The organism is Methanobrevibacter sp., from assembly GCF_045646205.1.
In the GTDB taxonomy this organism is placed as follows: Archaea; Methanobacteriota; Methanobacteria; order Methanobacteriales; family Methanobacteriaceae; genus Methanocatella.
In genome coordinates this window covers 1-109,554 of sequence record NZ_JAZRKF010000001.1, presented here as the reverse complement: position 1 = coordinate 109,554, position 109,554 = coordinate 1, and the positions used below count along the sequence as shown (strand labels likewise).

At 34.5% G+C, this 109,554-nt stretch carries 117 protein-coding genes and 1 pseudogene; 92 read left to right on the top strand and 26 right to left on the bottom strand.

The window, feature by feature from the left end:
- The 3 genes from ACKI44_RS00590 to ACKI44_RS00580 all read left to right on the top strand — a co-directional run.
- The coding region (locus ACKI44_RS00590; RefSeq protein ID WP_407420777.1) for a DUF11 domain-containing protein at positions 1-4,180 on the top strand (4,180 nt) is incomplete at its 5' end.
- Between the two features lie 241 nt (positions 4,181-4,421).
- Entirely contained in the window at positions 4,422-4,829 is a 408-nt protein-coding gene (locus ACKI44_RS00585; RefSeq protein ID WP_407420776.1) for a hypothetical protein, read from the top strand.
- 309 nt (positions 4,830-5,138) lie between these two features.
- A complete protein-coding gene (locus ACKI44_RS00580; RefSeq protein WP_407420775.1) occupies positions 5,139-5,573 on the top strand; it encodes a hypothetical protein in 435 nt (144 codons plus the stop codon).
- A gap of 22 nt (positions 5,574-5,595) precedes the next feature.
- On the opposite strand, the gene ACKI44_RS00575 is transcribed toward ACKI44_RS00580, so the two are convergent.
- Together ACKI44_RS00575 and ACKI44_RS00570 are read right to left on the bottom strand one after the other, a co-directional pair.
- Positions 5,596-6,186: a ZPR1 zinc finger domain-containing protein gene (locus ACKI44_RS00575; RefSeq protein ID WP_407420774.1), complete on the bottom strand. Its 591-nt coding sequence runs from the start codon at positions 6,184-6,186 to the stop codon at positions 5,596-5,598.
- Positions 6,179-7,123 (bottom strand): 3H domain-containing protein, encoded by a 945-nt coding sequence (locus ACKI44_RS00570; RefSeq protein WP_407420773.1) that lies wholly within the window; start codon positions 7,121-7,123, stop codon positions 6,179-6,181. Before ACKI44_RS00570 ends, ACKI44_RS00575 begins: the two co-directional genes overlap by 8 nt.
- Before the next feature lie 204 nt (positions 7,124-7,327).
- Between ACKI44_RS00570 and ACKI44_RS00565 the strand changes: the two genes are divergently transcribed.
- Together ACKI44_RS00565 and ACKI44_RS00560 are read left to right on the top strand one after the other, a co-directional pair.
- A complete protein-coding gene (locus ACKI44_RS00565; RefSeq protein WP_407420772.1) occupies positions 7,328-8,377 on the top strand; it encodes a DUF1611 domain-containing protein in 1,050 nt (349 codons plus the stop codon).
- 5 nt (positions 8,378-8,382) lie between these two features.
- Positions 8,383-8,841 carry a cell division protein SepF gene (locus tag ACKI44_RS00560; RefSeq protein ID WP_407420771.1) on the top strand — a complete coding sequence of 153 codons (459 nt, stop codon included), beginning with the start codon at positions 8,383-8,385 and terminating at the stop codon, positions 8,839-8,841.
- Between the two features lie 308 nt (positions 8,842-9,149).
- Here ACKI44_RS00560 and ACKI44_RS00555 read toward each other — a convergent pair whose 3' ends face one another.
- Positions 9,150-9,905, bottom strand: a complete 756-nt coding sequence (locus ACKI44_RS00555; RefSeq protein WP_407420770.1) for a TatD family hydrolase — start codon at positions 9,903-9,905, stop codon at positions 9,150-9,152.
- 188 nt (positions 9,906-10,093) lie between these two features.
- Here ACKI44_RS00555 and ACKI44_RS00550 point away from each other — a divergent pair, with 188 nt between their 5' ends.
- Entirely contained in the window at positions 10,094-10,897 is an 804-nt protein-coding gene (locus ACKI44_RS00550) for a helix-turn-helix transcriptional regulator (RefSeq protein WP_407420769.1), read from the top strand.
- Positions 10,898-10,900: 3 nt separating this feature from the next.
- On the opposite strand, the gene glyS is transcribed toward ACKI44_RS00550, so the two are convergent.
- The 5 genes from glyS to tfrB are packed head-to-tail and all read right to left on the bottom strand — an operon-like array spanning position 10,901 to position 16,417.
- Positions 10,901-12,595, bottom strand: coding sequence for a glycine--tRNA ligase (gene glyS / locus ACKI44_RS00545; RefSeq protein ID WP_407420768.1), 1,695 nt, complete (start codon positions 12,593-12,595; stop codon positions 10,901-10,903).
- Between the two features lie 16 nt (positions 12,596-12,611).
- The gene (gene dcd, locus ACKI44_RS00540) at positions 12,612-13,196 is read right to left on the bottom strand and encodes a dCTP deaminase (protein WP_407420767.1); all 585 of its coding nucleotides are present in this window, start codon (positions 13,194-13,196) and stop codon (positions 12,612-12,614) included.
- Positions 13,197-13,214: 18 nt separating this feature from the next.
- Positions 13,215-14,039 carry a 4Fe-4S binding protein gene (locus ACKI44_RS00535; protein WP_407420766.1) on the bottom strand — a complete coding sequence of 275 codons (825 nt, stop codon included), beginning with the start codon at positions 14,037-14,039 and terminating at the stop codon, positions 13,215-13,217.
- Between the two features lie 2 nt (positions 14,040-14,041).
- Positions 14,042-14,938: a TrmJ/YjtD family RNA methyltransferase gene (locus ACKI44_RS00530; RefSeq protein WP_407420778.1), complete on the bottom strand. Its 897-nt coding sequence runs from the start codon at positions 14,936-14,938 to the stop codon at positions 14,042-14,044.
- Between the two features lie 6 nt (positions 14,939-14,944).
- Complete coding sequence (gene tfrB, locus ACKI44_RS00525; protein ID WP_407420765.1) at positions 14,945-16,417, bottom strand: fumarate reductase (CoM/CoB) subunit TfrB; 1,473 nt, start codon at positions 16,415-16,417, stop codon at positions 14,945-14,947.
- Between the two features lie 104 nt (positions 16,418-16,521).
- On the opposite strand from tfrB, the gene iorA reads away from it, so the two are divergent.
- Genes iorA through ACKI44_RS00510 form a run of 3 tightly spaced genes read left to right on the top strand, consistent with a single transcriptional unit; the run spans position 16,522 to position 19,316 of the window.
- On the top strand, positions 16,522-18,414 hold the full coding sequence (gene iorA, locus ACKI44_RS00520) for an indolepyruvate ferredoxin oxidoreductase subunit alpha (RefSeq protein ID WP_407420764.1): 1,893 nt from the start codon (positions 16,522-16,524) through the stop codon (positions 18,412-18,414).
- Positions 18,411-18,989 (top strand): indolepyruvate oxidoreductase subunit beta, encoded by a 579-nt coding sequence (locus tag ACKI44_RS00515; RefSeq protein WP_407420763.1) that lies wholly within the window; start codon positions 18,411-18,413, stop codon positions 18,987-18,989. The genes iorA and ACKI44_RS00515 overlap by 4 nt, the downstream gene beginning before the upstream one ends.
- Before the next feature lie 48 nt (positions 18,990-19,037).
- The gene (locus tag ACKI44_RS00510) at positions 19,038-19,316 is read left to right on the top strand and encodes a hypothetical protein (RefSeq protein WP_407420762.1); all 279 of its coding nucleotides are present in this window, start codon (positions 19,038-19,040) and stop codon (positions 19,314-19,316) included.
- Positions 19,317-19,397: 81 nt separating this feature from the next.
- Here ACKI44_RS00510 and ACKI44_RS00505 read toward each other — a convergent pair whose 3' ends face one another.
- On the bottom strand, positions 19,398-19,826 hold the full coding sequence (locus ACKI44_RS00505; RefSeq protein WP_407420761.1) for an amino acid-binding protein: 429 nt from the start codon (positions 19,824-19,826) through the stop codon (positions 19,398-19,400).
- 12 nt (positions 19,827-19,838) lie between these two features.
- Entirely contained in the window at positions 19,839-21,137 is a 1,299-nt protein-coding gene (locus tag ACKI44_RS00500) for a phenylacetate--CoA ligase family protein (protein ID WP_407420760.1), read from the bottom strand.
- A 261-nt stretch (positions 21,138-21,398) separates the two neighbouring features.
- Between ACKI44_RS00500 and ACKI44_RS00495 the strand changes: the two genes are divergently transcribed.
- The 5 genes from ACKI44_RS00495 to ACKI44_RS00475 all read left to right on the top strand — a co-directional run bounded on the left by ACKI44_RS00495 (position 21,399) and on the right by ACKI44_RS00475 (position 25,620).
- The gene (locus ACKI44_RS00495; RefSeq protein ID WP_407420759.1) at positions 21,399-23,012 is read left to right on the top strand and encodes a sodium:solute symporter; all 1,614 of its coding nucleotides are present in this window, start codon (positions 21,399-21,401) and stop codon (positions 23,010-23,012) included.
- On the top strand, positions 23,009-23,122 hold the full coding sequence (locus ACKI44_RS00490; RefSeq protein WP_407420758.1) for a symporter small accessory protein: 114 nt from the start codon (positions 23,009-23,011) through the stop codon (positions 23,120-23,122). Before ACKI44_RS00495 ends, ACKI44_RS00490 begins: the two co-directional genes overlap by 4 nt.
- 52 nt (positions 23,123-23,174) lie before the next feature.
- On the top strand, positions 23,175-24,344 hold the full coding sequence (locus ACKI44_RS00485) for an MFS transporter (protein WP_407420757.1): 1,170 nt from the start codon (positions 23,175-23,177) through the stop codon (positions 24,342-24,344).
- Positions 24,345-24,478: 134 nt separating this feature from the next.
- On the top strand, positions 24,479-24,676 hold the full coding sequence (locus ACKI44_RS00480; RefSeq protein WP_407420756.1) for a hypothetical protein: 198 nt from the start codon (positions 24,479-24,481) through the stop codon (positions 24,674-24,676).
- A 257-nt stretch (positions 24,677-24,933) separates the two neighbouring features.
- On the top strand, positions 24,934-25,620 hold the full coding sequence (locus tag ACKI44_RS00475) for a carboxymuconolactone decarboxylase family protein (protein WP_407420755.1): 687 nt from the start codon (positions 24,934-24,936) through the stop codon (positions 25,618-25,620).
- Positions 25,621-25,631: 11 nt separating this feature from the next.
- Here the strand turns inward: ACKI44_RS00475 and ACKI44_RS00470 are convergent, their stop codons facing one another.
- The 5 genes from ACKI44_RS00470 to ACKI44_RS00450 all read right to left on the bottom strand — a co-directional run bounded on the left by ACKI44_RS00470 (position 25,632) and on the right by ACKI44_RS00450 (position 30,220).
- Entirely contained in the window at positions 25,632-26,045 is a 414-nt protein-coding gene (locus ACKI44_RS00470; protein ID WP_407420754.1) for a pyridoxamine 5'-phosphate oxidase family protein, read from the bottom strand.
- 572 nt (positions 26,046-26,617) lie between these two features.
- The gene (locus ACKI44_RS00465) at positions 26,618-27,652 is read right to left on the bottom strand and encodes a sulfate/molybdate ABC transporter ATP-binding protein (RefSeq protein WP_407420753.1); all 1,035 of its coding nucleotides are present in this window, start codon (positions 27,650-27,652) and stop codon (positions 26,618-26,620) included.
- Between the two features lie 27 nt (positions 27,653-27,679).
- Positions 27,680-28,354: a molybdate ABC transporter permease subunit gene (gene modB / locus ACKI44_RS00460; protein ID WP_407420752.1), complete on the bottom strand. Its 675-nt coding sequence runs from the start codon at positions 28,352-28,354 to the stop codon at positions 27,680-27,682.
- Between the two features lie 54 nt (positions 28,355-28,408).
- A complete protein-coding gene (modA, locus tag ACKI44_RS00455; RefSeq protein WP_407420751.1) occupies positions 28,409-29,233 on the bottom strand; it encodes a molybdate ABC transporter substrate-binding protein in 825 nt (274 codons plus the stop codon).
- Between the two features lie 447 nt (positions 29,234-29,680).
- Positions 29,681-30,220: a DNA-3-methyladenine glycosylase I gene (locus ACKI44_RS00450; protein ID WP_407420750.1), complete on the bottom strand. Its 540-nt coding sequence runs from the start codon at positions 30,218-30,220 to the stop codon at positions 29,681-29,683.
- Positions 30,221-30,275: 55 nt separating this feature from the next.
- On the opposite strand from ACKI44_RS00450, the gene ACKI44_RS00445 reads away from it, so the two are divergent.
- The 11 genes from ACKI44_RS00445 (at position 30,276) to ACKI44_RS00395 (ending at position 41,468) form a co-directional block, all read left to right on the top strand.
- Positions 30,276-31,418, top strand: a complete 1,143-nt coding sequence (locus ACKI44_RS00445) for an aldo/keto reductase (RefSeq protein WP_407420749.1) — start codon at positions 30,276-30,278, stop codon at positions 31,416-31,418.
- A 16-nt stretch (positions 31,419-31,434) separates the two neighbouring features.
- Positions 31,435-33,210, top strand: a complete 1,776-nt coding sequence (locus ACKI44_RS00440) for a hypothetical protein (RefSeq protein ID WP_407420748.1) — start codon at positions 31,435-31,437, stop codon at positions 33,208-33,210.
- A 549-nt stretch (positions 33,211-33,759) separates the two neighbouring features.
- A complete protein-coding gene (locus tag ACKI44_RS00435; RefSeq protein WP_407420747.1) occupies positions 33,760-34,110 on the top strand; it encodes a nascent polypeptide-associated complex protein in 351 nt (116 codons plus the stop codon).
- A gap of 6 nt (positions 34,111-34,116) precedes the next feature.
- Positions 34,117-34,857 carry a metallophosphoesterase family protein gene (locus ACKI44_RS00430; protein ID WP_407420746.1) on the top strand — a complete coding sequence of 247 codons (741 nt, stop codon included), beginning with the start codon at positions 34,117-34,119 and terminating at the stop codon, positions 34,855-34,857.
- Between the two features lie 53 nt (positions 34,858-34,910).
- Positions 34,911-35,936, top strand: a complete 1,026-nt coding sequence (locus ACKI44_RS00425) for an NYN domain-containing protein (RefSeq protein ID WP_407420745.1) — start codon at positions 34,911-34,913, stop codon at positions 35,934-35,936.
- On the top strand, positions 35,929-37,131 hold the full coding sequence (locus ACKI44_RS00420) for a hypothetical protein (protein WP_407420744.1): 1,203 nt from the start codon (positions 35,929-35,931) through the stop codon (positions 37,129-37,131). The genes ACKI44_RS00425 and ACKI44_RS00420 overlap by 8 nt, the downstream gene beginning before the upstream one ends.
- A gap of 27 nt (positions 37,132-37,158) precedes the next feature.
- Positions 37,159-37,425, top strand: a complete 267-nt coding sequence (locus tag ACKI44_RS00415) for a hypothetical protein (RefSeq protein ID WP_407420743.1) — start codon at positions 37,159-37,161, stop codon at positions 37,423-37,425.
- A gap of 15 nt (positions 37,426-37,440) precedes the next feature.
- A complete protein-coding gene (gene argJ, locus ACKI44_RS00410; RefSeq protein WP_407420742.1) occupies positions 37,441-38,664 on the top strand; it encodes a bifunctional ornithine acetyltransferase/N-acetylglutamate synthase in 1,224 nt (407 codons plus the stop codon).
- Between the two features lie 472 nt (positions 38,665-39,136).
- Positions 39,137-39,739 (top strand): class I SAM-dependent methyltransferase, encoded by a 603-nt coding sequence (locus ACKI44_RS00405; protein ID WP_407420741.1) that lies wholly within the window; start codon positions 39,137-39,139, stop codon positions 39,737-39,739.
- A 6-nt stretch (positions 39,740-39,745) separates the two neighbouring features.
- Entirely contained in the window at positions 39,746-40,459 is a 714-nt protein-coding gene (locus tag ACKI44_RS00400) for a 2-C-methyl-D-erythritol 4-phosphate cytidylyltransferase (RefSeq protein WP_407420740.1), read from the top strand.
- Positions 40,452-41,468, top strand: coding sequence for an alcohol dehydrogenase catalytic domain-containing protein (locus tag ACKI44_RS00395; RefSeq protein ID WP_407420739.1), 1,017 nt, complete (start codon positions 40,452-40,454; stop codon positions 41,466-41,468). Before ACKI44_RS00400 ends, ACKI44_RS00395 begins: the two co-directional genes overlap by 8 nt.
- Before the next feature lies 1 nt (position 41,469).
- On the opposite strand, the gene ACKI44_RS00390 is transcribed toward ACKI44_RS00395, so the two are convergent.
- From ACKI44_RS00390 to ACKI44_RS00380, 3 genes are all read right to left on the bottom strand, one after another.
- Positions 41,470-41,997 carry a hypothetical protein gene (locus tag ACKI44_RS00390; protein WP_407420738.1) on the bottom strand — a complete coding sequence of 176 codons (528 nt, stop codon included), beginning with the start codon at positions 41,995-41,997 and terminating at the stop codon, positions 41,470-41,472.
- A gap of 467 nt (positions 41,998-42,464) precedes the next feature.
- Entirely contained in the window at positions 42,465-42,851 is a 387-nt protein-coding gene (locus ACKI44_RS00385; protein WP_407420737.1) for a hypothetical protein, read from the bottom strand.
- Entirely contained in the window at positions 42,848-43,390 is a 543-nt protein-coding gene (locus ACKI44_RS00380) for a hypothetical protein (RefSeq protein WP_407420736.1), read from the bottom strand. Before ACKI44_RS00380 ends, ACKI44_RS00385 begins: the two co-directional genes overlap by 4 nt.
- A gap of 256 nt (positions 43,391-43,646) precedes the next feature.
- Between ACKI44_RS00380 and ACKI44_RS00375 the strand changes: the two genes are divergently transcribed.
- From ACKI44_RS00375 to argB, 4 genes are all read left to right on the top strand, one after another.
- Positions 43,647-44,522 carry an SAP domain-containing protein gene (locus ACKI44_RS00375; protein ID WP_407420735.1) on the top strand — a complete coding sequence of 292 codons (876 nt, stop codon included), beginning with the start codon at positions 43,647-43,649 and terminating at the stop codon, positions 44,520-44,522.
- A 2-nt stretch (positions 44,523-44,524) separates the two neighbouring features.
- Entirely contained in the window at positions 44,525-45,112 is a 588-nt protein-coding gene (locus ACKI44_RS00370; RefSeq protein ID WP_407420734.1) for a DUF998 domain-containing protein, read from the top strand.
- Between the two features lie 55 nt (positions 45,113-45,167).
- Positions 45,168-45,416 (top strand): hypothetical protein, encoded by a 249-nt coding sequence (locus tag ACKI44_RS00365; RefSeq protein ID WP_303736980.1) that lies wholly within the window; start codon positions 45,168-45,170, stop codon positions 45,414-45,416.
- A gap of 104 nt (positions 45,417-45,520) precedes the next feature.
- Positions 45,521-46,390, top strand: a complete 870-nt coding sequence (gene argB, locus ACKI44_RS00360; RefSeq protein ID WP_407420733.1) for an acetylglutamate kinase — start codon at positions 45,521-45,523, stop codon at positions 46,388-46,390.
- 270 nt (positions 46,391-46,660) lie between these two features.
- Here argB and ACKI44_RS00355 read toward each other — a convergent pair whose 3' ends face one another.
- Positions 46,661-48,133: a class I adenylate-forming enzyme family protein gene (locus ACKI44_RS00355; protein WP_407420732.1), complete on the bottom strand. Its 1,473-nt coding sequence runs from the start codon at positions 48,131-48,133 to the stop codon at positions 46,661-46,663.
- Positions 48,133-49,125 (bottom strand): homoisocitrate dehydrogenase, encoded by a 993-nt coding sequence (aksF, locus tag ACKI44_RS00350; protein WP_407420731.1) that lies wholly within the window; start codon positions 49,123-49,125, stop codon positions 48,133-48,135. Before aksF ends, ACKI44_RS00355 begins: the two co-directional genes overlap by 1 nt.
- A gap of 94 nt (positions 49,126-49,219) precedes the next feature.
- Between aksF and ACKI44_RS00345 the strand changes: the two genes are divergently transcribed.
- Positions 49,220-49,687: a HEAT repeat domain-containing protein gene (locus ACKI44_RS00345; protein WP_407420730.1), complete on the top strand. Its 468-nt coding sequence runs from the start codon at positions 49,220-49,222 to the stop codon at positions 49,685-49,687.
- Between the two features lie 88 nt (positions 49,688-49,775).
- Here ACKI44_RS00345 and mtrA read toward each other — a convergent pair.
- The 4 genes and pseudogenes from mtrA to ACKI44_RS00325 form a co-directional block, all read right to left on the bottom strand.
- Positions 49,776-50,291: pseudogene (mtrA, locus tag ACKI44_RS00340) on the bottom strand (tetrahydromethanopterin S-methyltransferase subunit A); the annotation flags it as partial.
- Positions 50,292-50,325: 34 nt separating this feature from the next.
- Entirely contained in the window at positions 50,326-51,738 is a 1,413-nt protein-coding gene (locus ACKI44_RS00335) for an MATE family efflux transporter (RefSeq protein ID WP_407420729.1), read from the bottom strand.
- Positions 51,739-51,765: 27 nt separating this feature from the next.
- Positions 51,766-52,500 carry a thermonuclease family protein gene (locus ACKI44_RS00330; protein ID WP_407420728.1) on the bottom strand — a complete coding sequence of 245 codons (735 nt, stop codon included), beginning with the start codon at positions 52,498-52,500 and terminating at the stop codon, positions 51,766-51,768.
- A gap of 26 nt (positions 52,501-52,526) precedes the next feature.
- Positions 52,527-53,081, bottom strand: a complete 555-nt coding sequence (locus tag ACKI44_RS00325; RefSeq protein ID WP_407420727.1) for a DUF2115 domain-containing protein — start codon at positions 53,079-53,081, stop codon at positions 52,527-52,529.
- A gap of 65 nt (positions 53,082-53,146) precedes the next feature.
- Here ACKI44_RS00325 and ACKI44_RS00320 point away from each other — a divergent pair, with 65 nt between their 5' ends.
- The 10 genes from ACKI44_RS00320 (at position 53,147) to ACKI44_RS00275 (ending at position 61,429) form a co-directional block, all read left to right on the top strand.
- Positions 53,147-53,623, top strand: coding sequence for a hypothetical protein (locus ACKI44_RS00320; protein ID WP_407420726.1), 477 nt, complete (start codon positions 53,147-53,149; stop codon positions 53,621-53,623).
- Between the two features lie 115 nt (positions 53,624-53,738).
- Positions 53,739-54,185 carry a nickel-responsive transcriptional regulator NikR gene (gene nikR, locus ACKI44_RS00315; RefSeq protein ID WP_407420725.1) on the top strand — a complete coding sequence of 149 codons (447 nt, stop codon included), beginning with the start codon at positions 53,739-53,741 and terminating at the stop codon, positions 54,183-54,185.
- A 17-nt stretch (positions 54,186-54,202) separates the two neighbouring features.
- On the top strand, positions 54,203-54,970 hold the full coding sequence (locus ACKI44_RS00310; protein WP_407420724.1) for a methyltransferase domain-containing protein: 768 nt from the start codon (positions 54,203-54,205) through the stop codon (positions 54,968-54,970).
- Positions 54,971-55,036: 66 nt separating this feature from the next.
- Positions 55,037-55,495, top strand: coding sequence for a hydrogenase 3 maturation endopeptidase HyCI (locus ACKI44_RS00305; protein ID WP_407420723.1), 459 nt, complete (start codon positions 55,037-55,039; stop codon positions 55,493-55,495).
- Positions 55,492-56,589, top strand: a complete 1,098-nt coding sequence (locus tag ACKI44_RS00300) for an acetyl-CoA carboxylase biotin carboxylase subunit family protein (protein WP_407420722.1) — start codon at positions 55,492-55,494, stop codon at positions 56,587-56,589. Before ACKI44_RS00305 ends, ACKI44_RS00300 begins: the two co-directional genes overlap by 4 nt.
- Positions 56,590-56,651: 62 nt before the next feature.
- Positions 56,652-57,722, top strand: a complete 1,071-nt coding sequence (locus ACKI44_RS00295; RefSeq protein WP_407420721.1) for a glycosyltransferase family 4 protein — start codon at positions 56,652-56,654, stop codon at positions 57,720-57,722.
- Positions 57,723-57,746: 24 nt separating this feature from the next.
- Positions 57,747-59,168, top strand: coding sequence for a Mur ligase family protein (locus tag ACKI44_RS00290; RefSeq protein ID WP_407420720.1), 1,422 nt, complete (start codon positions 57,747-57,749; stop codon positions 59,166-59,168).
- Between the two features lie 78 nt (positions 59,169-59,246).
- Positions 59,247-59,687: a hypothetical protein gene (locus tag ACKI44_RS00285; RefSeq protein ID WP_407420719.1), complete on the top strand. Its 441-nt coding sequence runs from the start codon at positions 59,247-59,249 to the stop codon at positions 59,685-59,687.
- Between the two features lie 56 nt (positions 59,688-59,743).
- Positions 59,744-60,958, top strand: a complete 1,215-nt coding sequence (locus tag ACKI44_RS00280) for a hypothetical protein (RefSeq protein WP_407420718.1) — start codon at positions 59,744-59,746, stop codon at positions 60,956-60,958.
- A 39-nt stretch (positions 60,959-60,997) separates the two neighbouring features.
- A complete protein-coding gene (locus ACKI44_RS00275) occupies positions 60,998-61,429 on the top strand; it encodes a DUF356 domain-containing protein (RefSeq protein ID WP_407420717.1) in 432 nt (143 codons plus the stop codon).
- On the opposite strand, the gene ACKI44_RS00270 is transcribed toward ACKI44_RS00275, so the two are convergent.
- Entirely contained in the window at positions 61,430-61,918 is a 489-nt protein-coding gene (locus ACKI44_RS00270) for a multiprotein bridging factor aMBF1 (protein ID WP_407420716.1), read from the bottom strand.
- A gap of 189 nt (positions 61,919-62,107) precedes the next feature.
- Here ACKI44_RS00270 and ACKI44_RS00265 point away from each other — a divergent pair, with 189 nt between their 5' ends.
- From ACKI44_RS00265 to ACKI44_RS00250, 4 genes are all read left to right on the top strand, one after another.
- Complete coding sequence (locus ACKI44_RS00265; RefSeq protein ID WP_407420715.1) at positions 62,108-63,313, top strand: hypothetical protein; 1,206 nt, start codon at positions 62,108-62,110, stop codon at positions 63,311-63,313.
- A 184-nt stretch (positions 63,314-63,497) separates the two neighbouring features.
- Positions 63,498-63,650, top strand: coding sequence for a hypothetical protein (locus ACKI44_RS00260; RefSeq protein ID WP_407420714.1), 153 nt, complete (start codon positions 63,498-63,500; stop codon positions 63,648-63,650).
- Between the two features lie 2 nt (positions 63,651-63,652).
- Positions 63,653-63,928: a hypothetical protein gene (locus ACKI44_RS00255; RefSeq protein WP_407420713.1), complete on the top strand. Its 276-nt coding sequence runs from the start codon at positions 63,653-63,655 to the stop codon at positions 63,926-63,928.
- Between the two features lie 12 nt (positions 63,929-63,940).
- Positions 63,941-64,423, top strand: coding sequence for a hypothetical protein (locus tag ACKI44_RS00250; RefSeq protein ID WP_407420712.1), 483 nt, complete (start codon positions 63,941-63,943; stop codon positions 64,421-64,423).
- A 258-nt stretch (positions 64,424-64,681) separates the two neighbouring features.
- Here ACKI44_RS00250 and ACKI44_RS00245 read toward each other — a convergent pair whose 3' ends face one another.
- Positions 64,682-64,855, bottom strand: coding sequence for an AbrB/MazE/SpoVT family DNA-binding domain-containing protein (locus tag ACKI44_RS00245; protein ID WP_407420711.1), 174 nt, complete (start codon positions 64,853-64,855; stop codon positions 64,682-64,684).
- A gap of 349 nt (positions 64,856-65,204) precedes the next feature.
- Here ACKI44_RS00245 and ACKI44_RS00240 point away from each other — a divergent pair, with 349 nt between their 5' ends.
- From ACKI44_RS00240 to ACKI44_RS00005, 48 genes are all read left to right on the top strand, one after another.
- Entirely contained in the window at positions 65,205-65,597 is a 393-nt protein-coding gene (locus tag ACKI44_RS00240) for a hypothetical protein (protein WP_407420710.1), read from the top strand.
- A complete protein-coding gene (locus ACKI44_RS00235) occupies positions 65,594-65,899 on the top strand; it encodes a hypothetical protein (RefSeq protein ID WP_407420709.1) in 306 nt (101 codons plus the stop codon). The genes ACKI44_RS00240 and ACKI44_RS00235 overlap by 4 nt, the downstream gene beginning before the upstream one ends.
- On the top strand, positions 65,896-66,120 hold the full coding sequence (locus ACKI44_RS00230; protein ID WP_407420708.1) for a hypothetical protein: 225 nt from the start codon (positions 65,896-65,898) through the stop codon (positions 66,118-66,120). Before ACKI44_RS00235 ends, ACKI44_RS00230 begins: the two co-directional genes overlap by 4 nt.
- Positions 66,117-66,797 carry an ERF family protein gene (locus ACKI44_RS00225; protein WP_407420707.1) on the top strand — a complete coding sequence of 227 codons (681 nt, stop codon included), beginning with the start codon at positions 66,117-66,119 and terminating at the stop codon, positions 66,795-66,797. Before ACKI44_RS00230 ends, ACKI44_RS00225 begins: the two co-directional genes overlap by 4 nt.
- Positions 66,794-67,066: a hypothetical protein gene (locus tag ACKI44_RS00220; protein ID WP_407420706.1), complete on the top strand. Its 273-nt coding sequence runs from the start codon at positions 66,794-66,796 to the stop codon at positions 67,064-67,066. The genes ACKI44_RS00225 and ACKI44_RS00220 overlap by 4 nt, the downstream gene beginning before the upstream one ends.
- The gene (locus ACKI44_RS00215) at positions 67,063-67,464 is read left to right on the top strand and encodes a hypothetical protein (RefSeq protein ID WP_407420705.1); all 402 of its coding nucleotides are present in this window, start codon (positions 67,063-67,065) and stop codon (positions 67,462-67,464) included. The genes ACKI44_RS00220 and ACKI44_RS00215 overlap by 4 nt, the downstream gene beginning before the upstream one ends.
- Before the next feature lie 228 nt (positions 67,465-67,692).
- Positions 67,693-67,953 (top strand): hypothetical protein, encoded by a 261-nt coding sequence (locus ACKI44_RS00210; protein WP_407420704.1) that lies wholly within the window; start codon positions 67,693-67,695, stop codon positions 67,951-67,953.
- Between the two features lie 4 nt (positions 67,954-67,957).
- Positions 67,958-68,230 carry a hypothetical protein gene (locus ACKI44_RS00205; RefSeq protein ID WP_407420703.1) on the top strand — a complete coding sequence of 91 codons (273 nt, stop codon included), beginning with the start codon at positions 67,958-67,960 and terminating at the stop codon, positions 68,228-68,230.
- A 3-nt stretch (positions 68,231-68,233) separates the two neighbouring features.
- On the top strand, positions 68,234-68,455 hold the full coding sequence (locus tag ACKI44_RS00200; protein WP_407420702.1) for a hypothetical protein: 222 nt from the start codon (positions 68,234-68,236) through the stop codon (positions 68,453-68,455).
- Between the two features lie 3 nt (positions 68,456-68,458).
- On the top strand, positions 68,459-68,722 hold the full coding sequence (locus tag ACKI44_RS00195; protein ID WP_407420701.1) for a hypothetical protein: 264 nt from the start codon (positions 68,459-68,461) through the stop codon (positions 68,720-68,722).
- 17 nt (positions 68,723-68,739) lie between these two features.
- Entirely contained in the window at positions 68,740-68,934 is a 195-nt protein-coding gene (locus tag ACKI44_RS00190) for a hypothetical protein (RefSeq protein WP_407420700.1), read from the top strand.
- Positions 68,935-69,144: 210 nt separating this feature from the next.
- Positions 69,145-69,315: a hypothetical protein gene (locus tag ACKI44_RS00185; protein ID WP_407420699.1), complete on the top strand. Its 171-nt coding sequence runs from the start codon at positions 69,145-69,147 to the stop codon at positions 69,313-69,315.
- The gene (locus ACKI44_RS00180) at positions 69,312-69,545 is read left to right on the top strand and encodes a hypothetical protein (RefSeq protein WP_407420698.1); all 234 of its coding nucleotides are present in this window, start codon (positions 69,312-69,314) and stop codon (positions 69,543-69,545) included. The genes ACKI44_RS00185 and ACKI44_RS00180 overlap by 4 nt, the downstream gene beginning before the upstream one ends.
- Positions 69,546-69,564: 19 nt before the next feature.
- Positions 69,565-69,774 (top strand): hypothetical protein, encoded by a 210-nt coding sequence (locus ACKI44_RS00175; RefSeq protein WP_407420697.1) that lies wholly within the window; start codon positions 69,565-69,567, stop codon positions 69,772-69,774.
- Complete coding sequence (locus ACKI44_RS00170) at positions 69,761-70,117, top strand: ASCH domain-containing protein (protein WP_407420696.1); 357 nt, start codon at positions 69,761-69,763, stop codon at positions 70,115-70,117. The genes ACKI44_RS00175 and ACKI44_RS00170 overlap by 14 nt, the downstream gene beginning before the upstream one ends.
- On the top strand, positions 70,110-70,283 hold the full coding sequence (locus tag ACKI44_RS00165; protein WP_407420695.1) for a hypothetical protein: 174 nt from the start codon (positions 70,110-70,112) through the stop codon (positions 70,281-70,283). Before ACKI44_RS00170 ends, ACKI44_RS00165 begins: the two co-directional genes overlap by 8 nt.
- Positions 70,280-70,519, top strand: coding sequence for a hypothetical protein (locus ACKI44_RS00160; RefSeq protein ID WP_407420694.1), 240 nt, complete (start codon positions 70,280-70,282; stop codon positions 70,517-70,519). The genes ACKI44_RS00165 and ACKI44_RS00160 overlap by 4 nt, the downstream gene beginning before the upstream one ends.
- Before the next feature lie 3 nt (positions 70,520-70,522).
- Complete coding sequence (locus ACKI44_RS00155; protein WP_407420693.1) at positions 70,523-70,837, top strand: hypothetical protein; 315 nt, start codon at positions 70,523-70,525, stop codon at positions 70,835-70,837.
- An 85-nt stretch (positions 70,838-70,922) separates the two neighbouring features.
- A complete protein-coding gene (locus ACKI44_RS00150) occupies positions 70,923-71,231 on the top strand; it encodes a hypothetical protein (RefSeq protein ID WP_407420692.1) in 309 nt (102 codons plus the stop codon).
- A 330-nt stretch (positions 71,232-71,561) separates the two neighbouring features.
- Positions 71,562-71,720: a hypothetical protein gene (locus tag ACKI44_RS00145; RefSeq protein WP_407420691.1), complete on the top strand. Its 159-nt coding sequence runs from the start codon at positions 71,562-71,564 to the stop codon at positions 71,718-71,720.
- Positions 71,721-72,071: 351 nt separating this feature from the next.
- Positions 72,072-72,407, top strand: coding sequence for a hypothetical protein (locus ACKI44_RS00140; protein ID WP_407420690.1), 336 nt, complete (start codon positions 72,072-72,074; stop codon positions 72,405-72,407).
- Positions 72,394-72,738 (top strand): hypothetical protein, encoded by a 345-nt coding sequence (locus ACKI44_RS00135; RefSeq protein ID WP_407420689.1) that lies wholly within the window; start codon positions 72,394-72,396, stop codon positions 72,736-72,738. The genes ACKI44_RS00140 and ACKI44_RS00135 overlap by 14 nt, the downstream gene beginning before the upstream one ends.
- A 3-nt stretch (positions 72,739-72,741) precedes the next feature.
- Complete coding sequence (locus ACKI44_RS00130) at positions 72,742-73,380, top strand: hypothetical protein (RefSeq protein WP_407420688.1); 639 nt, start codon at positions 72,742-72,744, stop codon at positions 73,378-73,380.
- Positions 73,381-73,384: 4 nt separating this feature from the next.
- The gene (locus ACKI44_RS00125; protein WP_407420687.1) at positions 73,385-74,857 is read left to right on the top strand and encodes a terminase large subunit; all 1,473 of its coding nucleotides are present in this window, start codon (positions 73,385-73,387) and stop codon (positions 74,855-74,857) included.
- Between the two features lie 23 nt (positions 74,858-74,880).
- Positions 74,881-76,467 (top strand): phage portal protein, encoded by a 1,587-nt coding sequence (locus ACKI44_RS00120; protein WP_407420686.1) that lies wholly within the window; start codon positions 74,881-74,883, stop codon positions 76,465-76,467.
- Positions 76,468-76,576: 109 nt separating this feature from the next.
- Entirely contained in the window at positions 76,577-79,621 is a 3,045-nt protein-coding gene (locus tag ACKI44_RS00115; RefSeq protein WP_407420685.1) for a phage minor head protein, read from the top strand.
- A 24-nt stretch (positions 79,622-79,645) separates the two neighbouring features.
- Positions 79,646-79,915, top strand: coding sequence for a hypothetical protein (locus tag ACKI44_RS00110; RefSeq protein ID WP_407420684.1), 270 nt, complete (start codon positions 79,646-79,648; stop codon positions 79,913-79,915).
- A gap of 3 nt (positions 79,916-79,918) precedes the next feature.
- Positions 79,919-80,167 carry a hypothetical protein gene (locus ACKI44_RS00105; RefSeq protein WP_407420683.1) on the top strand — a complete coding sequence of 83 codons (249 nt, stop codon included), beginning with the start codon at positions 79,919-79,921 and terminating at the stop codon, positions 80,165-80,167.
- Between the two features lie 567 nt (positions 80,168-80,734).
- Positions 80,735-81,733, top strand: a complete 999-nt coding sequence (locus ACKI44_RS00100; protein WP_407420682.1) for an XkdF-like putative serine protease domain-containing protein — start codon at positions 80,735-80,737, stop codon at positions 81,731-81,733.
- Positions 81,734-81,775: 42 nt separating this feature from the next.
- On the top strand, positions 81,776-82,846 hold the full coding sequence (locus tag ACKI44_RS00095; RefSeq protein ID WP_407420681.1) for a phage major capsid protein: 1,071 nt from the start codon (positions 81,776-81,778) through the stop codon (positions 82,844-82,846).
- An 18-nt stretch (positions 82,847-82,864) separates the two neighbouring features.
- Positions 82,865-83,515, top strand: a complete 651-nt coding sequence (locus ACKI44_RS00090) for a PEGA domain-containing protein (protein WP_407420680.1) — start codon at positions 82,865-82,867, stop codon at positions 83,513-83,515.
- A gap of 57 nt (positions 83,516-83,572) precedes the next feature.
- The gene (locus ACKI44_RS00085) at positions 83,573-84,004 is read left to right on the top strand and encodes a hypothetical protein (RefSeq protein WP_407420679.1); all 432 of its coding nucleotides are present in this window, start codon (positions 83,573-83,575) and stop codon (positions 84,002-84,004) included.
- Positions 83,976-84,434 (top strand): HK97 gp10 family phage protein, encoded by a 459-nt coding sequence (locus ACKI44_RS00080; protein WP_407420678.1) that lies wholly within the window; start codon positions 83,976-83,978, stop codon positions 84,432-84,434. The genes ACKI44_RS00085 and ACKI44_RS00080 overlap by 29 nt, the downstream gene beginning before the upstream one ends.
- Positions 84,431-84,970 carry a hypothetical protein gene (locus tag ACKI44_RS00075; RefSeq protein WP_407420677.1) on the top strand — a complete coding sequence of 180 codons (540 nt, stop codon included), beginning with the start codon at positions 84,431-84,433 and terminating at the stop codon, positions 84,968-84,970. The genes ACKI44_RS00080 and ACKI44_RS00075 overlap by 4 nt, the downstream gene beginning before the upstream one ends.
- Before the next feature lie 2 nt (positions 84,971-84,972).
- The gene (locus ACKI44_RS00070; protein WP_407420676.1) at positions 84,973-86,004 is read left to right on the top strand and encodes a carboxypeptidase regulatory-like domain-containing protein; all 1,032 of its coding nucleotides are present in this window, start codon (positions 84,973-84,975) and stop codon (positions 86,002-86,004) included.
- Between the two features lies 1 nt (position 86,005).
- Positions 86,006-86,254 (top strand): PEGA domain-containing protein, encoded by a 249-nt coding sequence (locus ACKI44_RS00065; protein WP_407420675.1) that lies wholly within the window; start codon positions 86,006-86,008, stop codon positions 86,252-86,254.
- 77 nt (positions 86,255-86,331) lie between these two features.
- Positions 86,332-86,760, top strand: coding sequence for a hypothetical protein (locus tag ACKI44_RS00060; RefSeq protein WP_407420674.1), 429 nt, complete (start codon positions 86,332-86,334; stop codon positions 86,758-86,760).
- A 158-nt stretch (positions 86,761-86,918) separates the two neighbouring features.
- The gene (locus ACKI44_RS00055; protein WP_407420673.1) at positions 86,919-91,667 is read left to right on the top strand and encodes a hypothetical protein; all 4,749 of its coding nucleotides are present in this window, start codon (positions 86,919-86,921) and stop codon (positions 91,665-91,667) included.
- A 3-nt stretch (positions 91,668-91,670) separates the two neighbouring features.
- Positions 91,671-92,450, top strand: coding sequence for a hypothetical protein (locus ACKI44_RS00050; RefSeq protein ID WP_407420672.1), 780 nt, complete (start codon positions 91,671-91,673; stop codon positions 92,448-92,450).
- A complete protein-coding gene (locus ACKI44_RS00045; protein ID WP_407420671.1) occupies positions 92,443-95,265 on the top strand; it encodes a hypothetical protein in 2,823 nt (940 codons plus the stop codon). The genes ACKI44_RS00050 and ACKI44_RS00045 overlap by 8 nt, the downstream gene beginning before the upstream one ends.
- Positions 95,266-95,270: 5 nt before the next feature.
- Entirely contained in the window at positions 95,271-97,826 is a 2,556-nt protein-coding gene (locus ACKI44_RS00040; RefSeq protein ID WP_407420670.1) for a hypothetical protein, read from the top strand.
- Positions 97,823-102,526: a pyocin knob domain-containing protein gene (locus ACKI44_RS00035; protein ID WP_407420669.1), complete on the top strand. Its 4,704-nt coding sequence runs from the start codon at positions 97,823-97,825 to the stop codon at positions 102,524-102,526. Before ACKI44_RS00040 ends, ACKI44_RS00035 begins: the two co-directional genes overlap by 4 nt.
- A 36-nt stretch (positions 102,527-102,562) precedes the next feature.
- On the top strand, positions 102,563-103,123 hold the full coding sequence (locus ACKI44_RS00030) for a hypothetical protein (protein WP_407420667.1): 561 nt from the start codon (positions 102,563-102,565) through the stop codon (positions 103,121-103,123).
- Between the two features lie 101 nt (positions 103,124-103,224).
- Positions 103,225-104,340 carry a hypothetical protein gene (locus ACKI44_RS00025; protein ID WP_407420665.1) on the top strand — a complete coding sequence of 372 codons (1,116 nt, stop codon included), beginning with the start codon at positions 103,225-103,227 and terminating at the stop codon, positions 104,338-104,340.
- 4 nt (positions 104,341-104,344) lie between these two features.
- Positions 104,345-104,533 (top strand): hypothetical protein, encoded by a 189-nt coding sequence (locus ACKI44_RS00020; protein ID WP_407420663.1) that lies wholly within the window; start codon positions 104,345-104,347, stop codon positions 104,531-104,533.
- A 963-nt stretch (positions 104,534-105,496) separates the two neighbouring features.
- Complete coding sequence (locus tag ACKI44_RS00015; RefSeq protein ID WP_407420661.1) at positions 105,497-106,750, top strand: proteasome-activating nucleotidase; 1,254 nt, start codon at positions 105,497-105,499, stop codon at positions 106,748-106,750.
- A gap of 134 nt (positions 106,751-106,884) precedes the next feature.
- Positions 106,885-107,907: a PH domain-containing protein gene (locus tag ACKI44_RS00010; RefSeq protein ID WP_407420659.1), complete on the top strand. Its 1,023-nt coding sequence runs from the start codon at positions 106,885-106,887 to the stop codon at positions 107,905-107,907.
- A gap of 14 nt (positions 107,908-107,921) precedes the next feature.
- Positions 107,922-108,965: a TIGR01177 family methyltransferase gene (locus ACKI44_RS00005; RefSeq protein WP_407420657.1), complete on the top strand. Its 1,044-nt coding sequence runs from the start codon at positions 107,922-107,924 to the stop codon at positions 108,963-108,965.
- Positions 108,966-109,554: the final 589 nt, after the last annotated feature.

The window sequence follows — 109,554 nt, the reverse complement described above, 5'->3', positions numbered from 1 at the left end:
TTTGGAAATTATTTCAAAAATCGGTAAAACAGGTTCTATTAAAAATATTGCTTCAGTTACTGGTAATGAATATGATGTCGATAAAAGCAATAATCGTGCTGAGGCTTCTGTTAATGTTGCTAGGGCTGCTGATTTGGCTATTGTGAAATCATCTAATGTGTCTAATCCTAACTATGGTGATTTGGTGAAATGGACTTTAGTTGTTAGAAATATTGGTCCGGATGCTGCAACAGGCGTTAATGTTGCTGATGTGTTGCCTTCAGGTCTGATTTATCAGTCTGCTGCTCCAAGTGTTGGATCTTATTCCAATGGTGTTTGGACTATAGGCAATTTGGATAAAGATGCTTCTGCTACAATGGATATTATTTCAAAAATCGGAAAAACTGGTGTTATTAAGAATGTTGCATCAGTTACTGGTAATGAATATGATATCGACAAATCTAATAATCGTGCTGAGGCTTCCATAAATGTTCCAAAATCTGCAGATTTGGTCATTGTGAAATCATCCAATGTGTCTAATCCTAATTATAATGGCTTGGTTAAATGGACTATTACTGTTAGGAATGCTGGTCCTGATGCTGCTACTGGCGTTTATGTCACAGATGTGTTGCCTTCAGGTTTGATTTATCAGTCAGCTACATCAAGTATTGGCAGTTATTCCAATGGTGTTTGGACTATTGGTGATTTGGCTAAAGGTGCTTCTCAAACCTTGGATATTATCTGTAAGGTTGCTAAGACTGGTGCTATTAAAAATATTGCATCAGTTACCGGTAATGAATATGATGTTAATAAAAGCAATAATCGTGCTGAAGTTACCATAAATGTTGCCAAATCTGCTGATTTGGAAGTTGTTAAGGATGTTAATAATACTCGTCCGAATTATGGTGATTTGGTTAAATGGACAGTAACTGTTAGGAATAACGGTCCTGATGCTGCTAATGATGTTGTTTTAACTGATGTTTTACCTTCAGGATTGGTTATAAAAAGTACAACCGGCAATTATGCTAACGGTAAATGGTCTGTCGGATCATTGGCTGTTGGAAGTTCTATTAGCTTTGAAATTGTTACTTTGGTCAATAAAACCGGTTCATTTGTTAACAGGGTTTCTGTTGTTGGAAGAGAATATGATTATAATCCGTCCAATAACAATGCGTCAAAATCAATTTCTGTTCCTAAGGCTGCTGATTTATCAGTAATTAAAACAGTTAATGAAAGCGCTCCTAATTACATGAAATTGGTTAAATGGACAGTAACTGTTACAAATAATGGTCCTGATACTGCAACTGGTGTTAATGTCCGTGATGTGTTGCCTTCCGGTTTAGTCTATCAGTCTGCTACATCAAGTGTTGGCAGTTATTCCAATGGTGTTTGGACTATTGGTGATTTGGCTAAAGGTGCTTCTCAAACCTTGGATATTATCTGTATGGTAAATAAAACTGGTGTTATTGAAAATATGGCATCAGTTAGCGGAAACGAATATGATATTGATAAAATCAATAATAACGCTAAATCTTCCATTAATGTTGCCAAATCTGCTGATTTGGAAGTTGTTAAGGATGTTAATAATACTCGTCCGAATTATGGTGATTTGGTTAAATGGACAGTAACTGTTAGGAATAACGGTCCTGATGCTGCAAATGATGTTGTTTTAACTGACGTATTGCCTTCAGGATTAGTTATTAGAAGTACAACTCCTGGATATTCTAATGGTAAATGGTCTGTCGGATCATTGGGTGTTGGAAAATCTTTAACTTTTGAAATCGTAACTTTGGTCAATAAGACTGGTTCCTTTGTTAACAGGGTTTCTGTTGTTGGAAGAGAATATGATTATAATCCGTCCAATAACAATGCATCAAAATCCATTTCAGTTCCTAAAGCTGCTGATTTATCCATAATCAAAACGGTTAATGAAAGCGCTCCTAATTACTTGAAATTGGTTAAATGGACAGTAACTGTTACAAATAATGGTCCTGATGCTGCAACTGGCGTTAATGTCAGTGATGTGTTGCCTTCAGGTTTAGTCTTCCATTCATATGTTGCCAGTGTAGGCAGTTATTCAAATGGTGTCTGGACTATCGGCAATTTGGCTAAAGGCGCTTCTCAAACCTTGGATATTATCTGTATGGTAAATAAAACTGGTGGTATTGAAAATATTGCATCAGTTGGCGGAAACGAATATGATATTGATAAAAGCAATAATAACGCTAAAGCATCAATAGATGTTCCAAAATCCTGTGATTTAGAAATCATAAAATCCGTCAATAATTCAGCTCCAAACTACCGTGAATATGTTAAATGGACAATTACAGTTAAAAACAATGGTCCGGATAACGCAAGCGGTGTTTTTGTTGAAGACATCATGCCTGACGGCCTTATAATAATGAGTGCAAACGGCAATTATGATGGTAGCAAATGGTCAATCGGCACTTTAAATGCATTTTCATCAAAAACAGTAGAAATTGTAACATTTGTTAATAAAACCGGTTTATTAATTAACAATGCTGATGTTAACGGAAATGAATATGACCATAATAAATCAAACAACCATGATAATTCATCTGTTGACGTTGCAAAGGCAACTGATTTGGAAATTTCAAAAATCGTTGACAATCAAAATCCATTATATAAAAATAATGTAAAATGGATAATTGTTGTTAAAAACAACGGTCCGGATAAGGCAACAGGCGTTAAAGTCAATGAAGTATTGTCCGATGCATTTGAATTGCTTAAATCAACTGCAAGCAAAGGATATTACATTAACGGTATCTGGGATATTGGCAATTTGGATGCTGGAGAAAAAGTTAATTTGGAAATCATTTCTAAAGTTGTAAAAACAGGTAATTTCACAAATGCGGTTAACGTTACCGGAAATGAATACGACTATGTTCCTGAAAACAACAGGGCTAATGAATCAATAGATGTGGCTCCTTCAGCTGATTTGGAAGTAACTAAAAAGGTTAACAACAATTCCCCTAATTACTATGACATTGTCAAATGGACAGTAACCGTTAAGAATAACGGTCCGGATAAAGCAAATTCAATTGAAATTACAGACATTTTACCTAAAGGTCTTGAATTAATCAGCTATAACTCTACAAAAGGTTATTATAATGACGGATTCTGGAAATTCTGCTGTCTTGAAGTAGGCGAATCCCAGAATTTGGAAATTATCACAAGGGTTAAAGCTGTAGGTGTCATTAAAAATATCGTTACGGCAAGTGCTGATGAATATGATTATAATCCTAACAATAATAAGGATGAATCATCAGTTAACGTCGCTCCTTCATGTGACATGCAGGTGACGAAACTCTCAAATCAAAGCACAGTTAACTATAAAGAGCTGGTTAAATGGACTATAATTGTTAAGAATAATGGACCAAGCGATGCAACACGTGTTGTGGTTCTTGACACATTGCCTGAAGGATTAACCTTCATTAGTGCACAGGGTGATGGTACTTACTCAACAACCGGAACATGGTATGTTGGTAATCTTGCATCAGGACATTCTAAAGAATTGACAATTATTTCCAGATGTGATGATGTAGGTGAATTTACTAACATTGCAGTTGTTAAATGCGATCAGCATGATTACGATTCCTCAAACAATAGGGCTCAAAAAACTGTTAGTGTACCTCCTGCAGCCGATTTGGCAATTACAAAAAGTGTTTCAAAAGACCAATTTGAAGTTGGAGACTTGATTACATACAGAATTGAGATTGTCAATAACGGCCCAAGCACTGCAAGAAACATTAATGTCTCTGAATTCATGGATGATTCCCTTGAATTCAAATCCGTATTCACTGAATCCGGATATTATGGCAGTGTTAATCATGTATGGCATTTAAGCTCTTTGGCAAGTGGTGAAAAAGCTTATATACTCGTTAATGCAACCGCAAAAAATGAGGGAATGGCTAACAATAGGGTTTCTGTAGTCAGTGATACTTTCGACTATGATTTGGAAAATAATTACGCTGAATCAATCGTTGAAATTATTAAAAAAATTATAGATCCTGATAATCCATTCAATCCTGGTTTACACTCCAGATTCGATGAAGATTTGGATATGGCTCTAAAAGCTGGTGTATTAATGAAGGAAACCGGAATTCCTGTAGGATTGTTAATAAGTATGGCATTGATTTCACTTGCTTTGTGCGGTTCAAGGATTTCCAAAAAAGATTAATTTAAAGTAGCTTTCATGCTACTTATTTTTTTATTTTTTATAAGCTATTAAAATTATTGATTTGACGATTATTTATTCTACTACTTTTCCTAATTTCTATCATAATTATTGTTCGTTAATGTAATTTAATGGAAAACTATATATATCCGTCATGACATATATTGTATTTGTATGATAATAAGTTGTTAATAAAATATTGCTATTTTCATACGCAATTTTAAAAAATGATTTGGAGGATATTATGGTCGAAAAAGATGCTTCTGTAAATATTGAAAATGAAAAATTGCCTTTCGCTAAAAATGAAGTCTACCGCTTGATGAAAGAGAATCTGGACAGTGACAAACAGATTAGGGAAAGGGTGAAAGTGGAAATGAACAGGTTTCTTGGTGAAGTATTGAAAAATGTATGCAAACAACTTAATGATTATCCATACACCACTATCGAATATGAAATGTTCAGGGAATCAGTATATCCTTACACCAACATTGAAAGAATCAATGAGGAAAAGGAAAGGATTTTAATGCATCTGGATGCCATAAAAGCTGACTGTGATGCTTTGGCAATGGATGTTCAAAAAACGTTAAAATTAAACGATGCTGTCGAAAAAGATTCATTTTCTGATTTTTCACCAAGTTCAGAAGATGAATAATCTTTTTAATTTTCTTTTTTTATATGGGATTTAAGTATAATTTAAAGTTGTTTTTCTATTGTTGCTTTCATTTTTTTTAATCGATTTTTCCAAATTTTTGAAGTATCAAAATTATTGATTTTTCACTAAATTATTTTACTAGTTGACTTCATTTCTATTAAAATTATTATTCGTAAATGTAAAATAATGCATAGATTTATATAAGACTTTGAATAAAAATAATAATTGATATTGGTGTAAAGAAAAGTTTTTTACAAACTTGATAAATTTTGCACAATATTTTTTTTAATAAAAATGAAGTGATTTTTTATGTCAGAAGAAGAAAACTTTGAACAAACCGAAGAATTCATCGATGAAGATGAAGAAAAATTACCTTTCGCTAAAGCTGAAGTTGTCCGTTTAATGAAAGAAAATCTTGATGACGACAAAATGATTAGGGAAAGAGTTAAAGTGGAAATGAACAAGTTCTTAGGTGAAGTATTGAAAAATGTATGTAAACAATTAAACGATTACCCATACACTACTATTGAATACGAAATGCTTAAGGAATCTACTTATCCTTACACTAACATTGAAAGAATCAATCAAGAAAAAGAAAGAATTTTATTACACTTAGAAGCTATTAAAGCTGATTGTAACGCTTTAGCTATGGATGTTCAAAAAACATTAAAATTAAAAGATGTTGTAGAAGAAGATTCATTCGCTAACTTCTCAGCAGATATTGAAGAAGAGGAAGAAGAATAATTCTCTTCTTATTACTTATTTTTTAATTATCCTCGATATGTGAAAAGCCCGTTTTTAAGTTTTTCAATTCATCTTCAGGAATTTCAGATACCACCACATCATCGCTCACGATATTGCTCTGACCGAATGGATCATCTATTATTAACGTTGCAGTGCCGTTACCTTTAATTAACTCCCTGATTTCTGCTAACGTATTTTTGGCGTTTGTTTGTGATGCCTCATCTTCAAAAAGATTCAATGCCTTAATGACTGCCCCTTCAAATCTCGTAAGTATTCCCTCAACATTCGTTACATATCCTTCTGATTTTGGACCAGGTTCTACCTTAACGCCAATTTCAGGTATGCTGACGGTAGCTGACTGTGAACGTACAACCCTGACGGACAATGTTTCTTCAGATATTTTCAATGTGTATTTTGCAGGGTCGTTCTGCTCTAGAGAAATAACGTCGCTGTGTTTAAAACCGCATTTTTTACATTGGATTGTGGTTTCCAGTACTTTTCCGAAATGCGGAATTTCAATTTCTTTCATTATTGATGTTGCAATACCGTCCACGCCGCATGCAGGACATTTGATAACCATTTCATTAATTTCAACTGTTTCTTCTTCACTCATCGTAAACAAATCCTTTATCTGTCAATTCTTTTTTAATTTTTTCAAGCACTTCACTGTTGGCAGCACAGATTAACAGTTCCCTGTATTTTGAAATGTTATATAAATTGGTTAAGTCTTCTCTGACATTTTCATTTTTATCAATATTTTCAATAAAGCGTTTTGCAGAATCGTAATCTGAAACCTTAACGTCCCTTATAAGTGGATCTTTAAATCCTTTCAGGCTGTAAATGATTTTTTCTATGCTTCCGCTGTTCTGGTTTATAATGATGTCAACAACGTCTTTAAGCTCATCAATGCTGTTCGTTAATTTGATATTCATGCAGGACTTATTGATTATTGTTAAAATCTGCTCTATGCTTTTGTCTATGCTTTCCGTTTTGATTATTGAAACGTTATTCTTTTCAGCTTCATGCAATAAATGATTATGGATGATTCTGTTTTCAGTAAAGAAATCAAGCTGTTTTCCTCCTCTGTGGATTTGGATAGCTCTTTTAACGAATCTTTCTTTGTGAGACTCTTCATCTGAACTTAAAACAAAGAAATAAATCTCAGCGTAATCCCTGAACTGTTCAATGTCAATCAGACCAGGAACCAGATGGACTCCTTCAATAATGATGTCGTCATAATCGGTTATTGCCCTTTGGATTATTTTTTCAAGTCCCGGAATCACATAGGAAGCATGTTCGTCAAAACCCGCTGAAACCAGGTCTTCATAACTGCTGTAATTTGCTTTATTTCTTAAATTTTTATAAGCGTCATATGATGAACTGTGCAGTGCCGGAGCATATTCCTTTCCTATAATTCCCCGAACAACCGCTCTTATGAAATCACTTTCAATCAAATGTTTTATATTTAATTCTTTAGCTAATTGGGAAGCAATTGTTGATTTTCCAATCCCTGATGCACTTCCAATTAATATAACATAAGGCTTTCTCATGTTTTGCCACTCCATGTGTCTTTTGTATAATTTATATATATTATGTTAAATAAGATTTTTCAATTTAAAAGATATATTTTAATATAAGAAAATATAATAACTATAATTAATATATAATTTTTTTGAAATAATTTTTTTTTAAAAAAATTTTCAAGATTATTTTTATTATTATGAGATATTATAAGTTATAAGGAGAGATTAGTTTTGTATTCAGTAAATTCAGTTAAGGAAATTCAGGATTTAAACCCCTTCATTGTTGTTGGTTGTGGAGGCGGTGGAGAAAAATTCTCCAATCTTGAAGGCGTTGAAGCAGTTGGATTCATTGATGATGACGAAAGAAAACAAGGCAAACAGTATTGCGGACATATCATTTCAGACAGTTTGGAAAAGTGTCTGATGGATACAGATGCAAAATCCATTGTTATAATGCTGCCGATTGGTGCAGAGGGAACAGCTCTCAAGTATGCTGTTCAGGCTATTGATGCAGGATTAAATGTTGTCACTTCATTCAGGTCATTATCCATAGAAGATAATCCGTCATTGGCTAAGTTCGCTGAATCAAAGAATGTTGTTATTAAAGAAATCAGTCCTAGACTTGATGTAGTTGAGGAATTTGCAGGTATTGCTCCTGAAAAATCCTGTGAAATTTTACCTAAAATATCATATACTCCAAAAGCTCCTGTCGTATTTGTTGGAGGAACTTCTCAGGAATGCGGTAAAAGAACTACTTCTAAAAAATTAGGTATAGCTGCTATGGAACGTGGTATGACTCCTGCAATTATATCTACTGATGAAATGGGACTTGAAGAACCAACTGATTTTAATTTTAGAGCAGGCAGTTTATCTGCAATGGATGTTCCTGCCGCTATTTTATCCGCTATTAAATATGTGGAAAACAAAAAGAATCCGGATATTATTTTTATTGAAGGTCAATCCAGTTTAACCGAAAAAGGAAATCCTCATCCAAGAGGTTTATCTGCAGCTATTTTAATTGGTGCTGCTCCTGATGCGGTCATTGTTGGACACAGACCTAATCATCCATACAGGGAACCTAGAGGAATCGAAGAAGAAATCAAAGCTATTGAATCTCTCGAACCAACCAAGGTCGTTGGTCTGTCCATTAACTTAAAAAATGCGGAATTGGATATGGATGTTGAATTCTTCGAATCCAAGTTTGATTTGCCTGTTGAGGATGTTTACAATAATGGAGCTTCAAAATTATTAGATGCTATTCTTGATTATTTAGAGGAGTAATTTACATGACATTGATGGATACAATTAAAAAAAGTTTAGGTTTTGAAATCGAAGAAGGACCTAGACAACAACCTAGGAATAATGGTCCAGGCATGGGTTCTTCCAGCCCTCGCAGTCCAAGACAAAATCCTAATTTCACAGGTAGTCCACGTCCTAGACCAACTTATGAGGATATAGAACCTATTATTCCTGAACAGCCGTATTATGAAATTGTTTTGATTAGGCCAAGGACTATTGATGATATCAATTATGTTGTAGATCAGGTTCTTGAAGAGAAAAATCCTGTAATTTTGGACTTGTCTTTTCTTGAAAACGAAAGTCCTGCTAACTTTAAACTTGCTGGAGATAAGATTAAACAGATGAGATCTCGTTATGGTGCTCAGGCATTATTGCTTTCCCGTACCAGTGAGAAAAATTTAATTGTTATTTCTCCTAAGAAAGTTAAATTAGTTAAAAAAGCTTAATTTCGATAATGCATTTCTGCATTATTATCTTATTTTTTATAATTTTTAGGCATACCTAAAAAAATAGAAATATTTATATACTACTTCTTACAACATTATTAAATAGTGATGTAAAGTTTAGGTAAACCTAAAAAACACATTGCTTTAAACATTATAGTCATTAATGAAAAACTCCAAAATTAAATTTTGTTTGAATTAGTTTTTCCACAATTTTCTAATTCAAATATAGGAAAATATCTGCCAAATAATTTTCCAAAAAACACTTTGGTGTTTAAATCGGTATTAAACACCAATTATTATCTCTTTTTTTAAAATTTAAAGAATTTTTGAGCATTTTTAAAGGCAATCTTGTCGATTTCTTTTTTCTCATATCCAAGTCTTTTAAGTTCCCTGACTGTTTTAGGAACGGAAAGGGGATCGGATGGCTTGTTGCTCATGTCACTGTTTAGGAGGAATTTGTCAAATCCGTATTCGTCCAAAATGCCTATCGCTTCTTCTTTATCCATTTTCTGCGGCTGAACCGTAAGGCCCAATGTGTAGTCTGTTGAAATTACCTTATCAACTACATTTTGATTGATGTGGTCGATTACGACATATTCCGGTGAAATGTGCTCGGGCAGAATCTCAAGTATCTCGTCGAGCACTTCGGATTTGTTTTTTCTAGGGGTGTGGATGATGACGTTGGTTTTTGTCTCTTCAGCTATATCAAGCTGCCTTTTAAAAATTCTGTATTCGTTTTCTGTCAAATCTTCAAGACCTATTTCACCGATTGCTACAATGTCTTTATTTTCAATCCACTGATAGAGTTCTTCAAAGATTATTTCACCGTCGACTGAAGTGTTCGTCGGATGGATTCCAAGTGCAACCTTAAGTTCGAGTCCGTGTTCATATGCTCTTTTCGTGTCATAGTTCAAGATTCTCATTAAATGATTTAAAAGAACCGTGTCATTATCTATCTTGTATGGATAAAAGGCACAAGTTACTGCAGTGTCTATTCCAGATAAATACATTTCCTTAAAATCTTCACCACTTCTTGCATCAGCATGTATATGTGTGTCTATCATTTTATCACTTTGAATAATTTAACTTCTCATGTTATTGGTATATTGCTTTCAAGTTAAAAAATTATCCTAACCTTACCCATGATTTAAATACTTTTTGCAAGTGCGAAAGTGCGACTAGTCGCACTTCCTTAGAGTTTATATTATGATTATGATAAACACTTCGATAAGTATTACTGGTGGTGATATTTATGAAAAATATTTCAAATACTATAGAGAACTATGAACCCATTTCAAAAGATATAAAATTCCTGCCTAAATCCATGATTAGGTTAGCGATACTTAAGACTTTATACGAATGCCCTATGAACATGAGGGAGGTTAATCATGAAACCAAAATCAATTACAGCGCCATATCAAATAACATGCACATGCTGGAGCTTGGAGGATATATCTATCAGGAAAATGAATGCTATTTTCTATCAAACGCCATGAGGATATACATGGGAAACATGTTAAAGCTGGGTCAGCTAATGTCGCTTCTTGAAAGGATTGCCCCAATTACTCAAAACCACATTGTCCGTTCATTGCCTCTGGATTCAATTTACAACTTCCATCATCTTGATGATGCCAATCTGATTGAAGCGGATGGTCTCAACGTCTATAAAACATATGATCTGATTGAAAAGGCAATAAAAAAATCCGATTGTTTAAATGCAATTCTGCCCTTTTCTTATAACAATTTCAATGAAAGCATTAACAGGATTGCCTCAAAAAATAAGTTAATCCATCTGATTTCACCAGTTGACATCAAGGATTTTCTACTTAAAAACATTAAAGCTTCCAGAAGCAATTTAAGGATTGACTTTCTGGACTTTGATGAGGATGACTATCTGCTTCTGGTGTGCAGCGATAAAAAAATGATGCTCGGCTTTTTTAAAGAGGACGGCATATATGACCAGAATAGATTATTGACGTCAACCAACGATAAATGCATTGAGTGGGCTAATGAGCTGTTCAATAATTTCAAAAAAGAGAATTTAAATGAGTATTAATACTCATTTATAATAATTTTCCAGATAATCTTTAAGTTCTGCGATTGCAATTCTTTCCTGAGCTTCGGTGTCCCTGTCCCTTACGGTAACCATATTATCATCTTTTGACTCGTAATCTACAGTTACTGCAAGCGGGATACCGATTTCATCTGCTCTTGCATATCTTTTACCGATTGTATTTCCTTCATCATATTCAACGGTAAAACCTGCTTCCCTTAATGAATCTTTAATTTCTGTTGCAATTTCCGGAAGTCCGTCTTTTTTAACGAGAGGATATACTCCTACCTGAACAGGCGCTACGGATTTTGCAAATTTGAAATAGTCTTTTTCTTCCGTTTCCTTAAATGAATGAAGTAAAACTGAATAGAGAATACGGTCAATACCGAATGAAGGCTCAATTACGTGAGGAATGATTTTTTCACCGGTAACGTCTTCTTCCACTTCTTCTATGATGAGAAGGTCTTCTGATACCTCGTATGTATCGTCCAATTCTATGACGTATTTGCCTTCACTTTCCAAAGCGGAAATGATTTCTTTTGGATCTGCATCTTCAATGGCCTGTTTCACCTTAGGTGAATCTCCCTTAAAGACAGGTCCGAATTTTGACAGGTTAGGTTTTACAACGGTTTTTTTGACTTTTCTAGGTTCATCATATTCCTTAAAGACATACAATTCATCATTACTGAATTCGGAGTGTGATGATAAGTCATAGTCACCCCTGTCTGCAATTCCGATGATTTCAACCCATCCGTATTTGTCGGTTTTAACTTCAACGTCCCAACAGTCAAGCGCATAATGAGCCATTTCTCCGGCCAAATGCTGACGGAATCTTAAAACCTCTGAAGGAATTCCGATTTCATTTAAAAATTTACGTGCTAAATATAACTGGTAAATCAGCATTTCGTTAGCGACAATGCCTTTATCGAGAGCTTCTTTAGCGGTGATTTTTAAAGGCTCCAAATCATTTTCCTGAACTTCCTGGGAGTTTAAAATCAATATCTCATTTTCAATTTCTGAAAACTTGGGGGTTGTCTTGTCTTCAGGGTCTAAAAAGATTTCAGCTTCAGCCTGGGTAAATTCCCTGAGTCTTATGACACCCTGTCTTGGTGAGATTTCATTTCTGTATGCCTTTCCTAACTGAACAGCACCGAATGGAAGCTTTCCTCTAAAAAATCTTTCAAGACGTTTGAATAATATAAATATTCCCTGTGCGGTTTCAGGTCTCATGTAACCTACTTTATTTCCTTTAGCACCGATCTGGGTTTTAAACATCAGATTGTAATCCCAGATACTGGCCAGGTCTCCGCCACATTCAGGACATTTGATATTGTTTTCCTTTACGATTTCATCCATTTCACTGTTTTCAAGGCTTTCCACGTCACGCCCGATTGCCTCTTCAATGATATGGTCTGCTCTGAAAACTTCTCCGCAGCTTTCACATTTGGTCATAGGGTCTGTGAAATTGTCAACGTGTCCTGATGCTTTAAGGACTTCTTTAGGCATTACGGTCGGACCTTCTATTTCGTAAAATCCTTCACCTGAAACGTACTGCTTTCTCCATTTCTGCATGATATTGTTTTTTAAACTTGCTCCTAAAGGACCATAATCAGTAAACCCGGACACTCCGGAATATATTTCAAATGATGGCCATAAAAATCCTCTTTTCGCACTTATATTAGTCATTTTGTCATGATTCATAAATATTAACTTCCATTTATTTTTTTAATTCGTAATCTTGCTTAACTCTACTGCTTTCAGGACGTACCTGTCCCATATATTTACTGTTCCTCTCAGGATGTCCGTATGGCAATTCTGATGGTGTAGTCATTGTTTCAAAAACAATCTGACATACTCTCTGGCCAGGATATAGCGCAACAGGCATCGCACCGATATTTGAGATTTCAAGGGTGATTTTTCCTTCAAAACCAGGATCAATAAATCCTGCGGTCACATGCATTGTAACACCGAGCCTTCCCATACTGGAACGGCCTTCAACACGGGCCACAAGGTCATCTGGAATTTTAACGTACTCCAATGTTGTAGCCAATGCGAATTCATTCGGATGTATTATGAAGGCTTCTCCTTCCTCAACGGTACTTGATTCCATGTATGATGCCACGTCATCCTCATCCTTCGGATCAATGTATGCCTTTCTAATTACCTTAAATACCTTAAACTCATCTCCCAGTCTCATATCAACGGAAGACGGTTGGATTTGTTTTTCATCTATAATAGGGTCAATAACGATTTTCCCCTCTTCCAAGTATTCTCTTATAGTTTTATCACTTAAAATTGCCATTTTATCACACAATAAATATCATTCATATTCAATGAGGTTTTCCATTCTATTGACTACATTATCAATAGTTTCACTTGTATAATCAATTGTAAGGGCTCCGAATTTGCATGAGTTCACACAAAGACCGCAGCCTTTACAGCTATTAGAATCAATTATTATTTTGCCGTCATGCTCATCAATCGCCTTATACATGCAGATTTCATTTAAACATTTCATGCAGCTTTTACATTTGTTGCAGTCATATTTTACTTTAACTCCTTCCAGTCTTTCCAGTTTGTCGGTGATATCTGGATGTAGGTTAGGATAGACCTTCCATAAACAGCAGCATGGACAGCAGTGACATATTGTAAGAAGACCTTCGTCAGGCCTCACATTCATCCAGACCGTATCGATTTTATTTCTGCCGATAATGTGGCATAATCCTGCCTCGTCAGCTTTGTCAACCTGGGCTAAAGCCTCTTCAACAGTTGCTTTTTTACCTATGGCTTCAGGTATCTTTCTGCTTGTAGGGCCGAGGAAAATACATCCGATATCGTGAGGATAATCCTTGCAGTCACTTGAAGTTCTGCATAAGCATGTGTTCATGATTACTATGTCGTCGCAGCGTTTAATGACGTCTTTAATAACGTCTGTTGGAAGAAATTCTGATTTTTCGGCTTCAATTTTTTTATTAACGTTGATTGTATTTGGAATAACTATGATTTCATCCTTTTCAAATAGCATTTTATTGATTATTTTTTTAGCTATTCTTGATTGTTTTGTTGTCTGGGCAATTCGAAATCTCCAGTTGAAGATTCTGTTAACAACAAATATGCTTATTTCAGCAAAGCTTTTTCTTTTCATGTTTACTCCATTTTATTTTTCAATCTTCTTAAAATGCCCTTGAACGTATGGGCTTCTCTTCCTGTAATAAACGCTCTGTTTATTATATTTTTAAATACTTTTAAGCCATTTCTTTTCTTGTGGTCGGGAATATCAAGGCCGTTTATCATCTCTTCCATATCCTTAATCAGATATTCCTTTTCAAGTGAAGTGCTTTCTTCAAGCCCCTCAACAGGAAATTCGTGCTTATTTTTAAACAGTTCATAAAATATTATTGCTGCAGCGTGTGAAATATTCAATATTGGATATGTGGGGTCTGTTGGAATAGATACGCAAATATCACAGTCTTCTATTTCACTGTTTGAAAGACCGTCCCCCTCTCTTCCGAATAATAATGCTATTTTATTATTAATATTTATGCTTTTTGATAACTGTTCAGGTCTTAAGGGAATTCTTGATAAATTGTAGCTTCCTCCGGCAACACCTGTTGATGCGATTTTAAAGTCAATTCTTTTGGACTGGTAAAACTCATCGAGACTCGGATAAACCAAAGCATTCTCAACAATGTATTTTCCGTGCGTTGCCTGATAATAGGCTTCGGGAGTTAATGCTGGCGGATTTATAAGCACCAGGTTTTTCAGTCCGAAATTCGCCATGGTTCTTGCAAGAAATCCAATATTTCCAGGGGTTTCACATTCAACAAAAACAATATAAATGTTATTTTTAAAGAAATCCAGTTCGTCATCTTCATCCTTTTTATTCTGCTGCAAATCTTTAATGGCCAGTGACTGTCCTCTGGATTTTGCCTTTTTTGTGGAAGTTGACTTTTTTTCAGCCTTTTTTTCTTCTTCAGGTGAAGTGACAGGTGTAGTTTCAACCACTTTCTGTTCACTTACAGCTGCATCTCCTATTTTAATCAACTCCATTTATTCATAAGCTTTTTCCAATAATTCTAAAATGTGCATAACCTTAACGTTTTCTTCATTAATGTCATCCAATCCGTCCTGAAGGTTTCTCTGACAGAAGGGACATATTGTAATTACCGCATCGGCATTAGTGTCTTTAATCATTTCCGCCTTTGCTTTTGAAAGTTCCATTGCAATCTCGGGTCTTCCGGATTTGATTCCTCCTCCGGCACCGCAGCACTGGCAAGGATAAAGCATCTCTTCAAATTCAACTCCTGGAATTTGCTCAATTATTTCTCTAGGCTGGTCCTTAATGCCCTGACCTCTTCCAAGGTGGCATGGGTCATGATAAGTAACTTTCATATTCACTTCTTTCATTTTCTCAGTATCGAGCTTATCGACCAGAAATTCGCTGATGTCCATTACATTGAGCTTTGAACCGAATTGAGGATGATTGTTCTTAAGTGTGGCTCCGCAGCCTGAACATAGGGTGATTACGGTATCATAATCCTTGAAAACTTCTTTATTCTTATCAACAAGGCTTTGTACGAGCTCAGTCTGGCCTGTTCTTAAAAGTGGGGAACCGCAGCAGACCTGTCCTTCAGGAATGTCGATTTTAATGTCATTTGCTTCAAGAACATTAAGTAAGCTGTGGCCTATCTTTTGCAGTTTATTGTCCAGCATGCATCCGGTAAAGAGTGCAACTTTGGAGCCGTTGTAATTGTCAACCTGGCTGATAAAGCTTTCACCGTCACAGCTGACTGACCTTCCCGTATTTTTGATGTTGTCATTGAATGCAACATGCTCAGGCAAAGGCCCAAGGTCTTTACTGCATGCAATTGCCCTCATCTTTTCGATTGCGTCACCGAATGTATTGATGTTTTTCGGACAGACCGCCAGACATTTGCCGCAGCTTGTACAGTTGTAGAGGCCTTCGTCCAAACCTTCTTTCAAACGGTCAAAGTCTTCACGGGGGTCAGAATCAAATTTTGATATGTATCTCATAATGTACGGGCCGCCGAATTCTGCGGTTGCAAAGTTAACGACAGGACAGCTTGATAAGCAGGAATAGCATTCAATACAGCTTCTGACCTTTTTGGTTTCGGCAGTATCATCTTTTGTTATTGATTCATCCAGTTCATCATGATGCTTTGAGTGTAAATTCAATTGAAGGTCTTTCACCTTGTTTTCAATCCCGCTTTTATCAACAATCAGGTCTTTAATGACCGGAAAACGCAAAGGCTCGATTCTCGCATTGTCCTTGATTTCCTTCTGACATGCAAGAGCACCGTTACCGTTAAATAAAATTCCACAGGATCCGCATTGTCCTGCCCTACAGGAACTTCTAAAGCTAATGTCGGCATCATACTTTTCATTTATTGCCTGAAGAGCATCCAAAACTTTCATTTGTGGAGTTTTCTCAATTTCATAACACTCCATGTGGGGTTCGCTGTCAACTTTTTTATCGAACCTTGAGACATAAACTTTAATCATCATTTCTCTCCATATAAAAATTTATATTATATTTTGAACTTATCAATATAATATATTCTATTAATTATTAATATAATTTTAAGATTTTTTTGAGGATAAATATAATGAATTTAAAAGAACTAGTTACTGGAAAATCTGGTGAAAAACAGTTTTTGTTAGGTAATGAAGCTGCAGTAAGAGGCGTAATAGAAGCAGGCATTTCTATTGCAGCAACATATCCAGGAACTCCTTCATCAGAAATTGGAAATATATTGTCAGTGCTTGCAAAAGACGCTAATATTTATTTTGAGTTTTCAACAAATGAAAAGGTCGCAATGGAAGTGGCAGCAACCGCAGCAGCATCCGGACTTCGTTCATTCACCTTCATGAAGCATGTGGGAATGAATGTTGCAAGCGACTCATTCATGACTACCGCATACACTGGCGTTAATGGCGGAATGGTAATTTTAACTGCAGATGATCCTTCACTCTTTTCATCTCAAAATGAACAGGATACCCGTAATTATGCACGTTTGGCAAATGTTCCCGTTTTGGAACCTTCCAACTGTCAGGAAGTTAAAGACATGGTCAAATATGCATTCGATTTATCTGAAGAGTACAAATTGCCTGTAATTGTAAGAACAACAACCCGTGTATCACATATGCGCGGTGTAGTTGAATTCGGTGATGTTAAGGACAATTCATCAAACAATGACAATCACTGGGCCAGAGGTCATTTCGATAAGGACCCTTCAAAATACGTTCCTGTACCAGCATTCGCAGGCAAGATGCATGAAAGGTTATGTGAAAAAATTACTAAAATCAACGATGAAACTAATAAATCAGGATTCAATGATTCCGTTTCATTTTCAGATGATAAAAAATATGGGGTAATCTCTTCCGGAAGCGCATTCAATTATGCGTTTGACGTTATCAAATACAATGATTTGGATATGGACATTTTAAAAATAGGATTTTCCTATCCTTTCCCGGACAAAAAGGTTTTGGAATTCATAAAGGATTTGGATGAGGTCTTTGTCGTTGAAGAGGTTGACCCTATAATGGAAAAAGAGGTTTTAGCCATAATTGGACGTGAAAACTTAGATGTTGTTGTTCACGGTAAACTTGATGGAACCTTACCAGAATGTTATGAATTCAATTCAGATATCGTGGCTGAAGGTTATGATAAAATATTAAACTTCTTGAATAAAGAGGATATTGCATTTTCCGGAAGTTTAAATGAATTAAGCGAAAAAATACCTTCAAGAGCACCGGTATTATGTGCAGGATGTCCTCACAGGTCAATGTATTATGGAATCAATTTAGCTATTGGAGAGCTCGGACTGACTCCTGCAGACGTTATATTCGCATCAGATATAGGATGTTACACATTAGGTATAAATCCACCTTACAATGCAGCTGACTACTTGTTATCCATGGGATCAAGTGTTGGTGACGGCTGCGGATTTTCAGTTTCAACAGACCAGAAAGTGGCAAGTTTTATTGGAGATTCCACATTTTTCCACAGCGGTATTTCTCCACTGATTAATGCCGTTCACAACAAGCACAATTTCGTTTTAACAGTACTTGACAACAGGATTACCGCAATGACGGGCGGCCAGCCTAACCCAGGAATTCCTGTTGACGGAATGGGCGATGAGGCACCGGAGATTTCTATCCGTAAACTTGCTCTTGCATGTGGTGTTGATTTTGTACGTGTAATAAATCCGTTCAATCTGGAACAGGTTGTCAAAACCTACAAGGAAGCCTTTGAAAGAGATGACACAGCAGTAATCATTTCAAAAGCTCCATGTACTTTAATCAAAGGATTGACAAAAAAACCGCCAGTTAATTTCATAGAATCAAACTGTAATAACTGTGATAAATGTGTAAATGAACTTGCATGTCCTGCAATATCAAAACTTGACGGAAAAATAGATATTGACAAGTCAATGTGTGACGGATGCGGAGTTTGTATTCAGGTCTGTAAATATGGTGCATTGGAGGTGGGAAAATGAGCTACAGTATCTATATTTGCGGTGTAGGAGGTCAGGGAATTATTAAAACCTCTGTAATCATCGGTGAAGCTGCAATGAATCAGGGTCTCGACGTTGTAATGAGTGAAATTCATGGAATGTCACAAAGAGGAGGGTCTGTATCAACAGAACTTAAAATAGGTGATTTTAACAGTTCAATTATTCCGGACACAACCGCAGACATGCTGCTTTCCTTTGAACCTATTGAAACCATAAGGGGATTGCACAAGGTCAATAAAGACAGTAAAATCGTTTACAATACTCATCCGATTATTCCGTCCTCAACTAATGAGGCTTATCCGAGCGTTGACAGCATTACAAATTCATTAAAAGAGAATTTTAACCACGTATTGCCTATTGATGCTACCAAATTGGCACTGGAAGCCGGAAACGTATTGTCTTTAAACATGGTGCTTTTAGGTGCAGTGACTGCCGATGATAAGTTTCCGTTATCAAAGGATTCGGTTATTGATGCGATGAAAAATAATCTGCATGAAAGGTTCCATGATTTGAATCTTAAAGCAATCGAAAGCGGATATCAATCCATAAAAGGTTAAATATTATTATGATTAAATCTTTAATTAGATAAAAAAAGTGGGGATATTATGGCTTACCAAATAGATAATGCTATTGTAAAAAAAGATAGAACAGGCAAATTAACATTAATCGACCCTGAAGGTCATTTTCAAGATGAAGATGCTTTCATAGCAATAAAAAGTGATGATTTAATTACAATTCAACTTTTAATTAACAGTATCTTAAACAATGACTTTAAAAGCTGGAGAGAACTTGGTGTGGTTCCGGACTCCGAACCTGTAAAAAGTTTACTCCCACGTTTAGGATACTCCAGGGACGATATTGCTCAGTTATTAAAAGGATTTTAATTCCTTTTTTACTTTTTTTTTAATTATTGTAGTTAATTTTGTGGTTAATTAATATTTCAAAAAATAGTAAAGAAAAGAGTGTTAAATCTTTTCCAATTCTTCGTTTTTAAGTATTTTGGCGTCGCTTTTTTCAAAGGCTTCAACTGCTTTTGCAGTGTCTTCTACTTTTATTGCGACTATTGCTTCACCAGGATTGCTGCTTACAAAGGCATAAATGTATTCCAGATTAATGTTTGCATCATCCAAAATTGCCAATGTTGAATTCAATCCGTTTGGCTTATCCGGAACTGCAATAACAATAACTTCACTTTCCTTTACGATGAATCCGTCTTCTTCAAGTGCGGCTATTGCCTTTTCATTGTCAGATACAATGAGTCTTAAAATACCGTATTTGCTTGTATCGCCGACAGACAATGCACGGATGTTAATGCCTGCATTTGCCAATGTATCAATAGCTTTTTTAATTCTTCCTTCCTTGTTTTCGATAAATACTGAAATTTGAATTGCCATATTACCACCTTTCTATAAGTTCCTTTCATCGATTACACGAACAGCTTTTCCTTCACTTCTTGGGAGTGATTCAGGTTCACATAATGTAACGTCTACTCTTAAACCTGTTTCTGATCTGATTGATGATTGAATCTGTTTTTCCAGTCTTTCCATTTCTCTTATTTCGTCTGAGAACAGTTCTTTTGAAGCTTCTACCTTAACTTCGACCTCATCGAGAATGTCCGGCCTTGTTACATGTATCAGGTAGTTCGGACTTGCCCCTTCAATTCTAAGGAGTGCCTTTTCAATCTGTGATGGGAATACCATTACACCTTTGATTTTAAGCATGTCGTCACTTCTTCCAGTAATTCTTGTCATTCTGACGGTTGTTCTTCCGCATTCACATTTGTCTGCTATTAATGAAGTCAAATCTTTGGTTCTGAATCTTAAAATAGGCATTCCGGTTTTTGTAAGGGATGTCAATACCAGTTCTCCGCTTTCACCGTAATCCAGTGTTTCACCGGTTTCGGGATTGATTATTTCCGGATAAAAGTGATCGTCCTGAATGTGCATACCGTTCTGTTCATCACATTCCTGTGCGACTCCCGGACCCATTACCTCGGTAAGTCCGTAAATGTTGTGGGTTACGATTCCAAGGGAGTCTTCAATTCTTTTTCTCATTTCATTTGTCCACATTTCGGCTCCGTGGATTCCAATTTTCAGGTTGATGTCTTCCAGTGGAATTCCAGCCTTCTGACGTGATTCTCCCAGATACATTGCATATGATGGGGTACATGTTAAAATGTCACTTTGAAAATCCACCATGGTATCCAGCTGTCTTTGGGTGTTTCCAGCAGAAATCGGTATTGTTATTGCACCCATCTTGTTTCCACCGTGGTGAATTCCAAAACCTCCGGTAAACAACCCGTATCCGTATGCGTTCTGGATAATGTAGTCTTTTTCGGCTCCGGCCATTTTCAATCCACGGGCAATGCATTCTCCCCATATTTCCAAATCGTTTTGGGTATATGCGGTCACCGTCGGTTTTCCGGTTGTTCCGGAAGATGCGTGGATTTCTACAATTTCCTCACGCGGAACTGCAAGTAATCCAAGAGGGTAAGCCTCTCTCAAATCATTTTTTGTTGTAAATGGTATCTTTTCAATATCCTCTAAGCTTTTTATGTCTTCCGGTTTTAATCCTATTTCATCAAATCTTTTTTTATAGAACTCAACATTCTCGTATGCAAGTTTCACGGTTTTTTGAAGTCTTTTCAGCTGAACCTTCTGCTTTTCTTCTTTATTCATGCATTCTGCTTTTTCATCCCAAAACATATTTATCCCTATTTTAAAATTATTTTTTTCATACGTTTTAATATTTGGATTTTAATATAATATAAGCTTTTTTTAATAGTACATTTCTGTACTATGTGGTATTGATGTTTTATTTTGGCTTTTTAATATTGATTTTAGCTTTAATTAATATCAATTTATTGTACATAAATGTACATTAATGTATCTTTAATGATAATCTTTAAATAACTGGGGTAATATATAATACCTTTGAATATGATATATATTATAGAGGTTTAAATTATGGACGTAATGATTTTAGCTATTGTTTTTATAATCTATATTTTTGCATTGGTTTTTGTAGGTTATTATGCATACAGAAAAACCAATTCCTCAGAAGATTTTATGATAGCTGGTAAGGATACTCACCCATTCATTATGGCAATGAGTTATGGGGCTACTTTTATCTCGACAGCGGCTATTGTAGGTTTTGGAGGAGTTGCAGGTGAATATGGGATGAGTGTTTTATGGTTGGCTTTCCTGAACATTATTGTTGGAGTTATCATAGCATTTATACTGTTGGGAAAAAGAACCCGTAGAATGGGTCATGCTTTAGGCTCCTTAACGTTTCCGGAGTTTTTAGGAAAGCGTTTCGACTCTAAATTTATTCATTATTTCTCAGGTTTAATAATTTTCTGTGCAATGCCGCTTTATGCAGCTGTAGTTTTAATAGGTGCTGCAAGATTTTTGGAATCTTCACTTTTAATCGATTTCAGTATTGCACTTCTTATTCTATCAATAATTATCACATTCTATGTGCTCTTCGGAGGAATCCGTGGAGTAATGTATACCGATGCATTGCAGGGTTCCATAATGGTTGTTGCAATGATATTCTTGCTTGTATTTATCTACTGGCTGCTCGGCGGAGTTTCAAATGCAAATTCTGCCCTTACCAATATGGTAAATCTCTATCCTGCTGATGCAATAGCGACGGGAGGTACGGGATGGACGAGTTTCCCGACGCTGGGAACGCCGTTCTGGTGGTCACTTGTATCATCCACACTTATCGGAGTAGGTATCGGGGTACTTGCACAGCCTTCACTGATTGTAAGGTTCATGACAGTAAAATCAGATAAGGAACTTAACAGGTCAGTTTTAATCGGAGGTATCTTCATTGCAATCATGCCTACAACCGCTTACATTGCAGGATCTCTTTCCAATGTCTATTTCCATCAGAACTTCGGTAAAATCGCAGTTGATATGGTTGGAGGAAACATTGACAAAATCATACCTACATTCATTACATCAGCATTGCCTGAATGGTTTGTATATATCTTTTTATTGTCCCTGATTGCAGCTGCAATGTCAACAATATCTTCTCAGCTTCACACTCAGGGAACAGCGTTTGGTGTGGATATCTACGGTACAATGAGAAATAAGGCCAAACAGAAACTTGACCAGATTACCATTTCAAGAATCGGTATTTTAATAGCAATCATTTTAGCGTTGATTATGGCATTTTCACTTCCTGGAAGTGTGGTTGCACTCGGAACAAGTCTCTTCTTTGAAATCTGTGCGGCAGCATTCCTGCCTGTATTTTTAGGCGCACTTTACTGGAAGGGAATTACAAGACCTGGTGCCATTGCAGGAATCGTATCCGGAACTTTCATAAGTCTTTTCTGGTTGATTTTTGTATTTGCAAAAACTGCAAAAGGTCTCGGAATATGTATGGCGTTATTCGGTGTTGAAACAATCATTCCTGCTGCGCCATGGCCGTTTATTGACGTAATGTTAATAGCAGTTCCTGTCTCAGCAATATTTACTCTTGTTGTAAGTTTACTTACAAAACCTCCGGCTCAGGAAGTAATTGATGAGGCATTTAAAAATATTGACAATAAAGGAAGTGAGGCACAATGATGCTTTTTGGAATTGAAGACCCATGGATTTGGGGAGTATATGTTGGAATTATACTGTCCACGCTTTTCTGTATTGTTTACGGTATAATAAACTGGAATAAAGGAGACTGATTTCTCCTTTTTTGCTTATTTTTTTATAGTTTGATTTCTAAATATTATCTTGATGAATACTGACAACGAAAAGATTTTTACAAAATCGTTTTTCCTGATTTTTATTGCATTATTGTTTACTGCTCTTGTAATGTATGCGTTAATGTCCACGGTAACTGAACACGCTACGGCAATGGGATCTTCTGCCACAATTGCAGGGCTGGTTTCAGGGATTTACATTTTCGGAGGCCTTTTATCAAGGATTTATTCAGGAAATGCTTTGGGAAAACACAGCTGGAGAAAGATTGCGCTCGTTTTCATGAGCATTCACTTTATCTCATGCTTTTTGTATTTTTTTGTCAGTGATGTTAGTCTTCTCATTATTGTCCGTTTCATTCACGGGATCGGTTTTGGAGCATCTGCCAATGCAATCGTTACAATCGCAAGTGAAATCCTACCTAAAAGCCGTTTCGGCGAAGCATTCGGTTACTTTATGCTTGGAACCACAATTGCCGTCGGGCTTGGCCCATATATCGGAGCATTTCTATATGACAATTTCTCAGCTTCAGGATGCTTTTTATCAGCAATGCTTTTTTCAGCAATTGCATTGGCTGCAATGTCTTTAATTGATATTGATAAGTTTGATACTAAAAAGGCAGATGAAAGTGAAACCTCATACAGCCTATTTGAAAAGGTTTTTGAAATAAAGGCGATTCCTGTTTCTCTATTTACTGCACTCACGGCCTTAGGTTACGTTTCAATACTGTCATTTTACAGGTTATATGCCGCCCAGGTAAATCTGGTGGATGCATTTTCATACTTTTTTATAGTGTATTCAATCTGTCTGGTGGCATCAAGACCTATTGCAGGTAAAATTCAGGACAAATATGGTGACATGATAATCTGTGTTGTCGGAATTCTAGCCCAAAGCATAGGTATCTTTTTAATCGCCTGGGCACCTTCACATATCACTGTATTTATCTGTGCGGTCTGTGTCGCCCTGGGTTTCGGTACACTGAACTCAGCATGCACAACAATCGTAACCAGAAACTCTCCAATTTCCCGCCGTTCATATGCATTATCGACATTTTTCATTTTCTGTGACGCTACAATGGGTTTCGGTCCGGCACTCTTGGGAAGTTTCGTATCTCCCGCAGCAGGATACACAATGATGTATTACGTTGCATCTGCAGTCACATTTCTCGCACTTCCGATAGCAATCCTTTCACTTAGGAAGAATTGAATTTTTAGGTTTGTAAAAACTTTTTTTCAGATATGGCTAAATTTATAGGTTTATTTAATTAAATTAAGTTAATTTTAAATATTATTTAAGATATAATCTATATTCAAGCAATTAATTGATGTGGGGGTAATATAATGGCTAAGAAAAAAGATGTTGATTTTGAAGATACGATTGTCGTTGATGAAAATGAGGAATTAACCAGTAAAAAAGAGGTATGGGAGTTAAATCCTGCTGAATCTCTTGCATATAACTGTATGAAAACCGTTTTTGTCGGCGGATTCATGATCGGGGACTTGCTGGGATGTTCTTCTAAAAAAGATGATGAAAAATAGTATCTTTTAAATTTTAGGTTAAACTAAATTTAACCGCTTTTTTTCTTTTTATTTAGGCAAATCTAAATTTAAAATAGTTAATTTTAAATATGGGATATAATAAATTATCAATTAAGTTATATGGGTGATAAATGAGGTTATATTTTATCATCAAATCGAAAAAGAAAAATTAATTTTTTCTTTTTCACCATTCTCCTTTTTCGTAAAAATTTAACACTTATGTTTTATAAATTTATTATTAATTAGGGGGAATGAATTTGAAATTAAAGAAAAACGATCCTGATTTTTTTGAAATATTTAATCATTTCAATAACAAGGAGATACTGGAATACGTTTCCATATCAAAAAGAACGAGATTCATAATTACATTAGCCACATTAATAACCAATACCTCCAAGGAAAAGTATGCCATTGCCGTTCGTGACGCATTGGAAGTATTGACTCCAGTAGAAATTAAGGAAGTACTGTATCAGTCTGTTGCATATGTCGGGCTTGGAAAGACATTTGAACTTTTTGAAATAACAAATGACGTTTTATCTAAAAACGGTGTTGAGCTTCCTTTAAAAAGCATTTCTACAGTCAATCAAGATAACAGGCATGAAAAAGGATTGGAGATTCAAAATAAGTATTTTGGTGCTGAAAATATTCAGGCAATGATTGACAACACTCCTGAAGGCCAGGAAAGATTCAATGACTTTCTTTCAGGATACTGCTTCGGTGATTTCTACACAAGGGACGCATTAACGGATTCTGACAGGGAACTGATAACATTCTGTGTACTTGCGACTCTTGGAGGTTGTGAAAATCAGTTGAGAGGTCACGTGCAGGGTAATTTTAATGTTGGCAATGATAAAGAGGTTTTAATTGATGCACTCACTATTCTTTTGCCTTATATCGGTTTTCCAAGAACGTTGAATGCATTGGCAATAATTAATGAATATTAATGCATGAAGCATTAATATTTAAATTTTAAGGTTTCTTCAACTGCCATCATGTTTCTGAATTCGGCAGTAGCATCATCAAGATAGAATATTCCCATTTCCCAGTTGTTTGCTTTATAGATTTCGCCGATTTCAGGCATTATCTCATAGGTTTTTTCAACAAGTTCTGGGTTGTCATCTGCTGTTGCAGTTCCGTAATATCTTATGAATTTGTCTTTCGCATCGTTTAGTGCAACGATTTCTATTTTAGGGTTTTCCTGCATTTGTTTCCATACTTCCTTAAAGGTTCCTACACCGAAGTATATTTTGTCGTCGATTAACATGTGAAAACCTAAAGGTCTGCATTTTGCCTGGTCACCGTCTATGCTTGCAAGGAAAAATACTCCCGCATCCGCTAAAAAGTCGTTTACTTTTTTAATATCTGACATTTTTTCACCTATCTTTTTTAATTGGATTTCTATCTATTATTTTATTTAAATATAATTTTTGCTTTGATGAAAATAATTCTCGATATTTTCATACATTCTTTGCATATTGAATAATTGCTTTTGGAGTTAATTAAATTAAAGATAATTTTTTTGTTTAGGTTTTAATGGAGTGTCTTTTGCATTAACTGCAGCGGTGTTAATATGGTATTTGATTAAATCATTGTGGTGTATATCAAATACTTTAATTTTTACATAATCATCCTTAAATGGTTAATAATATTTGTGATAAATTTGATTATATTAAGATATTTTTCAACATGTCCCTTGAAATACAATCTATTTAAAAGTTTGCTGAACTCCTGATGAAAAATTGTTCTGAAAAACTATAATCTGTAAAGTTATTGGAAAATAATTTGTTTTCATAATATTTGGACATCAACTTCATCTAGGTGAAGTACTTTATTTTATTGAAGTTCGGGTTTCAACTTCATCTAGGTGAAGTACTTTACTTGATTGAAGTATTTTCTAATTTCAAATATTGGTTATAAAAAAGTAGTGATGATATAATTGAACTATTCTAATAGTATTATATCTTTAGGATTCACTTTTAGATACTTTGGAATCTCAAATTCATGGTCATAAATCTGCTTTTCGTATTTCCACCATAAACCGTTTGACAAAGTCACTTCCCACTCAAATGGCATTTCCATTTTTGTTGAGTTTGCAGTATCAAAGGCATTAACCTCATCTTTTTCAGCAGCGGAAAAGTCATGTGCTCTTATTCCAATATGAGTAATATTTGGAGTAATCTTTTCGGATACTTCAAATGTCAATCCCCAATCCTGGGATTTGAGATGATAGTCATCTATAATTTCTATTTCGGAAATGTTTTTACATCCGGTAAGTCTTGCAACCTGAACTTTTTTCGGATTCTCAAAGATTTCATATGTATTTCCTTTTGCTATAATCTTTCCTTCGTCCAATATTATAAGTTCATCACAGAACTGGAATGCCTCATCCCTATTATGAGTAACTAAAATAGTAAATCCGTCAAAATCTTTTAGTGAATTAGCCAGTTCAATACGTAACTGCTCCTTTAAGAAAGTATCCATGGCACTGAATGGTTCATCCAGTAATATAACGTCTGGACTGTATGCCATAATACGGGCTAAAGCCACTCTCTGCTGCTGGCCTCCGGACAGTTGTCTCGGATATCTTTTTTCAAGGCCCTCCAAATGAAAACGCTTAATCATTTCAGGCACTATTTTCTCCTGATTATCTTTAGATACTCCTATGCCAATGTTTTCTTCAACGGTCATGTTGGGAAATAGGGCATAGTTTTGAAATAAGTAACCCACATTTCTTTGCTGTGGTTTTAAATTAATTTTTTTATCAGAATCAAAATAAGTGGTTTCTTCATCTATAACTAAGCTAACAACGCCCTCATCGGGATCTTCAATGCCTGCAATGGATTTTAATGTCATACTTTTACCGCAGCCGGAAGGACCGAGAATGCCTAAAATTTTATTTTTCAATTCAAATTCAACATCCAAATCAAATTCCTTAAGTTCCTTATGGATATTCACTTTTAACATTTTATTGCCCATAATATGTCCCTCTCATGTAAAAATAAGTTATTTCCATTGCCTTTCCTTACGTATGGAAAAATAATCCATAATAAAAATAGCTATAAATGATATGATAACAATGACTATTACATAATTAAAAGCATCTCCCATATTACCTGCAGCCACTTCTGAATAAACTGCCATAGGGAGTGTTCTTGTTTGTCCGGCAATATTACCTGCAAGCATGGCTGTAGCACCGAATTCGCCTAAACCACGGGCATAAGCAAGAATTCCACCACTGATAATTCCAGGCAATGCATTTGCAAATAAAATTTTCCAGAAAATTTTCCATTCGGACATACCTAATGTACGTCCGGCATCCAACAGGTTTGAATCGACCTGTTCAAATGCGCCTCTGGCTGATCTGTACATTAAAGGAAAAGACATGACTACCGCAGCAATAACTGTTGCAGGCCATGAAAAAGCTATTTTTACAGCGAAAAAGTATATAAAAAAACTTCCTATAGGTCCTCTAACACCAAAAATGTATAATAGGAAGAACCCCACTACTGTAGGGGGCAGTACAATTGGGAGTGTAAAAATACCGTCCAATACAATTTTTAATGTGTCATTTTTAATCTTTACAAGACCCCATGCAACAATTAAACCTGCAAAAAATGTTATCAGAATTGATAAACTTGCGGTTTTCATTGATATAAAAACGGGGGACCAGTCCATCATGTCTTTATCTCCTTAATATACTATTATTGTTTTTTTAATTAATAGGTATTAAATCTATTTTTTGTCTTCGTGGATGGTAAATCCATATTCAACAAAGATGTCTTTAGCTTCTTTGGTTTGTAAGAAGTCCATAAATGCTTTTGCAGCATCAGGGTGTGTGCTGTTGGTGAGTTGAGCTACAGGGTAGATAACTGGAGTTTTTAAAGCATCATCTGGAGCTTCACAAACAACTTTTACACCATCGTTGGATTTAGCATCAGTTGAGTATACAATACCGCAGTCAGCAGATCCTTGAGCTACTTGGTTTAATACTGCAGTTACATCAGTACCTAAGGATAATTTGGATTCGGTATCGTTCCAAATACCTAAGTTGGTCATTGCTTCTTTAGCGTATTGTCCTGCAGGTACAGATTCTGGGTCACCGATAGCGATAGTTCCGTTAACTTTTTTCAAATCATCAAATGAAGTTATGTTGGCAGTTGAGTCTTTAGGTACAATTAAAACAACTTTGTTTTCTAAGAATTGAACATTGGTCTTATTGTCGACTAACCCTTCATCTGCCAGTTTATTCATCTGTTTATTGGCCGCAGACATGAAGACATCTGCTTGTAAACCGTTTTCAATTTGAGATTGTAAATCCCCACTTGAAGCGTAGGTAGGGGTAACTTTTACACCAGGGTACTTTTCTTTGAACATAGGGATTAACTTTTCGTCATAAACGTTTTTTAAACTAGCTGCTGCAGCTAAGTTAACTTCTTGTCCATCTAAATTAGAGTTAGATCCTAAGAAGTCAAATAATCCAGCACTTACAACAGAAGTTGCACCAATAACTACTACTATGGCTACAATAGCAATAATTAACATATTTTTTGTTTTCATAATTTGTCTCCTTTAATTAGATTATCAAATATTACTATTCAGATATTAAGCAGTAATTAAAGATTTTGAAAAGCTGATACGAATATGTTTTTCATACATATCAAATAATATGGATATTTTTACTCGTATTTACATCTGATGCCGAAACTACAGATAATAAATTTAGAATAATCAAAAATAACATCAATGAACAATTTTCATTTAATTTTATATTGATTTTTCCCTCTTTCGTTTTCTAATCTTAAATTACAATTTAATTATCATGATTAGTAATTATATTTATATCGACAACGACATATAAATCTTTTCTTAACGAATTATTTGGTCCATTCTAAATTATGGTGGATTCTTTTCTATTTTTATCAGTTTCCCGTCTTTTTTTTCAAATCAGTTAATAAAAAATTATTTGAATAGTATACTATTAAACTATATAAAAAATGAGTTTTTTTAATATTTAAAGCATTCTGGAGTGTGATTATCTATAATTCCAATTGATTCAAGGTATGAATATATTATTGTCGGACCCACAAATTTCATGCATTTTTTCTTCAAATCCTTTGAAATCTTTTCGGATAAGTCTGATTTGGTCTTATACTCTGCTTTAATAATCTTGCCATCAGTATAACTCCATATATATGCTGAAAAACTGCCGTATTCATTTTGAATTTCTCTAAATATTCTGGCATTGTTAATTGTTGCATCAATCTTGAGCCTGTTCCGGATTATGCCTTTATTTTCAAGAAGTTCACTAACTTTACATTCATCGTATTCCATAATTTTTTCAATATCAAAATCATCAAAGGCCTTTCTAAAGGCTTCACGTTTTTTTAATATGGTGATCCATGACAAACCTGCCTGAAACATTTCCAAAATAAGCATTTCAAAAAGAATATCATCATCATATTTGGGAACTCCCCATTCCTCGTCATGATATCTAATATATATGTCCTCTTTTCCTTCAACCCATCCGCATCTCTTTTTTGTCATAATAATTAATATTAATAAAATCAATAAATATTATTACTGTTTTTTGAGGGATAAAATGGAATACAGAACTTTAGGAAATACTGGATTGAAAGTAAGTGAAATTGCTTTTGGTGCTGAATGGTATGTTGAAAGGCCATACAGCGACGTTGAGGAGATTGTAAGGCACTGTGAGGAAAACGGCATTAACTTTTTGGATTGCTGGATGAGTGAGCCTACTGTTCGAACAAATCTGGGTAAGGCCATTAAGGATACTCGTGATAAATGGATTATTCAGGGACATATCGGTTCCACCTGGCAGAACAACCAATATGTGAGAACCCGTGAAATGGACAAGGTAAAAGAGGCTTTCGAAGATTTTATGGAAAGATTTCAAATAGAAACATTGGATTTTGGAATGATTCACTACGTTGACACTTTTGAAGACTATGATGAAATAATGTCCGGAGACTTCATTGAATATGTCCGTGAGCTAAAAGATAATGGAACAATAAAACACATCGGTTTAAGTACCCACAATTCAGACATTGCTCTTCTGGCTGCAAAAAATCCTGAAATTGAATTGCTCATGTTCAGTATCAATCCTGCATATGACATGTTTCCGCCGACTGATGATATAGAGTGCTATCGTGACGATACTAACTACGAAGGTCTGGCAGGTTTGGATCCAAGAAGAGCAGAACTTTATCAGCTATGTGAAGAAAACGGCACTCCGATAACCGTCATGAAAGGATATGCAAGCGGAAGACTATTTGATGAAAATGATTCTCCGTTCGGTGTTGCCCTAACTCCGGTTCAGTGCATTCATTATGCTCTAGATCAAAAGGGAGTGGCCAGTATTTTTGTTGGCGTTAACAACACGAAAGAACTTGACGCCGCACTTGAATATGAATCCGCATCCGATGAGGAAAAAGAATATAAGAGTATTTTGGCAAAAGCCCCTAAACATTCATTTGAGGGAAAATGTATGTACTGCGGACACTGCGCCCCATGTACTTCAGGAATAGATGTTGCAGGCCTTATAAAGCTCTATGATCTGGCAGTTATTCATGATGAGGTTCCGCAAAGCGTTCGTGAACATTACAATAATCTGACATATGATGCAACCGAATGCATAGCGTGCGGCGAATGTGAGGACAGATGTCCTTTCAATGTCAGAATAGTTGACATAATGCTTGATGCTCAGGACCTCTTTGACTGATAATCTGGTGAAAAAAATGGATGATTCTTTAAAAGTTAAACTTTTCATTGTTGGACTATTCTTATTCTGTATATTTTTTTACATGGGAGCTTTTGGAGGCAGAAGTATGGTCATTGGAATTTTTATTGCAATGGCCGCACTCATGAATCTGGAAAATGATTTTACAAAAAATCCCAAATCATCCTTTCTTAAAATAATGATGCTGCTTTTGATTTTGGGTATTGTTGCATTTTTAAATACTCCAAAAAGTATTTTTGGATGTATTTTAACATTCATTGTTGTATTCGGAGTAACAATAACTTCCTATCATTTATTTGCAGCCAGCGTTTACCTGCCCTATCTGATGATTTATTTCATGATGATGGACTGTCTTCCGGTTACTTTTGAAGAATTGCCTATGAGACTTTTATCCCTTGCTGTCGGTGCAATTTTCATTGTTGGGATAAACCTCCTTGTTAATCGTAATAAGAAATTTAAATTATCAAAGCAAACTATTGATTCATTAGTTTCGGAATTGAATAATGCCGTTGATTTAAAATTGGACGGAAAAGAGGTTTCAAAAGAAAATTTTAAAACGGCAAATGGTTTTTATTTAAACATGTTTTTTCATTTTGAACATAAATTCTTCCCGTCTCCGGCTCAGGAATCATTTTTAAACATTGTAAAATCATTCCAGAATATAGGAGTTATTGTTGCGGATTATAATCTCTTTCCAAATGAACTGAAAGAAATCAAAAGGATACTGGATAATCTGAAGGATATAAAATCCGTTGATTACTTTGAAAGTATTAATGTTGAAACAAAAGAAATGAATATAGTGCTTTTAAACTTTGAATACATCGTTGATGAATTGGTTAATGTCGATTCAACCAGAGAATTTGTTCTTCCGGACAAAAAATATATCAGATCATTAATTAAACCGGTAATTAAAAAATCTTTGTCACTCAGATCAGTCAAATTCTCCTTTGCGCTTAAAATGGCTATTCTTCTTACATTTTGGGAAGTTCTAACAGTAATGTTCAATCTTCCTTTCACAAAATGGTTATATTTTGCAACCATTCCTCTGATGGTACCGTATATTGATGATATGGCAAATTCCGCAAAGGAACGTATTAAAGGTACGCTTGGGGGAGCGGCAATTTTCATTTTACTTGTTATCATAGCACCATATTTTCCAATTTCTTCAGAGCTCCTGACGTTGCTGGTGGTGATTTCCTGTATGGCTGTAATGATATTTAATTTAAAGAGAAAATTAATTGTTACTGTCGTTTCAACGGTAATGTCTGTCACGGTTGTACTGTCCTATATCGCTCCGGGCATTGCAATAAGCTTAAAAGTGCTCTGGGTTATTGTTGCATCAGTACTTTCAGTAGCATTAAATTATTTCTTCCTGCCTTATTCTGTTGAAAAGGAAAGCGAAAACAATTTAAAAGCCAGATATGAATTGAATGCTGAATCAATAAACCTGCTTAAAGATGCCTGTGGTGAGGGGAATTCTTCTAAGAAAACGTCTTTAATTGTTATGAGTAATATGTGTGGAGAAAACATTGAAATAACTGATGAAAACAAATCATTGTTTGAATTGCAGATAAAAATTACAGACATCTCCAACTTCATATTAAACTATATCTGCAAAAATGATGTGTCTAATGATTTTAAAAAGAATCTTATTGATATAATTGACAATGGTGCTGATGTAGGTGATCATCTGGAAAATAAGGATAAAATAATTCTCTATTCGGCAGGTTACCTTATGGATTTATACAAAGAGGAAAAGACATATTTCAGTTAAGCAAAGGGAATTTCTTGGCAAATACAATTAGGGATTAAAATAAGGCAGTCCAGTATTTAAAATGCAAGAATAATATAACAAAAAAAATGTTTTTTAATCATTGACTTAAAATATAGTTATAAAAAAAATATTTGAAGATTGAAGAACCTCCCCGCCGTATAATGTCGTCGTCTGTGGCGACGAAGCTAAAGGAGGCTAAACCTTTTAAAGGCTTTTACCTTCTGAATCTTTCAGTTAATCTTTATGTACTCCCCACAATTTAAATGTTTTCAAAATTTCTATTTGGGCTTTGTCAATTTGTTAGGAATTTTTTCTATCCCCTCATCTTTTCTTATTAAATTATAACCAATATACATTCAAGATTTTTTTGCAGATTCGTTTTAAATGTTAATCTAATATATTTTTCTAGTTTTTTGTTTGTAGTTTTTAATTTATTTATGAATGCTTTTCAATGGAAATGAGGTAAATTTATTATTTTTCCATCAACAAACTTTAATAGTATTAATAATATATTTATAAATAATTGAATGAATTTTTGAGGAAATTAATATGATACCTGGTATGAACAAAAAGCAAATGAAACAAATGGAAAGACAGATGAAAAAAATGGGTATGAAAATGGAAGACCTGAACGGTGTTACTGAAGTCATTATCCGTTTTGAAGATAAGGAATTAATCATTGACAGTCCAAGCGTAAGTTTAATGAATGTAATGGGTCAGGAAACCTATCAGGTTGAAGGTAAAGCTCGTGAAGTGGAACTTGAATATGAAGTTGAAATTCCTGATGAAGACGTTGAAATGGTAGCTAACCAGGCTAACGTTTCTGAAGATGTTGCAAGACAGGCTTTAGAGGAATGTAAAGGAGATCTTGCTGAAGCTATTATGAAATTGGCTCAATAGATAATTATGACAATCATTGCTCATATTTCAGATTTACATATAAGTGACACGGCTTTTGATGAAGAAATTTTTATGCAGGCCGTAGCTGAAATAAATAATTTAAATCCGGACATGATTATTTTAACCGGTGATTTGACAAATGACGGTTATTACAGGGAATTTCAGCAGGCTGTAAAATATCTGGACATGTTTGAAGCTCCGTTGTTTGCAGTTCCGGGAAACCATGACGCACGTAATTTAGGCCATCAAAGCTTTGAAGAGTTAATCGGTGAAAACAGCTGGAAATTAACCAAGGAAAATGATTTTACAGTAATTGGTCTTGACAGCAGTTCTCCCGATGAGGACCGTGGCCATGTCGGAAAGCCTCAGCGCATGTGGATGGAACATCAGCTGGACCAGTGCGTAATCAATGATCTTTCTTCAATCGTTGCGCTTCACCATCATGTCATTCCAATACCGGATACAGGACGTGAACGCAATATTTTATCAGATGCGGGTGAAATCCTAAAGGTTTTAACAACACATGAAGTTGATTTGATCTTATGCGGACACAAGCATGTTCCTCACGTTTGGAAAATCAATGAAACCGTTGTTGTCAATGCAGGGTCTCTCTCTTCAAATAAGCTGAGAGGCAAAATAGGCAATTCATATAATGTTTATATTATTGATGAGGACACGATTGAGATATTTTTAAATAATGTCGGTGGAGAAAAATTCCTATTTGGCAAATTTCAAAGAAAACATTAAATATATTAGTAAAGTTAATATATAATAAATGATTTAATTAGATTGGTGATATTATGAAAGTCGTTGTAGATGCTTCTAATGTTGCACATCATGTAAAAAATGAAAACTCACAGCCTCAAATGATTAATATTTTAGCTGCTGTTAAGGCATTAGAGGAAAGTGAAGATGAATTCGTTATTATAGCTGATGCATCACTACGTCATGAAATAGATGATAAGGATGCCTTTTTAAAACTGCTGGAAAGCGATAACGTAGAGGAAGTTCCGGCAGGCAATGATGCTGATCATTTTATTTTAGAAATTGCTTACAGTGAAAAAGCAAAAATTTTATCAAATGACAAATTCAGAGATTATGCTGCTGAATTTAAAAACATTAATTCATTCAGGATTCCATTTGTTATAAAAGACAATAGACTGACCTTTGGAAGACCAAAAAAACCAAAACATGATAAGAACATCCTGCAGAAGATTTCCGATGAAATCATTAAACAGCTGAACTTCAAGAAATGGGAAGTATACACAGGCAAGGAAGGATTGGAAATCTCTCCATTAAACATTGCCAAACAGGCAATTATCCGTATAGATGATGAGAACAATATCAATTCCAAAGTTGAAAATATCTTCTCAAAAATACCTATGTTCAACAAGATTGTCGATATGGTTGATGACGTTGAAATAGCAGCTCCATATGTTATTTTCGTACTTGTCCACCCGAAAGACTATAAATTGGCAGTTAAAAATGCAGGTAATATTTCAGTAACTGTGGCAGACAGGTTAGGTCTTGAGAAAAAACCGTTGATTGCTGTGCGTAATGATTTGTTCACTAAACCAGGTACTTTTGAATTGAACATTATGCTTGCAGATGAGGTAACCGAAACCGCACCGTACAACGTGCTTGTTCGTGTAAGCGCTCATGATGAGGTTTTCATCAAGAAAAATTCAAGAAATATTGCCAGTACCATTGCAGGCAGACTTGGATCATGGAAGTTTCCTTTCGTTTCCGTAAAACCGGACATGCTGTTAGAACGTCCTGGTGAATTCGAAATCGAATTAGAGAAAGGAGGAAAATTAGATGGTTAATAGCTTATCCAAGGCTATAATTAAGCTAACCACAGGTCTCACACCTATCAGCGTAGGGACTAAATTTTTCCCCACAGATTCAATGCAGAATGAATATGTGGAACTGTTTAACTATACTCAGACTATTCTGTTTGAACTGCAAAAGGCAGAAATAAGTTCCAACAGTATTGAATCCAATCTTATAAGGGATATCGGCGCTGAAAACATTCCCGGAGAATATAATTTCTATGAAATCAAACCTGCGGAAAATAAAATCGAAGAATATGCTCTTGTAAGTAATATCGTAATGGGTAGTGACCGTTATTTTTACGTTGAACTTCCGAATCCGTCTAATTTAATTAATATATTTGTTAAGATTATTGAAAATGAAAAAGGAGAAATTGTCGAAAAAAGCTCCACTGAACTGGTTGCAAAGATGCTCAGTAAAAACGATGCAATCCGGGTAGCTATTGAACTGATTGGTATCGGTCTTGAAAGAGGCATTGAAGTGATGTCTGCTGTGGGAATGACTGGTGCAGCATCCATTGAAAGATCAATTAACTACAGGCAAAGCCTTGGAAACTTCCCTGGCGTTGCATTTACAAAACTTGGTGGTGAATATGCCATTGTATTTGACGGACCATTCAAACTGGCCCAGTCAAGACCAACTGAGGTTAAGAATTATCTCTTTGTTGACTTGATTGACTCAACCGGATATACCAGCAAGCACGGTAAAAACCAGCTCGTTGATTTGATGACAAATATCAAATACTTCATTGAAACCGAGTGTGGAGGGCAGCTTGAAGGATACCGTGAAGGTGGAGACGATTTCATTGCAAGTTTCCCATCCAAAGACTTGGCTATACGTGCAGGTCTTGATGCGGCATGGTTTGCACTTGACAATGATGCAAAAATCAGAGCAGGTGTTGGAAGAAGCCGAAGGGAAGCCGGTGAGAGAGCTCAGCTTGTGGATAGTATACAATCAACATCTCCGCTGTCATTAGTGGTTTTTGAACTTGCAAACGGTTTATATGCATATAATGTGCCGTCAGAATTTACTAGAACTCTTATTAATTTATTTGAAAATGAAAAGCAAAAACTAATTGGTGTTTTCGCTTTTGTATTTATAATCACATATCTGCTGTGCGTACTTGGTTTGGGAGTATTCAGTTTCATAACAATTATCATTGCAGTAATATATGCTTTCATTGCTTAAACTTAAAAAAATAAAAAGGGAATAACAGTGACACGAAGAAACGAAGGAAAAATAGCTTTAATAATGATACTGGCATTAATTGCATTTGTTGTTGGTTCAGCTATAGGAATTTCAGTTAGCATGAACGAACAGGATAATGCAACTGCCGATAACAATAATACTACTCATGTTGAAAATGTGACTGTTGAGATGACTTCAAATCTTAATAATAAGCAACCTGTGGAATTTGATTATGAAACCGATTATGTTGACTATAATGAAAATTATACAAATCAGCAGACAAATATAGATTAACTTTTTTGTGATAATATGGATTTTATTCGTGAAGTGGATGGGGGATTTTCCATCCTAGATAATGTTAAAGTATCTGGAGCACGTGAAGGAAAATATGGTGTAACTGTAATTTTAGCACCGAACAGCACTGCTTCAGCGGTTTTTACAACAAACAAAGTTGTTGCAGCATCAGTAAAATATACTAAAAACGTTGTTAAGAACGGTATTGTGTCAGCTGTTGTTGTAAACAGTGGTAATGCAAACTGCTTTACCGGCCAGAAAGGAATTGAAGACTGTGAAGAATTGGTTAACCTTGTTTCAAAGGATTTGAAAATACCTGCTTCAGAAATTGCAATCTGTTCAACAGGTGTTATTGGCCGTGAAATGCCTATGGACATTATATCCAAGGTTGCCTACGAATCCATTTCTAAACTCGGGTCTAACGCTGAAAATTCACTGGCCGCTGCAAAGGCAATAATGACAACAGACACTTTCCCTAAAGAGGAAGCTGTTGAAGTCACGTTAACTTCCGGTGAGGTTGTAAAGATTGCAGGAATCACTAAAGGAAGCGGTATGATTGCTCCGAATATGGCTACAATGCTTTCATTTATTGTAACTGATGCGGAAATTTCTCAAAAAGCCATTAAAAAAGCATTGAGAAAAGCCGCTGATTTGAGCTTTAACATGATCGTCGTTGACGGTGATGAAAGTACCAATGACACCTGTCTGATGATGGCAAACGGAGCATCAGGCATCAACGTTGAAAAGGATGGCGAAATAGATTCCAATTTCCAGGAAGGATTAAACCATCTCTGCATTAATCTGGCCAAAAAGATGGCCCGTGATGGTGAAGGAGCATCCAAATTCATAGAGGCCAATGTCTGCGGTGCCGAATCATTTGAAGATGCAAAGCTCGCTGCAAAAGCTATTGTAACATCCCCGTTATTCAAGTCAGCCGTTTTTGGAGGCGATCCTAATTGGGGAAGAATTGTTTCAGCAATCGGTTATTCCGGATGTGAACTTAATCCTGATATCGTTACCATTGCAATAGCTGATGATGATGACGAAGTGGACCTTGTGCGCAAAGGTGAAATTCTTGCTTTTGAAAACACCCCATATCTGGAACGTGCAGAAAAAATAATGCAGTCCAAAAATATTTCCGTTAACATCAACATGTTTTTAGGTGATGGTGAGGCAACTGCATGGGGCTGTGATTTAACTTATGATTATGTAAAAATCAATGCAGAATACACTACATAAGAAAAGATATAAATACTTTAAAAACATATATTTTTATATTAACATAATTCTGATGTTGTTATTAAAAATTTAAAGGAGGGTAAGATATGGCAAAAGTTAAAGGTACTAACAGGAGAACCAGACAAAAAAGAAGTTATACCAAACCTGGTAGTAAAAGAGGAAGAGGAGTTAAACAAACCTGGAAAAAATAAGTCCTCTTAACACTACTTTTTTTTAATTCATTTTAACCATAACCTAACATATTTTTTTATATTGTTTAATTAATTTCTGATGTGATTATTTGCTCTTAACATCAATCAACAGTCATTTTAATTAATTGTCATTTCATTTTTCACAATCACTTTTCATAATTTTTAACTTTTTCATGGCATAATGTAGATGTTCCGGCAATTATTCCCCACTTCATCGAAATGAAAAGTTTTTCACTTAATATTATATACTATTTTCAAAAGAATTAATATTAGGTGATAATATGATGATGCCCGCAAATGGACATAGAGCACATGGATTTTCCAGTGAATTTTTCCTGGATTCAAATGAAATAATAGACGAATTAAACTTAAACGGCTCAGAAATAATTATGGATGCCGGATGTGGTGACGGTCATATCGCCATAAAACTTTTGGATGAGTATATTGATTCCGGAAAAGTTTATGCTGTTGATATCTATGATGCATCAATTGAAGATATGGAAAAATATAAATTAGAAAACAATGTAGATAATTTAATTAATATTGAAGCAGATATTACCCAAGGTATTGATGAAATTGATGACGGGACCCTGGACGTAATTTTGATGGTTAACGTATTCCACGGATTCACTGCTTCAAGAAAAGTTGATGAGGCAATAAGCGAATTTGCCCGTTTAATTAAAGATGATGGCAGAATCGCTATCATGGACTATAAAAAATGGGACGTTCCTAAAGGACCTCCAACACAAGTGAGAAGCTCTCCTGAAGAATTGGAAGAGTTTTTTGCAAAACATGGTCTTAAAAAGACTTACCTGAATGAAGAAATAGGGGAAGATATTCCCGAAGGCAAATCACATTTCTTCATCGTTTTTGAAAAGGAGTAAAATAAAATGATTTTTGCAGCTATATTGGCAGGTGGAATAGGATCAAGAATGGGTGGCACCGACACGCCTAAACAGTTTTTAACCTTAGGCGACAAGCCGGTTATCATCCACACGATTGAAAAGTTTGTTATTAATTCTAAATTTGATAAAATTCTTGTTTTATCACCGCAAAGCTTTGTCAATCACACAAAAAATTTGATAAATGAGTATTTTGGTGAAAACAACAGCATCATTGTTTTAAAAGGCGGCGATACAAGAAACGACACTTTAATAAATTCCATTGAATACATTAAGGAAAATTTTGAAATTGATGATGATTCAGTAATCGTCACACACGATTCCGTACGTCCGTTTGTAACTCATCGCATTATTGAGGACAATATTAATGCTGCAAAAGAATTCGGAGCATGCGATACGGTTGTTCCGGCAACAGACACTATTGTTGAAAGTGTTGATTCAAAAATAATATCCGATATTCCGATAAGGGACAATTTCTATCAGGGTCAGACTCCGCAAAGTTTCAAAATCAATAAGTTATCAGAACTGATAAATAGTTTAAGTGATGAGGAGACTAATATATTAACAGACGCATGTAAAATATTTGTTCTTAAGGGTGAAGATGTGCATCTTGTAAAGGGTGAAATAACAAATATTAAAATTACATATCCTTATGACCTGAAATTAGCTAATACAATTTTAAAGGAAACAAATCATGATTAACATTATTTATAGATTGAAATCTCCGAAATTCTTTGAGGAAGCTATTGAGGAGGTTGAACTGGATGGCGTTATTGTAAGGCCGACCTATTTGTCAATTTGTCAGGCAGACCAGAGGTATTATCAGGGTTCCAGACCTTCAGATATACTGTCGGAAAAATTGCCTATGGCTTTAATTCATGAGGCGGTCGGTGAAGTCGTCTCTGACAATGAAAATGTCTTCGCTCCCGGTGATAATGTTGTAATGATACCTAACACTCCTTTTGGTGATGACGGATACCGTGCCAATTACTCAAAACTGTCCAAATTCAGAGGAAGCGGATTCGACGGTTTTACATGTGATCTGGTCAGTCTGATTCATGACAGGCTGGTCAAACTGCCTGATGATTTTGATTTGGAAGTTTCAGCATTCATAGAATTAATGACTGTTGCCTATCAGGGAATAATGAAGTTCAAAGAGTTCAAAACTCCTTTTTCAGATGTTTTGGGAGTTTGGGGTGACGGAAACCTTGGCTACATTACAGCACTTTTTTTAAAGCAGATGTGTCCCGATTCAAAGTTAATAGTTTTCGGAAAGCATGTTGAAAACCTGAACCTTTTTTCATTTGCCGATGCTATTTATTTAATCCATGACGTTCCAAAGGATTTAAAGATAGACCATGCATTTGAATGCGTCGGTTCTGCTGCTTCACAGTCAGCTATTGAACAGATCATTGATTTGATAAATCCTCAGGGAACAATTAACCTTTTTGGTGTAAGCGAATACCCTATACCTGTCAATACGCGCATGGTTCTTGAAAAGGGATTGACATTGCAGGGAAACAGCCGTTCTGAAAGAGAAGATTTTGAAGGCGTTGTAAGTATCCTTCAAAAAAATCCTCAACTTTTCAGCTATTTGTCTAAACTGATTACAAATGTCTGTGAAATCGAATCAATCGATGATTTGAAGACATCTTTTGATAGGGATTACATTTCAGACTTTGGAAAAACAATTTTAAAATGGGAAATTTAGATTATCTTATTGCTTTATTTAGGAGTTTAAAGCATTCCACTCTAAAAGTTCTTCTTTCTTCTTTTGGAACCCTCAAAGGAATCATTTCAAGATTAAGTATGTCCTCATCATTAAGACGAATATTTTTATCAATCTTTTCTTTTATCTGAAAAAACACTTCGTATACTGGATTTTCGCCCCAGCATGCCAGTTTTATTGTGAATTCGGCTTCTGATTTTATTGTGCATTCAGGAGCGATTACTTTTAGAGTTCTCGGACACAGTACATAAATTGAGATTGACACTTTATTTATTTCATAAAGCTCTTCTGCAAGTTCCACGTATTTTGCAAGCTCTTCTTCATCAAAATCCTGCATCTGATATTCCAAATCAATCAGTTCTCCTTCATCTGTTATAAATATGTCTCCTCCTTGATGACAGTCTTTATTTACTTTTATCTTTTCTTCAGGTGCATAACCTATTATATTTCTTTTTTCATCAAATGCATCTTTAATTATTCGAATTTCGTAGTCAATATTTTCTTTATCCATTTTTATCAAACCTCTTTTTAACTGGATTGTAATATTTATTATTGTATTTAATGACTTATAAATTAGTAAGTTTCTTTTTAGAGCAATTTTAACCACTTATTTGAATATTATGGTCATAATAGAATTTTTTTATCATATGTAAATTTTTTTTGCGCAAAAGGTTTATATACCACTTATACACAATATACTATTACACGATGTGTTTACTGTGTGGTTAAAACACATCTGTGAAAATGGGGGGTGAGGATTGAAAAAGTGAAAAAATCTTTTTGCATTCATATTAACACCTATTACGACAAACACGTAAATTGCTTAACATTCTGTTCACCTATACAAAATGACTCTCTCGAAAAAACACTTAAAATCATGTTGGAAGAAATTTTTCTTGTATTTCTCATTTGTTTCAACTCCTTTGTTCTTGTGGGCAAACACGCACCAATCCAAACCCTTCCCATTTCCGGCATGATTTATTTTTTTAATTTTGATTTAAGTCTCTCTATCTTTGATCCTCTTTTTATCTGAGCCAGTCTTATTTTAAAGTCAGCATCGGAAGGAATTTCATAAAGCTGAATATTTATCTTTACGGACGGGGCACAGTAAACATAAACATTGACGCGTTTTTTGGTTTTTTCATACAAGGCTTCTGCAAACTCGATGTAGTTTACATGGTCTTCGATGTCATAATCTCTTTCCTGTATTTCCAAATCGATTAACTCTCCGTCTTCTGTTGTATAGACAGATCCGCCCTGATAGAACTTTTTGTCCACACTTCTTATTTCATCGGGAGTTCTTTCGATGATTTTACGCTCATCCCTAAATGCTTTTCTAATTAATTTTATTTCCTCTTCATTCATTTTATCAACCCTTTTCTAGTTATTGTTTTCCATAGTTCAAGACATTCAAATCTCAGGTTTCTCTTATCTTCCGGCGGTCCCATTGATGGAATCATTTTCAATGCATGCAAATCATCACCGTCAAGCTTTTGACGGCTTTCGACAAGTCCTCTGATATGTCTTAATGTGTCATATGCACTTGAGTACTCCATTATTGAGATGTTTATCATGATCGGTGCTTCGGATTCAATATCTTTTGTCACTTTAAATTTGGAGTGTGTGGAGCCTAAAACATAAATGCAAATCAGTTTTCCATTCAATTCATATAATTCCTCACCATATTTCTTGTATTTTTCCATTTCACGATTTCCAATGTCTCCTTTGGTTAATATAAATGAAATCAGTTCATCATCCTCGGTCCTGTAGATATCGGCCTGAATATCATGGGCTCTTGCTATATCCTGGACTTCATCCGATGCCTTTCCAACAATTTTTCTATAGTCGCCAAAGATATTTTCTATCAGTGTATGGCTTATTTTTTCGTCATTTTTTTCGTTCATTAAATATCACCTTTTTCTTTTTAATATTTTTGTAATTAGTAATATTGTATTTTAAGGTTTATAAATTAGTATAGTCTAAATCGCTACAATATTCTATCTTTATACAAAAAAACAAGCTCAAAGCAATATTATAATTTGGAGGTAAAATTGTCCTGAGAAAAATTTTCAGGCAATGTCAAAAATAATTTCTAAGTAAAGTATTAAATTAACTAAAAACATATATAGTAATACTACTTAAAAGTAAAAGGGTGTTTAAGTGAGTGAACAAAAATTAGAAGTTTTTAATGTTTTGAATTTTTTAAATAGTGGTTATGAGCTTGATGATATTTTAAAGCAAGGCAATTTTGGAACTTTTCCATCTGCTGAAGACTGTATAAATTATTTGGTTGAAAACGGCTATCTTGCAGGTGAGGGGGGAAGTGTAACTGCAGAAAGCATTTCCAAAAAATATACTGTAGCCCAATTAAAAGAACTGTTAAAGGAAAACGGCTTGAAAGTTTCAGGTAAAAAACAGGAACTTGTTGAAAGATTATTGCCTGTTTTAAGTGAAAACTCAGGAGATTATGAATTAACGGATAAGGCAAAGGAATTCCTTGAAGAAAACTCCTGGATAGACTTATACATGTTTGCACTTGTTGCATTCAGATTTGACGATTATGAAACTTATGTAAAAACATCAGCCGAAGACGATATAAAAACAGCCTTGAATTTCTGTGATGAAATCATTTCAAGGGCATTGATGGCTAACCAATTTCTGGTATTCATTGACGCATTATCCGCAAAGGCACATGTTTATGCCTATGACAGGGATTATGAATCATTCCTTGATTATGACCTTCAAAGATACATTTTAGGTTTAAATCCGATTGTTATGGATTCACAAACCTATGCCACTTATGACATTATCAATGAGGCAAATATCATAAACTTAAGAAATGTCCTGGCTAAATTTGACTTTGGAAGCTTAAAGAAAAGATTTGATAAAATCTGGGCAAAATCCCATGTTACAAACATCACTGTACCTAAAAAGACCTCTTACAAGATTTTGCAAAAGGCAATTTCCGGTGCAGACCTTGATGAGTTAAACTTCGATTTAAAGGAAAAATACTTCAATAAGAAGTTCGGGATTTAATTATGAAAGCTAAAGTTGCCGGAATCGTATTCATAATCGGCAGTCTGTATTATCTGATTGCTGAAGCTATTTCTGCAACTTTTTTCAACGCTTCTTTAGTTAATACCTATCTATTCAATACCATTTCCGCACTGGGAATTCCGAATTCCGATTCACCGTTATTTTGGCTGATGAACTCAGCATTCATTTTAATAGGCCTGACGTTAATGTTCGGCAATTTCTATAAGTTCCGGGATTTCATAGTTAAAAATCGAACTGTTTTTTACATATTTACACTAATAACCTCTTTAGGTGTAATTATTGTCGGATTAATCCATGGGGGAAACCCTTTAACGTCAGGTTATCATACACTAGGGGCTGTAATGGCGATTTTGGGAGGAAATATTCTCATTGTTTTAATTGCCAGATCAATGGATGATTTTGAAACTTATCAAAAAATCACGCTTGCTTTAGGAATCATTGGTCTGGTTGCCTTTTGGATAATGTTTTTTAATGTGGAAAGCATTTACATGCCGATTCTTGAAAGATTATCTGTCTATACGCTGATTTTATGGTCTCTTATCACCGGCGTCTTTTTAGTTAAACTATAATGTTGTATAAAAGCTTAAATACTACATCAGTTAACTAACTATTAAGGTGATTAATATGGCAAACCTTGACAAAGCTATCGAAGAAGAAATTTTAGCAATCGTAGAAAAGTATCAAAAAGAAGGTACAAAACTTTTGAACTACCTCATTACTGATGATGAGATTACTTTTTTCTCTCCAGTTGCTAACGGTAGTCAGATAACGGCTGAAGACTTACAGAAAGTCGCAGACATATTAAAAGGTTCATTTGAAGGAATGGAAATTGTTAACCAAGAGTACAGATTCAAATTCAAATGCGGATTATAGGAGTTAACGCTCCTAACTTATTTTTTTAAAAATTAATTTTAAGTTGATTTTTTTCATCTAAACGCTTATAAATAATTAAATTCAATATTTATAGTAGTGATAAAATGAAAGATATTGATGTTTTGATTGAAGCTTTACCATATATTAAAAAGTTTCATAATGAAAAAATTTTAATTAAGTATGGCGGACATGCTATGATTGATGATGAGGCAATGTCTTCCACAGCTCGTGATACTGTTTTACTCAAATATGTCGGAATGAAACCGATTATTGTTCATGGAGGAGGTCCTGAAATCTCCCGTTCAATGGATAAATTAGGAAAGGAACCTGAATTCATCCAAGGTTTAAGAGTTACTGATGAAGAAACAATGGAAATTATTGAGATGGTTCTTGTAGGTAAAATAAGTACCGAAATAGTTTCTGAATTAATCAAACATGACGGTGACGCAATAAGCTTATCCGGTAAGGATTCCAGTTTAATTTTCGCCCATAAAAAAGGAGCCAGCAAAATTGAAGGTATTGAAGGGGAAGTTGATTTGGGTTTAGTCGGTGAAGTTGACTGCATTAACACTGATTTGCTTGATATGTTTGTTGAAAACGATTATATTCCAGTAATTTCTCCAATCGGTATTGCAGAAGACGGTACCAGTTTGAATCTTAATGCCGATACTGCAGCAGGTGAAGTTGCAAGTGCTGTTGGTGCTGAAAAATTAATTATTTTAACTGATGTTCCTGGTGTCTTAAGAGATCCTAACAATCCTGATTCTTTAATTAAAAAAATTAAAGTTGACGAAGTTCCTAAATTAATAGAAGAGGGTATTCTCACCGGTGGAATGATTCCAAAAATCGAAACCTGCGTTAAAGCCATTGAAAATGGTGTCAAATCATGTCATATTATTGACGGACGTAAAAAACACTCTCTTTTACTTGAAATTTTCACTACCGACGGTATTGGAACAATGATTTATAAGTAAATTTTACACATGTTGGGACAATTTTACCTCCCAATCCTTTTTTTACCCGATTAATTTCTATCTAACTTATATATTATATCATAAAACATTAAATTGAAGGTTTTATTGTTCATTTTAAAACAAATGTTGCATTGTGTTAAAACTCTAAAATCAGTTTTTTGAACAAATTCAGCCTTCAGGTCATGGCTATACGATTTAAACGTTTAAATTTAAATGATATATGCTAAGTACAATGCAATACAATAGTTAAAGTTAGATTAATTTCTAACTTTAATTAATTTTAAACATTTCTCTCAATTCTCTTCTAAGGAGTTTCCAGCCGTTAACTCTTGGAAGCTCGTCCAAATCATAAATTTTTCTTGGAACCTTGTAACGTGATAAGTTTTCACGTGCAAAGCTGATTAAACCGTCATGGTCTGCTTCATCTTTCCAAACGACGGCAGCTACAGGAAGCTCTCCTCGGTGAGGGTCATCAATACTGAAAACAGCTATTTCTTTAAGTTTCGGGTATTTAATCAATACTTCCTCAACTTCAGTCGGATAGATTTTCCATCCGCTCATTACAATCATGTCCTTTTTACGGTCAGTAATGAATAAACGGTTATCCTCATCCAGATATCCGATGTCTCCGGTTAAAAACCATCCGTCATCTAAAAATGTTTCTATGGTTTGTTTTTCTCTTCTCCAGTATCCTTTTGCAATTGCAGGACCTCTTAAAGCAATTTCTCCCTGTTCGTATTTTTCAAGGGTCTTTGTTGAATCAATCTCATCAACGATTTTAACTTCAGAAAAACAGACCGGATGACCGACACTTTCAAATCTGTCCGCTTCACGATAGTCTTCAGGTCTGATTACCGTTCCGGTTCCAATAACGATACTTTCAGAAAGTCCATATGCATTAATGATTGGTATTCCATAGGTTTCGTGGAATTCCTTCCAGATCTTTTTATGGAGAGGTCCTCCGCCGCTGATTATTTCACGAACACTTTCCAGTTCTTCTGTTTTATCCATTGTTGTGAGGGAATGAATAACTGGAGGCATTCCTGTTAAAACGGTGACCTTTTCTTTCCTGCATAATTTCAGGTATTCGTCCAAATCAAACTGTTCAATCATAATATAATATGCGGCAGCTCTCAAGGCAGCTATTGCCCATGAAAGGCCTACATGCGCCATAGGATAAATTCCTAAAAAAATATCGTCCTGCTTTAATGTCAATACGTCACATTCATTGTGAATTGCTGTAAAATAATTACCGTGAGTTAACATTGCACCTTTAGGTTTACCTGTTGTACCTGAGGTGTATTGAAGCTGACATAAATCGTCCCAGTCGGTATTTGCCGCATCAAGGACTTCACAATCCTTATATTCATTCAAATCATGCGGAACATATGTATTAATGTCAATCAAATCCTTTGCTTCATCATCCGTAATCATTAATTTGGCCTGTGAGTCGCTGACAATGTATTCCAGTTCTGAAGCTGTAAATACTCTGTTTGTCGGTATTGCTATTGCTCCGATTCTCCATATTGCAAAAAGTGAAAAGAGGTATTCGCAGGAGTTATTGAGATAAATTATGACTCTGTCTCCATTATCGATACCTGATGATTTCAACTGACGGCCAATTTCAGATACTATTGACAATATTTCTCCTGATGAGTATTTTTCACCGCTTCTGGGATTGTATAATACTTTTTTATCCAGCCTTTTTGAATTTGCATCTAAAAATGTAGTAATATTTAACATTAAATCAACTCTTTGACAATTTCTTCAGTCATTTCCATTGTTTTTGCATTTCCGCCTAAATCCGGAGTTAAAACTTTTCCTCGGCCAACAACGTCTTCAACGGCTTTATTAATTTTTAAGGCAGTTTCCTTTTCGCCGATATAATCAAGCATCATGGCAGTTGACAATATCATGGAACATGGGTTTGCAATGCCTTTTCCTGCAATGTCCGGTGCAGAGCCGTGAACAGGTTCAAACAATCCGTGTTCATCTCCGATATTTCCTGAAGGTGCAAGACCCAATCCTCCCACCAGTCCCGCACTTTCATCGGACAGGATATCTCCAAACAAATTGCTTGAAACAATCACATCAAAGTTTAATGGATTGGTGATAAGATACATTGCCGTTGCATCAACATAAAAGTCTTCCGTTGTGATTTGAGGGTATTTTTCAGCTATTTTATAAAATGACTCCTTAAATACTCCATCAGTCTTTTTTAATACATTGCTTTTGTGAACGCAGGTAACCTTGTTCTGTTTTTCTCTTCTTTTGGCTAGTTTAAAGGCGATTTCAGATATCTTTTCACTGGCTTGTCTTGTAATAACCCTTTCGGCAATTACCTCGTTGTCATCACCATATTCGATCTGGCTGTATAATCCTTCCGTATTTTCACGTACAATTATAAAGTCAATATTGTCTTTAATTGATTTGACGCCTTTATAGGATTTTATCGGTCTTAAATTTGCATATACATCGAGCTCTTTTCTTAGATTAATTATTGGGCTTGGCTGGCCTGGAGTTGAAGTTGATGCGCCGAATAACGTTGCATCGCTGGACTTTGCTGTTTTAACGGTTTCTTCAGGTAATGTCGTTCCGTTTTTATTAAAACATTCAAAACCTGCTTCACCATATTCAAAATTAAAGTTTATGTCCAGTTTGTCCAGTAAAAATTCGGCTGACTCCATTACTTCCTTTCCAATGCCGTCTCCACTTATTATTGCAATATCATACATTGTTTCACTTTTGTTCGCATGTTATCAAAATACTTTTATACATATAAGTATAAAGATATATTTATTTAATAATTGTTATATTTGAGGGATGAAAATGTCTGAAATAGATGAATTAATTGAAAAGTTGAATGACAAAGATGATTTTGTTGTTGAAGATGCAATAGGAGCATTGGAATTAAAAGGTGAAGAGGCTGTTGATCCTTTAATTTCTGCTTTATCAAACAGAAAGAAAAACATTCGTTTACATGCTGCAAATCTTTTGGGAGCTATTGGTGACGAAAAAGCTATCCAACCATTAATCTTAACATTACGTGATAATAATAAGTTAGTCAGAAGGGAAGCTTCTACTTCTTTAAGCCGTATGGGTCCTGCTGCAGTTGATCCTTTAATTGAAGTATTGGATGATCCTGACTGGAGAGTTAGGGGTGCAGCCGCATGGGCTTTAGGTAACTTGAATGACGAAAAAGCTATTCCTGCACTTGAAAAATTGCTTGATGATGAAAGCGGTTATGTAAAATCAGGTGCACAAAGTGCAATAGCTACTATTCAAAGAAAAGCTTAATTCTTTAGTTATAAATTAAAAAAAGGATGGGATTTAATCCCATTTAATTTTCATTTTCTTTTTCTTCTTTTTTATCGACGATTACCAGTTTTTGGTTTTCTTCATCGACTTCCATTACAATTGGTTCTGCTTCATAAGCGCCGCTGTCTTTTTCCACACATTCGTTAATTTTTGCTTGTATTGCGCCGATATCTTCAGTATCGATTAAGTTAACGATTTCCAATTGCTGCTGGAATCTTTCAACACCTTCGAGGGGAACGTTTTCTACAAATGGAATAGCTCCGGTTGCACCGATGATTTTCTTTTTGTCGGGGTCTGCACCGTTTTCGTGTAAAGCCAGGAAACTTTGTCCTGTAATGTGGCCTTGCACTTCAGCACCAGCCAATATTAAAAATCTGATGTTTGGATTTGAAATAATATTAGCGACAACTTTTTCTATTCCTAAATTTTCTGTTTTACATGGGCCTGCAATTGCTGCTCCGGACAATTCTGCTTCAATGTGGGAAGCGAGTGTGGTTACTGCAACAGGGCTTTCTGGGTCGCCCACAATGTAATCCCCACTAATTACTGGCCAGCCATCTGCAGGAGCTTTTTTATCAGCCATTGATTACTCCTCCATATATCTTGATATTTATTAATTATTCTTTTATAAATTTAAATCTTTTGTCACTTTTCTGGGGTAAGTTGTTATTTCCAACTTCTTTTTCAAATTTTCTGTTAAACATTAAAATGAATATGAATCCTATGAGTGAACCGATATTCATTCCGATTATTGCTCCCAGATAAACTCCAAAAACGCCCATATTGAATGTTATTCCAAGTAAATATGCAAAAAACATACTTAATATCAATTCTCTTAAAACTGTCAGTCCCAGTGACTTGAATCCCGAACCGACACCCTGATATGTGTATGCTGCAGTTGCTCCAAATGGAATAAGCATGTTATAAAAAACCAATAGCTGAAGTATCTCGGCAGACCTTGTAACCAATTCCATATTTCCCGCCTGGTAATTAAAGGCTTCACATAGAGGATATGCAAAAATAAAAAAGCTTGCCAAAATCAGTAATGTGATGATCAGGCTTAACATTGTGGAGTATTTGATTGTCGTATCGAAGTTTGCAGCGTTTTTAGCACCGTAGGCTATTCCGGAAACGGTTATTGTAGCTATTCCGATTGCCATGCATGGCAGAAATGCGATTGATATGAATCTCCATGCTATTGTAAATGATGCCACTTCATTAACGCCTGAGGTTGTTATAATCAGGTAGTTTAGAATTATCGCCACCAATGCAAAGATAATCTCCTCAAAGCTTGCCGGAAGTGAAACTACAAGAATTTCCTTATATATTTCAAGTTTTCTTTTGTAGTATTTAACTTTAAATTTGAAATATGTGTCTTTTTTGATGTATATCCAGTAAAGCATCCACAGATATCCTATTAATGATGAGATAACAGTTGCAGTTGCCGCTCCAAAGATTCCTAAATTCAGAATGTATATGAAAATCGGATCAAGTATCATGTTCAGTGCTGCAGTTAACATTAATGGGTGGGTGGCTTTTCCAGCATCGCCTTCCGCTCTAAAGATGCTCGCAGTAACATTGGGGAGCAAAAATACAATATTCAACAGGAATATGATTTGTCCGTAATCAAGGCAATATGTGATAACTTCTCCTGCACCGAACAATATAATCAAATCATCTAAAAAGAAAATCCCTATTATTAAAATGAGTAGTGAAACAATAAACGTTAAGATAATTGTATGGATAACTGCATTATGTGCATCTTCAAATCGTGAGGCTCCGACATATCTGGAAATCAGGGAATTTCCTCCAGCTCCGATACCGCTTCCAATACCAATCACGACCAAATACAGCGGTGTAATAAATCCTAGAGCTGCTAAAGCATCTGCATTAATTCCTGAAACCCAAAAACTGTCGATTAAATTATTTAAAAACATTAAAAGCAGTGAAAAAATAGTTGGTATGGCTAATTTGTTAATTGCTTTTTTAGGATTTCCCGTAATCGATTCTATATTGTCATTTATTTCCATTGTCTAAATATCTAGAAAAAATAATATTTAAGGTTTGCAGTTTTTGCAAGGAGTATAACCCTGATTAATTGCTTCATCTCTTGATGAGAATGTTACCTTATTCTTTTCAGACATTTTACCGACGGATTTGCAGCTAGGAACATGGAACTTGTGGGAATTGGCGTTTCCGATATATGTGCCTGCAGCACCTGATGAAGTGTCTCCTGATGAGCTGTCTGTGCTCGTTGATGAATCTCCCGCTACGTGGGTGTTGTCTCCTGCCCAGTTGTATGGATAAAATTCACTTGGAGGCATATACATGATTTCTGCAAGACCTTCCTTTAAAAGCATTTCATTTAAGTTTTTACCGTCTACAATAACTACTGCAAGGGTTCTTCCGTATTTGTCTGTGTGTTTGGAGTCATCAATGTCAAGACTTACTTCCCTGTTCAGACAGAGTTTTTTAACAAAATATGCTGATGCATCAGCACCTGCAACGCCTTTTTCTGGTGTGTTAACTCCTACCAAACGAACCTTTCCAACTCCTTCTACGGTAATGGTATCTCCGTCGGATACTTTTGAACATAATCCTGTGGCTTCAGCTTTACAGTCAGTATCGCTGTATTTGCTTAAAATATCGTTTAAGGATAATGAACTGTAGTCTGATACGCTTTTGTCGTGTGAAAATCCTGTTCCGGTATATGCTGCAGCTGCGGTCATTACGCCTGCAAGCATCAACAGAACCATTATTATAAATAAAAAGTTTTTATTTATTTTCATCATGGTTAATTGTTAGTATCTTGTTATTATTAAATATTTGGTGTCTGTTCGGCAAGACAGAGGTGGCAAATCGCATTGGGATTGTCCTTTTGATTGTCTTTAACGGGGCAGAAATAAGTTCCTTTTTCTTCCGTTACCTTTAAATTTCCCGGAAATTCACTTCCCACCGGATGAATAGGCTCTTCAAGGATAAATGTGGTATAAAGAGAGGTGATGACATAAATCAGCGGAAACTTGTTCTCCAGATCGCCGTCATTCAGCTTTTCATTTTCAAATGTTTTTTCAAGAAGGTGAAATGAACCGTCTAACTTCTCCAAATCTATTTCCACATCCATTTCATTGTTGTTGTCGAGAACTTCCTTCATTCTCATGATGAAATGTTTTACATAGATTTCCAGGTATTTTTCTCTGTATTGGGGCTGAATATATTCTCCGTCCTTTCTCATCAGGGCCGTAGCCTTCATCAGGTCAAAAGGAGATATTATTCCAGCATACCTTTTTAAAATCACCATCAAATCATTTTTGCTGACTTTATCATTTTGCATGATGTCCTTCAGTTCACCCAATATGTCTTCCGCTTCCATATTCTTAAATATTCACTTCTTTGTTAATAATATTTAAGTAAGATTATATTCAAATATTAAAGTATATGATTACTATTACCCGAAAAGAGGAGGTTGTTTTCAACCAAATCAAAATATTCGATGTCGAATTTGACGGGAATATTCCAATTTCTGCCTTAAAAAAGGAACTTTGTGTTGGAAGTTTCCACGAATATAATTTGGTTCAGGTTTTAAATTCTCTTTCAAATAAAACATTAATAGAATTTGACGGTTCCAAGGTTAAACTCATGGCATCAGATAAGGAAATCAATACCGTCAATTCCAAAAAGGATTTGGAAGAACTGGAATTGAACATGAAAGAAAAGGAATCATTTGAAGTTATAAAAACTTTGGTAAATGACAAGAATCTGGTTTCCAAATATATCCTGGAGGGTAATCTGCTTTATGGTGATTTGAAACTGACTAATTTTAGAATGTATCATATAATTCTTTCTTTGGAAAACAAGGGTCTTTTAAAGCATATTCATAAATCTGACGGTGAATATTATCTCCTTGTTGAATAATATTTTTTACATAAAATTTATTATTCAAGTATTATTAATTTTCTATTTTTTCATAATGTTTATATAATGTTAATGTATAAATATAATATATTGATTAAAAAATAAGGTTATTTTTATGATGAGAATAAGTATGTCATTACCTAAAAAATTACTCTCAGATTTCGATGAGGTACTAAAAGAAAGGGGTTATCAATCTCGTTCAAAGGGTATTCGTGATGCGCTTCAAGATTATATTGTCCGTTATCAGTGGATGAACTCAATGGAAGGGGAAAGAATCGGGATTATAACTATTATCTATGATCATCATTATACTGGAGTAATGGAAAATCTTGCTGAAATTCAACACAGTTTCAGAAATGAAATAAATACCAGCATGCACATACATATGACAGATAAATATTGTATGGAAATTGTTGTAGTGAATGGAGATATTGCAGAAATACGTGATTTGACTGAAAAGATAATGAGACTTAAAGGTGTAGAGCACGTTAAATTGACTAGTACTGCAAACGGAGAAGAATTTAGTGAACCTGAAGGACATTCACATCCTCACACTCACTAAATATTTTTATTTTTTTTATGAAATTTCAAACAACCCATTATCATTTGGACTTATTGAAGGATAATGATAGGGTATCTGCTTTTTTTGAAGCCATCAGCCAGTACGATTCAAAAACCGACCTTGCATATGACCTGGGATGCGGATCAGGTTTATTGTCCTATTTTTTAAATGAAAAGTTCACTGAAATAATAGCTATTGAAATTGACAAAAAAGCATCAATGTGCGCTTCAGAAAATCTAAAAACATTCAATAACATAAGCGTCGTTAATGAGGACGTTTTAAAATATGAATTTTTAAAAAAGACAGATCTGATTGTATGTGAAATGCTTGACACCGCACTGATTGATGAAGAGGAGGTTCAGGTGTTAAATCATGCCCGGAAATTCCTTAAGGAAGATGGCGTTATCATTCCAAATGCCGTCATCAATTTTGCCGAGCTGGTTAACATGGAAAGGCATTACATCCACTGGGATGAGGGAGCCTCTTATGAAATTTTATCCGAAGCGGTAAACTATTCCAAAATAGATTTTAAAAAGAAAATCAATCCTAATTTTGAAGACATTCTTGAATTTGAAGTTAATAGTGATGGCACCGCCAACGGGATTAAGATAACTACCGTCACTATCCTTAATGACAATGTGGTTTGCGGACCAACGCCGATGTTTAATCCACCACTCCTTGTTCCAATAGATGAGACAAATGTAAAATGCAATGATTTAATTAATGTAAAATTAAAATATATTATGGGACAGGGTATTGAAACTGTAAAAACCCAACTGATATAAGGTGATTTTATTTCTTTTAAGGATGATTTAAAGGAATTTTTAAAGGATTGTGAGAAATTAATTATTTTGGGCATTGGAAATGAACTGAAATATGATGATGGTGTAGGACCATTTATAATATCCGAATTAAACAAATTAAATTTAAATGACAATATCTTATTGATTAATGCCCAGACAGTTCCCGAAAATTTTACAGGAAAAATCAGAATGGAAAATCCCACACATGTCATTTTAATCGATGCATGTCTGATGGGTTTAAACCCGGGAGATTACAGAATAGTGGATGAAAACGATTTTGCAAACATTGGAATTTCAACCCATTCAATGTCCCTATCATATTTTGTCAAATTTATAAATCAGGATAATGTATTGTTCATAGGTATAGAGCCTGAACTGATGGAGTTAATAGACCAGGATTCATTAGGCAGTTTGGACGAAAATTTAATGAACTTTCATGGTGAATTAACTGATAATGTTTTAAAAAGTGCAGAGGAAATTATTGAAATATTTGGAGAGTTATTATGAAGATTTTATTTATAGGGTCACGTCTGTATGACGATGTTGACTATTATGTTAAAAAAAGAGGCATAGAAAGCATTTTAACCGAATCGAATGAGGAAGCCATTAACTTGGACTTGCCGGATCAGGTATTTATCGTACCTAGGGGAATGGACGGTCCAAAACAAATTGCAATCACTCAAAATGTCGATGCTGTTGTTCCGTTAATTGGAATTGACCCTCCCTTAATTCAGGTGGCTGAGATGAAGGAAGAGCTTGAAAGGGATTATGACATTCCGGTAATTGCAGCTGACGTTCGTGCCGTTCAATTGACTTCAAATAAAATCAATACAAAAGAATTCTACTCAGAAATTGGTGTGGCTACTCCAGAGTATCAGATTTTGGAAAGTCCTGACGATTTGACCATGGAGTTTCCGGTTGTCCTGAAACAGGGAGAAGGTCAGGGCGGAAAGGATATTAAGGTCGCCCGTAACAAAGATGACGTTAATGAATATTTTGAAGAGTTTTCCCAGGCTTTATGTGAAAAGTTCATTGAAGGCTCTGAAATCTCCATAGAGGTTTTGGCTTTCAGAGGCGAAATTGTAGCACTTTCTCCGATTTATAAAGGTGAAACCACTCTTGAAGGTACTCATCCCTTGAATAAAGTTAAATTGGGACCTTGTATGATTGACGGCTTGGACAATAATCTCATCCAGCAGACTGCATATAAAGTGGCAAGAAACTTAAACTCAGACGGCATATTTGAAATGGATTTCATGTATTCCCACAGCGAAAAGCAGTTATATGCAATTGAGGTTAATACAAGACCTAACGGAACAAGATATCTGACTTCAGCAACATGCTCTGTTAACTCATTATGTGAACTCATCAACATGGCCTGCGGTGATTTCAGCTTAAAAAACGTATTTGATAAACTAGAATATTTCTATTCCACTGAAATCCCAATTGGGAATTATGAAGGCCCTGAAATCAACGAACCGGTAAAATCCTTTGACAATAATAATTTCATCGTCCACGGTCCTGAAGGTTATCAAAGAATCACTATACGTGGAAAATCCAAAAAAGAACTTGAAGAATTAATTAATGTTTTAAATATATGAAAATATTATATACTATTAATTAAAAAAGTAAATATTAGTTTAAAATATATGTAGTGATTGGAATGATTTTAAAGCAAGTAATAGTTCTTTTTTTAATTGCATTTATTGCAACGGTATTCTTCACATGGTATGTTAGAAGAATATTGCTTAAAGCAAGGATTACAGATAATCCTATCGTCAGTGAACACAGACATAAAAGCGGCACGCCAACTATGGGCGGTATTGCATTTTTATTTTCCATTGCTTTGATTATTTCAATCAGTTTTCAGCATGCTCAGATTTCAGTTTTATCATTCATCATCCTTATCGGAGGTATTGTAGGTCTCGTGGATGATTTGATCGGACTGAAAGTTAAAGAGGTTCAAAAAGTGGTTGTCAACGTTTCCGATGAAGTGATAACCCTGGGAAGACTGGACGTCCAGCCTCAGGAAGAGGTAAGGGTAGCTACTCCTAAGGCAAAAGCCGAAATAGATAACCTTCTCGATGAAGGAAAGGTTGAGGTTGTAGGTGAAGTTCCAATCAAAACAGAACCTGAAGAGCTTGAAAAAATTATTTGTCAAATTGTAATCGGTTTATTTTTAGGTTTAACCGGAGTTGTAACATCATTGGGCGGATTCCAATTAGGTATCTTAGCTATTCCTGTTGTCATCATAGGTATTCTAGGTTCCATCAATGCAGTTAATCTTATTGACGGTATGGACGGTCTTGCAGCGGGAATCGTGGGAATCGCTTCCATTGCATGTTGTGTCTATGGTTATCTCTTTGGACAAATGAACGTTCTACCTCCATTTGCAGTTTTAGCAGCGTTATGTTTAGGATTTTTAGTATTCAACAAATATCCTGCTTCAATATTTATGGGAGATACCGGATCATTTGTACTGGGTACAGGTTATGCGGCAGCAGTTTTAATATGTGATATACCATACTTTGGTGTTCTTGCATTGGGCGTACCTATCATATCAGTTATTGTAAGCCTGCTCCACAGGGCACACATCATTAAATTGCCTGTTGAGCCGTTACACCACACTTTAAATCATTATGGCATGTCTGAAGTTAAAATTATATTGACATATTGGGCATGTACCGTATTGTTATGTGTAATCGGTATAGTTGCTAAAATGTATTTCTTTTAATTTTCTTTATTTTTGGTGTGTGAAATGAAAATTGATGAATTGGCTAATTCAATTAATGCAAAAATTGTAGGCAGTGATAATTTTTATTTAAACCAGGATTTCACTGGAAGATTTACCTTATTGAATGATGCGGGAAAAGGAGATATTGTAATAAGGCACTGGATTAACGGCAAGGGTATTGAAATCGCATCTGCTAAAGACATTGCATGTCTGATTACCCAAAACCCTAAGGATGGCGCAGTCGAAAAAGCCGAAGAATTGAATTTTCCATTAATAATTACAGAAAAAATCGAACTGGCCAATGCTTATGCACTGAAATGGACTGTGGACAATTACTCTCCAAATTCCACAAACATCGTCATTACCGGAACAAACGGCAAGTCAACCACTTCCCATTTAATCTATCATATTCTAGGCAGTGCCGGTTATAATGCATTTACAAATACAGACAGTGAATCCGAATTCAATACATTAATCGATCCTATGGTTTCCAAACTTATTTCAGATGAGGTGAATGCCAACGGTGAGCTGGATTATCTTGTAATTGAAGTGTCTGAGGTTCAGGGATGGCTTGGAAACTTGATGAAAAATCATGCTTCATTAATGTCTGAGGCACTTAATCCGAAAGTCGGAGTAATAACAAACATCGCAATGGACCATATCGGCCTTGTCAATTCAATCGATGAGGTTTTCGATGAGATTTCTGCTGTTCCAAAAGCTATCGGCGATGGAATAACTGTCATGAATCATGATGATGAACTGGTCAGAAAACTTGACTCTGAAAACCCGTTCTACTGGTCCATGAAAGATAAATCCTGCGATTTATACTTTGACGACGGAATCTTTTACAATGGCGATTTAATCATTGAAAAAGAGGATTTGCCTTTTACAAGCGGCCACTTTATTCAAAATATTCTCTCGGCTGTGGGGGCCTGCATTAACTTGGGCATTGATTTAAATCAGATAAAAGATGCAGTCAATTCATACCGGGCACTCAACAGACGTTTTGCAAAATTAAATGATAAGCCGTTAATCATCGATGACTTTGCACATAATCCCGATGGAATCAGAAATACCATTAACGAGACAATAAAGCTTTTGGATGATAATCAGAAACTCCATGTTGTGTGCGCCATAAGAGGTTCACGGGGTGTTGAGATTAACCAGCTGAATGTTGAGGCTTTAGTCGACGTTTTAAGGGATGACATCAATCTGTTCCTCTCATCCAGTAATGATGTTGTAAACGATTTGAATTATGTTACTTGCGAAGAAAGGGAAGTATTTTTCAATGTTTTGGATGAAAATAACAGAAATTATACTCATTTTGACAATTTAATTGATTGTTTAACTCATGTCTGTGATTTGGCCGGTGAAAATGATATAATTTTACTCATTGGCGCTCAGGGAATGGACCCTGCCGAATCATTACTAAAAACTATTCTATAAATTTAAATATAATATTAATTAAAAATAATACTGTATAGATTTTTTATTCCTAAGAATAATATCTAAGAGGATAAAAACATGTTTATGAAGATTAGAAGAGACACATTAATAATTTTATTATTAGCGTTTATTTTGATTCTTTGTGGTCGTTTAATTACATATGTCGCATTTGCTTCATCTGATGAGGTCGGTGACGGTGTACCAATCTCTGGAATCATTGTTAAAGGAAATGATATAGTTCCAGTAGATACAATAAGATTAAATGTTATGCAAGCTGGTTTCCGTGACGGTAGTGTAATATATGGCGACATATTGAAAACTTCCAAAAGAGAAGTTTCGCTGAAGGATGCGATACAAACGGCACAAGAATTTGCTAAAGAGTCGACGGTTCCGGGAACGTCAGTTACTCCTATTACTGCAGCTGATGTTCAGGTTGATAAAAATACCGGAATTGTTACTGTAACAGTTATTGAAGACTTTTCGTCTGTTAAAATAGAAGATCAAGATAAAAATACTTAGAGGGATACGATTTGAAGAGATTAAAAATACCAATTATTTTTTTCATTATATTATTAATGACTATGAGTAGTGTGGCAGCTACTTGTAACATTATTGTTATTACTGACCCTACCGGTCAAGATCCTAATGGGGCAGCTGCAGGAAGTATGTCTTTTGCAGAAAACATGTTCCAGTCAACATTTTTAATGTCTAAAGATAATCATTTCGCAGTTCTCTCCGGGGGTACAGGTAGTTCTGATGTTAGGTTAGATTCAATTGTGGATGCAGTTGCCAATTTGGAAAATAATGTATCTGCAGCGTCTGCAGCTTCTATTGCAAGCAGTTATAGTGGGGCTCGTCTGGTAGTTGGAGGTCCGTATATGGGTGCTGCAATCGGTGGTTCATTTGATGCATACGTAATTACAGTAAATGATGGTGACAGTTCAATTACCGTAACTCCATACAGCAGCGGTGTAGCTACTTTGCCTGTAGGTCAGAAAGGAGCTATTATTCACTTGAGAAATACTAATGGAAACCCTATGTACGGTACTGCAGACAGTGTTCGTAAAGAAACTGCAATGAATATTGGTAAAATGATTAGGGACGGATATCCTGCAACCACCATTCTTTCCGAGGCTTTAGGTGAAGTTGCCCGTGATTCCGGTGAGAGATATGGTGGGGGTGGAGTCAACCTTGTTTCTGGAATATCCACTTCAGACATGTTTACTCCTAATGAAATGAATTCCACGGGATTCCCGATGGATGATCCTTATTCCAAGATTTGTGAAGATTGTGGTTGGGGTGTCGGTTATCCTACTGCAGAGAATTATGACAAATGTCCTGTATGTGGGCATGATTTGAAAATCGTTTACGCATATGAGGCTTTAGGTAATACACTTACTGTCGGTGAGAATTCAGTCAGTGTTTCTGTCTACGGTAGTGGTAAACCTGGTATTGCTGCAACTACAAAAGAAATAGTTCAGGCTTCTGTAAACAAATACGGATATGATGCATCAGCTATTGCAGGATCAATTAATAAAGGTATTAACAACGGTCTTTTAATGGGTGTTGATCACATTGAACCTAAAGACATTAATGTAAAACCTGATTCCAAAGCTGTTGGAGTTTATTATACTGCACTTCCGGGAGACAGGTCTGCGCCGGCATGGGATTTACCTGTTGACGGAAATATCCTGAATATTCTGGGCAGTATTCAGACTGCGGTTGGTATTGTATTGATTTTACTTGTCATATTCAGAAGCAGGTTATTGAAATCATTCCAAAATCGGTGAATCTCACCGTTTTTATTTTTTTTTAAATAGGAGATTATTATGGCATTAATTTTAATCAGAGGGGAGAACAAAACAAAGATATTAAGTGCTATTTCAGATATTGAAAGGCACGGAAGTTTGACTTTATCAACAAAACCAAAAGTCATAAGTGCAGAATTTGCCGATTCTTTGGTGGAACAGATTTTAAAATCAAAACTTAAAACCCATTCTAATGTTGCTACTGCATTTTTCGTTGAAGAGGACACTACCTTAAGCATTTTAAAAATTAAACAGATTCATCCTCCGGCACATATTGTTGTTGTCAGTCCGGAATACAGGGGTTATACTGAATTGAAAGAAAAATTAACAATTGCCCATGATATGGATGGTTATAAATCATACAGAGCTTTAAATGCTGGTAAAATTGATTACTCTGTTAAAGGTGAAAAAAGATATATTCAAAATAATAAATTAAATAGCTATTTGGAATAGCTATTTCCTTTTAATTTTCATTATGTTTCCGAGCGTTCTTTCGCCGGATGAACTGTTCATGAACTGATTTAAATCAACATCATTTACATCTTCGAACAGTGTAATGTTCAATGCTTTTTCTAATTTTTTTGTTAACTTGTTGTCAGGAGTCATTTTTCCAGATTCAATCCGGTTAATAACAGAAACTCTTTCATTAATTTTTTTTCCTAAATCTTCTCGAGACCAGTTTTTAGCTTCTCTTGCGTTTCTTACAGCAGTATTGTAATTTTCTATCAATTCTTCTGTAGGTTCATCGTTTCTGTAATTTCTTTTTGGCTGCACGTTTCTTTTTCCTTTTTTCTTTTGTTGCTGGAATTTTGGTTTTGGAGGTGCTTTCTGTATTGTTCCAAGTTTTGCACAATCCTTACATACAACCACAACTGATCCTTCAATTTTTGCTCTTGTAGGATTTGTTTCACTTACGGGTTTACCACAAATTTCGCATTCCATATTAATCAGTTTTTAAATTTAATTATGTAATTTTTTATCTAACTTTAATAATAAATTTTTGTTTCATTAAACTAAAATAAATAACTTTAAATATTTAAAATTACTAAATGTTAGCCCAAAAAATAACCAGTAAATATTACTCTTCAACTGCTCTCTAACACAAAAGCAAAGTATATAAGAGTGATATAAATGAAAAATATGAGACCTACAGACCAAATCCTAAATGAAATATTCAGAGAACGTAACTCCTCAATTAACACACAAAAATCATATGCAAGAAGTGTTAATCAATTCGAGTTATACTTCCAACAACATTTAGGAGAAATATTAATCATTGCAGAAACAGAAGAAGATCAAGGAATACCATGGAGAAAATCCACACTAAGACAATATCTAATAGAATTCAGAAGCTACCTATATGATAAATACAAATCAAAAACAGCTAAACTATACCTTACATTAATAATATCAATATTCAGGCATTTTGAATTCGTAATACCAAAATTACCACGTTTTAGTGAAGACATTGAAGTCATACCCATACTTCCTGAAGACATTCCAGACCGTGACATGCTACAGAAATGTCTTGAAATAGCACCTAAGATTGTTGAAACATTCGCATTATTCACATCAAGTTCAGGAATGAGCAGGCGTGACGCCTTGAACTTAAAAGTAAAAGATTACCTGGAAGCCACCAAAGAATATCATAATAGCAATAATGTCCAGGAAGCTATTAAAGAAATGAATAAATCTAATGTTGATATTGTACCTTGTTTTAGAGATTTAACACGTCAAAAAACGGGTTTGCCATATTATACATTTTGCAGTCCGGAAGCTGCCGAATCCATAAACAATTATCTTTTAAGTAGAAGAGTTTTAATTTATGATGAAACAGGTGAGGTAGTTGGAACCAGAGATGTAAATGTAAATGATGATCTGTTTGATGTATCATACCAATGGATTGGTGATTTGTTTGATGAAATCAATGAAAAACTAGGATTGGGTAAGGCCGGCAGATATAACCGGTTTACTATTCATATGATGCGCAGGTATCATGCTACTCAGTTGCATGCAGCAGGAATGAGTGAAGATAGGATTAATCTTTTGCAGGGTAGAACTCCAAAGAGTGTTATTCATGAGTCATATATTCGTGTAAAAGCAGAAGACTTAAAAGAAGAGTATATTCAATGCTTACCGTATATAGTGGTTACTGAAATTGATAAGGTGCGTACAAAGTTAGATGTTGTTAGTGAAAAGAAAGAAGTGTTGGAAAATGAGAATATTGTTTTGAAAAATGAGTTATCTGATATTAAGTCTAGGCAGGATAATCTTGAGAAATTGATCATGGAAAATATTGGTGAGGACCGTTTGGGTAAACTTAACAAACTACTATAATATTATGTTTTTGTTGAACACTAATTTTCAAAACACATTGTGTTTCATTTTTTAGTGGTGAACAAATAACTATATTTTATTTTATTTTATTAAACAAAGGCTTATTTAATGCTTTATTTTATGAATAGAAATATTTATAAACATTATCAGATAAAATAAATACTATACAAAAAAGGAGTACCATATGACGATTACAGTAAAAGATTTGAAAAAGTTTGATGATAATGTAAATATTTTACTTAGTGGAGGCGAAGTATTTAGTTTAAGAATAGTCTCCACAGATCATTGCACTGTTTTTTTAGAAGCTTATATGGAAGAGTGTAATCTCGGTGATTAAAGATGACTTACAGACATGATAATTGTGTTTTCTTCAATATAATTGATGGAAATACTGCCGAATGTTTAAAACATAAGAAAACATTCCTAAATATAAATGGATTTAAGAAGCATTGTGATGATTTGGTTTTAAATCCATTAGAGTTTATTAGTCATTTATTATACTCTAAAGAAAACGATAAAGGTAATACATCTATTACTTGGAGGGAAACTGATAAAAAAGCTGAAAAGATATTAGAGAAATATTTTTTTGCTGGAATGAAAATTGAAAAAAAATGAAGGTTGAAAAAAATGGATAAAAAAATAATACTACTACTAATTACATTATTAACATGTATATGTGTTATCGCTACAGTAAGTGCTTCAAAAGCTCCTGAAAGGATCTATGTAAATGAAAGTTATAATTTCACATACTATTCATTTGATTCAGCACCAGGGAAAGCAAACTACTTTTCAGGTATAGATGCCTATGATGATGCATTTTACTTCCCTTATGAAGCGGAAAGTAAGATGGCTGAATTTAGTCCAATGTTTAATCAAATGTTTATCTATGGAAATCAGTATGAATCTGGTGATGATGTAGATATAAATAATGTACTTGGACAAAAAATAGGTGGATTGTCTAAAGATAAAGGGACATTTGCTTTTAATATGCCTGTAGATAAAAACTTCAGCTTCACTTGGACTGGAGGCCATCAGGTAGGTTTAAATGATGATGCAAAAGAGATTAATGCAGTATATGATGCAGATGGTAAATTAATTTGGAAAAAATAATGAAATATGGTTTTTATAATAATAAGTGGGGTCGTAGAAGTGGCAGCTTCTCACCCACTAGGTTATAAAAACAAGAAAACCCATGGGGTTACCAATGGTTGAATTCATAACCTATTTTAATATTAGATGTAAAAACTATTTAAAACTAACTATTAGTTATTTAAATAGTCCTCAAGGAGAGGTCGTACCATACCACGCATTAGCGAAGGCTATATTTAAAAATGGTGTTTCTATTTTTAAAAAAATAATAAAAAAGGTTTATTCTAATTTTTTAGCTATTACAGTAATTTTACCATCAGTGACATCAACTTGCCAGTCCATTATGTCTCCAGGTTGTACGTCAAGTACTTTCACAATTTCTTTAGGTAACCCTACTTTTAATGATTTAGTTTGGGGGTTGGCATAATTAATTTTTGATGTATAATTAAACATTATCATAACCTCCATATTTGTTATTCTTTATATTAATATTTATAAAAAGGTATTAATAAAGATATTTATTTAAATAAATACCTAAATAGATACTTTTATATATTAGATAAACTAACATTATAATCAAGGAAGTAAAAATTTGAGTGGCAGCTCAAAAACACTTTCAAAAATCCAATGGTTGAATTAAAATGACAAAGTTTGATGAATATTTAACAAAAATAAAAGTCAACCCCTCAGAGTTGACTCAAGAAGCTGTAGACACGCTCTACCTTGGATACGTCAAACTCCAGGAAATCAATGGAGTTGATCCACAATGAAAGGTAGATACGAACATATAAGACTACCTCAATTGGAACGCATGTACACTGGAGTAACTCATAAAAAAGAAGAACTCCAGAAAAAAATGGCTGCTGACATGGGTAGAATAGGTTATCATGATATTCTACCTCGCAACTTCAGCATTATTCCTGAAATACAAGAATGCAGCTTACATGATTTAACACAATTGGAAGAGCTTGATGAAACTTGTTTTGATATATGTTGGGCTATTGAAAAGAAAAAACATGAACAAAAAGGCACACTCCACGTGTATGAAGCTAGTTTTAAATTTTACAGTTTCAGAGATGTGCTTTCTGATGTTGAAATAGACAGGTTTTTTAAGAAACTTCCTGGTATGAATAGTAATACTATCATTCAGGAGCTTATTAAAAATCCTAGGTTCCTGGAAGAGGTGACGGTATGAGCTGTGTAGAATCACAAGTGCAAGGTTTATTCTATGAAAAAGGAATACTTGTCACATGCACCGACAGGCCATGGTACAATAATCCTTTTGGATCAGACAAAACATTTCATGGAATCGAAGTTCATAAAAAAGATACTGGTTTTGTAGCAGACCAATTATCCCGTTTAGGTGTGGAATATAATGTTCTTGATGGAAGGTACCGTAATACTAAAGGTTGCTGGACTCATAAATCATTTAATTTTATTGAACTCCCTAATCACGTGGAAGCTTACCAGGCTATTGTTGAAGGAGGGATTGTATGAGTATATTCAAAAGGAATAAACATGAACCTGTGCATGATTTACATCCAATAGATGATCCACATAAACATGACAATGAACATTTGGAAGAAATCCTTAAGGGGATTTCTCCAATCCTAGTTATTATAATGGTTTTCATCTTATTAATTTTGCTTAGTATAAGGTTTGGTTTTGCTTTCAGTACTGAAGCAAATGCATGGCAAAGAATGGGGATGATAATATGAGTTCTGATTCAAGAACAATGAATATTCATGAAAAAGTAATGGAAGTAAACATGACTTTATTTGGTATGAATATACCAAAATCTGGTTATAACAAACATAAAGACTTCTACTATCATGAATTAGAGGACATGATTGAACCAGTCAGTCAATTATGTTATAAACAACGTGTGGCACTAGAATTTCCCTACTCTGATGATGTTGGAATTTTGAGACTTGTTGATTTAGATAATCCAAAGGAGTATCTTGTCTATAGAATAACGTTTCCTGAATTGATTGTTGAACAGGGAAATCCGAATAATAAATTGATTCAAACATTAGGTGCTAATGTTACTTATTTGCAAAGGTATCTATTAAAATTAGCATTCCCTGCATTATCTGATAAAGATAGTGTGGATGCTGATGATAATAATGCTAGCTCAGCACGTAAGAAAAACACTAAAAAAGAACCTAAAAAACCAGTTAAAAAAGAAGATACTGAACCAAGAGATTTAAATCTACAGGAACTACTTGACAAGGCATTAACTACACTTCACAAGAAAGGATTATCCAATGAAGAAATAACAGCGTATGCTGTGAAAAAACAAATACAGAAAATCGATAAGTTCAATAAAAAAGAGTTAAATCTCATATACGATTTTGTAAATGAATATTTCAATAAGGAAGGTGCTTCTAAATGAGTTCCTCCAATATTACTATTTTATCAGTAAGTCGTTACAGATTTGGTTTATCTTTCCTGGTGCAAGGTGAAACTGGAAAATATACTGTAGATTGGAATATTTACAAAGGATGGATTTGTGATTGTCCGCATCATCTGTTCAGGCATGCTTATTGCAAGCATATTGCTGCATGTAAAAAGTATGTCATGGAGCATGGTTTGTTATTGCATGATAAGTTATGGTTTGATGATCCAAAAAGTGAAATCATTGTTAATGAGGTGAGTGTATGAGTAATAAGACGAAAGTTACTCTCACTTTGGATACTGATTTAGTCGATTTGGCTAAAATCAGTTATCCTAATTTCAGTGGACGTATGAATGAGTTGTTGAGTATTGATTTGCATGCTGAAACGGAAGAGTCTAAGCTTATGAAGGAGATTGCGAAATTACATGATGAATTGGAGATTAAGGAAGATAAATTATGTGATATTCGTAAGAAACGTTCTGCTTTGGAAGGTGAGGCTTCTAATATTAAAGAGGTTTTATCTTGGGCCAGGAACATTTATGAACGTAAAGGTGTTATTGGTTTGAATATGTTGGAGCGTGAGTGTAAGAAACAGAAGGTTTCTTTTAGTAAGATTAGGGATATTTTGGAGCAGGAGGATGTTGCTTTTGTTAATTTTGCATAATGATACATACAAGTATGTATTGTCTTTAGGGTCTGTTTCAAGTGTATCTTGCGAGGCTCTCGTGAGTAGAGTATGTATTTATCTGTATTATACATACAAATACATACTTGACTTATTATTCGTTTTTTTAGAGAGGAAATTATTATTATTTATTATTTATTTATTATTTCTTTATCAAACAATGATAAAATATAACAATGTTAATATTTCAACAAGAAGGGATTAAAAATGATTTTAACCAAAAAAGAAGAAAAATTAGGCAAATCCGAAGCAGTCTATTATTTACTGTTAAGTGTGGGTGAAAAAGATACCGAATACTTCCTTAATATTTGGGATATGAAAGGTCAAGACGATACTCTAGATTTATCTCTCATGGAAGAGATTTTATTTTTTGAAGATGCAATTGTCATATTCTCTAAAAAAGAGTATGCAATGTTTATCAATTTAAATCATGTTCTGAGTATTGATTTAGTTATAAAGGAGGCTTAAATGTATGTGCACATTAGATGACTTTCAACAAGAGGAAAAAACATTCAAAGACGGTGAATACACAGTCTGGGCAGAAAACATACAACAATTAAAACCAGGAGATGTAATCTTCCTAACAACATCCGAAAAAGAATATGATTGTATGTGTGGCTGTTTCATGAATGATATACCACGCTGCGCAAGGGTAAATGTAGAAATTTTGAATGAAGATCATGCTGGAGATGATATTGTTTATGCTTCAGCTAAGGTCAAGGAAGTAATTGAAGTGGGGTACTAAAATATGATTACTGTTATTAGTCAGTCCACTAGTGAACGTTTGGAGGAAACAAGACAATTATTCCAGCAGATTAAACCATTCCTGGATGAAGGTTTAAGTTTTAATAAAGCATTTCTTAGAGCAGGTTTGTTTTCTTCTAAGTATAAAGATCATATCTCCTGGTGTAATTATGGGTGGAGTCGTGATGTGGTTGAATATGCTAAAAAGCAAGGTTACGGAGTATAAACAATGCCGGTTACTATAGATGAATTATCTGATGAAATAAAATTTTTAGAATCAACTGCACAGCATGTTTTAAAAGATAATTATCCTGATGGATGGTATCTTAATCATTGTGGTTTTGCTGAGTTGGATATTAGTAAAGCAACAGAAGACCAAAAAAAGATACTCTTACGTAGGTTGGGTGGTTATAATCCTGAAGTATTTGGTGATAATTATATGCACAGCAACTGTAGGTTAATGATTGATTTAAATGAAATTTTAGATTTTTAAAAAAGGAGTTAGTCAAAATGGATGAATCTGATAAAAGATTAGAACAAATCACAAAGGGATTTGATGAAATAATAAAGGAAGCTGTTAGGCCGAGATGTCCTTTTTGTGGTGCAAAACTTAGTAACTATTGGTTTTATGAACCGGTTTATTTTAAATGTTTGCAAGAGTTTCAGATTTGTCCGAAATGTAAGAAAAAAGTGGTGAAAAAATGAATGAAAATAATAGTGGAGTTTATATTTTTCCTGATGCTGATGAGTTTTTAAAAGTAATGGAAGCTTTACAGGAAGCATATAATGAAGGTGTTGAAAATGACTGAAAGTGATTTTAATTGGTGTATTCTTGGAGAGGGATATTGTAACGAATGTTTAGAATGTCTTTTACAGAATACTGAAAACAATGAATGTGATCCGGAGGCATGAAAAATGAAGGATAAAACAGATCAATACATTGATGAATTTTTCCAAAAACAAAAGGAAGGCACAGCAACTATTGATGAGATTCCTGTTGTTAGAAAAATGAATAATGGTGAAGAGTTAACTGAAAAAGACTTAAAAGCTTATGCTTTGATGTTAGCAATGGGGATAATAGAATGAATAATAAGGAATTTGACCAGCTTGAAAAAGTATTATCTGATATTTTAACGGAGTTGCAAATCCAAAATAAGTTGAGATCATTACAATTAGTGCAGAAAATAGCTGTGGATAATGGTCCATTACTAACTCTAAGAAAAGATAAGTATGATCTTATTTTAAAAGACCTTGAAAGAACATTAAATGGAAATGGATTAAAAAAAATGAGGGATGAATATGAAGAAAATGATTGAACAATATGTAATTTTAGACATGAAAGGAAACCTAGTTGAAAATATTGAAGATATGGAAACAACTTCATTGAGAGTGTATAATAGAGAAATAAGTGCTACAATTATCAAAATAGACACTGGAAACTCTGATATGAGTTTACATATTGCGCAGGCATGTGTTGCTGCTTGTGATGAGTATGTTCCATTAGAACCAGAAGTACGGGAGGAGATAGATGATGGTAGCGATTAAATTTAAAAAAGAGTTTTATCCACTAATTCGTAGTGGAGTTAAAACTCAAACTTTAAGAACGCCTTCAGGGAGGGTGGATGTAAGTCCAGGTGACTTTGCAGTATGCATATTTCCAGGTATATCTGATAAAATATTTGTCACTATTACTGATGTGGGGTACAAATATTTCAAGGATCTTAACATGGATGATGCTAATCGTGAAGGGTTCACTAATGTAAATGATTTGAAAAAAGCATTACTGGAGATTTATCCTGCTCTGGATAATAGTAGTCGTTTGTATTATTACAGGTTTATTATGGATGGGTTCACGGAATTAGTAACCGGGGATGGTGGAGATGTTTAAAGTTGTGAATGAGTATTATATTCAAAATGAGGAGACTGGAGAGTATTTGGATTTAAATAAGGCATGTGATTTGTTGAATGAGCAACAGATGTCTATTAATAAATTAGAAGAAAATTATAAGGAATTATGGAATGATGTTGTATGGGATGGGGGTTTGAATGAATGACTAAAGAAGAGCGTTATGAGGCACATATTGGTTATAAACATGATTTTGTAAGAGATAATCGTACTGGAGTAGTTCATGATATTTTTTCATGTGAAACACTATTGAATAAGTATGATCAAGAGAATAGGAAATTGAGTCGTGCATTAATGAAATTGTCTGAGAAAAATGTTAAATTGAAAAAAGAATTAGACCATCAAAAGAAATATGTGGAGCATGAAAGTTATGGGGAGTGCTGAAGTATGACTATAATGGAAGAGTTACTTGAACAAAACAGGAATAAAAACCTGGGCAAGGAAGCAGCAGAAAAAGCTTTAAATGAAGCATTCGGTTATACTATTAGCCGAGAACAATTAAACCAATTACAACATTATGCAAATGAATTATTTAATATTGGCACACACTGCCAATGTAAATGGGAAGAGTTCACTAGTTCAGGCACGGCTGAAGACTGTGAAAAAGCTGGAGCATTTGAATTATTAAATAAATTTTATCAAAAGCATTACCATTTAATTAATGAGATTGCTGATGATGTTAAACTGGATGGTGAAGTATGAATTTAATTGAAATTCTTATAGTATGAATAGTAATAATTGTGATAATTTATATCCTTGAATATTTAATGAATATGGAGTTGCCTTAATGTTATTTAACGACTGGAAATCTTATGAGAAGCAAAGTGTATTGAACTCATGGAAAAGTAAAATACTAGCAAAAACATTAAACTTATTGGATGATTCAGGAATAAGTGTACGTGTAACCGTTTTGAAAAGATATATTGAATACTTATTAGAGGATACGCATTATGATCCACATACTAATGTGTTCTATGAACCTATTAGTAGATTTAAATTTAGTGCAGATATTTTTTCTAGTATTGCTTTTGAGTATGTGTGTGAACATTTAGATGAATTTGAAAAGGTAAAGGCAGGAAGGAATGGCGGTGTGTAAAGCTTGTGGGAAAGAGTTTAAGAAAAAAGCTAATAAGCAAGCCTATTGTTCGGAGGAGTGTAAAAATGTTGCACTGAAACAGCAATGGCGTAATGCTTCACATAAGTATTATCATGGACATAAAAAGGAGTGGGGTCATAATAGTGTTCGCAGATATGGATTGGGTACGGGTACGTTAGGGCCTCATGCGGATACTAATTTCAAATCTGAAAAACAGACAGTTGAACGGGAGTTAATACGTTTAAGAATTAAATAATACTATTAAACTCTCTTTTTTTCTTATTTTTAAAAGGTTTTCTATTGTATGAGAGTGTATAATGAAGATGAAAAATGTGTAATCATGATAAATATAAAAATTTTAAATCCATGGAAATTTATTGCAGAGAATGCAAAAAACACGATGCGTTATATGACCATATCCATGATGAAGTCTTCTGCCGTCATTGTGGTAAGGTATTGCGTATGAATTATTTCTGGTTAAATTTTTAAAAGTAAAATTGACATTTTCATAGTCAAATTATGTTGCACATTACAATTACAAGCTTTGTCGATTAGTTTAACTCAAAGTAGTTTTTTTAGACTGCCATAACGTAGGAATCATTAAAATTTACTCCCTTAAATTATTGAATTAAAAAAAATATTAATCATATTGCACATTTTCATCTTTTAAATATAATAAATAGGGGATGTTTAAAAAGAAGACATTTATTTTTTTTTGTAGGTCATTTTCGTTTTTCGTTGCATTTTGATGTGATGTTTATAAGTCTTTCATCATTGGGGGTTTGAATCCTCCCATCTCCAATCCACAAAAAAAGAATATAATGTTTTTAGGTGATAAGAATGAGTGATACAAATTATATTGGAAATGGAAGTTCTATTTTTAAAACAATAGGATTATTGATTGCAGGATACACTACACCATGGTTAATTAAAATGCTATTATTGCATTTTGGTATTGATTTAACCGGTCAAGAAACAGAAATAATGCAAGGCTTAGGATTAATCATAGGAATCGTATTATCATATATAGATATGAAATACACAAACAACTTCTTTAAAAAAAATGAAATCACAATCGAAGACTATATCCAATATGGAGTAAAACACTTCGGCCTACAAAAAGTAACAGCCGAATGCGAATGTGAAACCTGTGGTGATAACGATGACATCACCTAAACTAACAGAAAAAATACCATACCGAAAAACAATATGGATCAAAAACTTCGCAAAAACAGTCACAACAACAACCCTAGTCAGCAGCGGAATAGGCCTAATCATAACAGGACTAAACACCAGAATGACCAACAGAGGATTCAGCGACGTAGAACTACAACTAGGAGTACTAAGCATAATAATAGCAATAATAATCGTAATAATAATAGACAAATGGGCTGAAAAAAAGAAAAAAGAAGAACTAGAAACAATCGATAAAACAATAAACGAAAAAGCCGAAGAAATAGCAGAAGAACTAGTGCTAAAACACTTAAACGAACTAGAAAAGGGATAACCTATGGCAACAATACCTCCTTTGAAAAAAGAAAACCTAACCTACCCCGAATGGGACCAACAAACACCCATTGAAAAAAATAAACACCATTTTATATTCGACTTATTTTGTAGACATGGTGGAACAGTTGCCCATTTTGCAAGGGATATATCTGGGATACATAAGGGAGATGTTTTCCTAGGGGTAACTTTAATCTATGAACCCTATTCTAAAAGGACAATTGTAAGTGTAGCTACAGCACATCTTTGGATTTATCGTAGAGACTTAAAAGAGAAATACATTAAGGATTATCGTATAAAACAGTTGGATGCTATTGATGATGAGGATTTTCTAGAACAATATAAGCAAAAAAAGAGGATTATGCAGAAGATTCGTGATAAACTAGAAGATAAACTTGATGCTGATGAAATTAACGGTACACAAACCAAAGATTATGTTACAGCTCACAATGGTCTGCAAGATTCTCAAGTTAAAGACAAAGGTGATGATGTTAAAAAGAGTAAAGTTGAATTCGAAGGTAAATTGGATGCTGAAGCTGAAGTTAAAACTGATTTTCAAAGAGATATGGATGAATTCCAGGAAAAAATATTATCCGGAAAACTGTCTGAAAGAATAAACAAAAAATTAGGAAAAGAAGACTAGAGCAATGGAACCATTAACTATCGATGAATTCGCACAACTCGTAAGCAGAGGAGCTTGGAAACCATTCATACACTTATTACTAGTGGTTAAGCTATTACATTATGTAATAGAGGGAAGGATATCACGTTTAATGGTGTTCATGCCTCCAAGACACGGTAAATCAGAGTTAATAAGTTACTATTTTTTAACATGGTTCCTAGGGTGTTTTCCCGATAAACAGGTAATACTTACAACTCATAGTGCTAATTTCAGTCGTAAATGGGGTCGTAGAGTACGTAACCTCCTTGAATATATAGGAAAAGATGCATTTGAAGTTCCCATAGTACTGGCTGAAGACAGTAAAGCTGCTCATACATGGAACATTAAGGATCATAAAGGTGGTCTTGTCACAGCAGGTGTAGGTGGATCCATTCTAGGTGAAGGTGCAAACGGTTTCATCATAGACGACCCAACCAAAGGTTTCAAAAAAGCACGCTCAAAAACACACCAAAAAGAACTAAACGATTGGTGGTTTACAGAAGCTAAAACCCGTTTAAATGCAGATATTGAAGGCGGTCAGAAGCCCTGGGTAATAGGCATCTGGCAAAGACTCAACATTGACGACCTAGCAGGCCAAATATTATACAAAAAAGAAGGAGACAAACGTGTACCCAATGAACCCCACATAACCTATCAAGAAGCTATGCGAATAATAGAGGAAGAAAACGATGATGTGCCTTATGGAACATGGGTAATCCTAAACTTACCATCTATTGCAGAAGAAAACGACCCATTAGGAAGAGCTCCTGGAGAACCATTATGGCCAGAACAAAAACCATTAGAAGAACTCCAAGACATCAAAGAAGAAATGGGTAGTTTCAGATTCAACGCAGTATATCAAGGAAACCCACGTGAACCAGAAGGAAATGTATTTTTCAGAAAATGGTTCCGCAACAGTAAAATGTCACCTAAAAAAATGGATAAACTCATTGAAAAATTACCTACACTAAGATACTGGGACCTTGGAGCTTCAGGTGAGGACGGAGACCCTACAGCAGCATTATATACTGCATGGGATGGTGAATACATGTACATGAGAAAACTCTTACACAAAGGATTAACACCATTGCAAGTTGAAAAATACTTCCTAGACACTACATTACGTGATGGTAAAAGTACACGTGTTAAAATAGAGCAAGAACCTGGAGCATCACCTAAAGTTTTAATCAATAACTTATCACGTAGAAAAGAATTCAAAGGTTATAGTATAAGGCCGGATAGAGTAAGGGATTATGGTGATAAATTAACACGTAGTTTTGACCTCCAAGCATTAGCAGAGGCGGATAAAGTACGTATTTCAGAAGATATTTTTGACATGGTGGTTGATGAATTAGTTGAATTCACTGGTGAGGAAGGAGGCCAGGATAATATTACTGATGTAGCAACTGGTTCTGCCCGTCATTGGAAACGTAGAAGAGCTAAAGTACACGCATATTAAAATAAAAAATGGAGATGAATGAGATGGCTAAATCAGAATCATGGATAGTAACAGTAGATGAAACTACTGGTGACGTTAAAGATGTTATAAACGAAATTGAAATGGGTAAATATGCTATAAAAGCAGATGTTGACCCTACTACGGGTAGTAAACAAACACCTAGTGATCACTATGCTCATGGAATAACAGTCATTGACCCGAAATATAATCCTTATAATTTGATTGAATTATTGGATTTGTATAGTTATCATGCTGATTGTGTGGATGCTGTTGCAACAGACGCCAGTGGTGTAGACTACACATTGAAACCTATTGAAGGAAGAGATGAAGTTGAAAGTGAGAAAATAAGATTCACTGAAGTATTAGATAATAGTAAGCCTTCAATTAATATTCACATTCACCGTATGATTTATGACCGTAGAAGCATAGGCTATGGTGCAATGGAAGTAATAAGAGAATCCACTAGTAAATCACCTATAACACGTTTAAAACACATACCATCACACACATTACGCCGCCATACAGACATGAAAAGAGTATTATACACAGATGATACAGGAAAAAAAGTCTGGTATGTGCTATATGGTAAAAATTACGATGATGATGGAAATCCAGTTGATGTTCATATGAAGACAGGTGAATTCCATCCATATAATAGTTTAAGCATGGAAGAAAAAGCTAATGAATTATTATGGACTATGGAGTATGCTCCAGGAACAAATTATTATGGTAGACCACCAATTATAGCTACATTACCATCCATACAATCTGATTTAGCTGCGGTACGTTATAATACTACTTTTTTCCAGAATTATGGTATGCCAGCATTCGCAGTCACAGTAACTGGAGATTTCCAAGATTACGAGGAAGAGAAATATATAAAAGACGATGATGGACGTGAAATTCTCAATCCCGATTATGATGAAAAACAAACTTTAAGATACCAAATATCACAGCAAGTAAAAGAAGTAATACGCAATCCACATTCAGCTATTTGTATTACAGTACCATCTGAAGGAGTAGACGGAGATGTAGAAATTAAAATCACTCAATTAAGTGTTGACGTTAAAGAAGGCTCTTTCAGAATGATGAAAAAAGACATACGTGATGAAGTAATACACGCTCACCAGGTTGACCCTTCACGTTTAGGTATTTTTGACAGTGGCAATTTAAATGGTACTAATTCTGAAGTCACTAAAGCATCCTATAAGTATGGTACTATCGCACCAATCAAAACTGAAGTTGAATCCATGATAAATCAGATAGCTGCTGAATTAGAAGTGACTAGTTGGAAGTTTGTTATTAATGATGTGGATCCAATTGACCATAGTCCACGTAAAGAGTTAGCTGACTTCTTATTTGCACGTGGTGCTATGACTATTATGGATTTGATTAATAATTTTGGTGATGAATTCGGTTTGGCTGTTGATGACCCGGATGATGCTTATTTAAACAGTAGATTCATTAATAATGTCCCGTTGGAGCAGGTTTTCAATCAATCGGAGCAGAATAGTTACTTGGAAGAAAAGTCTATTTTGAAGGCTTTGGATGGTAATCTCTGGCAAGATGATGATTTAGATGATGAGGATATAGACGATGAACCTGAATAAAACAATCACACACATCAATCACAGTCTATTCGCTGCGAAAATGGAGAATATCATACAGTACATGTATGAAGATGAACTACAAAAAGCAGTGGCCGGAATCTTTCATAAAATGCGTACAGAAATACTCAAGAATTTAGAAGAGTATTACGGTGATGTGTTGTTTAATGCACAGTTGGAGTTAATATTAGCACCTATACATGAGTATCACAAACAATACTATGACACCATAATGAAATACAAGCTCAAAGAGCATAGAAAAGGGCGTGTTCAAGGAAAAAGATTAATTACACGTACCAAACAATACGCAAAACAATACAGTAAAGCCTATTATGGTGGTGCTGTTAAAGAAGATACAATTAATGTTCCTATGAGTAGCATTATCAAGAAAGATGAATTATTTGCTACTTCAGATTACAGTGCCGAACACATGCGAGATAAAACATTTGTTGCAAGTGAAAACACCTTAGCACGTGTAGATAAAGATATTAACGGCATAATCACTGATGGCTACCGTGATGGGTGGGGTATCAATGACGTAACCAACAGTATAAACAAACGTTTTGACCAGTTGGAGTCATGGGAAGCCCAACGTATAGCACGAACCGAAATACACGGCTCTCACATGCAAGGAGTCATGAAATCCTATGAAGACATGGGCGTAGAATACACACAATGGGCATCAGCGCATGACAACCGTACACGTGACACACACATAGAAATAGACGGTGAAATCATACCTTTTGGTGGTGTATTTAGTAATGGTTTAAGGTATCCTGGAGACACCAACGGAGCTATTAGTGAATGGATTAATTGCAGATGTGGAAACTTACCATGGTTTTGTCCTCCAGGTTTCATGGTGCCTGTAGGTATGACTAATTTTAGGGAGTCAGATTTAATACCAACTCACGCATTCCAAATCACTGAAGATAGAATTAAACAATATTCACCAGATTCTGTTGATAAAGTGCTCAATCAAATAAATCAGCGTTCCGATAATTGGGATATATATCGTTTAACTCCTGGTGAAAGAAAAGTCTACATGAAATCTAAGAAAAATTATACTATTTTAGATGATGCTATTAGAAATAAAAATTATTCAAGACTAGATGATCTTGAAGATGACCCAATGATGTTCATCAGAGATAAAAAAACATTTATGACAAATACTGATAATCTAACAGATTTTAGTTTAGTTAAAGAAGAAATGGCAGAATACCTTGATGATATACGTGATTATGAAAAAATCATCAAAGACAAGAATATTAAAGTAGATATTAAACCTAAAGGTATCCGATGGAATAATCCTGACCTTAAAGATTATAGGATTTTAAATGAAAATGGAGATTATGTTAATGTTAATAGAGAAGAAAAATTCATTAAGTATTATTTCAAAGAGGAAAATTTATCAATTTTAGAATCTGTTGACATGGATGTTTCTAGAGTCAGGTCTGTTTATCAAAGTTATAAAGAATTACCTTCCTCTATGAAGAAAACTAAAGAAATTGTGTTAAGTAGTCAAAAACCACGTATAGTTAATTTCTGGGGTAGTGACTCTTATGTGGGAGGATATGTGACTTCTACTAAAGGAAGTACAAGAATTGTTCAATTTAAGAAACCTATTAGTAAGTTGAAAGATACATTAGTTCATGAATCTGCACATTTACTTGAAAAAGATTCAGATTGGTTTATTAGTAATAGTAAAGAGTACATTTTAGCATTTAAAAAAGACCAACGCAGATTATTAGCTCAAGGTCATACGTTAGAACAAACATATGTAACTCCTTATTCTTATGATTTTACAGAAGAGTTTGTAGCAAAGAGGAGTTTAGCTGTTTATAAATATGGAGATAGGCAGTTTTCTGAAGACTTTGCAGAATCAGTTAAAATGTATTTAAGGGATAAAGAAGCATTTATTGAAAAATATCCTAATAAAGCTAAAGTAATCGAAAAAGCAATTAAAGGAAAATATACTCCTAAAAATACAACTCCATATAATAGTTGGTTTAAATCAGAACAGAATAGGTTTAAATTAACTGAAAAAGAATGGGAACATGAAAATCTATTAAAATATAAACCTGAGTTATCCTCCTCTGAAATGAGAGAATTGGAATATTTTGATGATAAAAGAAAACTAGATTATTTATATAATAAAAAGATAAATGGTGAAATTTTAGAAGATGCTGAGGAAAAAGCATTTCATGATTTGACTAAAAAATGGGAGAAAAAATTAAGGTTACCTAAAACTTCATTATTAGAAGAGATTCCAGTTAAGAAATCTCAATTAACGAACACTGAAATTAGAAAAGAATTATCAAAAATGTCTATTGATGAAAAACTTGAAAAAATAGACAAAGTTTTATCCGTTTCTGAAAAAGAAAAATATTTGAAATATATTTCTATTAGGGATGAATTAACTGCTAAACTTAAAAAGAATCCTAACCTTAAAGGTGCCATCTCTAACAAAGAAAAAGCGGATAAATTAATATTCCAATATGAAAAGAAGATTTTTAGACATGACACTAATATCCCAGAAATAGATGAAACAAAATTTATTTTAGATAATCAAGAAGTTGGAGGGAGTTACTCAATCGAAGATACTATATTAGAGAAAAAACAAATAAAATATCAAGAGAATACTCTTTGGACAAACCGTGAAAGAGATACTATTGATGCTTATGGTGGTACGACTCATAAACGAATGAATGGTTACATTAGGCAAGATGATTATTGGGAAGAAATTATGTCTGTAATGTCTGAAAAAGAAAGAGAATTTTGTATGGAAAATACAAAGAAATTGAATAAAAATTTAGATTCTGCACTTGAGAAATCTCCTGGTTTGATTCAAGATACTATTTTGTATCGTGCTGATGATTGTTTTGATGTCACATTGGCGGTGGGAGACTATGGTAATTTTAGTGGATTTCCGTCCACTTCTTTTCAAGAAAGAGGTGCTGATCAATTTCTTGATGAAGGAAGGTACAAGGTAAAAATATTAGCTCCTAAAGGTACAAAAGGTATTGCTATGAATGGTAAACACGGTTGGAATGCTAAAACTTCAGAACATGAGTTTTTACTTCAAACTAACCAAAAATATATTGTGTTGGATGTAAATCATGATCCGAAGGTTAGAACAGCAACAGTTTTGTTAATATGATTTATTGTTTAGGAGTGATATAATATGGATGTGAAATATATAGATTTTGAAAAGATCAGATCTAAAAAAATGGAGTTAGAAAAATATCCTGGGTATCTTCCAGGATTAATTGAAACGTGTATTGATAGAAGAGATTGGATGGACTTCTTAGAAAAAGAGGGATTATTAACAAGAGAATTAGAAAATAAAATATTTGATAGGCACATGTCTTTTCAAGAAGAAAAAGAAGAGCTTATCCAATGGTGTGAAGAAAACCCACAATATGCTGATTTTATAATATGGGAGGAGGATTAAAATATGTTAACTATTGTTGGTGATGATGAGCAGGACATTATCGAGTTACCTAATGGAATGACCATCCACATGGAATTTAGCATTGACAAAACTGGACCATGGGGTTGGAGAGGTAGAATTAAAGGAAGATATCGTAGAATACAATTATATGATCAGTCAAATAATTTAATCAGTGAACTTATTGAAGAGAATCCTTTATATCAACCAGATGTTCATGTGAGTATTCCTGAAGGAGATAAAGTTATTTATTAATTATTTTTTGTGGAGGGTGTAGTTTAACGAGTAAAACAACTAAAACGAAAATCCATGGTATATGTAGTTTTAGATAAGTCCTGTCGGTGCAAGTCCGGGTACCTCCCATTTTTTTATTCATTTTTTTTGTAGTCCTATGGTGTAATGGCAATCATGGTGGGTTTTGGTCCCGCTGACTCAGGTTCGACTCCTGATAGGACTATATAACTTTTTTTATACTGTTTAAGATTTATTTTTTTATCCTATTAACTGTTCAACCATAAAAATTAAAACCCCGTATTTTTATTTTTTGTGTTCAACTATTTTTTAAAACATTACAATAATGTTCAAAAAATACCCTTAAAAAAGCAAGTTTCTATTGTATGAGAGTGTATAATGAAGAAAGAATTTTTTTCTTCCATTTTTGAACATATAGGAAAAAAGAGTATTAAACATTTTTTTTCTAACACAGGTATAACAGTTAAATTTTAATGGTATGGTACGACTTCTAATACCCATAAAAAAAATTTAATACTCTAATTTCTTCCTTTATTTAAACTAATTTTAACCCAAATGGGGGCATAACACATGATAAAAGACATGGCTGTGAAAAGTGATGATCAATTCTTATTCACTGCTCCCGTAATGATACCCGACAAACCAGATTGTGATTATGAAAGGGGAGAGGAACCATTCACAGCAGAAGAAATACGATTCTTTAAAGAATCTTTTCAAGATTATCAAATCATTGATAAAAATCATCAAGTATTCAAGGATTTAGGGAGTGCTAAAAGTGTTGGAGACCCTGTAGATAGTTTTCTCTTAAATGAAGAAACTACTTACAGACTCGTAACTGGTGGTACAGAAACCTATCCGGCCGGTACTTGGATGTTAACTTCAAATGTAACAGATCCAACTACACAACAAGAAATTGACGATGGTATATTAACTGGTTATAGTCTATCAGTGCATCGTGAAGATGTTGGACGATTAATCAAGAAATATATGGCTACTAAATCTAGTGGTGGTCAGTTAATTCATGATATACCAAATCCTAATGCAATTACTGTGAGTATTGTTGGTAAACCTTGTCAGAGTGGATCTAAACAGTGTAAATTAAATGGAAGTGATGTTATGAGTGATGACAAAAAGACACTTGATAAAATCAGAGACATTCTCGGTGGAGATAAACCGGAATATGCTACTAAATCTGATTTGGATGCATTAGCTGAACAAATAAAAGAAGAACATGAAGGTGCTATGAAATCTTTATCTGAAGAAATGGCTGTTGCTATGGGCACAGCTATTAAGGAAGCTTTTAGTGAAGTTGGTGCTATCAAATCAAAAGACGATGATGATGACGATGATGCTGGTGCTGAAGGTTCTGGTGATGGTCAAACTGAAGGTTCTGGTGATAATAAACCAAACCCTGAAGACGATGATGAACCTAAGAAAAAACCAAAAAAGAAAGATGGTTCTAAACAAGGAAAAGTCCATAATGGAGCAACAAAATCAGATAATAATGAAGATTTAGACACTTATGCTTTCCTTGGAAGAAATCCTGATGGTACAAGTAAAAATATTTAAATTTTTTTCAAATAAATTCAAAAAGTGAATAGGTGATTAGTAATGGTGAATATGAATAATGTACTCTCACAAGTAGTCGCTGCTGCCGGAAAAGGCAATGGTGCTATGAAAGAAGATGAGACAATGTACGATGCAATGTTCGCAAATGCAGGTATATTGGATAGAAAACAATATAACACTTTCGTTCGTGAAATGCAAATCAACAGTGTAATACTTAACGATGCAGCATTCAAAAGAATGGACAGAGAATCTGAAGTAACTTCAGGTACTAGAATACTTGGAAGAGTAATGCAAGATGGACGTTTAAAAGAAAGCAGAACCACCAAAAAAGACTTAAAAGAAGCTAAAATTGGTTTTGGTCAAGCTGAATTAAACGCTAAAAAATTAAAAGCAAAAACATCCATTCTTGATGATGATCTTGATGACAACATCGAAGGAAAACAATTTGAATCTACTCTCCAATCCATGATGGGTGCAGCAATGGGTGAAGACTTAGCTGCTATCGCTGTATTCGGGGATACTGATTTAGATTACGATGAAGAACCTTTATTCCATACTTTCGATGGATGGGTTAAACAAGCAACCACTACTCTTAAATCTAGTGAATTAGGTTCTACTAATGCAGAAAAAGCATTTAATGTTCATGAAGATACTATTGAAGCTTTATTCGATGCATTAATCGCAGCTGTACCTGCAAGGATAAGACAATCCAATCTCATGAATAACTTTAATATTTACGTTCCTTATGAGGTTGAAGATGCATACAGAAACCTTTTAAAAGCACGTAACACTGCACTTGGGGACAGTATGCAAGTTGGAAATGCTCCACTTAAATACAAAAGGTACAACATCAAATATGCTCCAGAATTAGATGCTGAAGACTGCAAAGCATTAGATAACACCGCAACATGTCTTGGAGGATTCCCTAACTTAATGAGATGGGGTGTTTACAAAGACATTAGCATGGAAATGGAAAGAATTGCTGGTGATGAACAAACTAACTTCTGGTATCGTATGAAAGGGGATGCCGGACTTGAAGTATTCAGCAGCTTAAATGTTGCAAAATTAACCATTGAAGAGTTAGCTGAAATCCAAGATGAAGCCAAAGCATAAACTTGAGGTGATGTTTTTATGGCTTTAGAAGCTTGGAATGATTTAACTCTTGCAGAGAAAAGGAAAATCCGTCGAGGTTTTATACGTAATCCTCATAAAGCTTATGAGAGATTACGTTCTCAAGCTGAAGGTGATACTCCAGAACCTGACACTCCTACTCCTGAACCTGAAGTTGTCTCTGCTGTTGATATAGCAATTTCTGTGACTGATGGAACAGACCCAGTAGGTCAAGTTGAAGTTGCAATAGGAGAAATCACCGGTACAACTGGTAGTGCTGGCGGATGTACTTTAAGTAATGTTCCTGTTGGATCAGCAACTATAACTGCTACTAAAGAAGGTTATGAGAATTACAGTGAAACTATAACTGTTGATGAAACACATACAAGTTTCACAATCAGTTTAGAAGCAGTTACTCCTACACAAACCATTACTATTCAAGTAGAGGATAATGATAGTGCTAGCCTCATAAATGGTGCTAGTGTAACAATTGATGGGGAATATAAAGGTACTACAACCACTGTCAATGGGTATGATGGTTTCTTAAATGTAACTGTACCTATTAAAGACAGTTATGTAGTTAATGTTACCGCTACTGGATATCTTGAGTATAATGAGACAAAACACTATGAGAATGGTAATAATATTGTAGTATATTTATTGTCAACTTAAGTTGGGGTTGATCCTGATTCGGAAGAACAAAGCCAAAGTTAAAGAGATGGTGATAAAATGATGTTTTGTACTGTAGATGAAGTGTTAAATTTTACTGGTTTGAAACCTAAACATTTAAATTTATCAACTGATGATGAAAGCAAATTGGAAGATATTGTCGAGAATTGGATTAAACAATCCACTTCTTTAATTAAAGACTACTGTAATAATGACTTCCAAAAGTATGGTGACAATATACCCGAAGCAGTGCAAAATGTATGCGTCAGATTAACCGGCAATATGGTTGCATTAGCAACGGCTAGAAGGGATACTCCTATAACACAGGTCAATGACTGGCAAGTAAACATTGTAAATATGCGTGTATTCAGCAATGACCTTAAAGACGACCTTGCACCATATGTAATAGACAAATCCCGCAAATCCGATAAAATAGAATTTTTTGCAATAACTGGAGCAGATGATGGTAAAAGTTATCATAGACGTAGATGATTCACAATACCCACGTATTAGTGAGAAACTACCTCAAATCAAAGAAAAAGGATTAAAATTAACAGGTCAAGACATGTTAAGAAACCTGGGTTTGAACAGCCCTGTTGATCATGGATTACTCAGACAATGGTTCTTTGCAAGTACATCTCCTGAGCAGATAGAGATCCGAACTCCTGCAAAATATGCAATTTTCCCTAATGATGGAACGGGAATCTATAACGGTGGAAGTATAATAAAACCCAAAAAGGGTAAAGCATTAGCATTCAAACCAGGCCCGAAATGGAATGGCCCAGTTAATGAAAAGGGATATGCCTTCTTGAAATATAGTAAAGGTCAAAAAGGTCAGCATTTTGTTGAAAAATCTATTAAACAAACTCAAGGGAAAATACAGGACATATTTTTAAAAACAATAAGTGATGTGGTTAAATGAATATACTCACAGGATTAGCAGCAGTTAGTGAAATCATAAAAGAATGCATAACATCAGAAAACACTTCAGAAGGAATGCTAAATGATGTTCAATCTGTAATAACTGTTGCCAATAATGAGGAAGGAATTGATGAACCTGCAATATGGATTCGCCAACATCCAACAATCCCTTACGATAATGCTAAAACAAAATTATCACAGGATATTGATTTAGCTACTACTTTTGAATTTGTATGTATTGAATATGATCCTGACCCTGAAACTGCTGAGTTAAAAGGTCAAAATCTTGCAAGCCGTGCATGTTTAGCAGTTCTGAAAAACCTTCAGCAAATACAAAAAAAGTATGGCCTACGGGTTATTCAAAATATCTATTTTGTAGCTTTTTATCCTGTGGGTGAGGTTAGTATTAAAGGTAAACGTGAGAAAGTACCTGCTACAAGTATTGTTATAACAGTAAAACACAATATTGACTGGTTAAACTGTTGTAGACGAAAAAATAATGAAAATAATAATGATGATAATGATGATGGTGATTAAAAATGAGTTGTAGAGTATTTGGTTTAGAACCAGAAGCCGTCTATGGTGAGGAAGTGGACAAAGAAGATTTTAACTTACTTTTTGACCATGATGTAGACAGTATGGATTTTAAACTTAATGACGAACCAGTAACCAAAAGTTTCGGTTCAAGAATGAATCAGAAAGCAAGAGCTGGAGTAATCAAACCAACAGGTAGTATAGAGACTTCAGCAAACCTCCAAATATTAGGAGCTTACTTTTATGGGTTCTTGGATAATTATAAGTTCACAGCAGGCCAAAATGGTAAAAACACCCATGAGTTCTGGGGTGGTGAATCTAAATTATTAAAAAGTTTCAGAGGAAAAGCAGTTAACGACGATTTAATTTTCTACTTAATGGGTTTAATCGTTGATTCAATGAAACTCGAAGTATCTTCAGAAGACATGACTCTTGGAACTGACTTCATTTATAAAACAGAGTTCTCTGAAATTTTAGCCGGTGAAAACGATTACGAAAGAGCCGAAGAACTAGAAGATGATCTCTTCATAATGTTTTACGATGTCATGTTAAAACTCAATGGTAATGATCCTGCTGGCGTGCAGACAAGTTTTACCTTTGAAGGAAGTAACAATCATGACGTTGACAAAACAATAGGCTTTGGTTACAGACATCCACAGGGACAAGCAAAAGCAGGAAAAAGAGAAAACAGTATCAGCATTGTAACTACACTTACTCAAGAAACTGTAAGGGCAATATTAGATGCAAGATACGGTGATGTAGACCTTCTTGAACCTGCAAAATGTAAAATATTACAGGTTCCATTACAAATTGATGTTGAATTATGTGAATATCCTGGCCTTGGATTAACTATTTTATTCCCTAAATGTACTCTCTTAGCTGAATTCGACAGTAGTGGTATTGATGATGTGGAAGCAACATTAAATATGGCTACATTAGGTTCTGAAGAGGTTACATTAGCCGATGGAACTACTAAGAAAACAGATATGTATGTTAAATTAATCAATAAACAACCTGAGATAACTCCCAGTAACTGAGGTGAATCCTGAAACTATTGATGATTTAGCAATAAGCGTAACAGACGGAACAAACCCAGTAAGTCAAGTTGAAGTTGCAATAGGAGAAATCACCGGTACAACTGGCAGCCAAGGAGGATGCACATTACATAATGTTCCTGTAGGCACGGTTACCGTAACAGCAACAAAAACAGGTTACGTAAATTACAGTCAAGAAGTAACAATTACTTCCAGCACTGAAACCTTAGAAATTATTTTAGAGCCTCAATAATAATTAATATTTCTTTTTCTTAAAAATGGGGCTAATTTTTTATTATATTTTCAAAATTATAAACGGAGGCATTTAAAATGGCAATATTAAAAAAATCACAAATTTTACAAGGTATCAACGATCCAGAAAAAATACACATTGAAGCACTAGATGGTGAACTCTGGTTAAGACCATTATCAAATTCAGAGTTAGATGAAATTGATAAAATCGAAGCTAAAGGAATGGAATCCTACGAAACCAATAGTAAATCCCGTGGTAGAATTCAAGGCGAAACCATAGCAAAAGGAAAAATAAACGTTCATTTAGCAACAGTTAACGGTGCAAAAGCACGTGACCGTAAAATAGAAATGAGTCTTGACAATCCCAAAAATGCTGATGATCCATGGACTGAAGAGGACATTGGAAAATTATCTCGTGCTGCGGTAAATGAAATCGTTGATGCAATTGATAAATTATCTGGCCTTGATGTCACTAAAGGAGATATAGATAAATTTCCTGAAGAGTGATGAAGGAAAAGATATAATCTGGTTAGATTACTGCGGATACCATTTATGTGAGCGTAGCAGTGATTTAACTTACATTCAATCTTATTTTATAAGTAAAGGGCGTGCTGAATTACATAAAAAAATGAATGAAGTAAAAAAATAAAGGGCGGTTTTAATATATGGTTTCTGAAAATATTGTTAAAATTATATTGAAAATGGAAGACCAGGCCACCCAAGTAGCTCAAAAAGCCGAACAGGCTATGAATAAATTAGGTAATACAGCACAACAATCAAATAAAAAAACAGCTTTGGCTGTGGATGATGTTAATAAAAAGTATAATCATAGTGTTACTAACATTAATCGTGTTGCACAAGCCGCTACAAGAGTAGGGGAAAACGGTGCAAAATCTTTCAACAATATGGGTGAATCAACTCAAAGAGCTATTGTAAACTTTAATAGGTTAGATGAATCCTCACAAAGGTTACTTACATATTGGAGTCAATTAGACAGCCAAGGTAAAGCATCTTTTGGTTTTTTAGCGGATGATGTTCAGTTAGCTATTAATAAATTCAATGCTTTACAGAGAGAGACTCAAACATGGGGAAATACTTTCGAGTTTACACGGACTAAAATGTCTCTAATGGGGACTGATGTAGATTCTTTAAAAGGAAAAATACAGGTTGTAGGTTCAACTATTCAAGAATATGTTGGTACCAAATGGGATTTTGTTAAAAATAAAGTAACTGTTTTTGGAGATTACATAAAAACACATTTATCTGGTGCATTACAGACTGTCCGTTCTCATATTGATAATTTAAGTAGTGCTTTTAGTGGTTTGGGTGGTTTTATTGCTTCTGCTATAGGTGGTCTTGGAATGGCCAGCATTACTGATATGACGATTGGTTTGGCAATGGGTCGTGAAAGAATGACTGCATTAATGCAAGCCACAACAGGTAGTAAGCAAGCAACAGATAATCTTATCAAGGGATATGAGAATCTTAATTATACTTTTAAAAATGTTGATGGTACTACTACTCATATGTTTGAGGGTTTGGATGAAATGACTAACAAAAGTTTAGTCAGTCTGGATGATTTGGGTCAAGCAATGTCTAATTTTAAAATGGCTACTGGTGCAACTAATGACCAATTAGCGTATGCAGCACCATTGCTCAATGATATTGGTCAAAGAGCAATACTCATGGGTAAATCTGGTGATGAAGCATTAACTCTCATGCAAGCAGCAGCAACTGGGTTAAATGGTAACTTCATGACTTTAAAATACAACTTTGGAGTTACTAAAGAAAAACTTGAAGAGCTTGGTTGGAAAGGTGCTGCTGACGATATAGAAGGTTATACCGATGCACTTATGAAGTATTTGAACCAGTCAGGTAACATGAATGATATGATGAACACTACAGTGGGCCATATTGAACGTGTGAAAAAAGATTTCCGTATTGCAGGGCGTACTGTAGGTGAAATGTTTACCCCTTATATTGATCAAGCAGCACTTGCTTTACATGGTTTATATGAAAAATGTCCTCAACTTTATCAAGGGTTAATCATGGTTGCAGGGGGTGTGTCTGGTTTTGTCAGTATTGCTCCAATGTTAGCTCCAATGTTAACAGCATTTGATAGTTTATTAGGAAAAGGTAGAGCATTATTAACCTTCTTTGGTTTATTAGAAGCAGAACAAGGTGCTTTAACAGCATCTACTTTAGCAAATACTATTGCTACAAAGGCAAATGAAATTGCACAGGCTGCAAGAGGAGTTGTTGCTTCAGGTTTGGTCACTGAAAACGTTGCCTTGAATGCTAGTTTGGCAGGATTAACTGCTGAAGAAATAGGTGCAGCAGCTGCTCATGCTGTGAATAGTGGTGCTTTAGGTGCTGAAAGTGTTGCTGCAGCAACTGCCGCAGGCACAAATGCGGGATTGGCTTCTAGTATATGGGCAGTTACATCTGCATTATTAGCGAACCCAATTACGTGGATTGTTGTAGCAGTAATTGCTTTAGCAGTTGCTGTTTATGAAGTAGGAAAAGCCTTTGGCTGGTGGAAAGATATTCCAACATTGCTTGCTGCGGTTTGGTCAGGAATACAAAGAATGTGGAATGCATTTATTAACCATCCGGATGTCAAAGCAGTAATCAGTGCGTTAGTTGTCGCATGGAATGCTCTTGTTTCAGCTATTGGATGGGTGATAGCCCAAGTTGAAAATTTCTTCGGTATTCATATTAATGGAGAATTTGATATTGTACGTGCTTTAATTGAAGGTATTGGTATAGCATGGCAAGTTATAACATTCCCTATAAGAACAGCTATTACACTTATTCAAATGGCTATTGGAGTTATTACTGATATTGGTAGTGCTTTAGGAATTACACAACAAGATTTCATGAATTTCTTAGGATTCCTGGCGAGTGCTATAGTATCTCCTGTTCAGGTTATTGTCAGTATTCTTAGAACTATAATCTGTATATTATTAGGTTGTAGTCCAGGTATTGTTCCTGCTTTGCAGAAAACTTGGGAAGTGTTCCAGGAAGTATTCAATGCTATAGCCGGATTTATTGGAGGTATTATTTCACCTATTGTGGAAGCTATCAGACCATTGATTGATATTTTCGTGGAGATTGTTACTTATCTTGTTGAAATGTTCATGCCTGTATGGAATCTACTTTCAAGCATTTTGACTATTATCTGGAATAATGTATCTTTACTTATTAATATTTTCCAACAGTTCCTTTCTGGTCAGATTACATTGCCTCAAATGTTAGGTATGATTTGGACTTTAATTCAGCAAACTTTCATGACTATTCTTACTATGATCATTAACTTTGTGTTTTCTTGGGCAGGTCAAATAATAAGTGCAGCTATTAATGCAGCATCTGGTTTTGTTAATGGAATTATCTCATGGATCAGTAGTTTACCTGGTAGGTTCTGGAGTTATCTTGTTCAGACCACTACGAATATTATTAATGCCGGTGCTCAATGGGTCAGTAATGCTCGACAGAAAGCCGGTGAAATGGTGAATAGTGCAGCAACTACTGTTCAGCAATTGCCAGGTAAAATTTATAATGAATTTATTAAGGTTCCTGACAGGATCCGTGAAGCTATACCTCAGGCTATAGCGGCTGCTCTTAATTTCGGTAAAGAAATTATTAATGGTGTATTAAATGCTATGGGTATCCACAGTCCAGGTACTGTTCAAAACAGTATTACTGATGAATTCAAGAATACTATCCAAAAAATCAAGGATGCTATTAAACCTGCTGGTGAATATGCAAAGCAAGTTGGTGAGGCAATCGTGGATAAATTCGGAACTCCTCAATTAAGCTTAGATACTGAAGATTTAATGCCATACTATGATTTAGATGCCAACCCATTGGAAAACGTGGACGTGGCCAATATTGATTTGGCTGGTATGGCTAGTGGTTTGGATCAATCTACTAGCATGACTGATGAAACTAATACTATGATTGGTGAGTCTTATGCTGCATTGGCTTTAATGATGCAGAATACATTGAATGGTATGGTTTTAAATGACCAATTGGCTTATGGTCAAATACAATCCAATGATTTAGCTACTTTCCAAGCTATTAGTCTAGGTTTGAACATGAATTTGATGTCTATGAGCAATAATCTCCGTACTCAGTTAAATATGATGTTGCTGAATCATAGAACTGCTATGACAAGTGCTACTAATACTACTCGCCAGCAATTGGCTTTAATGCTGAATGAAACAATGAAAGTCACCTCTGAGATGAGGTCTGCATGGGCAGTAATGGCAGACAGTATTATAAGTGCTGCTGCAAGAATTAAAAATGAGGCTACTGCTTACTTTGACCAGTTATCCTCTACTATTGGTAATTTCTACCGTAAATTACAAAATCCTAGCCAATGGGCGGGTGGTGATTCTACTGGATCACCTTCTACAGTAAGACGTGTTGGTCGTGACCCAGCAGTAATGACTAGAATCACAAGAAATGTTGCTAATGGTATAAGACGTGATAATCAATTGCCTTACACTATTACGGCGGTTAAGGCAATGGATAATGGATTGGTTAGTCCAGTAACATTGGAGTACATGAATAAAACTGCATCTGATAATTTAAATCTTATTGATTTGATTCAGCATGGTACCTGTCCTAATTGTTTTGCTGGTGGATGGGATGCTGTTGCAGATCCAAATATTACATATATTAAAAACACTGCACGTGAATGGCAAATGAAAGGGCCTGCTGTACATACTGGTGTTGGTGATATTGACACGGGTTTATCTTTCCGTGTTAAAGACTTTGAAGGTGGTACTCCTCATATTAGTTGGGAATCCTTTGTACGTATTGCTACAGCAATTGCTAGTGCAATACCTTATGAATTTTATTATAATAGTGATGCTCATGGTTCCTGGCAGAATGCTATTGCTGCGGGTTCATGGAACTGTTATGATGGTGCTTCTGCAATGGTTGCGTTAGCTAATACATGTGGTTTTGGTGGTTATGTTGATTGTGGATTGAACTGGGGTAGTTATGGTCATTGTGCTGCAATAATTAATGGTTATACTTTTGATACAACCGCCCTTAAACAACGTGGCGGTTGGACTGCTGGACCATGTAATTATTCACATCCTGCACCATCTGCAGGAGGGCCAATTAACATCCGCATCCCTGGAGGAAGATCTGCTCCACGTACTCACAGTAACCCATTAGAAGGATTATTTGACAATAAAGATTCCAGTAAAAGTAGTGAAGAGGTCAAAGTAACATTAGAACATAATGTGAATGTCAATGTTGATGGAAATACTGAAGGAATTGATACTGATGCATTAATAAAAGAGTTAACTGCATCCGTTACTGATAAAAGTTTAATTGACCGTATTGCTGATGCATTAATTAAACGTGATAAACGCATAGCTCGTATGGGAGGTGCATAAATAATGGAGAAAATAAGTGTTAATCCTGGTAGATGCCGTGTTCATGGTAATATTATAGGTTACAGGTATGGTTATTTGGAAACTGATATTGGTTTTCAAAGCCATAAATGTGAAGTGGCCTTGAATCCAACACAATCAAAAGGATATGAAGATTTTGATGTCTATTCTTTTGCTTTAACAAAGAATCCTAACTTAGTAAATAAGTTCAATGATACTATTGCTTATTGTAGTGAAACAGATATTGATGCTATAGGTGGTTTTCTTTATGTTTGTGAGCATTTTGACAGTACTTTTGATCCGGTAGAGTCTATTGCTACTATTCAAAATTTCACTAATGGTTATAAATTAGTGGTGAAAAATGATTATCTAGTTAATGGAGTGGATAATACCTCTCCATTTTACCTTTTAATCCATCAAAATGGTACTGGTGTTGCTATACCTAATGGTACTTCTAGAATATTGTTCAGTACTACTTATGAAGCCTCACCGCACATCAGCAGCATTAAAGTAGGGTTTGTTTATTTTGATGCTAATCATAACTATATCAGTAGCCAGGAAATAGCAGATATTGCAAACGTTGGAACGGGAAATCGTGGACGTTGTAATGTCCAATCAACAAATATACCATCCAATGCTAAATATGTGAGTGTTGAATTCAGCTTCCCAAACGGTGTGGGCAGATACACTAATACCGCAGGAATATTGAAAAACGATTACTTTAGCATGGAATTAAACTGCTTATTATTTGACCAGACATATGGAGGTTTTGTTAAAAATGGCTAGAGTAACATTATATCCAACATGGGAAAATAATAGTGGAATGCGTAATGTAAATGGTAATACGGGTATTTATCGTGAAATGGAAGATATTCAAGTATTACATGACACTACCTATTTTGCTCATTGGGGTAATGAAAACCCCGGTGCAAACTATATTAATGCAGTGTCATCTGTTAATGGTGGACGGTATAAACCTTCACAGATTGAAGTTTGGAATTTCCATGTACTTGATCATATTCCAGGAAATGCTCGTATAAAAAGCATTTCTGTTGAGTATGCTTATGCGAAATTTGCTTATCCTAATATGGGTCATGGTAGTTTTGGCCAACCAGTGATTAGTATACCTACTTTAGGTTTGTTTGGACCTGGAAATGCTCCACCAAAAGATGTTGTTACTGAGTATAGTTTGAAGTTTGATAATTTAAAATTTACAGCAGAGGATTTGGCGGATGTTAGGGTTAATTTTGATTTGCCTATGAACACGTCAGCGAATCCTGCTTATGTTAAAATGAATTATCTACGTTTGAATATTGAATATATTACTCCTAATTACATTCCTAGTGTTAGTTTTGACATGTATAAGATTCAGTATGGTCAGGAAACTAAAGTTACTGTTGAGATTATTGAATCTAATAATGCTATAAGTAATGCTGTTGTTGATGCAGTTGTTGATGTCACCTCGGGTTTGCGTATTGTACCTGGAAGTATTGAAGGAAACGGAACATATAATACCAGTACTAAGAGATGGGCTGCTCAAACTGTGAATGGTAAAGCTAGATTAACATTTAAGGTTACACCGTCATCTCCAAGTGTTTCTGGAAATGAAAATGTTAATGCATTCACTTATCTTAATGGTGAGTCACAGCATAGTCATTTTGAAACGGTCTATATCGTACATCAGAAAGCTGAATTATTAATGTGTGAAGTTTCTGAAAATGCTATAAAACAGAGTTTAAACAGTAGACATTATACATTATTCACTTTAACAGTGCAGAATAATGCCCGCACACCGTTAGAGGTTCATTTGGATTTTGATAAACTGCAATATGAAGGCACATTAGAAGGATATGATGCCTCGACTAAGACTTTAACAATCACTGAATGGGATGGCAATAATTATTTCGATGTTCAATTAAGGTTGTACAGTACTGTTTTAGAAGATGCTCAAATCATATGTTATTCTAATGCATGGAATGGCGTAACACGGATTAAAGTAAACGTAAATGAAGAGTTTGACTATGAAGAGTATTACACAGAATTAAATGCTCCTTTATTCACTTTAGAAAACATGTATCATACAGACGGTCAGGAATATGTTTTCGGCTGTCTTTGCCGTGTAACAGGAACAAACAACATTATTAAAGGTATGAAAAATGCCCGTGCTTCTGTAGTGAATAATGGTGAGAAATTCACATCCAAAGTAACTCAAATTGGGGACTGGCAGTTATTGGCTGTTAAATTCACTTATGATGAATCCCGGAAGTTGTCTTTCAGGTTTTATGGTAATTATATTGAAGTTGATCAGGGTAAAATTGAGTTTGGTAATCTTTTTGTGATTCATGCTGATTATTATTATGGTTATGAGTATCCTGCTTTGGCTTTTGAGGATTTGAATGCTCTTATTACAAATGATGATTATACGAATCTTTTATTAGAACCTCCGGAAAAGAATCCGTCAAGCAAGCATTATTTTGATTTGATTGATTGGATGGGTTTGGAGGATAATGAGTATTTGATACCTCACGGTTTGGAGATTACTGGTGATATTTCTGCTGAAGAAAATATTGGTCTTACATTAGGTTTTGGCCACAATGGTATAGATGAATTTGACTTTAGTTCTGAAAGTTTAACTATTGATGAAAATACTCAATCATTCAAGTTCGGAGGTAAATTTGAAACGTTAGGTTTACGGTTTACAGACATCGCCAGTCTATTAAAAGACCTAGTGTTCTATCTGCAAGTTGATGATTTATATGATAATCAAACACCATTGAACGTTCAAATGAAAAATATAAGAATACACTTATATTACACGCTGAATAATGACTGTTGGGAATTCTTTGTTGATGGAATTTCTTCAAAGTATTATCAATTAGACCTAATGGCAGATTCCGAAATTCCAAGAGGAGCAAACTATGATATTAACACATTTAAAGTAGATGGTGCTGATGGCGAATATCCAAACAGGATAAACATCAAAGAAAACAAATTAAAACTTAAATTCACCACCTGTGAATGTGCAACTATCGAAGAGCTCAACGATACTTTACAACATATTGTAGAATGGTTATATCCTGAAAGAGACAGTCTCGATAATCCAATATTAAAAACTATCAGCTTCTTTTACGCTCCAGACGTAGGTTATGATTATTATATCGAAGATACAATGGATGCTGAAGCTGTGGACGGTGCTTATGAATGTGAAGTTGAACTGATTGTACCTTCAGGACTGGCTCGCAATCTGCATGAAACAGAAAGTGCTGCAACAGGTCATACAGGCCACATGGGAAAAGTAAAACCTGTAATATTATTCTACATTTTAAGTCATGATAGTGAAATAATGTTAATTGAAAGCAAAACAGGGCAAAAATTAACATTAACAGGTGAATTCATTGATAATTTACCATTAAACACTTTGTTGAAACTTGACTGTGGAAATCGTAAACTTTCCTATGAATCCTTTGGCGAATGGTTTGGTATAGATCCTAATTGTATTACACTAGACAGTGATTTTTTCACATTATCAGGTTATTTTGATTTCACAACTAGTGTCAATTGTAAAATTTCTGAAGTAAAATACTATGAATTAAAAGGGTGATTAGGGTGATTGTAATTTTAGATCATGATGAAAACATCCTGGAATTCATGGATGATGCAGATGCAAGTGTTGAAATCACAGACACTTACGGAGGATACAGGTCTTTAGATTTTGATTGTGAATTAACAGATGTGAAAAAAGACCAATACCTCTTTAAACAAGGAAACAAACTCCTAATAGATAATATATTATTCGTAATTAACACTGAAGTTGAAGTAGGTTTTGTAGATAATCTCATTCATTTAGAAGCTGAAGAGTTAGTTTATGAGATGAATAACTGTGAACCTTTCTATATTAGTGATCCTATTTTCAAACAGTATGTTTCAGGAAAAACAATTAAAATATCTTTCAACATGTTAAACTTACTATTCAAAGGTTTTTACACTGTTGACGCTACAGATTTAACTGAAATAAGCTATGACAAGAAGTATGTTACTGTCCAGGGAACAATTACAAAGTATAATCTTCTTAAAGAGATTGAAAATGCTACAGGATTAATGTTTAAATACCATTATAATTTGGATGGTAATAAAATCATTAAAAAAGTAAGTCTGCTTAAACCTGAAAACTATGGAGTAACACATTCACAGCTCCTGGAAAGGGTTACTGTAGGTGAAAATACTAATAAACTGGAATATAGTAGTGATGAAAGCAAAAACGCATTGGGAATCATGCCGATTATCAAATCAGAAAACAATAGTAATGTAGATTATAACAAGATTTTACAACAATTCTATAATTTGGACATTAACAACGAAAGAATAATGCCTTATTATGTGAATTATAATGTCCTTGAAGAGGATTTCTTAATTGCTGCTAAAAATCTGCATGAAAAGATTACTACTTTTGGCATTATTCCGGATACTATTCCTATGAGTTTCAAGATTAAAGTAAAAAAAGAGGATGAAGAGGATTATGACATAAGAACTGAAGTCATACCTGTCGGAATGAGTCAATTTCTGGATATGGCAACAAAATACCTGATAAATCCTGATGAAAATATTTATTTAATCATTGTTGAACCTCCAAACATCACTACAAGTGACCGTTTAAACTGTGTTTTTGAAGAAACAGAGATTAACAATTTATCATATAGTGTTCAGGATTATATAGCAAAAACAGGCCATATTAACACTACTGTTTCAACAGCTCATGGAAGATTAAGTTTTCAATGGTTAATCTACATATTTGCAGAATATTTAACTACAAAAAAGAAAGTGGTCTGTAGATCTGAAGATTATCCGAAGTTAAACAAACTTCTACCATCTGAAGTACAATATAATGTACGTCGCATTGTAGATAATGATAATTATGAGTATATGCCTTACGTGTACACTCAAAACACCAGTGAGTCAAATAACATTCCCTATCAAACACCAATTAATCCTTTACCTGGGAAAAACATGTATGATTTAAATAATTATATAAGTGAATCATACCCTGTAATGACTCTCACAAAGACGGCGGGTGCAGAAAACATCACTATAACAATATCTAAACAAAATATTAGTCAAAACACACCAGAATCTTTCGTAATAGGATTCCGTGATGTGAATCTAATACAGGATGATACAGATATTACAATCGATTTCAATAAAAAAGAAATCGTTTTCATGAAATTCTTTGAAACAATTGAAGAAAAAGAAGTTGAAGTTACAGAATCTGTTCCTGCCAATGATGTTATAACGGTTAATATGATGCCTTCCTGTGGTTGCTGCGGCTATCCAAAAACACCTTATAAACGTTTCACGAAAACATGGAAAAATTACTGTCCGAACTGTCACAAATCTGGTACATTAACTGATAATCCTAAAGGCGTTTATGAAGGTGAAATAACTTGCAGTATGAAAAAAGGTGGATGTGATGCAGACTACTGTGGATACTGTGGTGGCGACAAATGGGGTGGTGGAAAATGTGCTAGAGTAAAATTAACTCCTGCTGAAGCAACCACCGAAGAAACACGCACCGAAACGATACAGGAAGTACATCAAGAATACAAAGAAGTCACAGCTAATGATGACAATAACGGAGAGGATGAAACTAAAATAAGATTAAACCAAATACTAACTGAAAACTCAAAATTAGACTCATGGCATGGAGATATAAGTATAAAAATCGAAGGAGCAACATTAAAAAGTCTAAAATCAGATTCCGTAAAATTATATGAATTAGCACCATTCCCTTATGTAAAAGAGAAAGGTGACATGTTTATTCATGCTCCTATAACCTCAGCAGATTTCTATTATACTCACATGACAAATGACAATCCCAAATTAGAGCCTTTTGAAACTTCAGAACAATCCATTGAAGAGGTTTTAATTGGTTGCTGGAAAAAATTAAATGGTTCTGGTGATAATACGAATTGGTTAGAAAAATCAGAGGATATTGAAGTAGATTTAACTGAAGAAAACTTGGATTTAGAAGCTGGAGACTTTGTATATATCAAACTACCCGATAGTATGGTGTTCAAGGCACAAATTACAGAGAAGAAGTATAATCCAAAAATCAAATCAGATTCCAAATTAAAAATTGGAAACGTTTCCAGGGAGGCAATTGTATGACTAAATTAACAAACGCTGAAAAAGATAAACTAGATAATACCTGCGGAAACCTAAGAGTAACAAAGTTAGGAACGCATGTAAAATCATTAGAAGACTTTGTGAACGAAGGAGCACTCGCTACAAGAGCAAATGATGTAACTTCTGCAATCAATGAATTATATGGGATGATTGCGAACAATGAATGTGCAGATATTCAAATACCCCCGCCAGGATTTTTCACACTGTTTGGAAATGATGAAGACGGAAAACTCTATGTGTACTACAATGATGAGGAACATCCTCCAATATTCCATCATGTTGAAACACCTGGTGAACTAGAAGGAACATTATATCTTTATATTGCAGATCCAGAAGGTGAAAATCATTTTGAAATGGAAATCGGCCATTATATTGCAGTAAAACATCTGGATAATTATTACACAAAAGCAGAGATTGATGCAGGTTACGCCATAAAAAACCATGCAAGCACAGCTAATACCTATGGTCTTGGTTCAACTTCTAAATATGGGCATGTAAAAACAATAAATGGTTTAACTCAAGCAAGCCATGCAGATGGTCTTGCATTATCAGCATATCAAGGGAAAGTTTTGAAAACTGCTGTTGATGAAAAAGTAGTGACTGTTGAAAAGCAATCTTCAGCTGAACAGGGTTATGCTGCTACATATGTTGTAAAACAGAATGGGTCACAGGTTGGAGTTAAAATTAATATTCCTAAAGACTTTCTTGTGAAATCTACTTCAGTTAAAACGTGTACTACTGCAAATCAACCTGTAAATGGGTATGAAGTGGGTGACATATATATTGATTGGGTTGTTAATTCAAAAGATAATACTGCAACAGATGAACATTTGTATTTACGTGCGAAAGATATTGGATCTTATCCTCCGGATGAAGTTACATTAACAATTGTAAATAATCAATTTAAAATCAAAGATGGGGGTGTTGGATCAACCCAACTTGCTAGTGATAGTGTTTTAACAGCAAAAATTAAAGATGCTAATGTCACTACTGCAAAAATTAAAGATGGAAATGTTACAACAGCAAAAATTAAAGATGGGAATGTAACAACTGCTAAGATTGCTGATTCTAATGTTACTACTGCTAAGATTGCTGATGGTGCAGTTACAAATGATAAAGTAACTTCAATCACTAAAAATAAGATAAGTGATTTTAGTCATGCTCATGGAAACTTACAAAACGACGGTAAAGTAGGAACAACAGATAATGCAAGTAAAAATGTTGTAACTGATGGAAATGGAGAAATTACAACTGAAGCAAAACCAACAGTTCCAACAGCTAACAGTACTGCTTCTAATATTAAGATGGATGGTACTCAAAGTGCAGGTTCATTATCTACTTTTGCGAAAGCCGACCATGTCCACCCAACTGACACTAGTAGAGCATCTACTGATGTTGCTACTCAGTCTGCCAATGGTTTAATGAGTAGTTTAGATAAAACCAAATTAGATGGTATTGCTACAGGTGCTAATAAAACAACTGTGGATTCAAGTTTATCAAGCACTTCTACAAACCCAGTACAAAATAAAGTCATCAAGGCAGAAATAGACACTTTAGCAACAAAAGAAGAAGTGGACGATATTATAGCCGGAGATATTGATTTAACAGGATATGTTAAAGATACAGATTCAAGATTGGCTGATGATAGAATTCCCAAAGTTATTGAAATTGATGGTACAGTAAATGACCCTTATGATTTGGATTTAGTATATGGCACTGGTTTCTACATTGGTAATCGTGGCGGAAACAAAACATCTTTACATACTCCAGATGATACTTATGGTTCAAGATATGTGTTACTTGTGCAGGCATTTGGTTTAAATACATATATTAAACAAGTGTTTACATTTCTTAACAATGGAAAAACTTATACAAGATTCAAAACAACTGGAAACTGGAGTTCATGGACTGAAATAAGTTATAATGGACATACTCATCATGACACAGATATTGATTGGGAAGGTGTCGCATTAGCAAATCAAGTAAGTCCATTAGATATGGCAATGTATGAAGAATTTAGTACGAATCGTTTAGCATATTTAACCGAAGATAATATTATTATAGAATCTTCAACAGATAATGGTAACACATGGACTGAAATAGCTACTGATGCAACAGGTAAAACAAATAAAAAAAAGCTTGTTACAACAAAACTTTATCCTGCTGGCTTCCAAGCAGGTAATGGAGCTACAAAATCAGTAAATAATCAATTAAGAATCACATTAAAAGCTGGTGAACCAAATGTAGCAAGTAAAATTTATTTATATACAAGAAAACTTATGATTTATTTTTCAACAGGTGGATGTAGTGGTTGTAAATGTAAAATAGAAACTTCAACATATGGTACTCCTACAACATGGACAACTGTAGATACTTACAATGTTGGTGGATACTCTGGATGGAATAGTATACCTTTAGCATTAACATTTGGAGGATTTGCAAATCAAACTAATGGTACAAGAATACAAAATATTAGATTAACATTTACTTGTACAACAATCGGCAGTTATAATTTTAATGTACAAAAAATAAGATTATTTGGTGAATCATGTTGGACCGCTCCATCAACATTAGCAGAGACTGGTCATGTATATACATTTGATGAAAATCAAAATGTTACATTCCCTGGCAAAATTATTAAAGATGGTGGAACATCTTCACAATTCCTTAAAGCAGATGGTAGTGTAGATTCAACCACATATGTTAATGGAGCAGGTACAGGATTGACAAAAGATGGAGCAAGTTTAAAACATAGCAATTCTGTTACTGCTGATATAACAGGTAATTTTAAAAAGTTGACATATGATTCTGAAGGACATATAACTGGAACAGTAAATGTACAGGCATCTGATTTGCCAACCCATTCACATGGAGCATCTGATTTGCCGACATCATCCACAGGTGCAAAGGGTATTGTAAAATTAGTGAATGACTTGACTACTGGTGGAACTGACAAAGCATTAACCGCAGAACAAGGAAAAGTATTAAATACTGAATTAACAAATAGATTCAAAACCCGCATTCTTAATGGAACAGAATCTGAACATAATAATTTAAATAAATACATTACTCCTGGATTTTATTATAATAAAGACAATACTGAAACAACATATATTGATAATCTACCGAATAATACGCGGAAAGCATTCACTTTGTTAGTAGAAAATCAGACTAATGGATATGGTGTTAAACAAACATTAACATTCTATAACACTTCTGACCCACAAACTTTTGTTCGTATTGGAGCATATAATGCAACAGAAACAACTGGATGGGGTGCTTGGAAAGAAATCGCTTGGACTTCTGATATTCCAACGATTGCGACTGCAACACCAAAAACAGATAGTATTGTCGGGACTGTTGGAACAAGTGATAAATATGCGAAAGAAGACCATCAACATCCACATTTTGATTTCTTCGTAAAAGGAACTGATAATAGTGCAGGATATATTGGAGTAGCACAAATACAATTTTTTTCCGGATATCAAGATACACCAATTGTTTTTACAATTTATCAAAGGGATAGAACTGAAAAAAGTGTTGTTCAGGTAAAATTCTTAAATGTTGCTACTGCAGACCCTACACTTGCGAGCATTACTCATTCAGGTTATGACTTGCCATGTTATCTTTATAAGGTGAGTGCAGGAACTTGGAATCTTATTATTGGAAAAGGACATGCCAATAAATATGGGGGAGCATATATACAAGTAGACAATTGTCTTACAAATGTTGGAGTTACTAAATTAGACACTCACATTGATACATTGCCTACTGGAACAACAGAAAACCCATTATCACAATCAACATATACAGGATTTAGTTCTACCGAAAAAACAAAATTAGCAGGAATTGCGACTGGAGCAAACAAAGTTACAAAATTATCTGAACTCACAAATGATTTGAGTAAAACTATTGTTAATGGAAACATAGCAGATTCTACTATTGAAAGTAGTAAATTAGCAACTACGGTAACAAAAAAATCCTTTATTGATTCAATAACAATGGGTGCTTCTGCGAATGATTATAATTTAGATAATTTAAATACAGAAGCTGACCAAGGAAAGTATTATTGTCATGGTAATAATATTGGTAATTTGGCAGGTACAAAACCGTGGACAACTTCAAAAGCAATGATATTGCTTGTATATAATAATACTGGAGGTAAAGTTGTTCAGGAGGCTTATCAAGTTGATAAATCATCACCGAAAATATTTTGGAGAACATATAATAATGGTCAAACTGCATGGAGTTCATGGCAAGAAGTAGCAAGTGCTTCTAATATTCCGGCTGTTGAAAATAGTTTATCTTCTAATTCTACAACAAATGCATTATCAGCAGCACAAGGAAAAGTATTAAATACTGCTATATCTAATGCACGAGTGTTTAAAGCATATATTGGGTATAATAACAATACTACTGAAGCACCTTCTGATTTAAGTAATATGTCAATGGTTCATGGTAATAAAATATATTTTGGATGTACTGACCAAAATAACGATTACTTGGAGGGTTATGTTTATGTTGACTTTAATAATGGTGCATCATTTACAAAATATACTTTATCGTACGGTTGGTATGCAATGACAGTAAGTAATGCTGGTATATACAATATTAGAGTATATTTTGCTGATTCAGTTAATAGGATTGTTGCATCTGGAATGTGTCATGTAAATGTTAGTTAAATTGATTTTTTTTAAAAGTTTTAAAGGTGATAAAAAATGCCGTGTGCTATAATAGGAAATATAAAAGGTGTCAAAGGAGACACTGGAGAAAAAGGAGAAAAAGGAGATAAAGGAGACCAAGGCGAGCAAGGAATACAAGGACCAGCAGGCCGAAATGGTATTGACGGTACTACTGATACTCCAAGTCAAGTACTATCGAAGATCAAGAATGTAGATGGATCCGATAGTGGCTTAGATGCAGACTTGTTGGATGGTCATGATTCATCTTATTTTGCAAAAGCAGATGACTTACCTAACTTGATTGCTGTAGAAGAACCATATATGCATAGTCTTTTTAAAATTAGCAAATCAGGTAATATTGTAGTGTTAACTGTGGAACCATGGACTGTTAACAAACTAGATGTGGATAAGTATGTTAGCACAAATTTATCAGTTCCCGCAGGGTGTGCTCCAGCTTTCACTGTTTATATTGGAAATGTTTTACCTAATGATGTTCGTTTGAGGGTGAAAACTGATGGTTCTGTTGAATTTTTTAGAACCAATGGTGCTGGAATGCAATTCTGTGGTTCTGCTTCATGGACGGTTCCCGGGGAGTAAAGAAAAATGAAGAAATCTGATCCGCACAAAGGTTGTTGTTATAGGCGAACTTGTAATAAAGATTTGAAAAAATGTTGTTATTTACATAAGAAGGTGAAAAAATGGAATTTATAGATTGGATAAAGAGCATTTTAGGGAATGATAAAAAGAATGCTAGATTAATCACTAAAGAGTTAGTTAAAACGTATGGTGAAAAAGACCAGTTAGAAGTAGGTTTATATGAAGGAAACACTGCTTTATCTGGTAAAATGGTTACTTTTAATGTTAATGGGGAGGATTATACAAGAAAAACTGATGCTGATGGTATCGCTAGGTTAAATATTAATTTAAATCCTGGAGAATATACTCCTTTAATTACTTTTAGGGATGAGGAGTATAATCTTGCTACTGCATTTACGACTATTATTGTACGCAGTAAAACACGTATGGAAGGCACTGATATTAATATGACTTATCGTGATGGTACAATGTATCAATGTGCTGTGTATGATGATTTTGGGCGTGTGTTAGGGGATGTTGAGTTAACAGTGAATGGTGTTCCTTATCGTAGAACCGCAGATAAGGATGGTTTGTATAAGTTAAATATTAATTTGAATCCTGGAAATTATACTATTACTGCTAAATATCTTGGAGATATGTTTCATTTGCCTTCAGAGATTCGTAATAGTATTACTATTAATGAAGCTCCACAACCAGAGCCTGAGCCTGAGCCTGTGAAGTTATATCCTTATATCACAGTGCAGGGTCCTGGAAAACTAGGTCAAACAAATTCCGTACGATGTGGCCCACATAGTTTAATGCAGTGCATTTACCGCCTGACTGGTATTGAATTATCTGAAGCTACATTGGCTAGTGTTTGTGGTACTACTAGTGGCGGTACAAGTCATCAAGGTTTGGCGACTGGTTTGGCGTGGTTTAATAAGAAATATGGGTACAATTTGAAAATGACTTGGAAGAACAAAAGTGACTTAACATGGGATGAAATACAGCATTATATTGATATTGCTGCATTGTTCTTCCATTTACTCTATAGAAACTCCGACGGCCATTATGAGGTAGCAAAAAACTGTAACAGTACGATGTCTATCTTAAATAGTTTAGGAACTCGTTGCGGTAATGGATATTATGGATATATTGAAAGTAGATCAAGAGCTACTCAACAATCATACATCAATGGTATAAGTCAGAAAAGCGTTTGTATAATTAGTAGAGGGTGATTGAATGGATGATATTGAAAGAACTAAATTAGAAGTGCAGTTACGTAATCAACAAAGAATATTGAATAAGAAGTATGCTGAAGAGGGTTTAACTGATGAAATTCTTGATGAACAGATTAAGTTAAATAAACTTCGACATGAGTATGATATTACGGATGAATCTGAGAAAGTGTATGAAGATTTTGTACAATAAAACTACTTATTCTCCTATGATTACATTTTTTTATTGTGTATGAGGAGAGTTTTTTTTAGTGGAATAAGCGACCATTTTTTTCCTCCTTTATTTTTTGATGGGCCAGGAACATTTTAATGATGTTCCTGGTCTATTTTTTTTAGAAAATTTAATTCATAACATATAAATATTATAAAAATTAGTTTTATTATTATATCATAAAATATGAAAAATGAATGGAAGAATTAGACAGAACTTCAAGAGGTGGGAACTCTTTATAATAACCAAGAACCATTCATCAGGTCAACAATTTTAATTCTTTTTTCAATTTTCATTTGGATGGGATCTTAGTTTATTAAACTAAGCAAATGAAAAAGAAAAATAATACCTTCCAGGAATAAAAATATCCATGAAAGGGAAATCTTGCTCACCTCCATTCCTGCCAAGGGGAATAGAGGTAAAATAAATATTGCTATTTTTTTTACATTAATCACCTTTTTTGCAGTTGTATGAAGTTATTGTTTTCTATTAAAATTAGTTTTTAGTATTCATACTATAATAAATTATGGAATTTAGGCATTACTAATGTTTTGATAAAAAAAGTTTTTTTGTCTAAAAAGGTTGCAGATTAATATAATCCTGCAACCAAACCCACATTTAGACATTTTTTTAACCATACATCTGCTTTGACAAGAATGGTTTCAGTTTCACCAGTACAGTACAGTATGAGAAACAGTAGAATATGAGATACTACGATGAGTGAACATATTCTAGTGTATATTATATTTTCATGTGTTTATAAATTTTATGTTCTTTTTTTGTGAAATTTTAATAAAGTTTATTAAATTGATAATGCTATAATATTTTATATTAGGAATTTCATATTTTTTATATGGAGAGTATAGGAAGTATTGGTTATTTTAGTGTATAACTAAATGTTATTAAAAGTACTTAGTTGTAGAAATTTACATGGAGATGATTCACATGAATGATTTTGATGATTTGGAAAATTCTTCAAAAGAGGAGTTAATTGAAAAAATCGAATCTTTGGAAGATGAAATTGCATCTGTCCGTGAAGAAAAATCCAAAGCTAAAAGTAACTTAATGTGGAAAGTTAGGAAATTAGAAAAAGATAAAGTTCTAATTGAAAATGAAAAAATCAGATTAGAAAGAGAAACTAAATCCCTACGTTCCGAAGTTGAAAGGTTTAGATCTCCCCCTTTAGTTTTAGCTACGATTACTGAAGTTTTAGATGAAAATAGGATGACAGTTAAAAGTAGTACTGGTCCTAGTTTTCTTGTTAATTACTCAAAATTCTTAGATGAAAAATTATTGGTACCGGGTTCCAGAGTTGCTCTAAACCAGCAGACATTCGGTATAGTTGAAGTATTGCCGTCTGAAAAAGATGCAAACGTTTCAGGTATGGAAATCGAAACGAAACCTGATGTTACCTATGAGCAAATAGGTGGTTTGGAAGAGCAAATCATTGAGGTTAAAGAAACTGTTGAGTTGCCGTTAAAAGAACCTGAATTATTTGAAAAAATAGGTATAGATCCTCCTAAGGGAATCTTATTGTACGGTCCTCCGGGAACAGGTAAGACATTGCTTGCAAAAGCTGTAGCTAATGAGACTAATGCTACATTCATTAAAATTGTAGCTTCCGAATTCGTTAAAAAATACATCGGGGAAGGTGCAAGACTCGTACGTGAAGTATTTGAATTGGCTAAAGAAAAAGCTCCGGCTATTATTTTCATTGATGAACTTGATGCTGTTGCAGCTAAAAGGCTTAAAAGTTCAACCAGTGGTGACAGAGAAGTTCAAAGGACTTTAATGCAATTGCTCGCTGAACTGGACGGTTTTGAATCAAGAGGGGACATCGGTATTATCGGTGCAACCAACAGACCTGATATTCTAGACCCTGCTCTTTTAAGACCTGGCCGTTTTGACAGATTCATTGAAGTTCCTCTTCCTAATGAGGAAGGAAGAAAAGAGATTCTTAAAATCCATACTAAAAGAATGGCATTGGATGAAGAGGCAGACATCGATTTACTGTGCGATTTGACTGACGGTTTGTCTGGTGCAGATTTAAAGGCAGTATGTACTGAAGCCGGTATGTTTGCAATCCGTGAAAAACGTGATAAGGTAAGTGTCGCTGACTTTATGGATGCAGTCAATAAGGTTGTTGACTCCGAACATGATGAGGAATTCAGAAAAGAAGCCGGTGTGATGTTTGGATAAATTTCATTTAATAAATAAGCCTATGATGAACCCTATGAGCTCTGATTGGTGATGAATGATGGGCGAGCTGAGGCTTATTTTTTAATACTTTTTTTGTAAAACTTTATTTAAAATTAAAATCTTATAGTATTATTATGTTTGGAAAAAAAGATAATCAATCTAATGAGAGAGTTATTTATGAGGCTAAGCCTAACTTAATCTTCGGCTGTAAGAAAGCTATTTTAGGTGTTGTCTTATTAATTGTTGTTTTATCTCTATCAGGGTTTGTTATTAAATTTATAGGCGAAATGCAGGTCTATTTAATATCCCAAATTCAGTTGCCTTTAACGAGGTATACTGCAATTGCCGTTTTCGTGCTCATGCTGATAATTATTTTATATATCATCTGGCAGATTATCGGATGGTATTCCAAGGAATACATCCTGACAGATTCCAAAATAATTGTCAAATCAGGAGTATTTCTAAACCGTAAGAATTACATGCCCTATGCTACAATTCAGGATATCAATACTTCCCAAAGCATTTTTGCAAGAATGTTCAATGTTGGATCTGTAAGTGTTTTCAGCGCATATGACAATAATCAGATAGCTATTGAAAATATTTCAAATCCCTCTGAAGTTGAAGAGATAATATTTTCAAACATGTCCAGAAACAGAAGTTATCAGGACCCTAGAATGGGATTTTACAGAAACCCTCAGGATGATTATCGAAGACCAAATCCTCAAAATTACTATAATGAATCCAATCAGGAATATTATCCCGAATCCAGACAGGAAATTTATCCGAATGATGATTATGATGACGTTGTTATAACTCCTATCAAACAGGAGGAGCCGTATCAGCGCAGACAGTATGAATATTACCCTGAAGATTTGGAATATAGGGACGTTCAAAGACCTAAATATGAATATGAACCCTATGATGAGAATCTTGAACACAACATTAATCGTGCAATGGCAAATGATTATGAAGACGATTCCCGTTATTATCAAAGAAGCGATGAATATTCCTACAGTGATGACAGTTACTATGAAGATAATCAAAGAGACTATCAATATGATGACTTTGACACTAAAGATTCCAAAGTTGAAACAAATCATGTGGATGAATCAAGTGAAAGTGTTGTAAGAAGACATTTTGATAAATTTAAAAGATAATGTCAGGTGAGCAGATGGAACTTTTATGTATACAATCCCAGGAACATCCTCTATTGCCGCAGGGTGAGCTTAAGGCAGTTATTGAATGTGAAGATATGAAAGCCACACTCAACGTAATAACTGAGGGACTGGTCATATTAAGTGACATATCACAAAAAAACATCGATGAATATTATCAGATACTCACAAGACGTCTCGGCTATACCCATGAGGTTCACCAGATTATAAAAACCTCTGATGTAGACGATTTTGAAGAGGATATGCTGGCAATTGACTGGCAGGATTATATTGATGAGACTTTTGCCGTAAGGGTTAAAAGATTCAGTTCAGATATTGATACCGTAGCCTTTGAAAGAAGAGCAGGGTCACTGATTTTGGAAAAATGTGAAAACATAAAGGTTAACTTAAAAGAACCTGAATCACTTGTTAGATTAGTTGCATTTGAAGATACTATTTATATTGCAATAGAAAAATATCATCTCAACAAAAAACATTTCGAAGATATAAAACCTCACAAAAGACCATTTTTCTATCCTGGATCAATGAGTCCGAAACTGGCAAGATGCATGGTAAATCTCTCCCGTGTTAAAGCAGGCCAGCTGGTGCTTGATCCGTTTTGCGGAACCGGTGGAATTTTAATAGAGGCGGGACTCATCGGATGTAAGGTTGTAGGTTCAGATGTCAACTGGAAAATGAAAAACGGAACAGCCATCAATTTGGATTACTGTGGCATAAAGGATTACAGGACATTTCACTTGGATGTCCGTGAACTTAAAATGTATGAAAAGGTAGCAGGTGTAGTTACAGATCCCCCTTATGGGATATCCACTTCAACAGGAGACATCGATGGAGACGATATTTTCAAGGAATTTTTCCATGCAATCTATGATAATATGGCTGAAGATGCATATCTGTGTATGGCAAGTCCCCATTATGTTGATTTAAATCCTATGATTGATGAGGTGGGCTTTGAACTTGTTGAACAGTATGCTATTAAAATGCATAGAAGTTTAACCAGAATCATATCAGTCATTAAAAAATCACAAAAAAATAGTTAAGTTTATATACTAGTTATTTTTAGACGATTATTTTTTTATATACTCTTTTTATAATATTGCATTTTAAGAATTAACTATTTTTTTTATTTATTTTTTTCATGAAAGGAACATTTTATTTTTTTAAAAAATTTTTATTAAATAATTTCATAACCAATTCTTAAATTAGATTTGGGAAGTGTTTTATCAGTATTTTATTAATATGAAAATTTATAATTTGAATTATTTTAAAAAATATATTTTTGCAATATATTTTAATTAATTTTGTTAATTAAATAACTCTGTCTATTAGATGTGCTATGTGTATTATGGCGATGACCTAAGTCAAATTGTATTCAACAATCATGACTATGATGGTTGCATTCCGCATGTAGCGATACATTTTATGAGTACTTGAGTTTTTTCGAGTATGATGTTGGTTTTGTAGATGTGGTGAAATATTGATATCAATATTTTAGTGTATTTACTCGTCTATATTTTTTTAGCGTACTTCATAATATTATTTTATTATGTCTGTTATGTGTTCAATTCTGTTTGATCCTGGCAGATGCTACTGCTATTGGGATTCGATTAAGCCATGCAAGTCGAAAGA

Bases quoted from the DNA above. Each gene is read 5' to 3' on its own strand.
- ACKI44_RS00405 (WP_407420741.1), top strand. From the start codon at position 39,137: ATGATGATGCCCGCAAATGGACATAGAGCACATGGATTTTCCAGTGAA.
- ACKI44_RS00420 (WP_407420744.1), top strand. From the start codon at position 35,929: ATGGTTAATAGCTTATCCAAGGCTATAATTAAGCTAACCACAGGTCTC.
- ACKI44_RS00580 (WP_407420775.1), top strand. From the start codon at position 5,139: ATGTCAGAAGAAGAAAACTTTGAACAAACCGAAGAATTCATCGATGAA.
- ACKI44_RS00330 (WP_407420728.1), bottom strand. From the start codon at position 52,500: ATGATGAAAATAAATAAAAACTTTTTATTTATAATAATGGTTCTGTTG.
- ACKI44_RS00035 (WP_407420669.1), top strand. From the start codon at position 97,823: ATGACTAAATTAACAAACGCTGAAAAAGATAAACTAGATAATACCTGC.
- ACKI44_RS00470 (WP_407420754.1), bottom strand. From the start codon at position 26,045: ATGTCAGATATTAAAAAAGTAAACGACTTTTTAGCGGATGCGGGAGTA.
- ACKI44_RS00265 (WP_407420715.1), top strand. From the start codon at position 62,108: ATGAAAAATATGAGACCTACAGACCAAATCCTAAATGAAATATTCAGA.
- ACKI44_RS00495 (WP_407420759.1), top strand. From the start codon at position 21,399: ATGGACGTAATGATTTTAGCTATTGTTTTTATAATCTATATTTTTGCA.
- ACKI44_RS00435 (WP_407420747.1), top strand. From the start codon at position 33,760: ATGATACCTGGTATGAACAAAAAGCAAATGAAACAAATGGAAAGACAG.
- modB (WP_407420752.1), bottom strand. From the start codon at position 28,354: ATGATGGACTGGTCCCCCGTTTTTATATCAATGAAAACCGCAAGTTTA.
- glyS (WP_407420768.1), bottom strand. From the start codon at position 12,595: ATGAATCATGACAAAATGACTAATATAAGTGCGAAAAGAGGATTTTTA.
- ACKI44_RS00135 (WP_407420689.1), top strand. From the start codon at position 72,394: ATGACATCACCTAAACTAACAGAAAAAATACCATACCGAAAAACAATA.
- iorA (WP_407420764.1), top strand. From the start codon at position 16,522: ATGAATTTAAAAGAACTAGTTACTGGAAAATCTGGTGAAAAACAGTTT.
- ACKI44_RS00425 (WP_407420745.1), top strand. From the start codon at position 34,911: ATGAAAGTCGTTGTAGATGCTTCTAATGTTGCACATCATGTAAAAAAT.
- ACKI44_RS00555 (WP_407420770.1), bottom strand. From the start codon at position 9,905: ATGATAGACACACATATACATGCTGATGCAAGAAGTGGTGAAGATTTT.
- ACKI44_RS00380 (WP_407420736.1), bottom strand. From the start codon at position 43,390: ATGAACGAAAAAAATGACGAAAAAATAAGCCATACACTGATAGAAAAT.
- ACKI44_RS00365 (WP_303736980.1), top strand. From the start codon at position 45,168: ATGGCAAACCTTGACAAAGCTATCGAAGAAGAAATTTTAGCAATCGTA.
- ACKI44_RS00120 (WP_407420686.1), top strand. From the start codon at position 74,881: ATGGCTAAATCAGAATCATGGATAGTAACAGTAGATGAAACTACTGGT.
- ACKI44_RS00270 (WP_407420716.1), bottom strand. From the start codon at position 61,918: ATGGAATGCGAAATTTGTGGTAAACCCGTAAGTGAAACAAATCCTACA.
- ACKI44_RS00290 (WP_407420720.1), top strand. From the start codon at position 57,747: ATGAAAATTGATGAATTGGCTAATTCAATTAATGCAAAAATTGTAGGC.
- ACKI44_RS00250 (WP_407420712.1), top strand. From the start codon at position 63,941: ATGGATAAAAAAATAATACTACTACTAATTACATTATTAACATGTATA.
- ACKI44_RS00010 (WP_407420659.1), top strand. From the start codon at position 106,885: ATGTTTGGAAAAAAAGATAATCAATCTAATGAGAGAGTTATTTATGAG.
- ACKI44_RS00585 (WP_407420776.1), top strand. From the start codon at position 4,422: ATGGTCGAAAAAGATGCTTCTGTAAATATTGAAAATGAAAAATTGCCT.
- ACKI44_RS00390 (WP_407420738.1), bottom strand. From the start codon at position 41,997: ATGGATAAAGAAAATATTGACTACGAAATTCGAATAATTAAAGATGCA.
- ACKI44_RS00200 (WP_407420702.1), top strand. From the start codon at position 68,234: ATGATTACTGTTATTAGTCAGTCCACTAGTGAACGTTTGGAGGAAACA.
- ACKI44_RS00060 (WP_407420674.1), top strand. From the start codon at position 86,332: ATGGCAATATTAAAAAAATCACAAATTTTACAAGGTATCAACGATCCA.
- ACKI44_RS00160 (WP_407420694.1), top strand. From the start codon at position 70,280: ATGACTAAAGAAGAGCGTTATGAGGCACATATTGGTTATAAACATGAT.
- ACKI44_RS00005 (WP_407420657.1), top strand. From the start codon at position 107,922: ATGGAACTTTTATGTATACAATCCCAGGAACATCCTCTATTGCCGCAG.
- ACKI44_RS00550 (WP_407420769.1), top strand. From the start codon at position 10,094: ATGAAAAATATTTCAAATACTATAGAGAACTATGAACCCATTTCAAAA.
- ACKI44_RS00205 (WP_407420703.1), top strand. From the start codon at position 67,958: ATGTGCACATTAGATGACTTTCAACAAGAGGAAAAAACATTCAAAGAC.
- ACKI44_RS00345 (WP_407420730.1), top strand. From the start codon at position 49,220: ATGTCTGAAATAGATGAATTAATTGAAAAGTTGAATGACAAAGATGAT.
- ACKI44_RS00385 (WP_407420737.1), bottom strand. From the start codon at position 42,851: ATGAATGAAGAGGAAATAAAATTAATTAGAAAAGCATTTAGGGATGAG.
- ACKI44_RS00275 (WP_407420717.1), top strand. From the start codon at position 60,998: ATGGCATTAATTTTAATCAGAGGGGAGAACAAAACAAAGATATTAAGT.
- argJ (WP_407420742.1), top strand. From the start codon at position 37,441: ATGGATTTTATTCGTGAAGTGGATGGGGGATTTTCCATCCTAGATAAT.
- ACKI44_RS00170 (WP_407420696.1), top strand. From the start codon at position 69,761: ATGGTAGCGATTAAATTTAAAAAAGAGTTTTATCCACTAATTCGTAGT.
- ACKI44_RS00510 (WP_407420762.1), top strand. From the start codon at position 19,038: ATGGCTTACCAAATAGATAATGCTATTGTAAAAAAAGATAGAACAGGC.
- ACKI44_RS00505 (WP_407420761.1), bottom strand. From the start codon at position 19,826: ATGGCAATTCAAATTTCAGTATTTATCGAAAACAAGGAAGGAAGAATT.
- ACKI44_RS00325 (WP_407420727.1), bottom strand. From the start codon at position 53,081: ATGGAAGCGGAAGACATATTGGGTGAACTGAAGGACATCATGCAAAAT.
- ACKI44_RS00185 (WP_407420699.1), top strand. From the start codon at position 69,145: ATGAAGGATAAAACAGATCAATACATTGATGAATTTTTCCAAAAACAA.
- ACKI44_RS00400 (WP_407420740.1), top strand. From the start codon at position 39,746: ATGATTTTTGCAGCTATATTGGCAGGTGGAATAGGATCAAGAATGGGT.
- ACKI44_RS00095 (WP_407420681.1), top strand. From the start codon at position 81,776: ATGGTGAATATGAATAATGTACTCTCACAAGTAGTCGCTGCTGCCGGA.
- ACKI44_RS00570 (WP_407420773.1), bottom strand. From the start codon at position 7,123: ATGAGAAAGCCTTATGTTATATTAATTGGAAGTGCATCAGGGATTGGA.
- modA (WP_407420751.1), bottom strand. From the start codon at position 29,233: ATGAAAACAAAAAATATGTTAATTATTGCTATTGTAGCCATAGTAGTA.
- ACKI44_RS00295 (WP_407420721.1), top strand. From the start codon at position 56,652: ATGATTTTAAAGCAAGTAATAGTTCTTTTTTTAATTGCATTTATTGCA.
- ACKI44_RS00180 (WP_407420698.1), top strand. From the start codon at position 69,312: ATGAATAATAAGGAATTTGACCAGCTTGAAAAAGTATTATCTGATATT.
- ACKI44_RS00155 (WP_407420693.1), top strand. From the start codon at position 70,523: ATGACTATAATGGAAGAGTTACTTGAACAAAACAGGAATAAAAACCTG.
- ACKI44_RS00450 (WP_407420750.1), bottom strand. From the start codon at position 30,220: ATGACAAAAAAGAGATGCGGATGGGTTGAAGGAAAAGAGGACATATAT.
- ACKI44_RS00150 (WP_407420692.1), top strand. From the start codon at position 70,923: ATGTTATTTAACGACTGGAAATCTTATGAGAAGCAAAGTGTATTGAAC.
- ACKI44_RS00515 (WP_407420763.1), top strand. From the start codon at position 18,411: ATGAGCTACAGTATCTATATTTGCGGTGTAGGAGGTCAGGGAATTATT.
- ACKI44_RS00195 (WP_407420701.1), top strand. From the start codon at position 68,459: ATGCCGGTTACTATAGATGAATTATCTGATGAAATAAAATTTTTAGAA.
- ACKI44_RS00110 (WP_407420684.1), top strand. From the start codon at position 79,646: ATGGATGTGAAATATATAGATTTTGAAAAGATCAGATCTAAAAAAATG.
- dcd (WP_407420767.1), bottom strand. From the start codon at position 13,196: ATGGCAATTTTAAGTGATAAAACTATAAGAGAATACTTGGAAGAGGGG.
- ACKI44_RS00445 (WP_407420749.1), top strand. From the start codon at position 30,276: ATGGAATACAGAACTTTAGGAAATACTGGATTGAAAGTAAGTGAAATT.
- nikR (WP_407420725.1), top strand. From the start codon at position 53,739: ATGATGAGAATAAGTATGTCATTACCTAAAAAATTACTCTCAGATTTC.
- ACKI44_RS00260 (WP_407420714.1), top strand. From the start codon at position 63,498: ATGACGATTACAGTAAAAGATTTGAAAAAGTTTGATGATAATGTAAAT.
- ACKI44_RS00430 (WP_407420746.1), top strand. From the start codon at position 34,117: ATGACAATCATTGCTCATATTTCAGATTTACATATAAGTGACACGGCT.
- ACKI44_RS00115 (WP_407420685.1), top strand. From the start codon at position 76,577: ATGCGTACAGAAATACTCAAGAATTTAGAAGAGTATTACGGTGATGTG.
- ACKI44_RS00045 (WP_407420671.1), top strand. From the start codon at position 92,443: ATGGCTAGAGTAACATTATATCCAACATGGGAAAATAATAGTGGAATG.
- ACKI44_RS00175 (WP_407420697.1), top strand. From the start codon at position 69,565: ATGAAAGGAAACCTAGTTGAAAATATTGAAGATATGGAAACAACTTCA.
- ACKI44_RS00370 (WP_407420734.1), top strand. From the start codon at position 44,525: ATGAAAGCTAAAGTTGCCGGAATCGTATTCATAATCGGCAGTCTGTAT.
- ACKI44_RS00025 (WP_407420665.1), top strand. From the start codon at position 103,225: ATGGAATTTATAGATTGGATAAAGAGCATTTTAGGGAATGATAAAAAG.
- ACKI44_RS00125 (WP_407420687.1), top strand. From the start codon at position 73,385: ATGGAACCATTAACTATCGATGAATTCGCACAACTCGTAAGCAGAGGA.
- ACKI44_RS00215 (WP_407420705.1), top strand. From the start codon at position 67,063: ATGAGTAATAAGACGAAAGTTACTCTCACTTTGGATACTGATTTAGTC.
- tfrB (WP_407420765.1), bottom strand. From the start codon at position 16,417: ATGATTAAAGTTTATGTCTCAAGGTTCGATAAAAAAGTTGACAGCGAA.
- ACKI44_RS00105 (WP_407420683.1), top strand. From the start codon at position 79,919: ATGTTAACTATTGTTGGTGATGATGAGCAGGACATTATCGAGTTACCT.
- ACKI44_RS00535 (WP_407420766.1), bottom strand. From the start codon at position 14,039: ATGAAAAGAAAAAGCTTTGCTGAAATAAGCATATTTGTTGTTAACAGA.
- ACKI44_RS00500 (WP_407420760.1), bottom strand. From the start codon at position 21,137: ATGTTTTGGGATGAAAAAGCAGAATGCATGAATAAAGAAGAAAAGCAG.
- ACKI44_RS00285 (WP_407420719.1), top strand. From the start codon at position 59,247: ATGTTTATGAAGATTAGAAGAGACACATTAATAATTTTATTATTAGCG.
- ACKI44_RS00075 (WP_407420677.1), top strand. From the start codon at position 84,431: ATGAATATACTCACAGGATTAGCAGCAGTTAGTGAAATCATAAAAGAA.
- ACKI44_RS00395 (WP_407420739.1), top strand. From the start codon at position 40,452: ATGATTAACATTATTTATAGATTGAAATCTCCGAAATTCTTTGAGGAA.
- ACKI44_RS00480 (WP_407420756.1), top strand. From the start codon at position 24,479: ATGGCTAAGAAAAAAGATGTTGATTTTGAAGATACGATTGTCGTTGAT.
- ACKI44_RS00245 (WP_407420711.1), bottom strand. From the start codon at position 64,855: ATGTTTAATTATACATCAAAAATTAATTATGCCAACCCCCAAACTAAA.
- ACKI44_RS00070 (WP_407420676.1), top strand. From the start codon at position 84,973: ATGAGTTGTAGAGTATTTGGTTTAGAACCAGAAGCCGTCTATGGTGAG.
- ACKI44_RS00050 (WP_407420672.1), top strand. From the start codon at position 91,671: ATGGAGAAAATAAGTGTTAATCCTGGTAGATGCCGTGTTCATGGTAAT.
- ACKI44_RS00440 (WP_407420748.1), top strand. From the start codon at position 31,435: ATGGATGATTCTTTAAAAGTTAAACTTTTCATTGTTGGACTATTCTTA.
- ACKI44_RS00310 (WP_407420724.1), top strand. From the start codon at position 54,203: ATGAAATTTCAAACAACCCATTATCATTTGGACTTATTGAAGGATAAT.
- ACKI44_RS00085 (WP_407420679.1), top strand. From the start codon at position 83,573: ATGATGTTTTGTACTGTAGATGAAGTGTTAAATTTTACTGGTTTGAAA.
- ACKI44_RS00080 (WP_407420678.1), top strand. From the start codon at position 83,976: ATGGTAAAAGTTATCATAGACGTAGATGATTCACAATACCCACGTATT.
- ACKI44_RS00090 (WP_407420680.1), top strand. From the start codon at position 82,865: ATGGCTTTAGAAGCTTGGAATGATTTAACTCTTGCAGAGAAAAGGAAA.
- ACKI44_RS00335 (WP_407420729.1), bottom strand. From the start codon at position 51,738: ATGGAAATAAATGACAATATAGAATCGATTACGGGAAATCCTAAAAAA.
- ACKI44_RS00130 (WP_407420688.1), top strand. From the start codon at position 72,742: ATGGCAACAATACCTCCTTTGAAAAAAGAAAACCTAACCTACCCCGAA.
- aksF (WP_407420731.1), bottom strand. From the start codon at position 49,125: ATGTATGATATTGCAATAATAAGTGGAGACGGCATTGGAAAGGAAGTA.
- ACKI44_RS00465 (WP_407420753.1), bottom strand. From the start codon at position 27,652: ATGGGCAATAAAATGTTAAAAGTGAATATCCATAAGGAACTTAAGGAA.
- ACKI44_RS00490 (WP_407420758.1), top strand. From the start codon at position 23,009: ATGATGCTTTTTGGAATTGAAGACCCATGGATTTGGGGAGTATATGTT.
- ACKI44_RS00225 (WP_407420707.1), top strand. From the start codon at position 66,117: ATGAGTTCTGATTCAAGAACAATGAATATTCATGAAAAAGTAATGGAA.
- ACKI44_RS00235 (WP_407420709.1), top strand. From the start codon at position 65,594: ATGAGCTGTGTAGAATCACAAGTGCAAGGTTTATTCTATGAAAAAGGA.
- ACKI44_RS00255 (WP_407420713.1), top strand. From the start codon at position 63,653: ATGACTTACAGACATGATAATTGTGTTTTCTTCAATATAATTGATGGA.
- ACKI44_RS00100 (WP_407420682.1), top strand. From the start codon at position 80,735: ATGATAAAAGACATGGCTGTGAAAAGTGATGATCAATTCTTATTCACT.
- ACKI44_RS00015 (WP_407420661.1), top strand. From the start codon at position 105,497: ATGAATGATTTTGATGATTTGGAAAATTCTTCAAAAGAGGAGTTAATT.
- ACKI44_RS00300 (WP_407420722.1), top strand. From the start codon at position 55,492: ATGAAGATTTTATTTATAGGGTCACGTCTGTATGACGATGTTGACTAT.
- ACKI44_RS00165 (WP_407420695.1), top strand. From the start codon at position 70,110: ATGTTTAAAGTTGTGAATGAGTATTATATTCAAAATGAGGAGACTGGA.
- ACKI44_RS00210 (WP_407420704.1), top strand. From the start codon at position 67,693: ATGATTTTAACCAAAAAAGAAGAAAAATTAGGCAAATCCGAAGCAGTC.
- ACKI44_RS00230 (WP_407420708.1), top strand. From the start codon at position 65,896: ATGAGTATATTCAAAAGGAATAAACATGAACCTGTGCATGATTTACAT.
- ACKI44_RS00140 (WP_407420690.1), top strand. From the start codon at position 72,072: ATGAGTGATACAAATTATATTGGAAATGGAAGTTCTATTTTTAAAACA.
- ACKI44_RS00355 (WP_407420732.1), bottom strand. From the start codon at position 48,133: ATGTTAAATATTACTACATTTTTAGATGCAAATTCAAAAAGGCTGGAT.
- argB (WP_407420733.1), top strand. From the start codon at position 45,521: ATGAAAGATATTGATGTTTTGATTGAAGCTTTACCATATATTAAAAAG.
- ACKI44_RS00055 (WP_407420673.1), top strand. From the start codon at position 86,919: ATGGTTTCTGAAAATATTGTTAAAATTATATTGAAAATGGAAGACCAG.
- ACKI44_RS00280 (WP_407420718.1), top strand. From the start codon at position 59,744: ATGACTATGAGTAGTGTGGCAGCTACTTGTAACATTATTGTTATTACT.
- ACKI44_RS00560 (WP_407420771.1), top strand. From the start codon at position 8,383: ATGACATTGATGGATACAATTAAAAAAAGTTTAGGTTTTGAAATCGAA.
- ACKI44_RS00145 (WP_407420691.1), top strand. From the start codon at position 71,562: ATGTGTAATCATGATAAATATAAAAATTTTAAATCCATGGAAATTTAT.
- ACKI44_RS00220 (WP_407420706.1), top strand. From the start codon at position 66,794: ATGAGTTCCTCCAATATTACTATTTTATCAGTAAGTCGTTACAGATTT.
- ACKI44_RS00020 (WP_407420663.1), top strand. From the start codon at position 104,345: ATGGATGATATTGAAAGAACTAAATTAGAAGTGCAGTTACGTAATCAA.
- ACKI44_RS00190 (WP_407420700.1), top strand. From the start codon at position 68,740: ATGGATGAATCTGATAAAAGATTAGAACAAATCACAAAGGGATTTGAT.
- ACKI44_RS00320 (WP_407420726.1), top strand. From the start codon at position 53,147: ATGATTACTATTACCCGAAAAGAGGAGGTTGTTTTCAACCAAATCAAA.
- ACKI44_RS00575 (WP_407420774.1), bottom strand. From the start codon at position 6,186: ATGAGTGAAGAAGAAACAGTTGAAATTAATGAAATGGTTATCAAATGT.
- ACKI44_RS00485 (WP_407420757.1), top strand. From the start codon at position 23,175: ATGAATACTGACAACGAAAAGATTTTTACAAAATCGTTTTTCCTGATT.
- ACKI44_RS00030 (WP_407420667.1), top strand. From the start codon at position 102,563: ATGCCGTGTGCTATAATAGGAAATATAAAAGGTGTCAAAGGAGACACT.